Annotated in this window: 106 protein-coding genes, 2 tRNA genes, 2 pseudogenes and 1 riboswitch (1 of these 111 cut by a window edge); of the genes and pseudogenes, 47 read left to right on the top strand and 63 right to left on the bottom strand. The window is 58.4% G+C overall.

Going from position 1 to position 109,776, the window contains the following annotated elements; all coding sequences use genetic code 11:
* Positions 1-138: 138 nt before the first annotated feature.
* Both QP970_RS04375 and QP970_RS04370 read right to left on the bottom strand, forming a co-directional pair.
* A complete protein-coding gene (locus QP970_RS04375) occupies positions 139-474 on the bottom strand; it encodes an IS3 family transposase (RefSeq protein WP_284869711.1) in 336 nt (111 codons plus the stop codon).
* A gap of 59 nt (positions 475-533) precedes the next feature.
* The gene (locus QP970_RS04370; protein ID WP_284869710.1) at positions 534-833 is read right to left on the bottom strand and encodes a transposase; all 300 of its coding nucleotides are present in this window, start codon (positions 831-833) and stop codon (positions 534-536) included.
* A gap of 149 nt (positions 834-982) precedes the next feature.
* On the opposite strand from QP970_RS04370, the gene QP970_RS04365 reads away from it, so the two are divergent.
* The 19 genes from QP970_RS04365 (at position 983) to QP970_RS04275 (ending at position 18,631) form a co-directional block, all read left to right on the top strand.
* Positions 983-1,438 (top strand): HNH endonuclease signature motif containing protein, encoded by a 456-nt coding sequence (locus QP970_RS04365; RefSeq protein ID WP_284849781.1) that lies wholly within the window; start codon positions 983-985, stop codon positions 1,436-1,438.
* A gap of 170 nt (positions 1,439-1,608) precedes the next feature.
* The gene (locus tag QP970_RS04360; protein WP_284772273.1) at positions 1,609-2,430 is read left to right on the top strand and encodes a tetratricopeptide repeat protein; all 822 of its coding nucleotides are present in this window, start codon (positions 1,609-1,611) and stop codon (positions 2,428-2,430) included.
* Positions 2,430-3,413, top strand: coding sequence for an HAD-IIA family hydrolase (locus QP970_RS04355; protein WP_284772274.1), 984 nt, complete (start codon positions 2,430-2,432; stop codon positions 3,411-3,413). Before QP970_RS04360 ends, QP970_RS04355 begins: the two co-directional genes overlap by 1 nt.
* Complete coding sequence (locus QP970_RS04350; RefSeq protein WP_284772275.1) at positions 3,404-3,565, top strand: hypothetical protein; 162 nt, start codon at positions 3,404-3,406, stop codon at positions 3,563-3,565. The genes QP970_RS04355 and QP970_RS04350 overlap by 10 nt, the downstream gene beginning before the upstream one ends.
* On the top strand, positions 3,565-4,371 hold the full coding sequence (locus tag QP970_RS04345; protein ID WP_239268009.1) for a TlyA family RNA methyltransferase: 807 nt from the start codon (positions 3,565-3,567) through the stop codon (positions 4,369-4,371). Before QP970_RS04350 ends, QP970_RS04345 begins: the two co-directional genes overlap by 1 nt.
* Positions 4,371-5,252 carry an NAD kinase gene (locus tag QP970_RS04340; RefSeq protein WP_239268011.1) on the top strand — a complete coding sequence of 294 codons (882 nt, stop codon included), beginning with the start codon at positions 4,371-4,373 and terminating at the stop codon, positions 5,250-5,252. The genes QP970_RS04345 and QP970_RS04340 overlap by 1 nt, the downstream gene beginning before the upstream one ends.
* Entirely contained in the window at positions 5,252-6,922 is a 1,671-nt protein-coding gene (gene recN / locus QP970_RS04335) for a DNA repair protein RecN (protein ID WP_284869709.1), read from the top strand. The genes QP970_RS04340 and recN overlap by 1 nt, the downstream gene beginning before the upstream one ends.
* A gap of 10 nt (positions 6,923-6,932) precedes the next feature.
* A complete protein-coding gene (steA, locus tag QP970_RS04330; RefSeq protein WP_284869708.1) occupies positions 6,933-8,093 on the top strand; it encodes a putative cytokinetic ring protein SteA in 1,161 nt (386 codons plus the stop codon).
* A gap of 14 nt (positions 8,094-8,107) precedes the next feature.
* Positions 8,108-9,019, top strand: a complete 912-nt coding sequence (locus QP970_RS04325) for a copper transporter (RefSeq protein ID WP_284849778.1) — start codon at positions 8,108-8,110, stop codon at positions 9,017-9,019.
* The gene (locus QP970_RS04320; RefSeq protein ID WP_284849777.1) at positions 9,019-9,657 is read left to right on the top strand and encodes an NUDIX domain-containing protein; all 639 of its coding nucleotides are present in this window, start codon (positions 9,019-9,021) and stop codon (positions 9,655-9,657) included. The genes QP970_RS04325 and QP970_RS04320 overlap by 1 nt, the downstream gene beginning before the upstream one ends.
* Entirely contained in the window at positions 9,654-10,544 is an 891-nt protein-coding gene (xerD, locus tag QP970_RS04315) for a site-specific tyrosine recombinase XerD (RefSeq protein WP_284869707.1), read from the top strand. Before QP970_RS04320 ends, xerD begins: the two co-directional genes overlap by 4 nt.
* Positions 10,545-10,708: 164 nt before the next feature.
* Positions 10,709-11,581, top strand: coding sequence for a ParA family protein (locus QP970_RS04310; protein WP_023022236.1), 873 nt, complete (start codon positions 10,709-10,711; stop codon positions 11,579-11,581).
* A 6-nt stretch (positions 11,582-11,587) separates the two neighbouring features.
* Positions 11,588-12,385 (top strand): segregation and condensation protein A, encoded by a 798-nt coding sequence (locus QP970_RS04305; protein WP_023017549.1) that lies wholly within the window; start codon positions 11,588-11,590, stop codon positions 12,383-12,385.
* A 37-nt stretch (positions 12,386-12,422) separates the two neighbouring features.
* Positions 12,423-12,977 (top strand): SMC-Scp complex subunit ScpB, encoded by a 555-nt coding sequence (scpB, locus tag QP970_RS04300; protein WP_023017548.1) that lies wholly within the window; start codon positions 12,423-12,425, stop codon positions 12,975-12,977.
* Positions 12,978-13,032: 55 nt separating this feature from the next.
* The gene (locus tag QP970_RS04295) at positions 13,033-13,944 is read left to right on the top strand and encodes a pseudouridine synthase (RefSeq protein ID WP_284849774.1); all 912 of its coding nucleotides are present in this window, start codon (positions 13,033-13,035) and stop codon (positions 13,942-13,944) included.
* Positions 13,944-14,636: a (d)CMP kinase gene (cmk, locus tag QP970_RS04290; protein ID WP_284849773.1), complete on the top strand. Its 693-nt coding sequence runs from the start codon at positions 13,944-13,946 to the stop codon at positions 14,634-14,636. The genes QP970_RS04295 and cmk overlap by 1 nt, the downstream gene beginning before the upstream one ends.
* Positions 14,633-16,216 (top strand): ribosome biogenesis GTPase Der, encoded by a 1,584-nt coding sequence (gene der / locus QP970_RS04285; RefSeq protein WP_284869706.1) that lies wholly within the window; start codon positions 14,633-14,635, stop codon positions 16,214-16,216. Before cmk ends, der begins: the two co-directional genes overlap by 4 nt.
* 81 nt (positions 16,217-16,297) lie before the next feature.
* Positions 16,298-16,966: a GNAT family N-acetyltransferase gene (locus tag QP970_RS04280; RefSeq protein ID WP_284849771.1), complete on the top strand. Its 669-nt coding sequence runs from the start codon at positions 16,298-16,300 to the stop codon at positions 16,964-16,966.
* 279 nt (positions 16,967-17,245) lie between these two features.
* Positions 17,246-18,631 carry an anaerobic C4-dicarboxylate transporter gene (locus QP970_RS04275; RefSeq protein ID WP_284869705.1) on the top strand — a complete coding sequence of 462 codons (1,386 nt, stop codon included), beginning with the start codon at positions 17,246-17,248 and terminating at the stop codon, positions 18,629-18,631.
* On the opposite strand, the gene QP970_RS04270 is transcribed toward QP970_RS04275, so the two are convergent.
* Positions 18,632-19,450, bottom strand: a complete 819-nt coding sequence (locus QP970_RS04270) for a class I SAM-dependent methyltransferase (RefSeq protein WP_284869704.1) — start codon at positions 19,448-19,450, stop codon at positions 18,632-18,634.
* 37 nt (positions 19,451-19,487) lie between these two features.
* On the opposite strand from QP970_RS04270, the gene QP970_RS04265 reads away from it, so the two are divergent.
* The 3 genes from QP970_RS04265 to QP970_RS04255 are packed head-to-tail and all read left to right on the top strand — an operon-like array spanning position 19,488 to position 23,640.
* Positions 19,488-20,921 (top strand): ABC transporter transmembrane domain-containing protein, encoded by a 1,434-nt coding sequence (locus QP970_RS04265; RefSeq protein WP_284869703.1) that lies wholly within the window; start codon positions 19,488-19,490, stop codon positions 20,919-20,921.
* Complete coding sequence (locus QP970_RS04260) at positions 20,921-22,663, top strand: ABC transporter ATP-binding protein (RefSeq protein ID WP_284869702.1); 1,743 nt, start codon at positions 20,921-20,923, stop codon at positions 22,661-22,663. Before QP970_RS04265 ends, QP970_RS04260 begins: the two co-directional genes overlap by 1 nt.
* Complete coding sequence (locus QP970_RS04255) at positions 22,660-23,640, top strand: CE1 family esterase (protein ID WP_284849767.1); 981 nt, start codon at positions 22,660-22,662, stop codon at positions 23,638-23,640. Before QP970_RS04260 ends, QP970_RS04255 begins: the two co-directional genes overlap by 4 nt.
* Here the strand turns inward: QP970_RS04255 and QP970_RS04250 are convergent.
* A complete protein-coding gene (locus tag QP970_RS04250) occupies positions 23,637-24,887 on the bottom strand; it encodes a site-specific DNA-methyltransferase (protein ID WP_284849766.1) in 1,251 nt (416 codons plus the stop codon). The genes QP970_RS04255 and QP970_RS04250 overlap by 4 nt on opposite strands.
* A 161-nt stretch (positions 24,888-25,048) precedes the next feature.
* On the opposite strand from QP970_RS04250, the gene QP970_RS04245 reads away from it, so the two are divergent.
* A complete protein-coding gene (locus tag QP970_RS04245) occupies positions 25,049-25,246 on the top strand; it encodes an antitoxin (protein ID WP_239268049.1) in 198 nt (65 codons plus the stop codon).
* A 128-nt stretch (positions 25,247-25,374) separates the two neighbouring features.
* Here the strand turns inward: QP970_RS04245 and QP970_RS04240 are convergent, their stop codons facing one another.
* From QP970_RS04240 to QP970_RS04225, 4 genes are all read right to left on the bottom strand, one after another.
* Positions 25,375-25,992: a response regulator transcription factor gene (locus tag QP970_RS04240; protein ID WP_284849765.1), complete on the bottom strand. Its 618-nt coding sequence runs from the start codon at positions 25,990-25,992 to the stop codon at positions 25,375-25,377.
* Complete coding sequence (locus QP970_RS04235) at positions 25,985-27,121, bottom strand: sensor histidine kinase (protein WP_284869714.1); 1,137 nt, start codon at positions 27,119-27,121, stop codon at positions 25,985-25,987. Before QP970_RS04235 ends, QP970_RS04240 begins: the two co-directional genes overlap by 8 nt.
* Positions 27,121-27,876, bottom strand: coding sequence for an ABC transporter permease (locus tag QP970_RS04230; protein WP_284869713.1), 756 nt, complete (start codon positions 27,874-27,876; stop codon positions 27,121-27,123). Before QP970_RS04230 ends, QP970_RS04235 begins: the two co-directional genes overlap by 1 nt.
* An 83-nt stretch (positions 27,877-27,959) precedes the next feature.
* A complete protein-coding gene (locus QP970_RS04225) occupies positions 27,960-28,886 on the bottom strand; it encodes an ABC transporter ATP-binding protein (RefSeq protein WP_035108509.1) in 927 nt (308 codons plus the stop codon).
* A gap of 96 nt (positions 28,887-28,982) precedes the next feature.
* Between QP970_RS04225 and QP970_RS04220 the strand changes: the two genes are divergently transcribed.
* Positions 28,983-29,552 carry a cadmium resistance transporter gene (locus QP970_RS04220; RefSeq protein ID WP_284771852.1) on the top strand — a complete coding sequence of 190 codons (570 nt, stop codon included), beginning with the start codon at positions 28,983-28,985 and terminating at the stop codon, positions 29,550-29,552.
* Positions 29,553-29,611: 59 nt separating this feature from the next.
* Here QP970_RS04220 and QP970_RS04215 read toward each other — a convergent pair.
* From QP970_RS04215 to QP970_RS04205, 3 genes are all read right to left on the bottom strand, one after another.
* A tRNA-Pro gene (locus QP970_RS04215) sits at positions 29,612-29,685 on the bottom strand.
* 76 nt (positions 29,686-29,761) lie between these two features.
* A complete protein-coding gene (locus QP970_RS04210; RefSeq protein ID WP_284770696.1) occupies positions 29,762-30,160 on the bottom strand; it encodes a YchJ family protein in 399 nt (132 codons plus the stop codon).
* Positions 30,160-31,320, bottom strand: coding sequence for a bifunctional alpha/beta hydrolase/OsmC family protein (locus QP970_RS04205; protein WP_284796154.1), 1,161 nt, complete (start codon positions 31,318-31,320; stop codon positions 30,160-30,162). Before QP970_RS04205 ends, QP970_RS04210 begins: the two co-directional genes overlap by 1 nt.
* 87 nt (positions 31,321-31,407) lie before the next feature.
* Here QP970_RS04205 and secA2 point away from each other — a divergent pair, with 87 nt between their 5' ends.
* The 5 genes from secA2 (at position 31,408) to QP970_RS04180 (ending at position 36,408) form a co-directional block, all read left to right on the top strand.
* Positions 31,408-33,699 carry an accessory Sec system translocase SecA2 gene (gene secA2 / locus QP970_RS04200; protein WP_284869701.1) on the top strand — a complete coding sequence of 764 codons (2,292 nt, stop codon included), beginning with the start codon at positions 31,408-31,410 and terminating at the stop codon, positions 33,697-33,699.
* A gap of 85 nt (positions 33,700-33,784) precedes the next feature.
* The gene (gene odhI / locus QP970_RS04195) at positions 33,785-34,219 is read left to right on the top strand and encodes an oxoglutarate dehydrogenase inhibitor Odhl (RefSeq protein WP_023022279.1); all 435 of its coding nucleotides are present in this window, start codon (positions 33,785-33,787) and stop codon (positions 34,217-34,219) included.
* 100 nt (positions 34,220-34,319) lie between these two features.
* The gene (ftsR, locus tag QP970_RS04190; RefSeq protein WP_034659152.1) at positions 34,320-35,066 is read left to right on the top strand and encodes a transcriptional regulator FtsR; all 747 of its coding nucleotides are present in this window, start codon (positions 34,320-34,322) and stop codon (positions 35,064-35,066) included.
* A gap of 38 nt (positions 35,067-35,104) precedes the next feature.
* Positions 35,105-35,698, top strand: a complete 594-nt coding sequence (locus QP970_RS04185) for a bifunctional nuclease family protein (RefSeq protein WP_284869700.1) — start codon at positions 35,105-35,107, stop codon at positions 35,696-35,698.
* Between the two features lie 146 nt (positions 35,699-35,844).
* Complete coding sequence (locus tag QP970_RS04180; protein ID WP_005282882.1) at positions 35,845-36,408, top strand: MerR family transcriptional regulator; 564 nt, start codon at positions 35,845-35,847, stop codon at positions 36,406-36,408.
* Between the two features lie 63 nt (positions 36,409-36,471).
* Here QP970_RS04180 and QP970_RS04175 read toward each other — a convergent pair whose 3' ends face one another.
* The 3 genes from QP970_RS04175 to QP970_RS04165 form a co-directional block, all read right to left on the bottom strand.
* Positions 36,472-37,272: a vWA domain-containing protein gene (locus tag QP970_RS04175; RefSeq protein WP_284771856.1), complete on the bottom strand. Its 801-nt coding sequence runs from the start codon at positions 37,270-37,272 to the stop codon at positions 36,472-36,474.
* Positions 37,273-37,320: 48 nt separating this feature from the next.
* On the bottom strand, positions 37,321-38,133 hold the full coding sequence (locus tag QP970_RS04170; RefSeq protein ID WP_410756183.1) for a 3-methyladenine DNA glycosylase: 813 nt from the start codon (positions 38,131-38,133) through the stop codon (positions 37,321-37,323).
* Positions 38,134-38,200: 67 nt separating this feature from the next.
* Positions 38,201-39,508 carry a DEAD/DEAH box helicase gene (locus QP970_RS04165; RefSeq protein WP_284869699.1) on the bottom strand — a complete coding sequence of 436 codons (1,308 nt, stop codon included), beginning with the start codon at positions 39,506-39,508 and terminating at the stop codon, positions 38,201-38,203.
* A 229-nt stretch (positions 39,509-39,737) separates the two neighbouring features.
* Here QP970_RS04165 and QP970_RS04160 point away from each other — a divergent pair, with 229 nt between their 5' ends.
* Entirely contained in the window at positions 39,738-41,267 is a 1,530-nt protein-coding gene (locus QP970_RS04160) for an SLC13 family permease (protein WP_284849594.1), read from the top strand.
* Positions 41,268-41,330: 63 nt separating this feature from the next.
* Here the strand turns inward: QP970_RS04160 and gnd are convergent, their stop codons facing one another.
* Positions 41,331-42,782 carry an NADP-dependent phosphogluconate dehydrogenase gene (gene gnd / locus QP970_RS04155; RefSeq protein ID WP_284869698.1) on the bottom strand — a complete coding sequence of 484 codons (1,452 nt, stop codon included), beginning with the start codon at positions 42,780-42,782 and terminating at the stop codon, positions 41,331-41,333.
* Between the two features lie 59 nt (positions 42,783-42,841).
* Between gnd and QP970_RS04150 the strand changes: the two genes are divergently transcribed.
* Positions 42,842-43,297: a PaaI family thioesterase gene (locus QP970_RS04150; protein ID WP_239268073.1), complete on the top strand. Its 456-nt coding sequence runs from the start codon at positions 42,842-42,844 to the stop codon at positions 43,295-43,297.
* A 2-nt stretch (positions 43,298-43,299) separates the two neighbouring features.
* Here QP970_RS04150 and corA read toward each other — a convergent pair whose 3' ends face one another.
* Entirely contained in the window at positions 43,300-44,373 is a 1,074-nt protein-coding gene (gene corA / locus QP970_RS04145; protein ID WP_284869697.1) for a magnesium/cobalt transporter CorA, read from the bottom strand.
* 116 nt (positions 44,374-44,489) lie between these two features.
* Here corA and QP970_RS04140 point away from each other — a divergent pair, with 116 nt between their 5' ends.
* Positions 44,490-45,092: a class I SAM-dependent methyltransferase gene (locus tag QP970_RS04140; protein ID WP_284849596.1), complete on the top strand. Its 603-nt coding sequence runs from the start codon at positions 44,490-44,492 to the stop codon at positions 45,090-45,092.
* 4 nt (positions 45,093-45,096) lie between these two features.
* Here QP970_RS04140 and QP970_RS04135 read toward each other — a convergent pair whose 3' ends face one another.
* The 4 genes from QP970_RS04135 to QP970_RS04120 form a co-directional block, all read right to left on the bottom strand.
* A complete protein-coding gene (locus QP970_RS04135; protein WP_284869696.1) occupies positions 45,097-46,632 on the bottom strand; it encodes a bifunctional hydroxymethylpyrimidine kinase/phosphomethylpyrimidine kinase in 1,536 nt (511 codons plus the stop codon).
* A complete protein-coding gene (thiE, locus tag QP970_RS04130) occupies positions 46,625-47,254 on the bottom strand; it encodes a thiamine phosphate synthase (protein ID WP_284849598.1) in 630 nt (209 codons plus the stop codon). The genes QP970_RS04135 and thiE overlap by 8 nt, the downstream gene beginning before the upstream one ends.
* Positions 47,251-48,075, bottom strand: coding sequence for a hydroxyethylthiazole kinase (thiM, locus tag QP970_RS04125; RefSeq protein ID WP_284849599.1), 825 nt, complete (start codon positions 48,073-48,075; stop codon positions 47,251-47,253). Before thiM ends, thiE begins: the two co-directional genes overlap by 4 nt.
* A riboswitch (TPP riboswitch) is annotated at positions 48,063-48,158 on the bottom strand. (Overlaps the previous gene by 13 nt.)
* Before the next feature lie 103 nt (positions 48,159-48,261).
* Positions 48,262-49,614 (bottom strand): NAD(P)/FAD-dependent oxidoreductase, encoded by a 1,353-nt coding sequence (locus tag QP970_RS04120; protein WP_284869695.1) that lies wholly within the window; start codon positions 49,612-49,614, stop codon positions 48,262-48,264.
* Positions 49,615-49,818: 204 nt separating this feature from the next.
* Between QP970_RS04120 and QP970_RS04115 the strand changes: the two genes are divergently transcribed.
* A complete protein-coding gene (locus QP970_RS04115; protein WP_239268087.1) occupies positions 49,819-51,132 on the top strand; it encodes a class I SAM-dependent methyltransferase in 1,314 nt (437 codons plus the stop codon).
* 5 nt (positions 51,133-51,137) lie between these two features.
* Here the strand turns inward: QP970_RS04115 and QP970_RS04110 are convergent, their stop codons facing one another.
* The 4 genes from QP970_RS04110 to QP970_RS04095 all read right to left on the bottom strand — a co-directional run bounded on the left by QP970_RS04110 (position 51,138) and on the right by QP970_RS04095 (position 53,895).
* Complete coding sequence (locus tag QP970_RS04110) at positions 51,138-52,043, bottom strand: Dyp-type peroxidase (protein ID WP_239268089.1); 906 nt, start codon at positions 52,041-52,043, stop codon at positions 51,138-51,140.
* A 637-nt stretch (positions 52,044-52,680) separates the two neighbouring features.
* A complete protein-coding gene (locus tag QP970_RS04105) occupies positions 52,681-52,845 on the bottom strand; it encodes a hypothetical protein (protein WP_284853931.1) in 165 nt (54 codons plus the stop codon).
* Between the two features lie 3 nt (positions 52,846-52,848).
* Positions 52,849-53,550 carry a YceI family protein gene (locus QP970_RS04100; RefSeq protein ID WP_284853930.1) on the bottom strand — a complete coding sequence of 234 codons (702 nt, stop codon included), beginning with the start codon at positions 53,548-53,550 and terminating at the stop codon, positions 52,849-52,851.
* Between the two features lie 3 nt (positions 53,551-53,553).
* Positions 53,554-53,895: a hypothetical protein gene (locus QP970_RS04095; RefSeq protein WP_284853929.1), complete on the bottom strand. Its 342-nt coding sequence runs from the start codon at positions 53,893-53,895 to the stop codon at positions 53,554-53,556.
* Between the two features lie 127 nt (positions 53,896-54,022).
* Between QP970_RS04095 and QP970_RS04090 the strand changes: the two genes are divergently transcribed.
* Positions 54,023-54,400, top strand: a complete 378-nt coding sequence (locus QP970_RS04090; RefSeq protein WP_005279221.1) for an RNA polymerase-binding protein RbpA — start codon at positions 54,023-54,025, stop codon at positions 54,398-54,400.
* A 78-nt stretch (positions 54,401-54,478) separates the two neighbouring features.
* Here QP970_RS04090 and QP970_RS04085 read toward each other — a convergent pair whose 3' ends face one another.
* The 3 genes from QP970_RS04085 to QP970_RS04075 are packed head-to-tail and all read right to left on the bottom strand — an operon-like array spanning position 54,479 to position 57,513.
* Entirely contained in the window at positions 54,479-55,378 is a 900-nt protein-coding gene (locus QP970_RS04085; protein WP_284853928.1) for a polyprenol monophosphomannose synthase, read from the bottom strand.
* Between the two features lie 14 nt (positions 55,379-55,392).
* Positions 55,393-56,910 carry an apolipoprotein N-acyltransferase gene (gene lnt, locus QP970_RS04080; protein ID WP_284869694.1) on the bottom strand — a complete coding sequence of 506 codons (1,518 nt, stop codon included), beginning with the start codon at positions 56,908-56,910 and terminating at the stop codon, positions 55,393-55,395.
* Complete coding sequence (locus QP970_RS04075; RefSeq protein WP_284869693.1) at positions 56,911-57,513, bottom strand: FxsA family protein; 603 nt, start codon at positions 57,511-57,513, stop codon at positions 56,911-56,913.
* Positions 57,514-57,577: 64 nt separating this feature from the next.
* On the opposite strand from QP970_RS04075, the gene QP970_RS04070 reads away from it, so the two are divergent.
* Positions 57,578-58,390, top strand: coding sequence for a precorrin-3B synthase (locus QP970_RS04070; protein ID WP_284869692.1), 813 nt, complete (start codon positions 57,578-57,580; stop codon positions 58,388-58,390).
* Here the strand turns inward: QP970_RS04070 and QP970_RS04065 are convergent.
* From QP970_RS04065 to QP970_RS04005, 13 genes are all read right to left on the bottom strand, one after another.
* A complete protein-coding gene (locus QP970_RS04065) occupies positions 58,387-59,133 on the bottom strand; it encodes an SDR family oxidoreductase (RefSeq protein ID WP_284869691.1) in 747 nt (248 codons plus the stop codon). The genes QP970_RS04070 and QP970_RS04065 overlap by 4 nt on opposite strands.
* The gene (locus QP970_RS04060; protein ID WP_284869690.1) at positions 59,134-60,255 is read right to left on the bottom strand and encodes a M24 family metallopeptidase; all 1,122 of its coding nucleotides are present in this window, start codon (positions 60,253-60,255) and stop codon (positions 59,134-59,136) included.
* Between the two features lie 35 nt (positions 60,256-60,290).
* On the bottom strand, positions 60,291-63,107 hold the full coding sequence (locus QP970_RS04055; RefSeq protein ID WP_284869689.1) for a DEAD/DEAH box helicase: 2,817 nt from the start codon (positions 63,105-63,107) through the stop codon (positions 60,291-60,293).
* Positions 63,108-63,128: 21 nt separating this feature from the next.
* On the bottom strand, positions 63,129-64,238 hold the full coding sequence (gene tatC / locus QP970_RS04050) for a twin-arginine translocase subunit TatC (protein WP_232208515.1): 1,110 nt from the start codon (positions 64,236-64,238) through the stop codon (positions 63,129-63,131).
* 127 nt (positions 64,239-64,365) lie between these two features.
* Complete coding sequence (gene tatA / locus QP970_RS04045) at positions 64,366-64,635, bottom strand: Sec-independent protein translocase subunit TatA (RefSeq protein ID WP_023022332.1); 270 nt, start codon at positions 64,633-64,635, stop codon at positions 64,366-64,368.
* Positions 64,636-64,749: 114 nt separating this feature from the next.
* The gene (locus QP970_RS04040; RefSeq protein ID WP_239268111.1) at positions 64,750-65,703 is read right to left on the bottom strand and encodes a helix-turn-helix transcriptional regulator; all 954 of its coding nucleotides are present in this window, start codon (positions 65,701-65,703) and stop codon (positions 64,750-64,752) included.
* A 4-nt stretch (positions 65,704-65,707) separates the two neighbouring features.
* Positions 65,708-66,694: a helix-turn-helix transcriptional regulator gene (locus QP970_RS04035; protein ID WP_239268113.1), complete on the bottom strand. Its 987-nt coding sequence runs from the start codon at positions 66,692-66,694 to the stop codon at positions 65,708-65,710.
* Between the two features lie 35 nt (positions 66,695-66,729).
* Entirely contained in the window at positions 66,730-68,109 is a 1,380-nt protein-coding gene (pafA, locus tag QP970_RS04030; RefSeq protein ID WP_239268303.1) for a Pup--protein ligase, read from the bottom strand.
* Positions 68,110-68,147: 38 nt separating this feature from the next.
* Entirely contained in the window at positions 68,148-68,339 is a 192-nt protein-coding gene (locus QP970_RS04025) for a ubiquitin-like protein Pup (RefSeq protein WP_005279201.1), read from the bottom strand.
* A gap of 31 nt (positions 68,340-68,370) precedes the next feature.
* Positions 68,371-69,915, bottom strand: a complete 1,545-nt coding sequence (gene dop, locus QP970_RS04020; RefSeq protein ID WP_239268116.1) for a depupylase/deamidase Dop — start codon at positions 69,913-69,915, stop codon at positions 68,371-68,373.
* Positions 69,900-71,480 (bottom strand): proteasome ATPase, encoded by a 1,581-nt coding sequence (arc, locus tag QP970_RS04015; protein ID WP_023022344.1) that lies wholly within the window; start codon positions 71,478-71,480, stop codon positions 69,900-69,902. The genes dop and arc overlap by 16 nt, the downstream gene beginning before the upstream one ends.
* A gap of 82 nt (positions 71,481-71,562) precedes the next feature.
* Entirely contained in the window at positions 71,563-72,399 is an 837-nt protein-coding gene (locus QP970_RS04010; RefSeq protein WP_239268120.1) for a tRNA (adenine-N1)-methyltransferase, read from the bottom strand.
* 28 nt (positions 72,400-72,427) lie between these two features.
* On the bottom strand, positions 72,428-73,681 hold the full coding sequence (locus QP970_RS04005) for a M18 family aminopeptidase (protein ID WP_239268122.1): 1,254 nt from the start codon (positions 73,679-73,681) through the stop codon (positions 72,428-72,430).
* Between the two features lie 46 nt (positions 73,682-73,727).
* Here QP970_RS04005 and QP970_RS04000 point away from each other — a divergent pair, with 46 nt between their 5' ends.
* On the top strand, positions 73,728-74,555 hold the full coding sequence (locus QP970_RS04000; RefSeq protein WP_284869688.1) for a RecB family exonuclease: 828 nt from the start codon (positions 73,728-73,730) through the stop codon (positions 74,553-74,555).
* Between the two features lie 6 nt (positions 74,556-74,561).
* Here the strand turns inward: QP970_RS04000 and QP970_RS03995 are convergent, their stop codons facing one another.
* From QP970_RS03995 to QP970_RS03955, 9 genes are all read right to left on the bottom strand, one after another.
* Complete coding sequence (locus QP970_RS03995) at positions 74,562-76,229, bottom strand: formate--tetrahydrofolate ligase (protein WP_284869687.1); 1,668 nt, start codon at positions 76,227-76,229, stop codon at positions 74,562-74,564.
* A gap of 149 nt (positions 76,230-76,378) precedes the next feature.
* Positions 76,379-77,686, bottom strand: coding sequence for an anaerobic C4-dicarboxylate transporter (locus QP970_RS03990; protein ID WP_284869686.1), 1,308 nt, complete (start codon positions 77,684-77,686; stop codon positions 76,379-76,381).
* 321 nt (positions 77,687-78,007) lie between these two features.
* On the bottom strand, positions 78,008-79,567 hold the full coding sequence (gene aspA / locus QP970_RS03985; protein ID WP_284869685.1) for an aspartate ammonia-lyase: 1,560 nt from the start codon (positions 79,565-79,567) through the stop codon (positions 78,008-78,010).
* Between the two features lie 111 nt (positions 79,568-79,678).
* Positions 79,679-80,524, bottom strand: coding sequence for an ATP phosphoribosyltransferase (gene hisG / locus QP970_RS03980; RefSeq protein ID WP_023022358.1), 846 nt, complete (start codon positions 80,522-80,524; stop codon positions 79,679-79,681).
* Positions 80,525-80,567: 43 nt separating this feature from the next.
* Entirely contained in the window at positions 80,568-80,831 is a 264-nt protein-coding gene (locus tag QP970_RS03975; protein ID WP_023022360.1) for a phosphoribosyl-ATP diphosphatase, read from the bottom strand.
* 43 nt (positions 80,832-80,874) lie between these two features.
* Positions 80,875-81,597, bottom strand: coding sequence for an HAD family hydrolase (locus tag QP970_RS03970; RefSeq protein ID WP_284869684.1), 723 nt, complete (start codon positions 81,595-81,597; stop codon positions 80,875-80,877).
* 124 nt (positions 81,598-81,721) lie between these two features.
* Positions 81,722-82,105 carry a hypothetical protein gene (locus tag QP970_RS03965; protein ID WP_023022364.1) on the bottom strand — a complete coding sequence of 128 codons (384 nt, stop codon included), beginning with the start codon at positions 82,103-82,105 and terminating at the stop codon, positions 81,722-81,724.
* Positions 82,106-82,129: 24 nt separating this feature from the next.
* Positions 82,130-83,368, bottom strand: coding sequence for a cysteine--1-D-myo-inosityl 2-amino-2-deoxy-alpha-D-glucopyranoside ligase (gene mshC / locus QP970_RS03960; protein ID WP_284869683.1), 1,239 nt, complete (start codon positions 83,366-83,368; stop codon positions 82,130-82,132).
* A 33-nt stretch (positions 83,369-83,401) separates the two neighbouring features.
* Entirely contained in the window at positions 83,402-84,256 is an 855-nt protein-coding gene (locus QP970_RS03955; RefSeq protein ID WP_051138371.1) for an undecaprenyl-diphosphate phosphatase, read from the bottom strand.
* Positions 84,257-84,322: 66 nt separating this feature from the next.
* On the opposite strand from QP970_RS03955, the gene QP970_RS03950 reads away from it, so the two are divergent.
* Positions 84,323-85,375 (top strand): NHL repeat-containing protein, encoded by a 1,053-nt coding sequence (locus QP970_RS03950; RefSeq protein ID WP_284869682.1) that lies wholly within the window; start codon positions 84,323-84,325, stop codon positions 85,373-85,375.
* A 3-nt stretch (positions 85,376-85,378) separates the two neighbouring features.
* On the top strand, positions 85,379-86,494 hold the full coding sequence (locus QP970_RS03945; protein WP_284869681.1) for a quinone-dependent dihydroorotate dehydrogenase: 1,116 nt from the start codon (positions 85,379-85,381) through the stop codon (positions 86,492-86,494).
* A gap of 65 nt (positions 86,495-86,559) precedes the next feature.
* Here QP970_RS03945 and QP970_RS03940 read toward each other — a convergent pair whose 3' ends face one another.
* Both QP970_RS03940 and QP970_RS03935 read right to left on the bottom strand, forming a co-directional pair.
* The gene (locus tag QP970_RS03940) at positions 86,560-86,952 is read right to left on the bottom strand and encodes a hypothetical protein (RefSeq protein ID WP_023022374.1); all 393 of its coding nucleotides are present in this window, start codon (positions 86,950-86,952) and stop codon (positions 86,560-86,562) included.
* A complete protein-coding gene (locus QP970_RS03935; RefSeq protein ID WP_284869680.1) occupies positions 86,952-87,491 on the bottom strand; it encodes a YbhB/YbcL family Raf kinase inhibitor-like protein in 540 nt (179 codons plus the stop codon). The genes QP970_RS03940 and QP970_RS03935 overlap by 1 nt, the downstream gene beginning before the upstream one ends.
* 238 nt (positions 87,492-87,729) lie before the next feature.
* Between QP970_RS03935 and QP970_RS03930 the strand changes: the two genes are divergently transcribed.
* Positions 87,730-87,815 (top strand) — tRNA-Leu (locus QP970_RS03930).
* A 114-nt stretch (positions 87,816-87,929) separates the two neighbouring features.
* On the opposite strand, the pseudogene QP970_RS03925 reads toward QP970_RS03930, so the two are convergent.
* Positions 87,930-89,105: pseudogene (locus QP970_RS03925) on the bottom strand (IS481 family transposase); the annotation flags it as partial.
* 260 nt (positions 89,106-89,365) lie between these two features.
* Between QP970_RS03925 and QP970_RS03920 the strand changes: the two are divergent.
* Together QP970_RS03920 and QP970_RS03915 are read left to right on the top strand one after the other, a co-directional pair.
* Positions 89,366-90,106 (top strand): TVP38/TMEM64 family protein, encoded by a 741-nt coding sequence (locus QP970_RS03920; RefSeq protein ID WP_284869679.1) that lies wholly within the window; start codon positions 89,366-89,368, stop codon positions 90,104-90,106.
* 29 nt (positions 90,107-90,135) lie between these two features.
* Entirely contained in the window at positions 90,136-90,708 is a 573-nt protein-coding gene (locus tag QP970_RS03915; protein WP_284869678.1) for a MarR family transcriptional regulator, read from the top strand.
* Between the two features lie 26 nt (positions 90,709-90,734).
* Here the strand turns inward: QP970_RS03915 and QP970_RS03910 are convergent, their stop codons facing one another.
* Positions 90,735-91,574 (bottom strand): DUF3097 domain-containing protein, encoded by an 840-nt coding sequence (locus tag QP970_RS03910; protein ID WP_023017483.1) that lies wholly within the window; start codon positions 91,572-91,574, stop codon positions 90,735-90,737.
* 33 nt (positions 91,575-91,607) lie between these two features.
* On the opposite strand from QP970_RS03910, the gene QP970_RS03905 reads away from it, so the two are divergent.
* Positions 91,608-92,381, top strand: coding sequence for an Rv1486c family protein (locus QP970_RS03905; RefSeq protein WP_284869677.1), 774 nt, complete (start codon positions 91,608-91,610; stop codon positions 92,379-92,381).
* Positions 92,382-92,400: 19 nt separating this feature from the next.
* Here the strand turns inward: QP970_RS03905 and QP970_RS03900 are convergent, their stop codons facing one another.
* From QP970_RS03900 to QP970_RS03890, 3 genes are all read right to left on the bottom strand, one after another.
* A complete protein-coding gene (locus tag QP970_RS03900) occupies positions 92,401-93,474 on the bottom strand; it encodes a ferrochelatase (protein ID WP_284869676.1) in 1,074 nt (357 codons plus the stop codon).
* 32 nt (positions 93,475-93,506) lie between these two features.
* A complete protein-coding gene (locus tag QP970_RS03895) occupies positions 93,507-94,889 on the bottom strand; it encodes an NlpC/P60 family protein (RefSeq protein ID WP_284869675.1) in 1,383 nt (460 codons plus the stop codon).
* 1,687 nt (positions 94,890-96,576) lie between these two features.
* Positions 96,577-97,050 carry an Rv1476 family membrane protein gene (locus tag QP970_RS03890; RefSeq protein ID WP_023022390.1) on the bottom strand — a complete coding sequence of 158 codons (474 nt, stop codon included), beginning with the start codon at positions 97,048-97,050 and terminating at the stop codon, positions 96,577-96,579.
* Between the two features lie 374 nt (positions 97,051-97,424).
* Between QP970_RS03890 and can the strand changes: the two genes are divergently transcribed.
* From can to QP970_RS03875, 3 genes and pseudogenes are all read left to right on the top strand, one after another.
* A complete protein-coding gene (gene can / locus QP970_RS03885) occupies positions 97,425-100,241 on the top strand; it encodes an aconitate hydratase (protein WP_284869674.1) in 2,817 nt (938 codons plus the stop codon).
* A gap of 194 nt (positions 100,242-100,435) precedes the next feature.
* Complete coding sequence (locus QP970_RS03880) at positions 100,436-101,011, top strand: TetR/AcrR family transcriptional regulator (protein ID WP_239268152.1); 576 nt, start codon at positions 100,436-100,438, stop codon at positions 101,009-101,011.
* A 107-nt stretch (positions 101,012-101,118) separates the two neighbouring features.
* Positions 101,119-101,256, top strand: a pseudogene (locus tag QP970_RS03875) (IS110 family transposase); the annotation flags it as partial.
* Positions 101,257-101,459: 203 nt separating this feature from the next.
* Here QP970_RS03875 and QP970_RS03870 read toward each other — a convergent pair.
* The 5 genes from QP970_RS03870 to QP970_RS03850 form a co-directional block, all read right to left on the bottom strand.
* Positions 101,460-102,614, bottom strand: a complete 1,155-nt coding sequence (locus QP970_RS03870; RefSeq protein ID WP_284869673.1) for an ATP-binding cassette domain-containing protein — start codon at positions 102,612-102,614, stop codon at positions 101,460-101,462.
* Entirely contained in the window at positions 102,605-103,297 is a 693-nt protein-coding gene (locus tag QP970_RS03865; RefSeq protein WP_284869672.1) for an energy-coupling factor transporter transmembrane component T family protein, read from the bottom strand. Before QP970_RS03865 ends, QP970_RS03870 begins: the two co-directional genes overlap by 10 nt.
* Entirely contained in the window at positions 103,297-104,043 is a 747-nt protein-coding gene (locus QP970_RS03860) for an ECF transporter S component (RefSeq protein WP_126319066.1), read from the bottom strand. Before QP970_RS03860 ends, QP970_RS03865 begins: the two co-directional genes overlap by 1 nt.
* 123 nt (positions 104,044-104,166) lie before the next feature.
* Positions 104,167-105,144 carry a nucleoside hydrolase gene (locus QP970_RS03855; RefSeq protein WP_284869671.1) on the bottom strand — a complete coding sequence of 326 codons (978 nt, stop codon included), beginning with the start codon at positions 105,142-105,144 and terminating at the stop codon, positions 104,167-104,169.
* Positions 105,145-105,162: 18 nt separating this feature from the next.
* On the bottom strand, positions 105,163-105,831 hold the full coding sequence (locus QP970_RS03850; protein ID WP_239268160.1) for an NAD(P)H-binding protein: 669 nt from the start codon (positions 105,829-105,831) through the stop codon (positions 105,163-105,165).
* A 115-nt stretch (positions 105,832-105,946) separates the two neighbouring features.
* Here QP970_RS03850 and QP970_RS03845 point away from each other — a divergent pair, with 115 nt between their 5' ends.
* Positions 105,947-106,216, top strand: a complete 270-nt coding sequence (locus QP970_RS03845; protein ID WP_239268162.1) for an ACT domain-containing protein — start codon at positions 105,947-105,949, stop codon at positions 106,214-106,216.
* Position 106,217: 1 nt separating this feature from the next.
* Entirely contained in the window at positions 106,218-107,582 is a 1,365-nt protein-coding gene (locus QP970_RS03840; protein ID WP_239268164.1) for a PFL family protein, read from the top strand.
* A 59-nt stretch (positions 107,583-107,641) separates the two neighbouring features.
* On the opposite strand, the gene QP970_RS03835 is transcribed toward QP970_RS03840, so the two are convergent.
* Both QP970_RS03835 and QP970_RS03830 read right to left on the bottom strand, forming a co-directional pair.
* Positions 107,642-108,970, bottom strand: a complete 1,329-nt coding sequence (locus QP970_RS03835) for a DUF2254 domain-containing protein (protein WP_239268166.1) — start codon at positions 108,968-108,970, stop codon at positions 107,642-107,644.
* A 5-nt stretch (positions 108,971-108,975) separates the two neighbouring features.
* Positions 108,976-109,776, bottom strand: partial view of an ABC-F family ATP-binding cassette domain-containing protein gene (locus QP970_RS03830; protein ID WP_284869670.1) — the 3' end only. 831 nt of this gene lie beyond the right edge of the window; 801 of the gene's 1,632 nt are visible here — the last part of the coding sequence; the start codon falls outside the window, past its right edge; its stop codon occupies positions 108,976-108,978.

The following is a 109,776-nucleotide window of genomic DNA, read 5'->3' as shown; positions in this document are numbered from 1 at the left end:
CGTCAGGCTGTGGCTTACTGGATTGAAGTAGTCTACAACCGTCGGCGCCGGCACTCCGCCCTTGGGATGGTCAGCCCCGTCGATTTCGAAAATCACATCACCCAAACCAGAAACGAAGAAAAAATCGCTGCCTAACCACTAGGTAGCTCCACTACGTGTCCACGATTTGCGGGCAACCCCAGGCATGACACGGTGGCCAGGCTTGCGCCTGGTAGTGACACATCGGCGGCGCTTGGTAAAGCCTTTAAGTCCCATGGCTTTCATGATGCGGGCGACCTTCTTGTGATTTATCGGGCCGAAGTCCGTATCGGCTTTAAGGCTTGCAGCGATGCGTTTAGCACCATAAAGCCCGTGCTCATCATCAAAAGTGGTCTTGATTTTTGCACCAATAGCGGCATCGGAATACATTTTTAACCTGCGCTTTTCGCGGGTTTGCACCCATTTATAAAACGAGGAACGATTCAGCTTTAACACGTGACACATCCGCTTGACCGAATACTCGGTTCGGTGGTCATAGACAAACTGGAAGCGGATCACCAGTGAGTCTCTTCGGCAAAATATTTCGCGGCCTTGCGCAGGATATCGCGTTCTTCGCGTAGCTTAGAGACCTCTTTTTCTAGTTGGCGGATCCGTTCGGAATTATTCGCCGTTTGGGCTTTATCATGCACAGCTTTAATGCGCGCACGCTTTCCGGTGCCGTACTTCTTGACCCATGAATGCAGCGAGGCACGGTTGATACCGAGCTCGGCTGATGCTGCGTTGAGCGAGAGGTCCTCATTGTTCTCATAGAGGGCCACGGCATCGCGTTTGAACTGTTCGGAGTACCTGGACATGGTGGTAGATTACCTTTCTTTCCAGCCCGACTGGGCTGGATATCAGGTGTCCACCAAAAAGGGGTCAGGTCCCCTTCACCACCGCAGCCGCCACCAACACCGACAACAGCGATGACAATGCCGGAGCCGCCGGGACTGCAAATACAAAGGTGTACTTCCCAGGCTACGGCTGGTCCCGCATCACCAACCTAGAAAACATCGACACCTTCACCCGACAACTCAACCCACAAGAAACCGAAAGCTACCAGCCCACCAACCACATCCGCGCCTACACACAAGGAAGAGACCTCACCTGCCGCTGGCCCGGATGCACCACCCCAGCACACACATGCCAACTCGACCACCGCATCGAATACAACAACGGCGGACCCACCAACCCCGACAACCTCGTCACCCTGTGCCAACACCACCACAACATCAAAACCGACCGCCGCGTCCACTACATCATGGACCCAATAACCGGCACCATCGCCTGGCTACACACCAACGGCACCTACCAAACAGACCACCCCACAGGACCACTGGCCACCACAAACACACACTGGCACTACACCTGGAAACAATTCCTCACACACAAAAGAAACAAACACAACAACAAAAAATAAGAGCCCACTAACCCAGCACCACCACACCACTGCGCCCAAAAGCTGAGTCCATGTTCATCGAAACCAAGAACAAGAGCAGGGAAATATCGAGATTCTTTGAATGTCGTTTAGCACTGTAGAATGGGTGCGGTATTTCTGTGCGAGTTCCAACCAAGAAAGGGTAGGACTGAATGTCGGAGCGCAACCAGCACGGCCGTAATGGCCGCGGACAAGACCGTCGGGGTCGAAATCCACGCAACTCGGGGGACCGCGATTCTCGCGGTGGGGGAAAGAAGAAGTCTTTCTCTCCACAGCGCTCTGGGTATCGGGAAGAGCGAATCAACCGTCGTATGACCGATCCGGACATCCCTGAAGAGGTTGATATCAATGACTTGGACCCATTGGTGCTCCAAGACTTGAAGTCTCTCTCTAAAGAGAACTCGGAGACCGTCGCCAAGCACATGATCATGGCGGCGACCTGGATGGACGATGATCCTAAACTGGCGCTGCGGCATGCCCGTGCGGCTAAGGATCGTGCAGGACGTGTGGCTATCGCACGGGAAGTTAACGGTATCGCTGCATACCGCGCCGGCGAGTGGAAAGAGGCACTGGCTGAGCTGCGTGCTGCGCGTCGTATTTCTGGCGGTCCTGGAATGCTCGCGGTCATGGCTGATTGTGAACGTGGGTTGGGTCGGTCGGAAAAGGCATTAGAGCTGGGGCGCAGCGAGGAGGCGAAGGAACTAGACAAAGAATCCGCTATTGAATTAGCGATTGTGCTGGCGGGTGCTCGCCTTGACCTCGATCAACCTGAATCAGCGGTGGTTACCATTCAGCGGGCACAACCAGATCGCAGCGATCGTGGAGTAAGCGCTTGTAGGTTGTCGTATGCCTATGCAAATGCGCTGCTCGCCGCGGGCCGCAAGGACGAAGCCCGCGAGTGGTTCGAGCACACCATCGCCATTGAGGAGGGCGATTGGACCGATGCCGCTGACCGATTGGCGGAATGTAAGTAATGAGTGTTTTAAGCAAACATGACGCCTTATTGTTGGACTTGGATGGAACCGTCTGGGAAGGCGGCCGTCCGCTCAGCAACGTCGTAGACGTTATTAATACCTGCGGCGTTCCCGCAGTATATGTCACAAATAATGCGTCGCGCAGCCCTGAAGCCGTTGCGACGATGCTGACGGATATCGGCTTGACGGCTGATTCAGGTGACATCGTCACCTCCGCCCAAGCGGTATTGCAATTGGCTGCCGAGGAAATTCCGTCGGGTGCGAAGGTATTAATTATTGGCGCGGATTCTTTCCGTGATTTGGCTAAAGACATGGGTTTTTCCGTGGTCTCGAGTGCCGATGAGAAACCGGCTGCCGTCCTACAAGGGTTTGATAAGTCCGTTGGGTGGGAACAGCTAACGGAAGGTGCGCTGGCTATCCGGGCAGGAGCGAAGTTTTTCGCCTCAAACCTGGACACTTCCCTTCCAATTGAGAGGGGGCTAGGCGTTGGCAATGGCTCCCTAGTCGCTGCCATCCAGAAAGCGACGGGAGTAGAGCCCGTTTCTGCGGGTAAGCCTGAGCCCGCAATGTTTTTCCTTGCGGCCAAAAAGGTGGGGTCAAAAAAGCCTTTGGCAGTGGGCGACCGTATAGATACCGATATCGTTGGGGGTAACGCCGCAGCGATGAATACCTTTCATGTCTTGACCGGAGTATCGGGCGAGCTGGAGCTTATCGAAGCCCCGGTGGAGGCACGGCCTAACTTCATTGGTGCGGGCATGCACGAGCTTTCATTGCCTATTTCGCAGGTGCGACCGGGACCGCAGGGGGACTTTACCGCGCGATGCGATGGGTATGACGTTCTTTTGCAGGGTGGAAATGAATCCTCTACCTCGGTGCAAGCGCTGCGGACGGTCTTAGAAGTGGCGTGGTCGATGCCGGCACCACCTCGGTATATTCAGCCGCGTAGTGAGTTTGCGGAAAAGGTTGTGTCGAAATGGCGGTAAAGCCGCACGATTTTCGGGCTGTGAAAGAGCCTGAGGAAGTAGATTCGGAGATATCGACAATTCTCGGCGAAGATGCGCCATCACTTGCAGAAGAAGTCGATCAACTGGACAGGGCGCATTCCGTATTGCGGAATGCATTGCAGGAGAACTAATGCCACCACAACGCCGCAGGCTGGATGCAGAACTTGTGCGCCGAAAAATTGCGCGATCTCGTGAGCAAGCCCGCGAGATGATCAAGTCTGGCCGTGTGACGGTCGGCGGGTTTAAGGCAGAAAAGCCTGCAACTGTCGTGGATCCTGAAGTCTCCATCAAGGTCGAAGAGTCTGAGGAAGACAAGTGGGCGTCTCGCGGCGCACATAAGCTTTTGGGTGCACTTGCCGCATTCGACGTCGACATGGATGGTCGCATCTTAGATGCAGGGGCATCGACGGGAGGATTTACGGATGTGTGCTTGGCGTCTGGTGCGAGGGAAGTGCTTTCCGTTGACGTCGGGTATGGGCAACTATTGTGGCGGCTGCAAAATGACGACCGCGTAACCGTCTTGGATCGCACGAATATCCGCACTATTAATCCAGAGATGACCAATGGCCTGTGCGATGGCATGGTCGGGGATTTATCTTTTATTTCCTTAAAACTGGTGCTGCCAGCAATTGTGGAGTGTATGAAGGACGGAGCGTGGCTGCTGCCAATGGTCAAGCCGCAGTTTGAGGTGGGGAAGGAGCGCATCGGCAGCGGCGGGGTGGTTCGTTCTCCGAAGATGCGGAAAGAGGTCACGCAGGACGTTGCTGAATTTGCCGTGTCTTTAGGCCTCAGTCTGCACGGTGTTGTGGCTTCACCATTGCCGGGCCCGAGTGGAAATGTGGAATATTTTCTGTGGCTGAAAAAGGACGGTATGTCAACAGACGCAGCTACAATGAAACAGATGATTGATACTGCCGTTGAAGAAGGTCCGCAGTAATGCGAGAGATATTGTTGGTTCCGCATGCCAATCGCGCAGAGAACCTGCAGGCTACCTCCCGCGCAGCCGAGTTATTGCAGGAAGCAGGGATAACGGTTCGCGTTTGTGCGGACGAAACCGTCCTGCCGGGGCTACAGCACGTCCCGCATTCTGATGCTGCGGCGGAGGGATGTGAACTGGTTCTTGTTCTCGGCGGTGATGGCACCTTCCTGCGCGCCGCCGATATGGCGCGGGCAGTAGATATTCCGGTCCTCGGAGTGAATCTGGGCCACGTTGGCTTCCTCGCGGAATGGGAGGTGGAGTCATTAGACGGAGCCGTTGCCCGCGTGATTGAGAAAAGCTACCGGGTGGAAGACAGGCTGACGGTGGATGTATCCATTTCGGATGCCAACGGTCAGCTACTGTCCAGCAGCTGGGCCTTGAATGAGGCCTCGGTTGAAAACCAGAACAGGTCGGGCGTGCTGGATGCGATTTTGGAGATCGACCGGCGCCCCGTTTCGTCGTTTGGCTGTGATGGCGTACTGATTTCTACCCCAACGGGTTCTACGGCGTATGCATTTTCAGCTGGCGGCCCGGTGCTGTGGCCATCCCTGGATGCAATCCTGGTCGTGCCGAATAATGCCCATGCGCTCTTTACCAAACCATTAGTGGTTTCCCCGAATTCACTGGTGGCGGTGGAATCAACCATGCAAACCACACCGGCGGTGGTTATCTTGGATGGGTGCAGGGAACTTATTATGCCGCCGGGCGCCCGCGTCGAGGTGGTGCGCGGTAAGCGCCCCGTACGCTGGGTGCGGTTGGATGATCAACCCTTTACGGATCGATTGGTCTCTAAGCTGCGGTTGCCCGTGGAAGGCTGGCGTGGACCGAAGGAGAAATAGTGCTCGTCGATATTTCTATCAATGATTTAGGAGTCATTCGCCATAGCTCTGCGGAATTGTCGGAGGGCTTGACCGTATTGACCGGTGAAACCGGTGCGGGCAAAACCATGGTGGTCACGGGGCTTCGACTGTTGGCAGGCGGGCGTGCCGATGCCTCGAGGGTACGCGATGGCGCTAAAAAAGCGGCCGTAGAAGGTCACTTTAGTTCCGCGAAAGAGAGCATTAGCCAACTGGTGGACTCGGTGGGCGGCGAGCCAGATGAAAATGGTGAATTTATTGTTTCGCGGACCGTTTCCGCAGCGGGGCGATCGCGGGCGTATCTGGGAGGCCGCGCCGTACCGGCCGCAACGCTGGGAGATTTCGCACGGGAGATAATCACCGTGCATGGCCAGAACGATCAATTGCGCCTCTTGGCTCCAGAAGAGCAGCTCGCGGCGGTAGACCGTGCGGACCCGCAATTGGCGGGCATCCGGGAAGACTATGCGGAAGCCTTTAAAAGGTGGCGCAGCTTGGCTAAGGATTATCGCCGGCGCACGGAATCTCGTAGGGAACTTGCCCAGGAAGCTGACCGCCTGCAATATGCCCTAGAGGAAATCAACGGCGTGGCACCCGAGCCAGGGGAAGACGCGGAGCTGGTGCAGTTGGTGCAGCGCCTGCAAGACGTCGACGGTTTGCGCGAATCCGCGCACACTGCCTTGGCGGCGATCGATGGAACGGAAGAGATTGATGAGGCTGCTTCTTCGCTGCTCGGGCGTGCGGGGTCGGCGTTAGTGGGATCCTCGGATAAGCAGCTGGCGGATTTGGGCGAGCGCATCTCTGAGCTCACCTCGCAGCTAGGCGATATCTCGGCTGAGCTCGGTGGATACCTCGCGGGGCTGCCGGCGGATCCGAATCTGTTGGAAAAATCGCTGCAGCGCCAGCAGGATCTTCGAGCATTGACCCGTAAATACGCTAGCGATATCGATGGTGTTTTGGCGTGGCGCGATGAGGCGGAGTCCAAATTGCAGTCGATGGATACCTCGACGGAGGTCCTCGAGGAACTTAAGGCGCAGGTCAAAGAGGCTGAACAGGAGATGAAGCAAAAGGCGGCGGAGCTTACGAAGGGCCGCCGCAAAGCCGCGGAAGCGCTGAGTAAGCTGGTGACTGAGGAGTTGCATGGATTGGCCATGCCCAATTCCACGTTGTCGGTTGAGCTTTCCGTGGCTAAGTATTCCAAGACGGGCGCCGATGCCGCGGAGTTGCAGCTCAATGGGAAGCCTTTGGCCACCGCGGCCTCCGGGGGTGAGCTGTCTCGCGTCATGCTTGCCCTTGAGGTCGTGCTCGCCAGCGAGGACGGTGCGACATTGGTCTTCGATGAGGTCGATGCCGGCGTGGGCGGGCGTGCGGCGGTAGAAATTGGGCGTCGGCTAGCGCGGCTAGCTGCGCATAATCAGGTTATCGTCGTGACGCACCTGCCGCAGGTAGCTGCGTATGCGGATGCGCATTTGCATGTCTCGAAGGACAAATTTACCTCGGGGGTAGCCGAGCTAACGGAGCAGGAGCGCGTGGAGGAATTGGCGCGCATGCTGGCTGGTTTGGATGACACGGAGACGGGGCGCGCGCATGCCCAAGAGCTTTTTGATCGCGCACAAAAAGAAGCTTCCGCGCGCCTTACCCAGCTGGCGGACTAAGCAAGGAACAATGGAGCCCATGGCTCTGTTTTCCCGTACCCCTGATCATCCTGGTGAGCATGCTGCATTGCGCGATTGCACCCCAGGTGCGAAAGGTCTTAAGAAGTTTTCTGCAGGTGATATCGCCGTTATTGATGCGGCGAATATTTCCCGGCCCGAGGCACAAACGCTTGTGGAATTGCAGCCCTCTGCGGTGGTCAACGTCGCCAGGTTTTCTACTGGCTCCATTCCTAATTGCGGTCCACACATGCTTCTCGATGCCGATATTGAACTCCTCGAAGGCCTCGGCGAGGAATTTATCTCGGAGTTTAAGGATGGCAAGAAGGCGCATATTGGGGAGGATGGAAAGGTCTACGTCGCGGATAAAGTAATCGGGACGGGGCAGAAGGTTTCCAGGGAGCGCGCTGACAAGAACTTCAAAGCGGCACAAAGTGCGCTCATTGATCACATGGAGTCCTATTTCGCGAGCTCCATTGACTTCATTAACTCTGAGGGCCCCCTGCTTATCGATGGCCTCGGGGTTCCCGCATCCGGTGCCGAGATAGCTGGCCGGAAGGTCATTGTTTTATCTCCCACCGAAGACCACCGTGCCCTGCTGAAAGAATTGCGGAATTTCATCCGGGAGTATGAGCCGCTGCTCATTGCGGTTGATGAAGCCGCGGATTCTTTGCTGGAGCAGGGATATAAGCCTGACTTCATTATTGGGGATCCTGTCAAGGTAAGCGATGAGTCGCTGCGTTGCGGCGCGCGCATTGTCGTGCCTGCGGATCCAGAAGGCAGCGTGGAGAGCATTGACCGCATCCAAGAACTGGGTATTGGGGCCATGACGTTCCCGGCGGCTTCGGAATCGGCCACGGATTTAGCGCTGCTCTTTGCTGATTACCACGGTGCGGGCCTCATCGTGCAGGCAGGTGGCGGCTTTGACCTCGATGATGTTTTTGCCAACCGCGTGGCTCCGTCTGCCGTCTTGTCTCGGCTGAAGGGCGGAACGAAGGTGGTCGACTCCGAGGCGGTCATCAACCTGTATTCCGCTCCGTCCTCGCACCTTGGTTGGCTGTGGGCCCTTCTGAGCATCTTGGTCGCGATTGCGGCGATCATCTTGATCGTGGGGTTTGGCGGGAGCCAGGATTTCTTGAGTAATTTGAGCCAAACGTGGTCGAGCCTATTCTGAGCAGGGGTAGAAGTATGGCGAAAACGCAACTAATTACGGGCCTTGGGCTCGGCGCGGCGCTCGGTGTAGCCCTCGGAGCCTTGGTGATCGCGCCCAACCTGACCACCAGCGTGGCCGATGATGACCCGATCCGTGCGGAACACCGCAAGGTGGTGCAAGAAAATAAGATCTTGCAGAACCAAAATGAGGCGAGCGATGACATAGTCAAGAACGTGGCACCAGACTTGGTGTCTGGGACGTTATCGCAGCGGCCAGTGCTGGTCATTTCCACCGATGATGCAAATAGCAGGGACCTGTCTGATATCACGAAGCTATTAGAAGCCTCTGGGGCCACCAAGGCAGGAGAAATCAAGCTGAGCAAAGAATTCCTGCGCGGGGAAAGCAAAGACAATATCGTATCGATCCTTAAAGATAAGGCCCCGAAAAAGGCAGATCTCAAGGGGCTCGATAAAACCGTGGGAAGCTATGGCGGCGAGGCTTTGGGCGCGGCCTTATCCATGGACCCAGAAAGCACGGAGCCGCTCGCAAGCGTGAAGGAGCGATCTGAGCTGCTGCGTGCCCTGCGCGATAAGGAATTTATTGATTATGAGGACGGGACCATCCTTCCCGCCCAGTCCATCATCATCGTCTCCGGCAGCGGGGTGCGCGGATATTATTCGGATACCTTGGCAGAGTTCGCCACCGCCTTGGACGAGGTCAATGGCAGCGTGGTCCTTAGCGCGCGGGCCAAACAGACCCAAGATGAAAAGACAATAGAGCAGCTGCGCACCAAAGACGTGGATCTTTCTACCGTAGATGGCATTGAACGCGCGGTAGAGCGCATCGCCGTCATTTCTGCCGCCGAGGAACAGCTCAATGGGGGCAGGGGAGACTACGGTTCTGCAGAAAGCGCTGATTCCGCCCTACCTGAAGAGGAGAAAGAATAGTGGGCCACGATTTTCAAGTCTTGGATTCAGAGTTAATTTTTGATGCCCCTATCGTCGCCGTACGCCGCGATACCTTGTCCATGCCGGGAGGAAACACCGCGGATAGGGAGATCATTGAGCACCTTGGCGCCGTCGCGGTGGTGGCCTTAGATGAGGATCGGCGCATCGCGATGGTGCATCAGTACCGGCATAGCGTCGGCAAGCGGCTCTGGGAGCTGCCTGCAGGACTGCTAGATGTAAAGGGCGAGGATGAGCTTTCCGGCGCGCAGCGCGAGCTGCAGGAGGAAGCGGGCCTTGCCGCGAAGGACTGGGAAGTTCTCACGGATATGGTGACCTCACCGGGGTTTTGTGAGGAAGCAGTGCGGATTTTCCTTGCTCGCGACCTTAGCGAGGTCCCGGCCCTGGAGGATACCGGCGATGAAGAAGCCGATATGGATTTTGCCTGGGTGGATTTAGACAGGGCAGTTGACAAGGTGCTGAGCGGTGAGATAGTTAATTCCGTTGCATGCGCGGGTATCTTATCCGCATATGCCACAGTGATTGGTGGAAGGCCGACGCGTTCGGTGGATGCGCCGTTCGATTTGCGCCCGACCCATATGGCTGCCCGCCGCAGCGGACCGGACCTGAAAAAGCAGTGACTGCTGCGGAGGATGTCGCTCAGACTTGGTTGAATCACCTCGCCGTCGAACGCGGGGTGTCAGCAAATACCCTGAGCAATTACCGGCGGGATATTCGCCGGTACGTGGATTGGCTGGCAGCAAATGGGGTCCAGGACCTGCGGCAGGTAACCCGGCCGATGGTGGAGGCCTATTTGAAGGACCTGCGCGAAAAGATGGCGGTGTCTTCTGCCAACCGTGCCCTCATCGTGGCGCGCGGGTTGCACAAATTCGCCGTTGCAGAGGGCGAAGTCGATAGCGATGTCGCCGCCGAGGTGAGCCCGCCTTCCACGGGGCAACACCTGCCGGAGACCTTGAACGTGGACGAGGTGTCACGCCTCATCGAATCGACACCGACGGAAACGCCGGTTGACCTTCGCGATAGGGCGCTACTAGAAGTGCTCTATGGCACTGGGGCGCGCATTTCTGAGGTAATTCCGCTGAATGTCGATGACGTAGCTACTGCCGATGACGTCCTGGTCCTGCATGGCAAGGGCGATAAAGAACGGCTTGTACCCCTCGGCTCGCATGCTCGCCAGGCCATCGACGCCTACTTGGTGCGCGCCCGTCCCGTGCTGGGAAAAGGCAAGACCGCTGCGCTGTTCTTGAATACTCGCGGCGGTGCGCTATCGCGGCAAAGCGCGTGGTCCGTTATTAAAACCGCGGCGCAGCGCAGCCAGTTGGATAAATCCATTTCCCCGCACACGCTGCGCCATTCCTTTGCCACGCACCTTCTCGAAGGAGGTGCCGATGTGCGCACCGTGCAGGAGCTTTTAGGGCATTCCTCCGTGACTACCACGCAGATCTATACGCACGTAACCGCAGATTCCTTACGGGAGGTTTGGCGGACCGCGCATCCTCGGGCGTAGCTTTTACTCGAGCGGCAGGTGCTTAAGTCAAAGCTAGAGACTTGATATTTGCAAAGTCTCGGTAGTCATAAAGGGGAGCGGGTACGCTATAGTTACAACGTTGTAAGCAACCCTATGCCAAATGTCATGGTCCATGACTTGGCGTCAAGGAAGAAGGTTTGACTGTGAGCGAAGAGGGTCTCTTTTCAGCCTCTGATGTAGAGACGGGGCTAACTGGCCGCCCTGTCCGCGAACTGCCGGAACCCGCCCCCTTGGAAAAACATGGGCCCGCCACCATCATCTCGATGTGTAATCAAAAGGGCGGCGTGGGCAAGACCACGTCCACCATTAATATGGGGGCCTGCCTCGCAGAGTATGGGCGCAAGGTTCTCTTGGTTGACTTGGACCCGCAGGGTGCTCTTTCGGCCGGGCTGGGATTAAACCATGATGACATCGAGGATTCGATTTATGACGTGATGCTGGATAGTCATACCTCTATCCACTCCGCCATTCATCACACCAGCGTTTCCGGCATGGACCTCGTTCCTGCCAATATCGATCTTTCTGCGGCAGAGATTCAGATGGTCAATGAAGTAGGCCGCGAGCACACCTTGGCGCGCGCCCTGCGTCCGGTGCGCCGGGATTATGACTTCATCATCATTGATTGCCAGCCTTCTTTGGGTCTGCTTACGGTCAACGCCCTAGCTTGTTCCCAGGGTGTCATCATCCCCATGGAATGCGAGTTCTTCTCGCTGCGCGGGCTTGCTTTGCTGACGGATACGGTGGAAAAGGTCTCTGACCGCATCAATTTCGATCTGGAAGTCATGGGTATTTTGGTCACCATGTTTGATCGGCGGACCAAGCACGCCCGTGAGGTGATGTCGCGGGTCGTGGAATATTTTGGTGATCAAGTATTCGATACCGTCATTACCCGTACCGTGCGCTTCCCAGAAACCTCCGTGGCCGGCGAGCCCATCACCTCGTGGGCGCCCAATTCGCAGGCCGCGCAGCAATACCGCGACCTGGCGAAGGAAGTCATAGAGCGCTCGACCGTCTAAGTGACCGTGACGCAGCCAGAGATTACTGGGTTCCGCATTGCCTTGCGGAATTTCGAGGGGCCATTCGATCTGCTTTTGCAGCTCATCCAGGCCAAGAAGATGGATATCACGGATGTGGCCTTGTCTGAGGTGACCGACGAATTTGTTGGCTACACCCGCCAATTGGGCGAAAACGCGGATCTGGATGAGACGACGGACTTCTTGGTCGTGGCGGCAACTCTATTGGACCTGAAGGCCGCGCGCCTATTGCCGCGGGGAGAGGTTGATGATCTAGAGGACCTGGAGCTCCTGGAATCGCGCGACCTGCTCTTTGCTCGCCTGTTGCAGTACAAGGCCTATAAGCAGGCGGCGGATCAATTTGCCCGGTGGCAGCGGGAGGCGCAGCGCAGTTATCCGCGAGCGGTGAGCATTGAGGAGCAATTTGCTGAGCTTTTGCCTCCCGTCACCTTGGGGCACACTCCGGCGAGCTTTGCGGAAATGGCGGCGGGTGTCTTTCGCCCCAAGCCGCCGGAAGAAGTTGCCACGGGCCATATTCATGGCGTCGCCGTCTCCGTGCCCGAACAGGCTGGAAAGATCCTCGAAACGCTCAAGCTTATGGGCGCTGGGCAGTGGACAAGCTTTTCCTCGCTTACCCGGGATTGCACCACAACCATGCATATCGTCGGTAGGTTCCTAGCGCTCTTGGAACTGTTTAAGGCCAAGGCGGTTGATGCCCAGCAGGAGGAGGCGTTGGGCCAGCTGGACCTTTCCTGGACCGGCTTGGACGTAGATCCAGCCGTCGTTGCCGCAGCAAATTGGGACTAGTGCTAGCACCGCCGTCGGTGGTTGTAATCTAAGGGGCATGGATCTTCCGCTCATTTCGCAATTGCGGTCTCGGCTCGAGTCGATCTTGCTGGTGCTCGACTCGCCGGCATCCGTAGAGTCCTTGGCGCGGGCACTTAGCGTAGAACCAGCGGTCATTAGTGACTGTTTGCGGGCTATCCAACGCGAATTCGACAGCCGCGGCTCTGGAATTGAGCTGCGCGAAACGCCAGAAGGTTGGCGGTTTTATACGCGCCAAGAAAACGCCAGCGCGGTGGAAGAGTTCTTATTGGATGGGGCGCAAACCAAGCTCTCGCGCGCAGCCCTGGAAACCCTAGCCGTCGTGGCCTATCGCCAACCAGTCACGCGCCAGCAGGTCTCTGCGGTTCGCGGGGTCAACGTGGACGGCGTAATGCGCACCCTTAACCTGCGCGGGCTGATCCGCGAGCTCCCGCAGGACGAGTTCGAGGGGGCGTCGCACCGATATGAAACCACCGAGCTTTTCCTCGAACTGCTAGGTATAGACTCGCTGGAACGCCTTCCAGATTTGGCGCCGCTGCTTCCAGACGTCGATGCAATCGACGAAGAGTACTGAGGTGGGGTAGACTCACGCAGGTAATTTCATATCTTCGAGAGAAAAGGACACTTAAGTGACTCCTCCCGCTCGCCGTGACGGCACACCGGATAAGAAGCAGCGAGACAGCGATATCGTTGTCTCTAATGCCAAGCCGGCTCGTAATCAACACGTTTCCAAGAAAAAGCAGAAGGCCACCGCTGAATCGGTGGCGCGCGATTTGGGCGCTGACTGGCTGGTCGATGACGATAAGCCCAAGGGCGAGCGCCTGCAGAAGGTCTTGGCTAAAGCGGGTGTCGCATCGCGGCGCCACGCGGAAATCCTCATTGATGCCGGCCGCGTTGAAGTAAATGGCAATGTCATTCTCAAGCAGGGCGTGAAGGTCAACCCCGCCGTGGACGTCATCCGCGTCGATGGCGTTCGCGTGAACGTTAACGAGGACCAAGAATATTTCATCCTCAATAAACCCCGCGGAATGCAGTCGACGATGTCAGATGATCTCGGCCGCCCCTGCGTGGGTGACGTGGTCTCTGAAAAGGTTGCCTCGGGCCAGCGCCTATTCCACGTAGGCCGCTTGGACGCGGATACGGAAGGCCTGCTCATCCTGACTAACGATGGGGAATTGGCCAACCGCCTGATGCACCCCAAGTATGAGGTGAAGAAAACCTACTTGGCCACGGTATTGGGCGAGGCCGATAACAAGCTGGTGCGCAAGCTTAAAGAGGGCATCGAGCTAGAAGATGGCCTAGCCAAGGCCGATTTCGTGCAGGTAGTGGACAAGAACCAGGGATTCTCTCTGGTCCGAGTAGAGCTGCACGAAGGTCGCAAGCACATCGTGCGCCGCCTGCTGAAGGAAGCTGGCTATCCCGTACAGCGCCTGGTGCGCACCAAGCTGCACACGGTCCAATTGGGCGATATGAAGCCCGGTGGGTTGCGCGCGCTCAATTCCAACGAGTTGACGAGCTTGTACAAGGCGGTGGGGATGTAATGATTTCGAATATGCCTGATGAAGGCCTGATCCTCGCGGTCGATGGCCCCTCCGGAACGGGAAAGTCCACGACCTGCCGGGCCCTAGCCAAGCAGTTGGACGCAAAATACATCGATACCGGCGCCATGTACCGGGTGGCAACCCTGGCGGTATTGCGCCAAGGCGTGGATCCCGCGGACAAGGAAGCGGTGATTTCCGCGACGGCGGACCTGCCCTTGGAGGTTTCCGATGATCCGGATTCCACGCAGGTGCTTTTCGATGGCGCCGATGTCTCCCGCGTCATTAGGGAAGACGAGGTCACCCAGAACGTCTCCGCGGTATCTGCCATCCCGGAGGTGCGGGAGAACTTGGTGGCATTGCAGCGCACGCTGGCACAGCGCGCCCACCGCGCCATCGTAGAGGGCCGCGATATCGGCACCGTGGTGCTTGCCGATGCCCCAGCTAAGGCCTTCATGACGGCCTCTGCGGAAGTCCGTGCGCAGCGCCGGCATGATCAAAACGAAAAGGCCGGCATCGCCTCCGATTTTGAATCGGTACTGGCAGATGTGCAGCGCCGCGACGCCGCGGATTCTTCCCGCGCCACCTCGCCGCTTCGCCCCGCCGACGATGCCACTGTTGTCGATACCTCTGACATGAGCCCGGAGGACGTCGTGCAGGCTCTTATCAACGTGGTTAAGGAGTCCCGCTCATGAGCAATAAAGATTTTGAGTCCCCAGAGGAAGAAGTCACGCAGTTCCATTACCCTGCGGGTAAGTTCGACGAGGAAACGGTAGAAACCTCGCCGGGGTGGGCTACGGACGATTTTGATGCCGAAGAATTTGACTACGACTTTGATGAGTCAGAGTTCAGTGAGGCCGACTACGGGGACGAGGAAGACCTAGAGCAGCCCCTCAGTGAGGACGAGTGGGAGCAGCTCTCGCAGTCTCTAGGCTTTGCCGATGCCACCGAAGAAGCCTTGTGCACCGTCGCCATTGTGGGCCGGCCGAATGTGGGCAAGTCCTCCTTGGTCAACCGTTTCCTGGGCCGCCGGGAAGCCGTCGTAGAAGACCACCCTGGTGTTACCCGTGATCGCGTCTCCTACGTGGCGGACTGGAATGGGCAGCGCTTTATCGTGCAGGATACCGGCGGCTGGGATCCCAACGTTAAAGGCATGCACGCCGATATCGCCCGCCAGGCAGAAATGGCGATGGATACCGCCGATGTCATCGTGATGGTGGTAGATACCAAAGTGGGCATTACCGAAACCGATGAGGTTATGGCGCGCCGCCTGCAAAAGTCTCCGGTGCCGGTGATCGTGGTATCGAACAAATTCGATTCCGATAACCAGTATGCGGATATGGCGCAGTTCTACGCCTTGGGCCTCGGGGATCCGTGGCCGGTGTCCGCACAGCATGGACGCGGTGGCGCGGACGTGCTGGATGAGATCCTGCGCAGCTTCCCCGAAGAACCGCGCGAGACCTCGATTACGTCGGGCCCTCGCCGCGTCGCGCTCGTCGGCAGGCCTAATGTGGGCAAGTCATCGTTGCTCAATAAGCTCACCAGCGAGGAGCGCTCGGTGGTAGATAATGTCGCCGGCACCACGGTGGATCCCGTGGACTCGCTGGTGCAGCTAGATGAGCAGTTGTGGAAGTTCATTGATACCGCGGGCCTGCGCAAGAAGGTCAAGAACGCGCAGGGCCACGAGTATTATGCGTCCTTGCGCACCCGCGGCGTCATCGATGCGGCCGAGGTATGCATCATGCTTATCGATGCCTCCGAGGAGATCTCCGAGCAAGACCAGCGCGTGCTCAATATGGTGCTGGAATCCGGCAAGGCGCTGGTCATCGCGTTCAATAAGTGGGACCTGATGGACGAGGACCGCCGCTATTACCTCGACCGCGAGATTGACGAGCAGCTGCGGCACTTGCCGTGGGTGACCCGCGTTAATATTTCGGCTGAGACCGGCCGCGCCTTGCAAAAGCTGGAGCCGGCCATGATCGAGGCCCTAGAAAGCTGGGATCAGCGCGTGTCCACCGGCCAGCTCAATAACTGGATGCGTGAGGCGATTGCTGCCAACCCGCCGCCGATGAAGAATAATCGCTTGCCACGAGTGCTCTTTGCTACGCAAGCATCGGCCCAGCCGCCGACGATTGTTCTCTTTACCACTGGGTTCCTCGACGCATCCTACCGGCGCTATCTTGAGCGCAAGTTCCGCGAGCGCTTTGGTTTCCACGGCACCCCCATCCGCATCGCCGTGCGCGTGCGCGAACGCCGAGGTAAAAAGCGGAAATAATAGTTCACTGCGACAACGAGCGAAGCACCCACAACCGTGGGGTTTCGCTCGTTTTTATCTATCTCATTACGCTCGGTGTCATTGGCAGCTAAGCTTGAAAGACATCAGATCATTGGCCTAGCCCCAGAAAGCAAGAAGGTACATACGGTGTCACAGAAAATCGAGATCTTGCGCGGGCAAAAAATCACTCTCAAGGCGTTGAGCGTAGACCATACCCCTGGACTGGCTGAGGCGGTGCAGGACGGGGAATTATGGAAGCGGTGGTATACCAAGGTCCCATCACCAAGCGAGATGGAAAAAGCCGTGGAAGAACGCATTTCTTGGTATGCCTCCCACGGGTCGCAGCTTTTCACGGTATTTGATTCAGCCGGCACTACGGTGGGAATGACTGGTTATCAGGCCTTAGATCTGGGTAATAGGCGCGCACAAATCGGATACACTTGGTACAGGCAATCGGCGCAGAATACTGCGGTTAATGCAGACTGCAAACTGACCCTCATGGGCCATGCATTTGAGCAGCTTGATTGCCTATCCGTGTTCTTCACCACCAACTCCTTTAACCGTGAAAGCCGCCGCGCGTTGGAATCCTTGGGTGCGCATCTTGATGGAATCCTTCGCGGCCACCAGATACTAGATAACGGGATAGTCAGAGATACGTGCGTGTATAGCGTGCTGCGGCATGAGTGGCCCGCAGTGAAAAATCACTTGCACTATAAGATTGACCTGAAGTCTGGGAAGGACAAGGCCTGAGGAGTCGACAACTAATAGTGCGCAACAGCTTTCGGTGTTGGCACGTGAGGTGTAGTTGAGTTTGTCTCGTCAGCAAAGCCGGAGCTCATTGTAGGGGCATCAGGGCGCCTCAAAACTACATAATTTCTCCGGTTAACCCGGTATTTTACCACTTAGGAGAGCAAAAGTGTCACCAACAATAGTGTGACACTTGGCTCTCCTTTTCGCTTCGGTGAAAGCACTATGGCGCCGATAGGATAAAACTTGTCAACCATTTACTTTCTGTTTGAAAGGCATGACATGTTAGCGAATGTGATTGCCCCGGATTCAGTCCTGGCTATCGTGCTTCAAGTCATAATCATTTTAAGTGCTTTGTTATTGGGCACCCGCTATGGCGGGATCGGCCTTGGATTAATTTCTGGCATCGGCTTGATGCTGATGGTCTTTGTATTTGGCTTGGCACCGGGCGAGCCCCCCGTGTCGGTCATGCTCACAATCATTGCCGTTATCGGCTGCGCAGCCACACTGCAACAAGCACAAGGTTTGGAAGTGATGATGCAGCATGCAGAGAAGTTCTTGCGTGCTCATCCAGAGCGCATCACCATTTTGGCACCACTGACTACTTGGTTCCTTACCGTACTTTGCGGCACTGGCCACGTGGTCTACACCATGTTTCCGATTATTGAAGACATCGCGCTCAAAAAGGGAATCCGTCCTGAGCGTCCGATGGCAGTGGCCTCGACCTCGGCCCAGATGGGTATTACCGCTTCACCGGTGTCCGTGGCTACCGTTTCTCTTGCATCGATCCTTGCGGAAAATGCTGGAGCTATCGACAAAGCTTATTCGATTCCGCAGATTCTTACGGTGGCGCTACCCGCGTCCTTGTGCGGTGTTCTTCTCGCTGCGTTATGGTCGCTGCGTCGCGGCAAGGACTTGGACAAGGATCCGGTTTTCCAAGAGCGGATGAAAGACCCAGAGTTTGCCGCCAGCATCAATGAAAGCGCCGATTCGCTCATCGGTAAAGAATTTTCCCGCGAGGCTAAGCGCTCGGTCGTCGTCTTCCTCGTCGCTATTGCCTGCGTGGTCCTCCTCGGCGCTTTCGAGTTCCTGCGCCCGCTGGTTCCTGGTGATGATGGCGAGCTGAGCCCGGTATCGATGAATCTAGTGATCCAGATGGTCATGCTCGTCGCCGGTGCCATCATTCTCCTAAGCTGCAAGGTGGATACCAAAAAGATTGCGTCTACTCCAGTATTCAAGGCCGGCATGACCGCTGTATTTTCGGTCTTCGGTGTTGCGTGGATGGCAGATACGTTCTTCCAATCCCATATCGATGCCCTGGAAACGAACTTGGGATCTGTCGTCGAGGCGGCCCCATGGACGTACGCCGTCGTGTTGGTGGTTGTGTCCAAGTTGGTCAATTCACAGGCCGCTGCACTGGTAGCAATTGCCCCCATTGGCTTGCAATTGGGCATTGACCCAGCCGTCATCGTTGGTTTCTACGGCGCAGCTTATGGTTACTTCATCTTGCCAACCTATCCTTCTGACTTGGCCTGCATTGGCTTCGATCGCACGGGTACGACGCGAATTGGCAAATACGTCATCAACCACTCGTTCCTTATCCCCGGAGCGATCTCCGTATTTACTTCTTGTGTCGTCGGCTCCCTCTTGGCCCAGGTTCTCCTGTAATCAGTCCCTCGAGATAGACTCCTCCCGTACCAGCACGAATGCATCCGTGCGGTACGGGATGTGCAGTTTTTGGCCGGCGGAAAAGCCCATGTGCTCGTAGAGGTACCAGTTTAGGTTGTGGGTCATGCGCTCGTGGATGTCCTCGTTGTTTCTGAGCCAGTAGGAACGGGTGTGCATGAGTTGGTGGAGCTTTTCTGGGGTAAGTTCCTGGGTCCAGCTCAGCCGGAGTTCGCGCTCTAAGGTCCAGGGTGACTTGTACTCCGGATAAAAGCCGGGCTTATGCACGTCGCCGGAGTGCATGATGCGGCTTAACCGAAGGATCCAGGGATCCGCGTGTACGTCGAGGGTATTCCACACCAAAAGGACGCGCCCGCCCGGCGCGAGGATGCGGTCCAGCTCGGCGGAAGCGGCGGCAACGTCGACCCAATGCCAGGTTTGGGCGAGGCAGGCGGCGTTGAGGGAGGCATCGGCAAGCGCGGTGTGCTCGGCCGTGGCGCGGATGATGGGAATATCCAAGCGGCGTTGGAGCGCGCGGGCCATGTCTGGAGATGGCTCGACCGCGAGCACGCGGGGATTGGTGAGGGACTCGGTAAGTTTGCCGGTGCCGGCGCCGATATCGGCAACGCGGTGGGCACCGGCGATGAGCTCAGCAACCTTAGCCGGGTAATGGGGACGGACATCCTGATAGGTGTGCGCGCCGTGGTGGAAGGCGCGCGCTGCCTGGGTGCGCTGGGGATCGGTGCTGAAGGTAGGCTTCTGCTTCGCAGAGGGATTTCGGTAGCTGGGGAAGTGCTGGGGGTTGGGGTGGCGAGTCGACATAGGTTATCTAACCTACCGGGAATTAGAATGGCTTGTTATGGCAACACTTCCAGAACCATCAGATCGGCGGTGGTTGCTGAAGACTGTCTTCTCCCGGCCTGGGATGACCATTCCCGCTGTCGTGTGCATGGCTATCTCTTTTGTGCTCAATGGCACAACGCCGGTCATCGTGGGCTATGCCATCGATGAAGCGGTGGTGGAAGGATCAATCGGGCGACTGTGGTGGTGGCTTGCACTGCTGGTGCTAGCCTTCGCCGTAAATACCGTCACTGGGTGGTGTGGCCGCGGGCTCAACGCGCGCAGCATGCTGGTTATCGGCCACGACGTGCGCATGGCCATCACGGATCGGATTATGGATCCCAAAGGGATGGGCGGGCCGAAACGCACGCCAGGGGAGTTATTGGCCATTGCCTCAACCGATGCGACCCGTGTGCAGAATGCCGTGATGATGACGGTGTTCCCGGTGGCGGAGATTACGTCGATCATTTATGTCGCGGTGATGACCAGCCGGGTGAATGTGCCGCTAGGAGTGGCCATTTTATGCGGCGGCCCCATCGTGGTGTGGGGATCACTGCGCTCGGCTGGTCCCTTGCGCAAGCGCTCTGGTATCCGGCAAGAAGCATTGGGCCGGGCTAGCGCGACGGCGACGGATATTGTCCATGGCCTGCGCATTATTAAGGGAATCGGTGCGATAGGTTCCGTGCGTAAGCGTTATGCGGGCGATTCCGATGCCGCCTACGAGCGAACCGTTGAGGCCAATGCGGCGCAGGCTGGATTGAACGCTTCTACGGAGGCGCTCGGGTCCATCTATGTCATCGCCGTCGCGGTTGCTGCCGGCTATCTGGCGCTGGATGGGCAGATGAGCATTGGCGAGCTCATTATGGTAATTGGCCTTACCCAATTCATCATTACCCCAATGACCATGCTAGGAAGGAATATTGCCTCCCGGTGGGCCGCGGCGCAGGCGAGTGCGCAGCGAATCGTGGGCCTGCTGGGCGCTCCCGGGCTTCCCGAGGACGCCGCACCAGAGGTGCCGGCGCTGCGGCCGGGTATCACCGCTATCGATGGGCATGCTCCGGAAGGACTGCGGGATTTGCCCCGGGAGAAATTCATCGTCGTGCCACACGAGGTCATGCTGTTTACCGGAACCGTGCAGGATAATATTCATCCGGATGCGAGTACGGCCGCATGGGCGCTAGAGGTGGCAGCGGGTGAGGATATTCCAGGTGGGCTGGACCGCGCCGTGGGTGAGCGCGGAAACAACCTGTCCGGCGGCCAGCAGCAACGAGTCGCCCTTGCCCGCGCCATTGCCGCGGATCCAGAGGTGCTTATTCTCTCTGATCCCACCACCGCAGTCGATTCCGTGACCGAGCAAGAAGTAGCCCACCGCGTTGCGGACTTCCGGAAGGATAAACCCACCATTGTCTATACATCGGCGCCTGCGTGGCATGCAGTGGGGGTGGAATCTTAATGCGTTTTCCCACCGCCACGTGGCCACAGGTGCGAAAGGTTGTGGCGCAGCAGTTATCGCTGATTCCTCACGCGCGCCGTCGCGCCCTTATCGCCGTGGTGTTCTTGATAGCCGGGGCAGCAGCCAATGTCACCATCCCGATCCTGCTCGGCAAGATTGTTGATGCCGTGACGACAGGTACCAGCATCGCCCTCCTCGGAGCCCTGCTCATCGGGGTCGCGGGCGCGTCTGCCGCTTTATCGGCGGCGGGGTTCTATGTTCTGTCCCAGCTGACCGAGCGCGTCATCGCGTCCCTGCGCGACGATATGGTCTCTACGGCACTCGGCCTTCCCACGCACCGCGTCGAGGACGCAGGAACCGGGGATTTGGTATCGCGTTCTACCGATGACGTGGCGGAGCTTTCCGCCGCGGTTACTGAAACGGTCCCCGTGCTGGCAAAGTCCATTTTTGCCATTGCCTCAACGGCAGTAGCGCTGCTTACGGTGGATTGGCAATACCTCGTGGTTATTGTTGCCGTGACCCCGCTGTATTTCTTTGCCAGCCGGTATTACCTGCGGCGCGCCCCTGACCGATATGCCGCTGAGCGCGCCGCCATGGCGGACCGCGCCCGCAAGCTTTTGGAAGCGATCCACGGCAGGGATACGGTCCGTGCATTCCGCATGGAAAAGACGATGCACGATCGGATCGGGGCGGCTTCAACGCGTGTGGTGGAAGAAGGATATAACGCGCGCCGGACGATGATGGTGCTCCAGGCCCACCTCACCGGCATTGAGCTAGTCTTATTGGGCAGCGGTTTGGCGGTAAGCTTCTGGGTGGTGCAGGCCAATGCGCTTACCGTTGGCGCGGTCACCGCGGCGATGTTATTGCTCATTCGCCTGCGCGGTCCACTGATGGGGCTGATGCGCGTGCTCGATACGGTGCAATCTGGGTATGCCTCGTTGGCGCGCATCGTGGGCGTGGTCATCGATCCGCCCCAACCGGTGCCGGATAGCGGTGCACCGCGGGGCGATGGCAGCGTGGACATGCGCGATATTTCCTTCCGCTATAGCGATAACTCTTGGGCCGTCGAGGGCCTCAACCTTGCGATTAAGCCGGGTGAGACGGTTGCCCTCGTCGGGGCGTCTGGGGCGGGGAAGTCCACCGTGGCAGCGCTGCTTGCGGGCTTGCGCGTTCCGGATAAAGGCACCGTGCTTGTCGATGGCGTCGAGGTTGCCCTGCTTTCCGATGCCGAGCGTATCCAACGCCTTGCCCTCGTCTCCCAGGAAGTGCACGTCTTTTCTGGGAGTTTGCGTGAGGATCTTGCACTCGCGGCGCCACAAGCCACCGATGCGGAAATGGTTCAGGCGCTGCGCCAAGTGCAGGCTGACTGGTTCTTCGAACTGGAGGCAGGCCTCGATACCATCGTGGGCGCGCAAGGCATGCCGTTGGACCCGGTGGCGGCACAGCAATTGGCGCTTGCCCGGATCGTGCTGCTGGATCCCCGCATCATCATCTTGGACGAAGCCACGGCGGAAGCAGGCTCGGTGGGTGCTGAATCCTTAGAGGACGCCGCAGAATCAGTGATGGAGGGGCGCACCGCCTTGGTGGTTGCACACCGCCTGGATCAGGCCTCGCGTGCCGATGCCATCGTGGTCATGGATAATGGCCGGGTAGTAGAACAGGGTAGCCATGCAGAGCTGCTAAATTATGGGGGCCGTTATAAACAATTATGGGCCGCTTGGCAGAAGGGACGAACATCATGAGACGGAGGCCGGTGCGCGCTGCGTTGAGCACCGCAGTCTTGTGCTGCGTGGCGGCGCTGGGCGTGTCATGCGCAAATAACGAGGAAGAATCGGACTCGGGGGTACTCAGCGAAAGCACGCAATCGCACGGTTCGGCTGCCTCACAGCTCGGGATTCCTACCTCTGCGCCGCTCAGTGGCCCAGAACCCGGGTCCTATACGACGATTAACCTGCCGTCCGGGCGCTCCTTCATTCTTAGCGTGCCGGAAAATTATACGGCGCAGAAAGAATGGCCCGTAGTATTGGCTTTCCATGGCTGGGGGCAGTCAGCGGAAAACCTGCGCGGCTATTCCCGCCTCGATGCGGCACAAGCCATTACCGTCTTTCCCACGGGCAAGAAAAAGGCCTGGAGCCCCGCCCCGTACGCGGAAACCAGCGGGAGCGAGGACAAGAAATTCGTGCTCGATATCCTCGATTCCCTGCGCGCGACCTATAACGTCGATGATTCCCGGCTTTATGCCACCGGCATGTCCAATGGCGGCGGTTTTGCTGCCTACCTGGCCTGCCAGATGCCCGGCATCTTCCACTCGGTCGCCACCATTTCCGCTGCTTATTATGAAGATATCCTGAAAGACTGCGCCCATGAACCGGTAGGGCGCCTAGATATGCACGGTACCGATGACCCCGTCGTGGGCTATTACGGCGGGACCCGGCATAAGACCAAGTACTTCTCCGTCGAATCCGTCCTGGAGCAAGACCGCAAGCGCAATAAATGCTCGGAGAAGGTAGACACCAACCGCTTGGTCAATAATGCCCTCGATATGCATTGGAGGGGCTGCTCCGCACCGCTGGAGCATATCCGCATCGGTGGCGGCTCCCACGTGTGGCCGGGTGGTCTTGGAGACAAAAATAATGAAGTGGGAAAGTTCTTCGCCACTGACCGCGTGTTGGACTTCTTCGGCATTCCGGGCAGGCCCGACGGCACCCGCGAAACCTAGACCGCGCGGTAGGCCCGGAAAGAGGACCCGGGCACGGATCGCACGCGCTCTACGCAAATATCCGCGACGCTAAAAAAGCCTGCCCGGTGCGCCGAACTGTCCGGAGCGGTGGGCTCTGGAAATTGCACCAAGTGAAAGCTGCGCCCGCCCTTATCTTCTCGGTTGAGTTCGATGACCGCCTGCGCCGTGGTGCCTGAGCCTGCGAAAAAGTCGAGCACCCGGGCATCGGCCCCGCCGCCAATGGCGATGAGGTGCTTGATAAGGCGTACCGGCTTGGGGAACTCAAAGATTCCCTCCACGCCCATGACATCCTCTGCGTCGCGGCGTCCAGTGCGCGTTACGCCAAACCTTTGCCCATCGAGGATGGAACGCGGCCGCGCCCCTGTTTTTTGATAGTTCTTGGTGTAGACGAATCCGCGCCGAAAGACCAACTCATCGTAGCGTTTTTCCACCATGTCCTTGCCCCAGCGCCAGCGCGCTACCCGGCTGTGGCCATCCGGTTGGTCCGGCCAGTGTTGCGTGCCATCGGGCGAGGCAATGGGAAAATCCAGCGATGGCAGGTACCCCAGGGTCTTAGAATCAAGGCGCACCAAGGAGTATTTGCCACGTTCATCCTCGTGGTTATATTTGGTGCTCGTATAACCCCCAGCATCTACATTGAATCCGGGGTTATCCGGGTTCTTGGCATAGCAGAGGATGTATTCGTGTTCTACCACCGCATACTTGGAATCGTTTTTCCCAGTGCCGGCCTTTTTCCAAATAAGTTGCCCGGCATAGCAGCCCTCGCCAAAAACCTCGTCTAAAACCTTGCGGGTATTAGCGGCCTCGTCCTCTCCGATGGAGACGAATATAAAGCCGTTCTCCGCCAAGACGCGCCGCGCCAAGATGAGCCGTGGCAACATCATGGACAGCCACTCGGCGTGCCACTGGGCATAGCTGCCGGAATTTACCTCGCGTCGCGCCCGGTAATTATCGCGGTAGACAAAGTCTCGGCCGGTGTTATACGGCGGGTCGATGTAGATGACATCGAAGGTCTCGCCCGTGGAAGCCCAGTGCTGTAGAACCGGCAGGTTATCGGCCAAGTGGATGCTATTGGGAGAGTCGGTCACGCTGCTTAACGCAGCATCGAGCTCGAACTCGGCGGCTAGGGGAGTCTCTGCCGCAGCGCGGGCAGCTTGCTTGCCAGGCCATACCAGACCAAAGAATTCCGCGGAGTTGCAGTCTGCACTAGGGCTGGTGTGGATCATTTATTGCCTTTTCCGTGCGAGCTGGTCATTGGTCTCATTAACGCTATCACTTTAAAACTTCTGGCCACCTTTGGTGGCGAAGTCCCGGCAGTGTCATTATCGTGGGCAGTGTTGCCTCGCACGGCAATGGTTAGATGAAGTAAACAACGAAAGGATTAGCAATGGGTATCTTTGACAAGGCAAAGGAAGCACTGAACTCCGAAAAGGGCGAGGAAGTTACCAAGGAAGGTTTGGACAAGGCCGAGGATTTTGCCAAGGACAAGCTGGGCGAGGACAAGGCAGACCAGGTAGACAAGGCCCGCGATGTCATTGATGACAAGCTCGGCACCAATAACGACGGTGACGACGAGAACAAGTAGTTCTCGCCCTAATTTCTAATTAAATATCGCTTAAGCCCCGTTCCAGACAGGAGCGGGGCTTAAGCTTATGTCTGTGGCCGATTTTTCTGAAATACGCGGTCCGATTGGGCTGGTGCAAAACGCGCTTTTTAAATCCAGCCCTGAGTTTGGGCTTTCGTCGCAGCCTCGTAGCGATTATTTGCATCGGTTTTTGTCATGATACTGGACACGACGTTGCGTACACTGCCTGGACTAAGATGCACTTTGCGCGCCAGTTCTGAGGAAGTCACCCCAGATAATAAAAGTCCCGCGATTTCTCGTTCCCGGGGTGTGAGCGGGTTGTCTGGGGTAAAAAGACTCTCTCGTGCCAGGGCAGGATCGATTACCCGCAGCCCAGCCTTTACTCGGCGAATTGCCTCCGCGAGTTGTTCTGGTGGAGTGTCTTTGACTATGAACCCAGCGATGTTGGCATCAATAGCACGTTTTACATAGCCGCCGCGGCCAAAAGTAGTAACGATGAGACATTTGCATGGGCTGCTGGAGAGTTCTTCAGCTACGTCTAGACCGCTCTTTCCAGGCATTTCAATATCAAGAAGAGCTACCTCCACATTGTGCTTGGCGACGAGCCTCGCAACCTCGTTGCCCGTTGCGCATTGAGCAACTACATCAATGTCTGGTTCGGTAGCTAGGAGAGCAGCAAGGGCTCCGCGAACCAATGATTGATCCTCTGCGATAAGGATACGGATGGGTGGAGATGCATCAGCCATCGGAACCAATTTCACTGTCCAAGGGTAGTAATTCGGTATCACCGTTCATAGTAATCAGCGCTACGGTGCGATCGTCCTTCCTCATAATAATCAACTTTCCGCCGCTTTCCTCTATTCGCTTGTGAAGCCCGTGTAGCCCGCCACTTTGGTACTGCTTTTTCGGATCGAAGCCGCAACCATCATCTACGACTTGGAGCTTATTCTGGGATATGCTTACCCAACAGTGCTCTGCTCCTGAGTGGCGAATAATGTTAGTGGTGAGCTCACGTAATGTCCAGGAAAAGGCGGCGTCATAAAGTCCTACGGCTTGGACGTTGGCAGGAAGATGCGCTTGAATCCCTGTAGTATCGAACGCTCGCCGTGCTGCCTGAACTTCTCCCTCGAAGGTCGGCATGCGCATCCGGGTAACTGTGGAGCGGACTTCTGCCAAACTCTTACGGGAAAGGTCACTTATTTCTTGAAGCTCGTTTCGAGCTCGAGTTGGATCTACGTCTACTAACCGCTGTGCCAACTCAGATTTTAAATTGATGACGGTAAGCGAGTGACCGAGCAAATCGTGAACGTCGGTGGCAATGTCTTCGCGTTGGCGAGCGAGATCAAGCTGATGCTCTAAATCCGTGCGGGAGTCTTCCCTTTGAGACATTGTGCCTAGCATCACCAGCAAGATTGGCCAGCCGAATATCACAATGAATGTCCCTAAGAGGTCTTGCGAATCGACGCTCCATAAGGCACCTGTGACTACGAGTCCGGTAAGAAGTACCCATAATAATGCCCGGCGCAGTGGTAATTGAAACCCGAGGAATGCAGCTAGATAGGGCACAAATGTGGTGGCATAAACTCCAAAGAAGGGTATGGCGATAAGCGCTATGAGCGCTAAGGCAGACCACCGAGCGGCCAAGCGATAACGTAAGTTCCAGCCCCGCGGGTAGTAATTCACCGAACCAAAGCTGAAGAAATATACGGCGCTGAAAGCGATAACACAGGCAGTGGATCCTAGGCGCTGCGTAGCGTCCACACCAGGCTGAGCGAAATTCAGAATTAAGCTGAAGAACAGAAATATAAGCCAAACGCTGGCAAACACCGCATTATTTGTAGCGAATCCCGTAAAGGGCGAGTGGAATGAATTCATTACATTCGTGATTTGTCGCGGTGGAGCAGCGCTGCGCAGGCTCCGACGAAAATTGCGGTCCATACGGCGAAGTTTAGTCCCGCGCTCCACAGGGAATGGTTAACCGTTCCATCGGCGTCATTGAGCAGTTGCATCCCTTCTGCCAATGGCCATTGAGCCAACACGACAGGGCCAAAAAGGGGTGTAAAGCGGCCAAACGCCATAAGTGAGGAAGATAGAGGGATAAAGACATTGGCGGCGAACAGCAGGAGGACAATAGAGGAAGAAGCAATGGCCACGGAGTTATCCGTCGGTAAAGCAAGTGCCCATATCATTCCATATAAGCCAAAGGGAATAGAGACAATAGCGCAAGCAAGAAAGGACAAAGCCCACTGGTGGGGCTCCATGTCGGCTTTAGTTAATGCACCGGTGAGAAACACTGCCGTAATGGGTAGTAGAGCTTGCAATGCTATGGATGTGATATTCGCCCAGAGGATTCGGTGAGGGCGCAGCGGAGTAAGCGCTAGTTGGCGTCTCCAACCGGATCGAGCATCAGTGACTGAAGAAGCGGCAGCTCCCACTGCACCGGCGACGCCGCCGTACAGGGCCATGCTGATCATTTGGAGAGCTGCAAATTTACCGGTGTGAATGGGAAGGCTGCCAACGTCCATTAGTGTGCCGAAAAGTAGATAGAAAAATACCGGCAAAATGGTGGTGAAAAATAGCGGGGCGAGGTTGCGGCGCAGCCGGAGGAAATTGTACCCAGCAAAACGCATTGTGTTACTCAACGCAGGCGCGGTGGAACTATTAGACATGGTTGGAATCTTTCGTTTGGGGGGCTGGCGGGAGGAGAATTGGATTAGTTGTGCTCATCGGTGAGAGCGAGGAAAGTATTTTCCAGACTATGAGCGCTAATGGTGAGGTCATAGGCGCCTGTGTGGTTAAGAAGATGACGGGCCAGTGAATCCGAATCTGAGGTAGTCATTTGAATGTGATCTCCAGTGCGGGTGACTTCGGTAACGCCTGGTAGCGCACTCATTGGAGGGATACTGCCGTCAAATTGGGCCGTAATTCTTCGGACCTCGCCGCGGCTACGTATGTCAATTACCTTGTCATCGGCCACAACTTCCCCTTTGTGCAAAAGCACTATCCTTTCAGCAAAATTGTCCGCTTCTTCGAGATAGTGTGTCGCGAAGAAGATGGTCCGCCCGAGCTCAGCCTGGTGCTGCATGGACGCCCAAAAGTCCCGGCGAGCGCCTGGATCCATACCGGCAGTCGGCTCGTCAAGGATGAGTATCTGTGGGTCACCCAGGAGCGCAAGCGCGAAACGAAGACGTTGTTGCTCGCCGCCGGAGCACTTGCCCACTCGTCGAGACAATATCGGTTCTAAGTTGGTGTGATGTGCGACCTCGCCAATGTCTAGGGGCTGGGCAAAGGTAGCGGAAATCATCTTTAAGGTATCGCTTACGGTGAGCTCGGGGAGAAGACCTCCGGATTGGAGCACCGCTGCTAGCTGTGTGTTGTTGATCGCTTCCTGGGGGCTTTTGCCTTGGACTGTAATAGCGCCGGAAGAAGGTTCGGTAAGGCCCAAGATAAGGTCAATGAGTGTGGACTTTCCAGCGCCGTTGGAACCTAACAACGCTACGATTTCTCCGGTGGCGATGGAGACTGATACGTCATTCAGTGCTCGCACTGAATGCGAGGAGTTCGCTGCGAAGACTTTTTCTACGTCGCGTACCTCAATCGCTGTTGAGGAACCTGAGTTAGGGATACGTGTAGTTTTCATGTCTTGCACTTAACTACGTTTGCGCTTTTAATAACAGGGGTCGTGTCACGAAGTTTCCATGACAATTGTCATCGGTGGATACGTTAAGCTGATTAGGTGATTACTACTCTCGCATCCGCAATCGTCTTATTCATCGTCACCAATATCGACGATATCGTTGTTCTCTCGCTATTCTTTGCCCGTGGCGCGGGCAGGAAGGGCACGACCAAAGCCATCCTTTTGGGCCAGTACCTGGGATTTTTGGGAATCCTCGCGGTCTCTGTAGCACTCGGTCTGGGACTTAGCGCCATTCTTCCGGAAGACTGGATACGCTTTTTCGGGCTTATTCCCTTAGCCATTGGTATCTGGGCAGCCTGGGAGGCTTTTCGTGGGGAAGACGACGATGACGTTTCTGGAAAGAAGCTCAGTATCGCTGCGGTAGCCGGGGTCACCTTTGCCAATGGCGGCGATAATATCGGTGTGTACTTGCCGGTATTTACCACGTCTTCGCCCGCAGATATCGCGGTGTACTGCGTCGTATTCCTCGTCTTGGTCGCAGGCCTTGTAGCGGCGGCGAAATTTGTGGCCACACGGCCAGCCGTAGCAGAAGCACTAGAGAAGTGGGAGAGCGTTTTATTCCCCACGGTGCTTATACTGCTTGGTCTCGCCATCCTATTTGCGGTGTAGGCGAGGCACACAGAAAATCCCACGGCCGTGAAGTAAATCCATAGCCGTGGGATAATTTGTCGGGCTAACAGGATTTGAACCTGCGACCCCTACACCCCCAGTGTAGTGCGCTACCAAACTGCGCCATAGCCCGGCGTCGCATTATTTGTTGCGACTGCCCTAGATTACATCAGGATAATTCCACAGTGAAATCAAGGCCATGACCTGCATCAAAGCTCGCCGGTGGAATAGACCCATGCGCCATTCAGGCGCCGGAAAGACGATCGCTCCCGCTGGGAGCCCACTGCCTCGCCCTTGTAGAAGGCCTCAAATTCCACGATGCCTTCATCGTCTACAAGACCACCGCCTTCGGTATCGAGGATATCGAGGCGGTAGAACCGGATGGGGGAGTCAGCCAAGTCCAATGAGCTCGGCCGAGTCACCGGATCCCAGGTGCGCAGGAGGTAGTCCTCATCGCCGCTGACGAAGGCGCTAAAGCGTGACCGCATCAAGGCCTCGGCTGTGGGAGCTTTGGCACCGGCATGGTACTTGCCGCAGCATTCGCCAAAGCTCAGCCCGCTCGTGCAGGGGCAGCGGCGGGAATCGGCGATGGGATTGAGGGCCACCATTAGTTGGAGTCCACGATATCGGTGATGGTGGCGCCGGCGGCCATGCGCTCGACATCGGTATCACGCGCGGCTGCGCGCAGTGCATCGATATCGGAATCGCTCAAGGAGCCTTTTAGTTCGATGCGGCGCTCGAAGGAGGTGGTACCGGTCTGGGTGATGGATACGTGGACATCGTCAAGCGCAAGCTTCTTGCCGGCCTCCTTGATGGCCTGGGTGGAGGCAGCTGCCAAGGCCGACATGAGCAGGCCGGTTGCGGTAAAGCCCTTGCCCTTGCCGCCTTCCTTTTTGGTGCGGTCCGCGGTCACGGAGTGATCATTGTGGCGCACCACGACGCCGAACTTGGTGCCGGTAGCGGGACGGGCAACGGCGGCGTCGGTGCCCACTTCCTCGGGCTCATAGTCGGGAACAATAAATTGCTGGGACCAGGCACCGATCAGATCAGCGGCGCGGGCTGCGGTTCCCTGCTTGGTGAGCAGGTGATCGGCCTTATCCAGCGAAACGAGGGATTTGGGGTAGCGGGTCATGCGGAAGATATTTTGCGCATTGTCGATGCCCACCGTCTGATCGATGGGGGAATGCAGGGACAAGAGGGGCTTGCGCAACCGCGGTAGGTATTCTTCCGGATTGGTTTCTGCCAGATCCTCCAGGAATTTACGCGAAATGGTCAGGGCCCTGCCTCCCAAGACGACCTCGACCTCGCCATTAGCGTCTACCTCGCCGATCTTATCCGCGTAGTGCAGCACGGAGTGCGCGGGATCGAAGGGGGCGCCGATGGTGGCCACGGCGCGAATCTTTTTCATTGCCGTGGCGGCCTTGACCACCGCTGCGCCGCCCAAGGAGTGACCAATGAGCATCTGTGGTGCGGAATAGTGTTCTTCTAGCCAGTCCGCGGCGGTGCGGATATCGTCGACATTCTGGTTAAATGTGGTGTCCGCGAACTCGCCTTCTGATTGCCCCAAACCGGGAAAATCAAAGCGCAAGGTGGCGATACCGAATTCCGTTAATTGCTTCGAGGTGCGGGCCGCGCCAGGGGTATGGCGCGAGCCGGCAAAGCAATGCGCGAAGACGGCGAAGGCGAGAGGGGGAGCATCAGGAAAGTCGATGGTTCCTGCCATCTCGGTTCCTCGGCTGGACGGCAGCTTAACATTGACGGATTGCATGGCACCTACAATAACGGCCCCATAGGTTCCAAGCCAGATGAGGTTGACTAGAGTCGTAGGCAGCCAGCCCCTAAAGGAGGAATTGTCGTGGGAGCATTCGATTGGTTCTGGAAAGCGATGGGCTCGCAAAGCGAGCGAAACGATAAGAAATCCAAGGCCATCGTGGATGAAGCTCGCTCCGCCGCGGAGAAATTCGCGCAGAGCGACGATGCTGCCGTGGCCCAAGCCGCCCGCGATGCGGTGCGCGGCGGCGAGGTCGCAGACAAGGCCCAATTCCTGGGTGCCCTTGCCGTCGCGTGTGAACGCACCCTGGGCCTGCACCCATTCACCGTGCAATCGCAGGCGGTACTGCGACTGCTTACCGGCGATGTCATTCAAATGGCTACCGGTGAGGGCAAGACTCTCGTTGGCGCGATGGCCGCAACGGGTTTCGCGCTGACTGGAAAGCGCGTCCACGTCGTGACGGTCAATGACTATCTGGCCAGCCGCGATGCCGAATGGATGCGGCCTGTCGTGGAATTTTTTGGGCTGCAGGTAGCCTCCGTCACGGAGGGCATGAGCGCGGATGAGCGCCGCGCAGCCTATGTGCAGAATATTATTTATTCCCCGGTCAATGAATTGGGATTTGACCTATTGCGCGATAACCAGATCACCGAACGCGCACAGACGGTGCAGGCGCCTGGCGATGTCGCCTTGGTGGACGAGGCCGATTCCGTCCTAGTGGATGAGGCCCTCGTGCCCCTGGTTCTGGCAGGAAATCGCCCCGGTGAAGCTCCCACGGGGCAAATTACCAATGTGGTCTCCCGCCTCCGAGAGAACCACGAGTACGTCATCTCAGATGACGGGCGCACGGTGCAGCTTACCGATGTCGGCGCAGCCCGCGTAGAGCGAGAGCTCGGCATCGATTCCCTTTATTCCGAGGACAATATCGGCACCGTCCTCGTCAAGGTCAACTTGGCGCTGCACGCAAAGGCGCTGTTGATACGCGATATTCACTACATCGTGGTGGACGGCAAGCTGCAGCTTATCGATGCCTCCCGTGGTCGCGTCGCCGATCTGCAACGCTGGCCCGACGGGCTGCAGGCAGCGGTAGAGGCCAAAGAGGGCTTGGAAGTCTCTGAGGGCGGGCGCATCCTCGATACGATTACCCTGCAAGAACTCATGCGACGGTACCCGCTGGTCTGTGGAATGACGGGTACTGCGGTAGAGGCCACCGACCAGCTGCGGCAATTTTATGACCTGCACGTTTCCGTTATCGATCGGAATAAGCCACTGCAGCGCTTCGATGAACAAGATCGCATTTTTGCCACCATAGGGGAGAAGTCAGCGGCCATCGTCGAAGAAATTGCCCACCTGCACGAAGCCGGTCAACCAGTGCTTGTGGGAACCCAAGACGTTGCGGAATCAGAAAATTTGGCGGAGGCCTTGCGCGATCGCGATATCGAAGTCAACGTGCTCAACGCCAAAAATAACCGCGAAGAGGCACAGATTGTCGCCGAAGCCGGCGATATTGGGCGGGTAACCGTCTCCACACAAATGGCCGGCCGCGGTACCGACATCAAGCTCGGTGGTGCCGATGAGGCCGACCACGATGAGGTGGCCGAACGCGGCGGCCTTGCCGTGATCGGAACCTCTCGGCACCGCACCGCGCGGCTCGATAACCAGCTGCGCGGGCGTGCAGGGCGCCAAGGGGACCCAGGCTTGGCGCTATTTTTCGTCTCCCTGGAAGATGATGTGGTGCAACAAGGCGGAGCTGGGGAAAAGGTCAGCGCGCAACCTGGCCCTAGCGGGCTCATCGAATCCAAACGAGTGCAGGACTTTGTCGCCCATTGTCAGCGGGTAACAGAGGGCCAATTGCTAGAAATTCACGCGCAAACCTGGAAGTATAACCAGCTCTTGGCGGACCAGCGCATCATCATCGATAAGCGCCGTGCAGCGCTATTGGATACAGACCAAGCGTGGCAGGAACTTGCCGAGCGCGCCCCAGAGCGGGCGAGCGAGCTTGCGGATATCCCGGAGGCGGCGCGCACCCAGGCAGCGCGCGAAATCATGCTGTATCACCTGGACATGGGCTGGGCCGATCACCTCGAGCTGCTCGATGATGTGCGCGAATCCATTCACCTGCGCGCCATCGCGCGCGAGACCCCAATTGACGAATATCACCGCATCGCGGTGCGCGAATTTAAGGACTTGGCGCAGCGGGCGGTAGATCAGGCCGTAGAGACCTTCAGGCAGGTGCCTATTGACGCCGAGGGGGCACACCTAGCAGACTCTGGGTTGAACCGTCCAAGCGCAACGTGGACCTATATGGTCTCTGATAACCCCCTTGCGGGGCAGGGAAATTCCGTGTTGAGCGGCATCGGAAACATTTTCCGGTGAAATAATTGCCCACTGAGAGATCAAAGACTCGGTAGAGTCGCTATTATTGGTATAAGTAACTCAAAACTAATCCCCGGAGGTAACAATGAGCGAGAACACCGGAACCCCGGAACCACAGGTGGAGACCACCTCTGTATTCCGCGCTGACCTGCTCAAGGAAATGGAAAATGGCACCAAGGGAACCGAGACCTCTGCGGTAGGTACGGAAAACTTGGAGGACGGCCAGGCGTTGCTTGTAGTCAAGCGCGGCTCCAATGCCGGTGCCCGCTTCCTGCTGGATCAGGACACCACCACGGCAGGGCGCCACCCAGAGGCAGATATCTTCCTGGATGATGTCACCGTCTCCCGCCGCCACGCTGAATTCCGCAAGAATGATGACGGCCAATTCGAGGTAGTAGACGTGGGATCCCTGAACGGCACCTACGTCAACCGCGAGCCGCGTAACTCGCAGGTGCTCGAGGTGGGAGATGAGATTCAGATCGGTAAATTCCGCCTCGTCTTCATCACCAAGCAGGACTAAAACCGCAGCAGACAAGCCGTTTTGCCGTACTTGGTTAAAGCGGTTTAGTCTCCTTTTTATATCCAACGACTACTGAGACACTTTTAAAGAGATAGACACAGTGAGCGCAGCAGAATCCGCGGCGGCATCAGCTCGCCGCAAAAGCCCGAACACGAAGAAGGCTAAGACCATGTCCATTGGCGTGGTCTTAGAAACGCTGAATCAGCAGTTCCCTGATGTCACTGTGTCTAAAATCCGCTTCCTCGAGTCAGAGGGGCTAATTTCTCCCCAGCGCACTGCCTCCGGCTACCGCCGGTTCACGCAGGAAGACGTGGATAGGTTGCGCTATATCTTGACCACCCAGCGGGATAATTACACCCCGCTTAAGGTTATCCGCGAGCAGCTGGAAGCGATGGATTCTGGCCAGGTCACCGCCATTGTTTCTGCTGGCAATGCGGAGACCTTGCTGTCCCCGCAACAGTTCAAAGCACCCGCGGTAACGCGCTTGACCGATGCCGAGGTAGCAGAGCAAGCCGGAGCATCCGAGGCGGATATTGCCACCTTTATCAAGGACAAGCTCATTAAGCCGGATGCCGCGGGATTTTTCAATACCGACGACGTGGCCATTGCTTCTGCCGCGGTAGCGTTGCAGGCCTTCGGCTTTAGCGCTAGCCAGCTGAAGTCCCTGCGCAATAGCGCACGCCGCCAAGCAGATTTGATTTCGCAGGTTGCGGCCCCCGTAGCGCACTCGAATTCCGATACCGCTCACCAGCAGGCAGAAGAACTGTCCCAGCAGATGACGGCGCTAGTGGTTTCTTTGCATGCCACCTTGGTAAAGACGGATTTGCGCCACGAATTTAACGGCTAACTCACCATGGCTGCCTCCCATGTGGGAGAGTGGTAGCTATGAGTGATGTAACCCTTGAATTTCACGGCATTCACCAGCTTGGGCCAGAAGATGATGTCTGCGCACTGCTGCGTTGGCCCGAAGACAATCGCCTCATTCCCGTCTGGCTTTCGGCCGTAGACGGAATCCAATTGGCTACCGTTTTTGCTGACCAGCGCCCGAACCGCCCCACGACCCACGATCTTCTGTGCGAGGTCTTGGAGGCTGCAGGTGGCGTCGAGGCCATCGAGATTGTCAACCACCATCAAGGCACCTTCATGGTGGATATTCAGACCGCGCAAGGTGAAGTTTTTGATGCGCGTGTAAGCGATGCCTTGGCGGTAGCCGAGTACTTTAAGGTGCCCATCGTTGCCGAATCTGCGCTCTTGGCGCAGGTATCCGTCTTCGCCAGCGAGGAGGACATCAAGGAATACTTCGACCTCGAGCTTCCTACCCCCACACAGGACTGGGAAGACAGCGATGCCTCCTCCGCCGAGGAAAGCACCTCTGCATCCGGAAACGCGCAGGCCGATGCCGATTTCGAAGAGATGATGCGCAGCCTTGGCATGGATGAATCCGATTTCCACACGGGGGAAGAAGACAAAAAAAATTAATGACACGCGTGTGACTAATGGTGACAATGTGGTTTTTAAAGTCTAAAGTTGTACTCGAAGGTTAAGCAAGCACCGCTTGACGGGGGTGTGCGCTTGGCATTTAATTGATCTTTAGAGCTTCCAACAAACCCCATTGGAGTAATTACGTGAGCATCACCGAGGACACTCAGTCCGAGTCCCAGTACGTCCAAGAATCCCTCTTTGATGTGGGACCGGACGAAGAAGTGGGGTACCGCGTGCCCATCGCCTGCCAGGTTGCTGGCATCACCTATCGCCAGTTGGACTACTGGGCACGCACCAACTTGGTCAACCCCTCCATTCGCACCGCCCGCGGCTCGGGTTCACAGCGCCTTTATTCTTTCAAGGACGTCTTGGTCCTCAAGATTGTCAAGCGCCTGCTCGACACCGGCATTTCCCTGCAGAATATCCGTTTGGCCGTGGAATCGTTGCATGACCGCGGCGTTAACGATTTGGCTGAGCTCACCCTCGTCTCTGATGGCACTACCGTGTACGAGTGCCGCTCCAATGATGAGGTCATTGACCTTCTCGCCGGCGGGCAGGGTGTCTTCGGCATCGCAGTGCCGGGAATCTTGAAGGAACTGTCCGGCACGATTACGTCCTTCCCCGCAGAGCGCATCGAGGAATTGCCCGATGACAACGTGGTTGGCTTGGATGAGCTCGCCGCTCGCCGCAACCGCAAGAGTTCCTAAGTCCTCTTAATAAGTTCTCCCTCCAGACCCCAGCTCACGGGGGTGGAGGGAGAACTTTTTTGTTTAAACCCCAGCGGCCTTATCCATCGCGGCGTTGAGGTCCTCCTGCGTACCCGCATCGACGCTAGTGAAGTTGTCAGCGGCGTTCTTTAGCTGTTCATCGATAGCCCCTGGGCCCACGTGGACGACGGATAGCTCTACGTTGTCTGACTTCGCGCCGTCAAGAGCGGCGGCAAACTGGGCATCGTCCATATCGAGCTCGGTGCCCGTTGTCACGAGGAGCACCCGTGCCTTCCGGTTGGTACCGGCGGCCTGATCCGCAGCGGTGTTCAGCGCGGCAATTGTGGCGCTGCGCGATTGCGGCACCCCACCGGTGCCGAATGCCGCGAGCGTATCCGGAACCGCAGCGCCATTGCCGAATCCGAGGTTATCGCGGTAACCCACCGACGCGGCCTCCGAAATGGGGGACGAATAGTTCCACAAGGCTACCTGGCTATTGTTGTCACTCAATTTTTCCGCGGTGCCAGATAGCGCCTGTTGCGTTGCATCAAACATCGCGGTCATATTCGCAGAAGTATCAACGAGCAGGAGAGTATTGGGGGCCATCTCCACGGTGGAAGAGGAAGCCGAGCCCGAAGCCTCTTCGCCGTCGTCCGGCGTACTCGGAGCGGAGGAGGAGACTCCTGGGCTGCTTTCCACAGGGGATTGGGACGCGGTTTCTGCGGCCGTAGGCTCTCCAGAGTCATCCCCAGCGCGCAACAGGAAAATCAACGGTGCGATGACGGCAAGGATTGCGATGATGATAACCGCGATAACCCAGCCAGCTAGTGCGAATCTGTTTTCCCCGTTTGAGTGCCGTGCCATGTAGTGCCTTTCTCCAAAACTCCCGAGCCAGCGCATGATGCGTTTAATCTAGTGTAACTGGCAATAAGCCCTTTCCATTACTGCGACAAGCCGCTCGCGCAGCGGTTGCGCTCGCTGCGCGAGGCCCCGTTGACGGTTGACATACGTCGCCTTGCCCTCTGGTGTTTCAATAGGAACTACCCCAAGGCCCCAATTACGGCAATCGTACGGGGAGGCCTCCATGTCAAGGATGCGGGCATCGATAGCCAGATCCAGGCAATCGAGGAAGAGATCACCTGGGACCAGGGGGCCGAGCTTCCACGCCCATTTATAAAGGTCCATGGTCACGTGCACGCAGCCTGCTTGGTCATTGGCAGGTTGATCCTCACGGTGGAGCACCGTCAGATTGAGCGGGCGCGCCGGCAGAGTAAAGAAACGGAACGCATCATAATGCGAGCACTTTAGGGAATGAGTATCAACGACGCGGTTGGTTCCTTCTGCGCCTAAGCGCAGCGGGAGATCATGGCGTGGGGAATCGGTGTGGTAAACCATCGCCCATTCATGCAGACCAAAGCAATCAAAGTGCACCGGGTTGGTGGCAGAGCGCCGCAGCAGATCCAAGATATAGTCAATCGAACTTCCGCGCCGTTGCATATAGGATTCCACGTCCACGGTGATGCCGTCCGCAGTCTCGTGGTAATCGCGCCAGCTAGCCTGCGGCGCGTTACCCTTGAGCGCCGTGTCGATGCCCGGGTGCCAGCGCTTTAGGTGCGATGGGCGGACAGGGTAGTACTCAAAGAGGAAATCAAATACGGGATGATAGCTGCCCGGATGGCGAAACCTCTCCAGGCGGTCCGCCGCCCTACGCTCGTGCTCATTCATGCGGGTTGTCCAGTCAGCGGTAGATAAAACCTGCACGCGCGAATCCTCCTTTCTATTGTGCTAGCGCTTAGCGACGCCGCCCCTTACCCCTCCTGGCTCCACCAACCTGCCGCTTTTGTTGGCGTGGGGGTTGATTCTTTTGTTGCTGGCTCGCGCCGTTAGACCCGTCTTGGCCCGGCGGTGGAAGGGCCGGGCCGTGCGGCTTGCGGGCACCGGTGACCGTGCGCAGCTCAGGAGCACCGGCCGGATTTTCGCGGTGGGAAATATCGTGTTCGGTAGCGCTCACACCGGCCTTCTTGATGAGGGTAGCTACCTCTGAGCGCTGTTCATCGGTGACCAAGGTAACCACCGTGCCTGTTGCACCGCCGCGCGCAGTACGCCCTGCGCGGTGGAGGTAGGCCTTGTGTTCTGCAGGCGGATCCACGTGGACGACGAGTGAAACGTCTGCAATATCGATGCCGCGCGCCGCGATATCGGTGGCAACCAGGACTGGAATGGAGCCATCGGCAAAGCCAGAAATGGCGCGGGTGCGCGCGCCCTGGCCCTTATCCCCGTGCAGTGGATAAGCGTTAATGCCGGCACGCCGAAGCTTTTTCACCTGCCTATCCACGCCGTGCTTGGTACGCATGAACATGATGGTCTTGCCTGCGCGCGCGGCGATGCGCATAACCACCTCGTTGCGAGCGGGGCGATCACCCACGAAAAACAGGTGGTGCGACATCGAATCCACCGCTGCGGCAACTGGAGCAGTGGAGTGGATCACGGGATCGTGCAGGAATTGCTCGACCAGCTTATTAACATCCCCATCGAGGGTCGCAGAAAAAAGCAGCCGCTGACCGGTGGGTGGGGTGTAGTTTAAAAGCTTGCGCACCTGGGGAAGAAACCCCATATCGGCCATCTGGTCTGCCTCATCCAAGGTAGTGATCTGTACCTTGTCAAAGGACAACTTGCCTTGTGCGATGAGATCCTGAGCGCGACCAGGTGTGGCGACTAAGAGGTCCACTGGACGCGCCAGAGAGCGGATGTGGTGGTTGATATTGACGCCGCCGACCACCGCGAGAACGCGCAGCCCTAATGCGGCGGCGGGTTCATCGAGGCGTTGCTGGATCTGCGTCGCTAACTCGCGGGTGGGGGCGAGCACGACCGCGCGGGGCTGGCCCGGGGTAGAGGCGCCCGAGCCAGCCAATCGGGCCAATGTGGGAAGCCCAAAGGTAAAGGTCTTTCCGGAACCGGTAGGCCCGCGGCCAAGTACGTCTTTGCCTGCGAGTACATCCGGGATGGCTGCGGCTTGGATGGGAAATGCTTCCGTGATTCCTTGGTTGTGTAGAACGTGAACCACGCGCTGAGGTAAGCCGAGTTCGGCAAAAGTAGTCATCGTTGGGCAATTCTAACCGGTGGGTGCGCAAAATCCTGCATCGGGCAGCGCACGATTGGTGGACCACCGTACAAGTGAGAAATCCCATAGCAAAAATAGGTCCCTACTTTAGGTATTTCACTGGTTATTACCTAACGTGGAAGGTGGTGCTGGGAAGCACGCAAGATTTATTCCTCCACTCACCGGCCCCCCTCCAAGGGCCACACCGAACTGTTAAGGAGTCGTCTCCATGGCTCAAGCACAAGCAACCGCAGCCAGTTCTTCTTCCCACTCCTCGCCGCAGGAATCTACAGAACCCACGAAGAAGGAGAAATTTCACCTTGATGCCGTGTGGTTCGCGCTGGCCTTCCTGGCCCTAGCGGTCGTCTTACTTATCCCGATTCCGGGACTCGACTGGCCCGCTAAAGTGGCCCTAGGCATGCTGGCCTTTGCGGTGATCATGTGGGTGACCGAGGCCGTGAGCTATCCGGTGAGCGCCTTGCTGATCGTCGGCCTTATCTCCCTACTTTTGGGGCTCGGGCCGGATCCAGAATCCGATGGTATCTACGGCACCTCCAACGCCCTCAAGGTCGCGATGGCAGGATTTTCCTCGTCTGCGGTAGCGCTTGTGGCCGCGGCGCTAATCTTGGCCGGAGCGATGCAGGCTACGGGCCTGCATAAACGGATTGCGCTGTACGTGCTGAAGATCGCGGGGGAGAAGACCTCCCACATCGTTATCGGCGCCATCGCGATCGCCATCATCTTGGCCTTCTTCGTTCCCTCTGCCACCGCGCGTGCGGGCGCCGTGGTGCCCATCTTGCTCGGTATGGTGGCCGCCTTCGGCCTATCCTATGAGTCGAAGTTGGGCGCCTTACTCGTCATTACCGCAGCGCAGGCCGTATCGATCTGGAACGTGGGCATTAAAACCGCAGCCGCCCAAAACCTCGTGGCGGTGGGATTTATTGAGGATCAAATGGGGCAGTCGGTCTCCTGGGGGCAGTGGTTTATCTGGGCCGCACCCTGGTCCATCCTGATGTCCGTTGCGCTGTACTTCATCATGCGCGCCGTCATCAAACCGGAAACGGAACGCATTGAGGGAGGAAAGGAGCTCATCGCCAAGCAGCTAGAGGACCTCGGGCCCACCTCACCGGAAGAGAAAAGGCTTATCGGGTTTTCCCTCCTCCTGCTCTTTTTCTGGGCCACGGAGGGACTACTGCACCCGATTAGCTCGGCCGTCATTACCGCGGTGGCCGTCGCCTTGATGCTGCTGCCCAAGATCGGCGTATTTACCTGGCCAGAGGCACAAAAGTCCGTGAGCTGGGGTACCCTCATCGTCTTTGCCATCGGCATTTCCCTCGGCTCGTTCCTGCTGGATACGGGCGCCGCAACGTGGCTTTCAGAAAAGACCTTTGGGTTAATGGGCCTAGACTCGCTGCCGATTCTCGCAACGATTGCGCTGGTATCGCTGTTTAATATCCTGATCCACTTGGGCTTTGCCTCGGCTACGTCGCTGGCCTCCGCGCTCATCCCGGTCTTTATTGCCTTGGCCGCCACGCTGGATGTTCCCAACGGCGGCATCGGCTTCGTGGTCATCCAGCAGTTCGTCATCTGCTTCGGATTCTTGCTGCCCGTCTCGGCGCCGCAGAACATGCTGGCCTATGGCACCGGTGCCTTTAGCACCAAGCAATTCCTTCGTTCTGGTATCCCGCTGACCATCGTCGGGTACCTGCTTATCCTGCTGCTGTCTGCCACCTATTGGTCGTGGCTCGGCTTGGTCTAACACCAGGTACTAAAAAAGGGGAGGACCTGCACCGTGCAGGTCCTCCCTTTTTATTTGCAGTACTTAGTCCACCTGCGTCAGGCTGCGGTCGCCGGACCACTCGACGTGGAAGGTGCCGGGCTTATCGGTGCGCTTGAAGGTGTGTGCACCAAAGAAATCGCGCTGGCCCTGAATAAGGGCGGCGGGCAGGCGCGTGGCGCGCAGGCTATCGTAGTAGGACAGCGAAGAGGCAAAGACCGGGGCGGGCAGGCCCATCTGGCTTGCCGCGACGACGACGCGGCGCCACGGTTCGATGAGGTCTTCCAGCTCGCCCTTGAAGTAGGGATCCAGGATGAGGGCGGGAAGTTCTGGATTATTATCAAATGCCTCGCGGATGCGGTCTAAGAACTTGGCGCGGATGATGCAGCCGCCGCGCCAGATGGTGGCCAGATCGCGCGGATCGACATCCCAGCCGAATTCGGCTGAACCGGCCTTGATCTCATCGAAGCCCTGGGAGTAGGCGATGAGCTTGGCGGCATAGAGGGCGCGGCGAACGTCTTCGATGAAGGCATCCTTGTCGATGTCGAAGTCCGCGTTCGTGCCTGCCGGAAGCTGGCCCTCCTGCGCGGCGGCGCGCTGCTGGCTAGAAGAAGACAGTGCGCGGGCAAAGACGGACTCGGCAATGCCGGTAATCGGCACGCCCAATTCGAGGCCATTGATCGCGGTCCAGCGGCCGGTACCTTTCTGGCCGGCGGCGTCCAAGATGACATCGACAAGCGGGGCGCCCGTGTCCGGATCCTTCTGGGCGAGTACCTCGGCGGTAATCTCAATGAGATAGGAATCCAGGTCGCCGGAGTTCCATTCCTTGAAAATCTCCGCGATTTCGGCCGGCTCCAGACCCGCGCCGTAGCGCAGCAGCTGGTAGGCCTCGCCGATGACCTGCATATCAGCGTACTCGATGCCATTGTGGACCATTTTGACAAAGTGGCCGGCGCCATCCGGGCCGATGTGGGTCACGCACGGGGTGCCATCTACCTCGGCGGCGATGGACTCCAGGATGGGGCCTAAGGTCTCCCAGGACTCAGCAGGCCCACCGGGCATGATGGACGGGCCATTCAGGGCGCCTTCCTCGCCGCCGGAAATGCCCGCGCCTACGAAGTGCTTGCCGCGCTCGGCCACTTCCTTTTCGCGGCGAATGGTATCCGTAAACAGCGCGTTGCCGCCATCGATGATGATATCGCCGTCATCCATGGCATCGGCAAGCTGATCAATGACCGCATCGGTGGCCTTGCCCGCCTGCACCATGATGATGGCCTTGCGGGGGCGCTCCAGGGAAGCGACGAAATCCGCGATGGATTCGGAAGGGATAAAGTTTCCTTCGTCGCCGTGGGCCTCAATGAGGGCGTGGGTCTTTTCCGGGCTGCGATTATAGACGGCGACGGTATTGCCATTGCGGGCAAAGTTGCGGGCGAGGTTAGAGCCCATTACCGCCAGGCCGACAACACCAATGTGCGCGAGTTCGTTCTTTTCAGTCATGGTGCCTATCCTACGTCACCGCCGCGCTTTCGCCGCGCTGGCGGCTAAGCTTAAAGACTATGTCAGATACCCAGATACTCAATGACTTACTTCATACCGCGCACACGCGCCTGCTCAACGAGGAAGAGCTGGAGGAACTAAATTCGGTCAACGGCGGGCTTGCTGAGTTCATCGGCCTTACCTTCGACCGCGTGGGCCCATCCGAGGCCCGCGCGCGCCTTACCGTGACTCCACAGCATCACCAGCCGTGGGGCGTGGCCAATGGCGGGCTATATTGCACCATCGCGGAAACGGTGGCCTCCCTTGCCAGCGTCGCGGCTGCCGATGCCCCAGCGATGGGGGTCAATAACTCCACGGACTTCATCAGGGCGACGGGGGAGGGCGAGCTAGAAGCCGTGGCCACCCCCATTCAATTGGGCACGCGCACCCACGTGTGGAGCGTAGAAATGCGCCAAGGAGACACACTCATTGCACGCACCACGCTGCGCACCATGATTCTGGCTGAACGAAGCTAGGGCTAGAGCCAGTGGTTTTTCCGGAACCACGCCCACAGGCCGCCGACGACAGCCACCATGATGATTATTGCCATGGGATAGCCAAAGGCCCAGTGCAGCTCCGGCATGATATCGAAGTTCATGCCGTAAATTCCGGCGACTAGCGTCGGCGCTGCCCACATACCGACGACGGCGGAGATCGTGCGCATATCGGAGTTTTGCTGCATAGTGACCTTGGCCACAGAGGCATCAATAAGCGAGGTCAAGCGTTCATCGAAGCTGGCCACCAAGTCATTGACCACGAGCTCGTGGTCGTAGACATCGCGCAGGTATGACTGGATCTGCTTAGAGATGAGATCCTTGTGATCCGAGACCATCGCCTTTAATGCCGCAGAGAGCGGGTAAATGGCGTGCTTCATCTCCAAGACTTCGCGCTTGAACATATAAATGCGGTCGACGTCGAATTTGAGGTTAGGGGTAAAGATTTCCTCTTCGAGTTCATCGACTTCATCGCTAATCAGGCGGGCGACCTCGGAGTAGCGGTCCACCATCATGTCCAGGATCTTCCAGGCCATGGCGACGGGGCCGAGCTCCACCAAGTCCTGCTCGTCTTCGACTGTGTACGCCAAGTTAGGCAGCTTTGCACCGTGGCGGACGGTAATGATGAAGTTAGAGCCCATGATCATCTGGATTTCGCCCGTCGAAATGATCTGGCGCTTATCTTGCACCTCATCGTGGTCGCGGTAATTCACCGAGCGGGCCACCACAAAAAGCTGGTCATCGTAGCGCTCTAGCTTAGGGCGCTGGTGGGCCATAACGGCGTCTTCCACGATGAGCTCGTGGATGCCAAATTGTGAGGCGATCTTCGTCATCTGAGATTCATAAGGCTCATGCAGGCCAACCCAGACAAACCCGCGGCCATATTCCGCCACGGTTTCCAGGGCGGAATGTGCGGAATACTCGCCGGGTAGGGCCTCACCATCGACGAAGACGCGGCAGTGCTCAATGGCGCGCTCCGCGGGAACCGGTGGGAAGGAGGGCTGACTAGGAGGCGTGGATTTCTTTCGGCCCCTAAAGGGCGTGGGTACGGACGGCATCGTTTCAGCCTCCTTTGCACGGTAGTGCGGATAGTAACGCAATCAAGTAGTAAAACGGTCCACGTTTTACGCAGCGGGTAAAGCTTACACCGACGGTGAGTAATATAATCGAATCTATGCCTACGTGGAAAGAAGTTACCGAAGCCAATCCCGCCCACTCCCATAATTTCGCCCGCAAATGGAAGATGCTGGAGGCGCAGGGCAAAGACATTCATGGGGAGGCCCGGCTTGTCGATGCCATGGTGGAGCGCAATTCCACCATCCTCGACGCCGGTTGTGGAACCGGCCGCGTCGGTGGGGAATTGCTGCGCCGCGGTCACAGCGTGGTGGGCATTGACGTGGACCCCATTTTGATCGAGCATGCCGAACATGACTTCCCCGACGGCGAGTGGTTCGTTGGGGACCTGTGCACGGAAGAGGTTCCCGAAGGCCCCTTTGACCTCGCCGTTTCTGCGGGAAACGTCATGGGCTTTTTGGCCGTGGACGGCCGCGAGAAAGCCCTGCGAAATATTTTTAACTCGCTGACCCCCGGCGGGCGCTTCGTCACCGGCTTTGGGGAAGGCCGCGGATGGGACTTCCAGGACTTCCTCGATATGGCGCAGAAGGTGGGCTACCGCATTGACTTCACGTTTTCTTCCTGGGACATGAAGCTATTTTCGGAGCATTCCACCTTCTTGGTCGCCGTGCTATCTAGGCCTGGTGCGGACCTCTTGGCCTAAGGCCTTAAAAGCGCCGGTCCGCTTGGTCGAAGAAATCGACCTCGTGGATGCTGGCGCTGATAAAGGCGCGCTCGGCGCGGGTCCGAGTGGCCTCATCCGCCTTCTCCAGGGTTTCCTCCACAATCTTGATGCTCTCGCGCACCCCGGCGAGGAAATCTTCGCCGCCGTAGACCTCCAACCAGGCATGGTAGGGGTGATCGGGCGAGTCGAATTCCGCCAGGTGCAAGCCCACCTCTGCATACAGCCAGTAGCAGGGAAGTACGGCCGCGATGCCGACGGCGTAGTCGTCCGTATGCGTAGAGCGGATGAGGAAATCCGTGTAGGCGCTAGTGACCCGCGATGGCGTGGTAGTAGCAGAATCCTTCAACCACCCGCGGTGCAGCTCAGCCTCCTCCGCGAGGCACTCATAGGCGCCTTGCGCCCAGTGCAATTGCTGTGCGGTATCCGGCGCTTGGCTGGCGAGGCGAGCCAGGGCCTTGGAGTAGGCCGCCAAGTATTGCGAATCCTGATCGAGGTAGAAGCTGAAAGCATCGTTGGCGAGTGCACCGGAACCCAGCTTCTGAATAAAGGGGAGTGCCTTTACCTCCTCCCAGTGTTCCGCCGCGATATTCCACAGGCGCTGCGTGTACGGGCCAGCGGCCGCAACCCGCGGCTGGTCTGGATTTTCTACCTCGTCCAAAGGCCCAGCCAGGTGAGGAAGCGGTACCGAGGACGCCGCCCGCATCAAGCGTTGCGAGCGGTGCAGGTGGTCTACCGGCCCGCTGCCCTTGCCGACGGCCAGCGCATCCGCATTGGCAATCGCCTCGTGCAGCCAATCCGTCGACCATTCGAGGGCGGTTGCGGCATCATCGCCGGCACCGAGCCGCGTTGCGAGGGCAGAGGAGAGGGAGCAGCCCGTGCCATGGGTATTCTTGGTCTGCACTCGAGCCGATTCCACGCGGTGCACCTTTCCATCCGGGGTGACCACTGCATTATCTGCAATCGCCGAGTCAAGGTGCCCGCCCTTGACGATGACCGCAGTATCCGCCTCCGCAGCCCATGCCTGCGCCACTTCGATGGCGTGGTCCAAATCCTTGGCTTCCTCCGTCTGCGTGAGTACGGCCAGCTCCTTGAGGTTGGGCGTGATGACATCAGCGCGGGAGCACAGATCGCGCACCGCCTTTTCCGCCTCGGGGGCCAAGAGGCGGTCGCCGCTGGTGGCCACCATAACCGGGTCCAAGACCACAGGGACGGACGGGTCAATGTGGTCGAGGAAGGTGGCCACGAGGTCGGTGATGTTGGCATCGGCAAGCATGCCGATCTTGATGGCGTCGATGTCTACGTCCTCGCGGACCGAATCAAGCTGCTCCTGGAGGAAATCCAGCGGCGGGACGTGGACGCTGCGCACGCCCTGGGTATTCTGGGCCACCAGCGCGGTGACCACGCTCATTCCATACCCGCCCGCGGCGGCGATGGACTTCAGATCGGCCTGGATGCCGGCTCCGCCTGTGGGATCGGTTCCAGCAATCGAAAGAATACGGGGATAGGTTCCTTTAGCCACGGTAGGCCTCCTTTAGGTTGTGTGCTGCGGCTGCCGGGTCATCGGCAGCCATGATGTCGCTGACCACGCAAATCCCTGCGAATTCGCTTCCGGAAAGTTCGTGGGCATTGTGTGCCTTGATGCCGCCGATGGCGACGGACTCGAGGCCGCGTTCGCGCGCCGCGGTGGCAAGGCGCCTGGCGGCCTCAGCGCCGATTCCCGCGGGTGCATTCTTCTTGGTCGCTGTCGAGTGAACCGGGCCAATGCCAATGACGTCGGGGGCTTGCTGCGGATCGATGGCGTCCAATTCCTGCTGCGTTCCCACCGAAAGCCCGATGAGCTTATCGGGACCGAGCAGAGCACGGGCTTGGGATAAGTCCATATCGTCTTGGCCAATGTGCAGGTGGCAGCCTACCCTGGCCGCGACCTCGGCGCGGTCATTGATAAAGAGCGGGACGTCGCCCAAGACCTCCAGAAGCTCGCGGGCGGTAGCCTCGACCTCCTCGTCGCTGGCATCTTTATCGCGCAATTGCACGACGGTCGCCCCGCCACGCACCGCCTCTTGCACGATGGGAACGACCTGGTCCCGCCCGCCGGCGAGGTCTGGGTCGGTGATGAGATACAGCGTCCAATCGATGTTCATGCTAGCCCCGCAACGTCCGCGACCTCGGAGGCAGAGATGCGCTCTTCGATGGCATCAGTGGTGAGCTCATGCAGCGCATCGAGCCAAGCAACCGCAAAGGAGCCAGGCGCAATAGATTTCTCCGCGGCAACGCTGCCCGCGGCCCCGACATGCGCATGCGCGGCGATGATAGCCGCGAATGGATCCTCCCACGCTGCCAGGTAAGCCGCGCAGATGGCGCCTATCGAACACCCCGTTCCGATGACGTTTTGCAGCATCGGGTGCCCAGACTCGAGGCTTACCGCACGCGGCGTTTCGCCAGCCTGCACGATGAGATCCGTGGGGCCAGATACGCCGATGACGGCCTCAGTTTCGCGGGAAAGTTTGAGTGCTGGTTCCAGCGCGGCCTCCACGCCATCGGTGGATTCCACGCCGCGCCCGCCGGCTCCGGTTCCAGCCAAGGCGATGATTTCGGAGGCGTTGCCGCGAATCGCAGTCGGGCCCTGCGGCAAGACTTCATGCATGAACTCGGTGCGCTTTTCCAGCCCGCCCGCACCGACGGGGTCAAGGACCCACGGGGTTCCGGCCGCGGTCGCACCGGCGATTGCCTCACGCATGCCTGAGTATTGCTCGGAATTCGGCGTGCCGCAATTGATGAGCACGCCGCTGGCGATCTTCGCAAATTCTTGCGACTCTTCCGGAGTATCGACCATGGCTGGGCTGGCACCGATAGCCAATAGTGCATTGGCAGAGATATTGCTGACGACCTTATTGGTCAAGCACTGAATAAGTGGAGCGGTTTCGCGCACCGCATCGTGGGCACGCAGAAATGATAAGTCCACAACAATCCCTTCGCTAGTTCTAACTAAGTGCAGGTTCGATGGGTTTTTCTCAGCCACGGTGCGTGGCACCCCATGTTGTAATGTCCAAGCCTAACAAAAATGGGAAAATAGGAACGAAAACCGCAAAAGCCGCCGCCCACAGCCCCGCAGGAGGGGAGTGGGCCGGCGGCCGGTGCCGAAGAAAGTTTAGTTCTTTTCTTCTTCTGCCTCGTCGATGAGGTTGCGGGCAATGCGCTGCTGGGTAGTAATTTCCAGGTTGCCTCGGTTGCGGGAGAGGATATTAGCTGCCCAGTTGACCAATACGGCCAAGCGGCTGCGCAGGCCAACGACGTAGGTCAAGTGCAGTGCCAACCAAGCCAACCAGCCTGGGAAGCCGGAGAACTCGGTCTTGCCCAGCTTCACGACGGCATTGAAGCGGGTCACGATGGCCATGGAGCCCTTGTCGAAGTACTCGAAAGGTTCCTTTTCATCGGCGGTGGACTCCTCGTCCACCTTGGTCTCGATGAGCTTGGCGACGTGCTCGCCGCCCTGGATGGCCACCTGTGCCAAGCCCGGCAGGCGGTTCAGGGACATCATGTCACCGATGATGTAGACGTTGTTGAAGTCACCAACGGTCATGTCATCGTTGACGGACACGCGGCCGGCGCGGTCAGCCTCGACGCCGGCCTGGTCAGCGACCATCTTGCCCAGCGGGGAAGCAGCAACACCGGCGGACCAGATCTTGGTTGCGCCCTCCAGGGTGACCTCTTCGTCGGTCTTCATGTTCTTGTAGGTCACGGAGTTTTCGTTGACATCGGTCACCATGGCGTTCAGGCGAACATTGACGCCTTCCTTCTCCAGGGTGCGCTGGGCACGGCGGCCCAGGCGCTTGCCAAACGGTGGGAGTACCTGTGGCGCGCCGTCCAGCAGGTAAATCTTAGCGGCGGAGGTGCCGTAGGTGGAGTAGACATCGCTAAGCGTGCGGTTAGCCAACTCAGCAATCTGGCCGGTGAGCTCCACACCGGTCGGGCCGGCGCCAACGATGATGAAGGTGAGGAGGCGCTCGCGCTCAGCGGGGTCATCGGTAAGCTCAGCTTTTTCGAAGGCCGAAATGATGCGGGAACGCAGCTCCAAGGCATCATCCAAGGTCTTCATGCCAGGTGCAAACTCCGCAAAGTGGTCATTGCCAAAGTACGACTGGCTGGAACCAGCGGCGACGACGAGAGAGTCATAGGAGTAGGTGCGCGAAAAATCATCGAGCTCGGCCGTAACCGTCTGGTCTTCCAAGTTAATGTCGGTTACGTTGCCGTTGACAAAGTCCACATTATCCTGGTTGCGCAGGAGCTGGCGGGTTGAGGGAGCAACCTCACCTGCGGAAATCATGCCGGTTGCCACCTGGTAGAGCATCGGCTGGAACAGGTGGTGGTTCTTCTTATCGATGAGGGTGCTCTCAACATCGGCGTTCTTCAACTTCTTCACAGTGTTAAGACCGCCGAATCCACCGCCAACCACGACAACGTGGTGACGGCTTCCGTTTGGACGATAAGGGGTATCAGTCATGGAATTAATGCGACCTTCCTCGAGAAAGCTTAATTTAAGTACCCGTATAGTGTAAACGCTCGTCACATAACGTGCATACTTGATACCCATTTACATGCGTTTCGGGTTTCCTTTCCTGCGGAGCGTCTTGACCGAAACCGCTCAGAAACTGGCTAAAATTAGCCCACACCGTGACCCCTTGCACCCAGGAGCGCTCCCCAAACCATGAGTTTTTCCACCCCCGAGCATTTACGCTCCATCGACGCGGAGGCATGGCCCAATATCGCGACCGTGCCATCGCAGCGCTGGGCGACTCTAAAATCCCGCCGGGCCGAGGCGGAATTTGCCAAGGCCTGCGATAATGCCGGCTTGGAGCTCGAACTCGATGCGGCGGGCGGCCCCGATTTGAAGGTAGGCCACGATGCGCTCTTCGAGCGGATCGCCGCTACCGGATGGTTAGGCTTTGCCGAAAGCTACATGGCAGGCGAGTGGACCGTCGAATCCTCCGCCCAATTGGTAAAGGTTTTGGGCAAGCTCCTACAGGTGGGATACCTCCCAAAGCCGCAGGGACTAAGCGTCCGCGATTCTGAGCCAGGGGAGCTGCCGCTCGATCTGGTGCGCCTCTATGCCGGCGATGGGTTGAGCCACGTCGGCGGGGTTTTCTCCAGCGGCGTGCCGACGACGATCCGGGAAACGGTCGAAAGCTTTAGCCCGAAAGCCGGCGGCAGGGAGCCGAAGAGCCACTTTGTCGATGTCACCACCGTCAGCGAGCCCACCAACGTGGACCGAGATGACTTGGGGGAGGCGCAGCGCAGGGCGGCAGATTGGCTTCTCGATGCCACCCGCACCGGCGCCGGTACCCACCTTCTGGTCTATCCCGCGGCCGGAATGCAGGCCGCGATACGCGCTACCAAGCGCCGCGCCACAGTAGACGTCCTGACCAGCGATGTTGAACAAATTACCCAGATGCGCGAGGCGCTTGTCTTTGCCGGAACGGAAGACTCTATCCACGTAGAGCGGATTCCGGATTCCGTTCCGAGCCCCAAACAGTGGCGCGGGCACTACGACGCGATTATCAGCGTGGAAAAGTTCGAGCAATTAAGCCCGCGAGAGCGCAAGGCCTATATCCGGGTCCTCGATCGCTTCCTTACCGCAAACGGGCGGGCGGCTTTTCAATCCACCGTGGCCACCGAATCCATGTCGGACGCGGCACGAGCTTCCCTGCAAGCCATGCGGGCCTATATCTGGCCCGGCCTCGACTACCCGCTGACCATGGATGTGCACCGGCTCGTGGATAAGAACTCTCACCTGCGCATCGTGTCCGAAACGCACGTGGGTAGCCACTATATTGAGTCCCTGCGTCAACAACGTTCCTTTTTCGATGGGCACCTGCGCGAGGCCGCCGCTGCCGGCTTTGATCCGGTTTTCCGCAGGTTATGGACCTTCCAATTCGCACTTCGCGAGGCGCTCATGACCCTAGGGATGATAGACTCCGTCCAATTTGGCCTAACCCACCGCAATCGCGGCGGGCGGCGTTAGGATTTTTATTGCGGAAGCTCGTCGAATTCGTCTAGCAAGTCAACGCTCGGGACGAAAAAGTTCGTACCGGTCAGGGCCGTGGAGAAGTCCAGGATCCGGTCGTAATTGCCTTCCGGATCGCCGATAAACATATTGCGCAAACGCTCGTTGATATCTTCTGGGTCTTTGGCATAGCCGATGAAGTACGTGCCCATCTCACCTGCGGCAAAGGAACCGAAAACCATATTCTCGCGGTAGATATCTTCCTCAAGGTCATTGAGGGCCACGTGGGAATTGGAGGGCTGCGTATCCTCATCGAGCTCCACGTCATCGGCCTTGGTGCGCCCGATAACGCGTTCTTGCTCTTCGGTGCTGATGCCGCTCCATTTATTGAGGTCATGGGTGTACTTTTGCACGGTGACGTAGGAGCCGCGGGGATAATCGGCGTCATCGGCAAGCAGCACTGTCTCTAGAGCTTCCTCGGGGAGGGGATTGGCGGTGCCATCCACAAAGCCTAGGAGGTCGCGCTGGTCCAAGTACTTGAAGCCCTGGGTCTCATCGATGACGGTGGCGGCATCGCCCAGCTGGCGCAGGACCTGGCGCGCCATCTCGTGGCAGAGGTCATAGGTATTCGCGCGGAAATGCAGCAGGATATCGCCGGGCGTGGAAGGTGCCTTGTAAGTGCCCTCGAGCGCCTCGAACTCCTTGAGCTTGTCCGGGCGGGGAGCGCTGGTAAGGCGCGGCCACATGGACGCGCCGATGCCGACGACCGTATACAGCTCGCCCTCATTGTGGCGGAAATTGACGGACTTGAAGGTATCGCTAAAAGCGGAGAGCATGTCCCGAGTGGCTTGCTCGCCGCCTTCCGCAATATCCAAGACCAGGAACAGGGCGGCGCGGGAAGGCTTTTTAACAACGCGTTGAATAGTCATGAGCTCCAGCATATGTGTTGGCCTTGGGCGTTGCACGTTTGGTGTATGTGGTGCTTGGGTGCTTGGGTTCGGGCGGGATGTGGATGCTTTGATGCGTTTTGACAAATAGTGGGCCAATTTAGGGCTTTTGGAGGGCACTATTTGTCAATTTGGAACATTTTGCGCTGTGAGTGGCTTGAACATTCTTATTTGACGGGCCTCGGCACGATGGGAGGGACTTCCACGGATCTAAAATGACATAATGTACATTATCGGACAATTATGGAGTTCTGCAGGTTAAGCTGCGGGCGGCTTGAGCGTGTATGGATTGCGTGCGATGCTGACTGCCGTGTTCGCGGTTCAGTCCGGAGCGTTGGCCGCCCTGCTTGTTTTGGATGCGGCGTGCTAAGGTTTGAAGGTTCCGCGGATAAGTTGGCCCAGACTTTGCCGAGATGCCTTTGAATACCTGAAGCGAGCCAGCCTTTCGAATCCGCTTGGGCTTACCTAGGGTGCCTAGCGAACAGCCCCAACAGCCTAAACGCCCAATTGTGTGGACGGGCGCCGATAGCGGGACTTTCCCGCTGCTGCGTTAAGGCGCTTGCTATACCCCGGTATTTAGTCACAGTGACGTTAATTAAAGGGGTGAAGCCTTGGTTCTCTATTGGTTTTTATAGGCACTCCATAGCTGCCAGATGGTTAATACCGCCAGCAATGCTGCAATCGCTGTGACTAGCCACATTTGCTGGACCGCGACGAAAATCGAGAAAGCTATGACGACTATAAGGCGGAACCACAGGGCGGAAATTAAGCGGCGAGAATTCACGGTTTAATCCTTGTTCAAGGAGATGCGCAGGTTGATCTCGCCGTCCTCGGCGACCTTAGCCGCCAGCATGTCTGGGGTTTCCACGTTGTAGTCCAGGCGGTTAATCGGAACGTCGCCGCCAATGACGATATCGTCACCGTCACGCAGGACATCGAACTCCTGGGTGATTTCCTGCGTCTTGTCCTTGATCGTAAGGTCACCGGTGAGCTTGACGGAGCCGATGGTGCCGTCTTCGGGGACATCGGCAAGCGAAGCGGGCTTGGTAAGCGTGAAGGAAGATTCTGGGAAGTCTGAGGTCTTAAAGAGCTTGGACTTCATGTTTTGGTCGCGGACTTTCTTGTCCGTGGTAAGAGCATCCATATTCACCGTGATGGTGGCGGATTCCAGCGTGGAATCGGAAATCTTCGCCTGACCGGTGACCTCCGTGGTCGACCCGGAGGTGGACGTCCTCTCCGCGGGCAGAACCTCGTCGAAGGTAAAGCCCACCGAAGTGTGGTTATCGGCGCGACCCTTGGCCACTGACCAGGAACCGTCGAGCGGAGTCGAGGCTGCCTTGGCGCCATCGGCAGTCACGGGCTCCGTCTTGACGCCGCCGCTTTTGAAAAGCGAGTACACAATCGGGCCGATCGCTACGGCGGTAAGCACGAGGATTAAAACCACGAAAATGGAAACAACAAGTTTCCGGTTATAAAAAAGCTTTTTCATCTACTATCGAAGTCCTTCTAAACGCCGAGCCAGCGAAACAAGCTCCTCACACAGACTGGAAAGCTCTTCCGCGCTCGCGCCTTCTTCCGCGGCGGTATGAATGTCTTCTGCGGAACACCGCAATTCAAAAAGGCCGTCGCGCAAACCTTGCACTTTATCTGGGCTTAAGATTACTGCATCGGCAGGAATATCCGTGCCACTAACATTGTTTCTTTGTTCATAGGCACGCTGTTTGCACGAGGCGCTGCAAAACTTACGTGGTCGTCCCCTACCGCCTTGGTCAATATCCTTTCCACACCATTGGCAGGAACCGACATTGCTTTCACGACTAGCTGTACGGATCACTCGATACACTTTAGTCCATTAAACGGCGGGCTGGGAACAATACCGCGTGGGTGTTCGTTATAATAAATAGCTCTTAGGCGAAACTATCGCCGTCAATCAGGGATCTCTTTGAAAAGGATGATGTTGCATGGCAGATCGCGTACTCCGTGGCAGCCGTATGGGTGCAGTCAGCTACGAAACTGACCGCGACCACGACCTCGCACCGCGTCAGATGGTGAAATACCGCACGGACGATGGTGAGATTTATGAGGTGCCCTTTGCACATGAGGCAGAAATCCCTGAAGAATGGATGTGCAAGAATGGCAAACTGGGCCACCTCGTAGAGGGCGAAGGCGTGGAAGCTAAGCCCATCAAGCCACCGCGCACACACTGGGATATGCTGCGGGAGCGTCGCTCCATCGAGGAGCTCGATGAGCTTTTGGAAGAGCGCATTAACCACCTGCGCTCCCGCCGTCGGACCGCTGCTCGCCTCCTCAAGGAGCAGGAACAGCAGAAGAAGTCTTAAAGGCTCAAGCGGAATTAATTAAAGCCCGTACCCTGACCGCCACGGTGGCGTTGGGGTACGGGCTTTATGCTGCTTAGATTACTTCTTCTTAGTCAGCTGGCCCACCTGGTGCTTGACCAAGTATCCCAGCTCATTGGCCAAGTTGGTGGCCCAGCCCACACCGTTGCGGGCCTTCTGGCCGGCATTGTGAACAGAGCCGTATTTGATCTCGTGGTCCGCCAGCTTGGACATCTCGCCGGCAAAATCCTTCACCTGCTCCGCGCGGTGGGCCACGCCCCACTTGGTTACCTCGAAGAGGGAATCCTTGACAAAGGAACCATCCAGCTTGGATTCGCCGTACTCGCGCTCGGTGAAGGTGATGGGCACCTCGCGGATATCGTATCCAGCCTTGACCGCGCGGAAGGCCAAGTCCACTTGGAAGATGTAGCCGGCCTTGGACAGCTCGTCAAAGTCGATGTCTTCCAACAGCTCGCGGCGGAAAGCGCGGTAGCCTGCGGTCATATCGGACAGGTCGGTGCCGAGCGCGAAGGAGATATAGAGGTTGCCCAAGCGGGACAGGTACTCGCGGGATGCCGGCCAGTTGACGGTCTCGCCGCCTGGCACATAGCGGGAGCCGATGACGAGGTCGGCGCCCTTGTCAATCTCCTCCAGCAGTAGGTGCAGCTGCTCTGGGGCGTGGGAGCCATCAGCATCCATCTCACAAAGGACCTGGTAGTCGCGCTCCAAGCCCCACTCGAAGCCGGCGATATAAGCGCCCAAGAGGCCGCCCTTGCCCTCGCGGTGCAGCACGTGAATGTGGTCATCTTCTGCAGCGAAAGCATCGGCCTTCTCGCCGGTGCCGTCGGGGGAATTATCATCCACAACGAGGATGTGAACCTCTGGCAGCGCCTCGCGGACGCGGCCGGTAATCAAGGGCAGGTTTTCAATCTCGTTATACGTTGGGATGATAACCAGCGTCGCAGAATCAAGAGTGCTCACAGTAATTAATGCTCCTACTTTTCTTTAGCGCCGTCACCGCGAGGTGTACGACCCAATCGGTTGATACGCACGGCAATGAGTGCGCAGACGGTACCAATAATAACCATCAGCCACTGCATGAGCGAACCGTAGCGCACCGAAAATGTTTCACCGGTTTTCAGTGGCAGGCTTTCTACCAGTGCCGCGGGCTCAAAGAGCTCCGAGGATTGGCTCACGCTGCCGTCTGGGTGCACGAGTGCGGACACCCCAGAGGTGGCTGCGACCACGACGGCGCGGTCGGTTTCGAGCGCCCGCAGCCTGCTCATGGCCAGCTGCTGGTAGGTCATATCGGAAAAGCCGAACGTAGCGTTATTGGTAGGCGTCGTGAGAATCTGCGCGCCGTTGTTGACGGATTCGTGGAAGGCGTTATCGAAGGAGACCTCATAACAGGTCGCCACACCTACCGCGACGGAATTCATGGAGACCACACCGGGCCCGTCCCCTGCCTTGAAATCCCCGGCGAGGTCGACGTAGTCCGAGAAATGCGCGAAGAAGTCCCGCATGGGCATGGTTTCACCGAACGGCTGTAGGTACTTCTTATAGTGATGGTCGCCCACGCCGTGGCCGGGGGTAAAGACCTGCATGGTATTGCGCGCGCCCACCTCATCGCGGGTGGCGGTGCCAACCAGCACTGGCGCGTCAATGGCATCGACGGCCCCGCTAATGGCTTGGGCCGCTTCGCCGTCGCGGAAAGGGTCGATATCGGAAGAGTTTTCCGGCCAGATCACCAGATCTATATCGTCTTCGCGGCGGGCTAGCTTCTCCGTTTCCTGGACGTGGTTATTCAGCACCGCCCGCCGTTGCCCGGCGAAATCTAAACCACTGCGCGGCACGTTGCCTTGGATGGCGGCTACCTTGGTATCGCCGAACTCGGTATCTGCGGGATCGATACCGCGCCCAGCCGCGAGTCCTGCAACTAGCGGGAGGATGAGCGCGGCGCCAGCGGCTACCTTTAGCCGCCCGCCGCGCAGCAACAAGCCAGCCAGGCCGCAGGCGCACAATGCCGTTGCCACCGTGATCATCGAGGTCCCGCCCCACGGGGCGAGATTGGCTAAGGGCCCTTCAATTTGCCCCCACGCCAGCTTGACCCAAGGGAAACCGCCAAAGGGCACAGAGGAACGCAGGACCTCAACGGCGAGGTACACGAAGGGAAAGACCAGAAATCCATATCGCCATCGCGCCACTGCGGCCCCGAAGATACCCAAAAGGATGGCATAGACCGAAAGCCAGATAGCAAGCGCCGCATAGGGCACGGTCCCCACCAACTCGCCAATCCACGGCAGGCTCAGCAGGTACAAGACCAGCCCGTGCGTTACCGCCAAAAGGGCGCCTACGGATCCGCGCACCTGTCGCCCACGCCACGGCATCAGGCTCACATACAGCAGGGCGATGCCGATAATCGCGCCCCACCACCAGCCGCGCGGCTCAACGGCGGTAAAGGTCAGCGCACCAGAAATGCCCGCTATGACCAAGCGAGCGAAAAATACCGCCACTTATTTTCCACCCTGCGAACCATCATCGCCGCCACGGGGGCCGAAGTCATCAGGGTCTAGGTTCTCGGACCAGTTGCGCAGCTCTTCCTCATCAATTACCTCGTGGGAGTCGCTCTGACCAGATGACTGGCCAAAGGATTGCCCCGCTGCTTGCCCAAAGGAACCAAAGTTGCCATAGCTATCGTGCTGCTGCGCCATGGGCGATGCCTCGTAAATGCGCACCCCCAAATTCTCCACCTTGCGATAGATGGATACGGCCATAACCTTGCGAAACAACGACCGCGTTGGGGCAAAGATGAGCAGAATCCCCAGAAAACTGGTCAAGAACCCAGGCAGGGACAACAACATGCCACCGGCCAAAGTCAAGCCCACGTTGCCGGCGGTTTTTCCTACATTGTCATCGCGCACGTAGTAGGTCCCGTCACCGGCCTGCTCTACTTGTTTACCCATCAACCGGCGCACCTCAATGCCAGCGATGGACATGCCAAAGAACATGGTGATGAACAGGGCAATGAGCGCCCAAAAGACGCCAATCCACTCGGCGACGGCCCAGAACGCTAAGGTTTCCGCCAGCATATAGAGGACGAGATATAAAAACGGCATAACTTTCAGTTTAACGAGCAATGCTGGCGATATGCTGGCAACACTCAGGCTAGACTGGCAAGCTATGCATTACCCCGAATTTTTCCAGCACCCCGAGTCCGGCACTTGCCTGCGCTTACACGTTGTGGGCGGGTTTACCAGCCCCAATGATTGGATCCATTTGGGTTATTGCGCGGCGCATTGGACCGATGGCAGCGTTTATATTCGCCCCAATTCCGCCATCGAGTTGCGGGGCGTCACGGACAAGGCGCAGCTGGCGGCTGAGCTGGATAAATTGGAGTTGCAGAGCTTCCACATTCCTGTGCTGGCCTCTCCCCTTTCTGCCGCGGCGAAGCAGGCCGCGCGCGAGCTGGCCACGCACCTGAATACCGAACAGCCCGGCGTGGAGTCGCTCGCGATTACCGCTACCGACGACGATCTCCCGGCTTCTGCCACGCAGGTCAGCATGCGTCTGCTTGACGATGCCACCTTGAATATCACCCAGTCCCCCGCCGCCGACATCCCTACCGCAGGCCTCTCGCTTGCCGATGCCGCAGCCCACCTCCAACGCCTCGGTGCACAAAGCACCGAGACGAAGGGCGGTGTGACAAGTGACGCGGAGCTTAACGCAGAACCTGGGCCCATTGGCTGGTTGGACGAGCACCAGGCAGAAGGCGTGGTCGACCTTGGCGCGGGGGTCTACCAAGGCGCCATCCCGGCGCAGTTCGCGCAGCTTATCGGCCAGCTCGAGGTGAACATCACGGTCACCCCGTGGGGTGGCTTAGTCTTTCACGACATCGCAGAGGGCGATGCTGAGGTCGTCCTCCGCGTGCTCGCCCCGCGCGGATTCATCTTCGACATCAACTCGCCCCTATTGCGGGAAGGCGAGGCCGACTAGCGCGGCATGTGCCGCCACACGGGCCGGGGCACCAACCGCATGACCCATGCCAAGGCCTGCAGCGCCCTTGGGATCCACAAGGTGTGGCTGCGCGCCTGACCGCGGCGGTCGTCGCCATCTATGCAGGCGACGACGGCATCGGCGACATCGCCTGGCCGCACCGATAGTGGGGCGGGTTTCATTCCTTGGGTCATGGATCCGATGACGAACCCGGGGCGCGCGGTAATCAGCCCTAGCCCGCTGCCGTGCAGCCTGTCCGCAAGGCCCTGGCAAAAAGCATCCAGCCCGGCCTTGGTGGAACCGTAGACATAATTGGCGCGCCGCGCCCGCCACCCAGCGATGGAGGAAAAGGCCACGATGTGGCCGCGCGGCATCGACTGCGCCGCCACCGTGAGAACGGAGACCTGAGCGGTGTAGTCGATGGTGGCGATCTGTGCTGCGTGGGCAGGATCGGTTTCTGCCCTATCTTGATCCCCCAGGATGCCAAAGGCGACCACGGTAAGCTCAATGGCGCCGACGCGTTCCTTGGCCTCGGCAAAGATCTGGCGGTGCTGGGAAAAGTCCTCTGCGTCAAAGGACAGCTGGTGGACGCTGCGCGCACCAGCGGCCTCTAGCTGGGAGGTAATCTCCTCAAGCCCATGCGTCCCGCGCGCGGCGAGGACGATTTCGTTGCCGCGGGCCACGCGCTGGGCGATTTCGCCGCCGATATCGCTGCGCCCGCCCAGGATCAGTACGCCAGCCACTTAGCGCACTTCGCGTTCGACGACGTTGAGGGACTCGTAGCCATCCTTGGTAAGTACCACGATGTCCTCGAGGCGCATGCCCCACTGGCCCTCCAGGTAAATGCCCGGCTCGATGGAAAAGGCCATGCCCTCTTCCAGCGGCAGGTCATTGCCCTCCATGATGAAGGGCTCCTCGTGGGTCGAGAGACCAATACCGTGGCCGGTGCGGTGGACGAATTTATCGCCCCAGCCGGCATCGGCAATAGCCTTCCTAGCAACCCCGTCGATTTCCTCGGCCGTGCTGCCGGGCTTGGCGGCGGCGCGGGCGGCCGCTTGGGCATCGTAAAGCACAGCATAGGCGTCCTGGAAGTCCTGCGGCGCCTGGCTGAGATCGCCGCCTACGACGTAGGTGCGGGTGCAATCGGAGTGGTAGCCGGAGGGCAGGGTGCCGCCGAGATCCACGACGACGGGCTCGCCCGCAGCCAGCTTCCGGTCGGAGAAGCTGTGGTGCGGATTGGCGCCATTCGGGCCGGACCCCACGATGACGAAGTCAATGATGGAATGCTCTTCGAGGATGAGCTTTTCCAGTTCATGGGCCACCTCGGCCTCGGTGCGGCCGGGCTGCAGAAGCTCGGGGACCTTGGCGTGCACGGCGTCGATGGCTTGGCCGGCTTTGCGCAGCTCCGCGATTTCTGCTTGGTCCTTGCGGGTAAACAGCTCTGCCAGCGCGTAGGTGGCAAGAACGTAGTCCGCATCAGATACGAGCCCCTGGAACTGCAGGATATGATCCGCCGTTAGGGATTGGCCCAGCGCGACCTTCTTAATTGACGCAGCGCCCTTGAGGGCGAGCTCGTAGGGATTATCGCCGTCATTCCACCCGCGCAGCTCTACATCGAGCTTGCCGACGGGCGCCGATTTAATATCCGTAATATCCGTATTCGGCGAGACGATCCACGGCGTGCCGCTCTGGGGAACGGCCAGCACCGTCAAGCGCTCGTGGGACGATACCCACGAACCGGTCAGGTAGGCGAAATCGGGGCCGGTGCCAATCAGCAAAAGGTCAATGCCCTGCTGGGCGGCCGCTTCTTGCGCGGCCGCGAGCCGGCGCGAATACACTTCGGGAGAAAAAGCCTGAGTAGTCATGCCCCACAGTCTACTAGCCAGTGGGCCGGGCTAGCTTAAGCCCCGATCGCGACGACCCCGCGCTGGATGGCATCGATTGCGCGGCGCGCGTTGCGCTGGATCTGGCCATCGTAGCCAGTCTTGGCGATTTGCTGCAGTAGGTCCACGACCTGGCGGCACCACCGCACAAAATCACCGGGGGTAAGCTCCGCGCCCGCCTCATTGGCCGCCGCCATGCAATAGCCCAAGGGCGCACCCGCCGACCACTGGTGAATGGCCAGCGCAAAGCCGGCTTCCGGCTCGCGCGTCGGGGGCAGGCGGTGGCGCCGTTCATCCGCGCTGAGCTCGGTATAGATGCGCCACGTCGCATTCATGGCATCGGCCATGCGGTCCGTTGCCGCCTCCGGCTGGCCCCCAGTGGCCTTCCTATTTTCAAAGCAGCACAGGGAAGCAACGCCGGCCAATTCCGCCGGATCCAGCTCATCCCAAATGCCGCGCTTCAGGCATTGGGCAACGAGCAGATCGGATTCGCTATGAATCTTGGCCAGGCGCTCACCTTCCTCAGTAATCACCGGCGTGCGATCGCTGCCCGCGCCAGAGAATTCGACATAGTCCATCTCCGCGAGCAGATCCACGATGCGTTCAAAGGTGCGACCCAATGTATCGGTCGCCTTATTCACCTTGGCCTGCAGCTTTTCAAGGTCGCGCTCGCGCCGCGCCAACTTCTGCGCCACGCCGGCTAGCTGCTCCCTATCGGTGGCGGGCCACTCGTGTGCAGGGTGCTCGCGAATGGCATCGCGCAACTCGCCCACCCGCTTATTTGGTCGCAGGCGTGGTTTCGACTTCATCCGCTTCGGACGATCAAACTTTTCGCGGCGGAAGACATCCTGGATGTACTTGGTATTGCGCCGCGGATTCTTCCGCACCGGCTTCGGGATCTTAATACGGCCCAGCTGAATCGGTGGATTGCTAATCCCGGTGGCATCGATGCGCCCAGACCACCCAGATTCCGTGGTCACCCACGGACGTGGATCCTCAGTCTGGTTGGCCGGGGTGACCACCGCGGCAAGGGTGGGCCGTTTCTTTCCGGCAATCGCGATGACGTCGCCCAATTGCAGGCGGGCTAGCACCGCGACTACTTCCTGGGTGCGTTGGTGTTCCTTATCAACCTTGGATTGTTTTTCTTCTGCCGTTAGCTCGCGGCGCAACCGGATATAATCCATGAGCACCTCGGCGGGATCCTCGCCGTCCTTGGCCGGTGGTGCGAGGGCATCGACGGCATCGTCAAGCTGCTCCCGCAACTCGCACACGCGATGCTCCGCGCGTTCTAATTCGCGGGTTTCTTCCACCACGGAGCCATCGGCTTGGAACTGTGCGAAGGACTTTTCCAGCAGCCGCAGCGAGTCTTCAAAACCGAGCATGCCCAGCAGATTAATGGCCATGTTATAGCCCGGCGCAAACGTAGAAATGAGCGGATACGTGCGCGTCGAAGCCAAACCTGCGACAAAACGCGGATCCATAGCAGGCGCCCACTGCACGACCGCGTTGCCCAGGGTATCGATTCCGCGCCGGCCAGCACGCCCGGTCAGCTGCGTGTATTGGCCTGGCGTGAGGTCCACGTGCGCTTCGCCATTAAACTTAATGAGCTTTTCGAGCACCACCGTGCGGGCGGGCATATTAATGCCCAAGGCAAGGGTCTCTGTTGCGAATACGGCGCGCACCAAGCCGCGAACAAAGAGTTCTTCGACGATGTGGCGAAATGCCGGCAGCATCCCTGCGTGGTGGGCAGCAAAACCACGCGAGAGCGCTTCGCGCCACCGCCGAAAGTCTAGGACCTGGAGGTCTTCTTCTGGGATGCCCTCGACGCCGGCATCGACGATGGCCTTGATTTCTTCTGCTTCTTCTTGCGTCGTCAGCACCATCCTGCTGCGCAGGCACTGATAGAGCGCGCCGTCGCAACCGGCGCGGGAAAAAATAAAGGTAATCGCGGGCAGCATATCTTGCGATTGCAGCACCTTGAGCACCTCCGGGCGCCCTAAGGGACGGTAGCGATCCTGCGGGCGAGAAGAACCGGAACGACCGCCGGCCTTCCCATGAAAATCGCTGCGCCCGCCGCCCTTGTGGCGCGCCCTCGCGCGAAAACCCTTGCCGGATTTATAGTCCGCGCGCGCATCATCGCTATCGCCCGCCTCCAAGCGCTGAATGCGGCGCTCTAACTCAGAATTGACCTGGCCGCCGGATTCCGGTTCAAAGAGCGGATAAATCTTGCGGCCCAACATCATCCATTGATCGAGCGGAACCGGCCGGTGTTCGGTCACAATGACAGAGGTATCTCCGCGGACGGTAGCGAGCCATTCACCGAATTCCTCGGAATTGGACACGGTGGCAGATAGACCAATGATGGAAACGTGATCCGCCAAGTTCAAAATGACTTCTTCCCAGACCGCACCGCGGGAGGCATCTGCAAGGAAGTGGATTTCATCCATGACCACGTGGGTAAGCCTATCCAGCGCGGGCGAATCCGCGTAGATCATATTGCGCAGCACCTCAGTGGTCATCACCACGATTTCGGCGTCCGAGTTGATAGAGACATCGCCAGTAAGCAGACCAACGGCATCCTCGCCGTGCTCAGCGACGAGGTCGTGGTACTTCTGGTTGCTCAGCGCCTTAACCGGGGTGGTATAAAAGCACTTCGTGCCGCGGCTTAAGGCCAAAGAAACGGCAAACTCGCCAACGACGGTTTTACCTGCGCCGGTAGGGGCGCAGACGAGCACACCTTGGCCACTTTCTACCGCCTCACACCCCTGCACCTGGAACTCATCCAAGGGGTATGGGAGGCCGGCAGCGAAGGTATCCAGGTGAGTTTCAGTCATATCTCACAAGGCTACCCGTGCTTAAAGCACATCGTCGAAAAAGCCGCCTTCATCGGTAGGCCGTGGCGGCCCCTTGCGATCCCCAGCCTGCTGCGAAGTGCTATCCGCCGCCCGCTTTTCCGCGCGGACAGTCTGCGATGACGCGCTAGGTGCCGTGGGCTTTGGGGAGGCATACACGCCCGATGGGGCATCGACAGGCGCGGGTCCACCCACGCCCGTGGGGCCCTCATCAAGCGCGGACGCGGATTCATCATCAAGATCCATCCACTCAGGGCGCTGCCGGTTCTGGCGTTTATCGTGAATGCGGCAGAACTGGAAGGCAATCTCGATAAGCAGCAAGAGGCAGGCGGATAAGACCAGCATGCTAAACGGTTCTTGGCCTGGCGTCACCAAAGCAGCGAAGATCATAACCACGACGATGATAATGCGGCGCTTGTCCTTGACGTGGTTGTATTCCAAGATACCAATGAGATTGAGCGAGACCACCAAAAGTGGAACCTCGAAGCTGATGCCGAAGATGAGCAACATCGCCAAAAGATAATAAAAATATCGCTCACCGGTTAATGCTGCGGTTTGATACTCAGCGCCGATACCAATGAGGAATTCCAAGCCCACGGACAAGATGAAATAGGCCAAGACGGCGCCCGCCAGGAAGAGTGAGACGGCCACAACGACGAAGCTCAAGGTATAGCGGCGCTCGTTCTTATGCAGGCCTGGGACGATGAATGCCCACACCTGGTAGAGCCAGACAGGGGACGAAATCACCGTACCGGCCAAAGCACCGACCTTCAGACGCAAAATGAGCATCTCGAAGGGGCTGGTGGCAAGCAAGCGGCATTCGCCATCGTTATTGAAATTGGCCCGCTTATCTTCCGGCAATGAGCAATAAGGCTCGCGCAGAATTTCTCCCAGCGGCGGAATCCGGAAGGGCGCCTGCTGGTACCAAATGAAACCGATGATCGCACCGATAACCAAGGCCAACAAGGAAATAATGATCCTTCGCCGCAGCTCTTGCAGGTGCTGCACTAAGGTCATCTCGCCCGTTGGATTCTTGGGCTTGCGTGAAAAACCTCGCCGCTTGCGGCGCACGCGGGATCCTTGTTCACCGACAGGGTGGGACTGTGAGGACATCAATTTGGCTCTTTCAACGCACAAGAGCGAACACTACCCTGCTCACTCGGTATCTGGATGCCGCGCGCCGGCACGGCTGGCGAGTACATAAGCAAAGCGTGTTCGCGTTTCTAGCAGGCAGAAGGCGTTAATTCTGAGAAGAAGTGTTTCCCTGCTGGTGGCCAGGTTGCATATCTGGGCGGTTCCAGAACTCCTCATCGGACTGCTGGCGCTTCTGGCTCAATTGAGCTTGAGCCTCAGAGCGCTTGGTGTCCTCCGATTGCATTTCATTGACCTCAGATTTGAAAATGCGCATCGAGCGGCCCATGGAACGAGCAAGATCGGGCAGTTTCTTCGCGCCAAATAGCAAGATGATGACGAGAACAATCAGGCCGATTTCCAATGGTCCTAAGGTCATAAGATCCTCTTTCGGTTCTTCTTTGCCTGCGCCAGATGGCCGCCGCGCTCTCTCCCTTCGCGGGGAGAATTCGCGAGGCAATTTTAAGACGCATGTGCGTGCAGTAACTGAATTTTAAGTATAGCCCTTCAACGCGGCATTTCCGCGTTCCGCAATGAGATTCACAATAGATTGCGGGGCTATAACGCGTAACCTATCGGCCTGCCCGAGGGCGAAACGAACCAGCCAATCCACCGATCCTACCTGCATCGTTGCAGCTACAGTGCCGTTTTTTAGGCGTTTGCTTAGTTGCATATCGTAGTATTCTGCAAGCCAAGTGAATTCTTCATGAATGATTAATTCCACGGAATCCGCCGTACCTAAATTAAAGGGTGCTGCAGCGTCGAAATCCAGCTCCTTGAGGCGCGGATGAGCAGTTTCCTCGGTCAACTCGGCATGCTTGATGCGGTCGATGCGGAAGGTCCTATGCCCCTGCTTATCTTCTTCCCATGCCGCGAGATAAGGCTCGGCATCCACGATGAAGATCCGGGCCGGATCAACTAGGCGCTCGGTTTCCTTATTAGATGAAGCACTCCAATAGCGCATCCGGATGCGCCGTTTTTCATTGAGCCCGCGGTTTAAGGTTGCCTGGATATCGGATTCTTGCGGGTCCACCGTCGATAACGTGTCATAGATACTCAGCGTGCGCTCATCCATAATGGAGCGCAATTTCTCCGCGGCCGACTTAATCGCCCTGGCATCCAGCAGCCCGGGCATGGCCTCGAGGGATTCTAGGGTAAGCAAGAGGGCGCCTGCCTCGGTTGGGGTAAGCCGCAATGCTTGTCCCAGACCTTGGTCATTGTAGATGGTGACACCATCGCGGTAGCTGAAAGAGAGATCGATGAGCTCTTCGGTATTGCGGCCAGTCCCAGAGCAAAATAGCCGGTCCACGGCATCTTTTAGCTCTCCTGGGTCCATCCCCAAATCCGCGGCCGCCTCCATCGGGGTTTTATCCGGATGGTTTTGAAAATACGGGATGAGGTTGAGCGACCGGACGAGCGCTTGCAGTTTATGAGATCCATCGGCCATAGGTTTACTCAGCTCCATTGTGGTTGGCGGCTGCGCGCAATAGATTAATGATGTCATTGCGCACCTCGGGGGGATCGAGCACTTTTACTTCTGGGGCATAGCCCGCTGCGCTGCGCACCAACCAATCCTTCTGGACCCCGGTAAGCACTACGGTGCCATCGGCGGTGCGCGTGCCCACGCTTTCTAGCTCTTGGGCTTGACCCTCTGGAATATACAGGGTCGCATCCACCTTTTCGCCGCGTTGTAGCGCCTCTTTGACGAGCTTGTCGATGTCCACCGTCGGCTCGATGTGCTCAGCCGGCTGGTGGGACCGCTTGATATCGGAAAGCCTTAAGGCCCGGAAGACGCGCGGGGCTGCGCGGTCAACATCGAAGCCAACAATATAAATGCGACTTTGGTGGTTGACCACTCCCCAGGGATCCATGGTCCGGCGCACTGTCTCAGCCGCCGGATGGGGGCGGTAGGAAAAGGTGATGCGCACTTTATTTCGCACGGCGGCGAGGACGAAGGTGATGACTTCGGGGGCGAGCCGGGTGATGTCATTGACCGCGGTATATACGGGGGCACCCTCCAGGTTGCGGGAGGCCCCCGAAGCGGCAATCTTGGTCCACCCGGACAGGGAGAAATCGCTCAATCCACCAGGGGTTCCCACTCCCCCTGCGATGCCAAGCACCATCGCTTCTTCCGGTGAAAATTCCACCGGCGGGAGCTGGTAATTGCTTTGGTCGAGGCGGTACGAGACACCGTCTTCCCCACCGGTGTGCACGATGGGGACTCCGGCGCGTTGCAAGGTGGCGATATCGCGGCCCAGTGCCTTGGTGAAAGCCTCGTCGGACTTATCGCTATAACCTGCGACGTGGCTGCGGATCCAGGCCGCGGAGCGGTCAGGTGAACCACCCGAATTCGCCGCTCCTTGCAGCGCAAAGGATAGGTTGGTGAGCCTTTCTACCGCCGCATCCTGCCGGCTCGGCGTGGATCGTGATGCCACCACGTTGTCTACTCTCCCCAGTGCTCAATGTGCACGCCCTAGGCGTGATTATCGTGCATATAGTCTAGCAATGCCTCAACGCGCGGATCGGTGGACGCGAAGGGATCGAGCAGTTCCTCGGTGCGCGGTTCTGGGCGATTAACCTTCAGCCGCGTCCAATCCACGGTCACGTGCGCGCCGCATTCTTCGGCCGCAGCTAGGAACTTTCCGCGCAAAGCCGCGCGCGTAGTCGGCGGCGCGGCCGATACCGCGCGCTCGATGGACTCATCATCAATCCAGCGCTCGATCATCCCACGGCGCAGCAGCACGTCATATAAGCCTCTCCCAGGCCGGATATCGTGATAGGTCATATCGACCTGCGTCAGCTTCGGATGCGCCCAGTCACCGCCCAAGCGGGAGCGGTAGCGCTCGAGCAGCTCGAGCTTGATCACCCAATCAATCTCGCGGTTCACTCCGGAAAAGTTTCCGGTCTCGATGGCGCGCAGGATGCGCTCCCACAGGTCAACGACGCGCTCTAATTCCGCCGTGGGCGTGCCGGCGTCTTCGCGGTGAGCGAGCCAATCGCGCGCCCGCGCGCAAAGCTGCTGCTGGACCTCCAAGGCGGTAATGGTTCCCCCGCTAACAAGCGGCAGCGGCGTAGAGCCGGTCACATCGCGTGCGATGGAGCGGATGTGGTGGATTGGATCTGCGATCTCGAGTTCGGGCAGCTCGAAGCCCGCCTCCAGCATCTCTAACATGAGCAGGGTGGAGCCGACCTTCAATGCGATGGTGGGCTCTGCCATATTGGAATCGCCCACGATGATGTGCATGCGGCGGAAGCGCTTGGAATCCCCATGCGGCTCATCGCGGGTATTGATAATGGGCCGGGAGCGGGTGGTCGCGGACGATACGCCCTCCCATACCTGATCGGCGCGCTGGGATAAGAGGAATTGCGCGGGTTGGTCGCCCTTGGCAGGCTGCACCATTCCCGCCCCGCAGATAAGTTGGCGGGTAATCAAGAACGGCAAGAGCGCTACGCCCAGGTCTTTGAGCACCATGTGCCTGCTAATGAGGTAATTCTCGTGGCAGCCAAAGGAGTGCCCGGCGGAATCGACGTTATTTTTAAAAAGGTAGACCGCGCGCTCGTTTCCTTCTTCGGCCAAAGCGTCTTCCGCCTGCAGGACCAGGCGGTTCATCACGCGGTCACCGGCGCATTCATGGGCGATGAGCTGGCTGAGGCTATCGCACTCGGCGGTGGCTACCTCAGGGTGCGAGCCGACGTCGAGGTACAGGCGGCTGGCATTGGTGGCAAAGATATTGGACGAGGCGTATTTTTCCACGATCGGCCGGAAGAGCACGCGCGCAACCTCATCGGGGCTTAATGCCCGCTGGCTCTTCGGCGTCGCCGTGGACAGGCCGTACTCGGTTTCGATGCCCATGATCCGCCGAGCAAAAACGGGACGGGTGGATTCCACGCCTACTGTCCGCCCTTTTGGACGTACGAGCGGACGAATTCTTCCGCGTTATTTTCTAGCAGGCCATCGATCTCATCCAAGAGATCATCGGTGCCGGAGGTGTTGATATTGAGCTGGGTAGCGGTAAATTCTTCCTCTGACTCGGGGCCATTTCCCCCATTATTGCTACTGACCTGGCGATTCGAAGTGGACACGGTGTCATCCTTTCCTCATATTAGGTGATCATTACTTACGATACTCGGGCTGGATGCCGATGGCAGCAAGCCCTTCAAGTAACTCCTCTACGCTGCTGGCGCCCTCGATGATGCCTTCGCAGTCCGCACGGGTGAGGCCACGGGTATCATCCATGGCCACGGTAGCCCAGACGCCATTGCGGGAGCGCCCGTCCGTAGCACCACGGCGCAGGGTGAGGCTTTGCCAACTGGCGGCGATGATATCTTCGCCGAATTTCTGCGTTATGCGCCCGCGGAAATATGCACGGGTGTCGGTAGGCGGCTCGGCCGCGGCCCGTCGCAGGTCCTCGGCGCTAAAGAGCTGGCGCATCTGGCCCTTGCGCACCAGCGCATAGTGCAGCGACTTCGCCGGATCGATTTCGGCATATTGCAGGTCGATAAGGCGCAGCTTGGGGTCATCTGGGGCGATGCCGCGGTCGAGGTAGCTCTTGATCAACCGGTACTTGGCCACCCAATCTAGGAGGTGGGAGGCCTTGAGGGGGTCATCGGCAAGTAGCCCTACCGCCTCGTTCCAGGCCGCCAGCACCTTGTGGTCGGCGGAAGTCTCCGGCTGCAGGCGGCGGCGGTATTCGGCGAGCAGCTCGAGGGCGGTGAGCTCGCGGCCATCGGCAAGCGTGAGCCGGTGGCGCAATTCGAGGTCGCGGCTTACCAGGGGCACCTCCGCGACGGCATCGGCAAGGCGCAAATCGCTAAAGTCCGTGCCGGCCTCAATGGCATCGAGCACCAGCGAGGTCATGCCCAATTTCAGCAGCGTCGAGGTCTGCGACATATTCGCATCGCCGATAATGACGTGCAGGCGGCCGAAGTCATCGTGGATGGCATGGGGCTCGTCGCGGGTATTGATAATGCCGCGGTTGAGGGTGGTTTCCAGGGAAATTTCCTGCTCGATATAGTCCGCGCGCTGGGAAATCTGGAACCCCGGTTCCTCCCCAAACTCCCCGCGGCCCATGCGCCCAGCACCGATGACGACCTGCCGGGCAACGAAGAAGGGAATCAGCGCCTGGGCCATGACCGAAAAATCGGTGCTCCGTGCGTACTGATAATTTTCATGCGAACCGTAGCTGGCACCCTTGCCATCGACATTGTTTTTATAAAACCGCAGCGGCGGGCACGGTTGACGATCCACGAGGACGGACTTTCCCTGCTCCGTCAGCTCCGCGACGGCATCCCTGGCCTGCAGCAGCGTGTGATCGCCGGCGGCGTCATAGAGCGTCGCGTCCCAAGCATTTGTGCATTCCGGCGCCGAGTACTCGGGGTGGGCATGGTCCACATAGAACCGCGCCCCGCTCGGGGTGACAACATTGGCCACACCAACCGCATTGGGGTCTACCACGGGAACCGTATCGTAGCGCTTGAGGTCAAAACCGCGGGAATCTCGCAAGGGATGTTCTTCCGCAAAATCCCAGCGCGAACGCGCGCCCGTGTACAGCGCTGCATAGGCCACCACCGCGTGGGTCGAGGTGATGATTGGGGATTCCTCCGGCGAATCCGGCGTAGAAATGCCGTATTCCGTTTCCGTTCCTAGCACGCGGGCCACGTACAGCTCCTTCCGCTTAAAAGTTCCACACTGGTCACACGCGATCCGCCGTGATCCGCGGAAACAATCTTGCTCCATTCCTCGGGGTTGGTTGAGGTGGGCATGTATTCCGATTCCGCCTGCTCGGCGGCGATGGCGGCACGCAGGTGCTGCTTGCCGATGCCCCCTTTAACGCCCCCATCGCCTTCCTCCGCGGCGCGCTGCGCACCGTGGTCCGATAAAGCCTCCTTGATGGCTAGCTTCTTAGCCCGGGCCAAGATATTGGCAATCATCGCGCCAGAGACGAAATCGCGGTAGTGCAGGACCTGGCGCTGCCCATTGCTAAAGTGCAGCTGGGCAAAAGGCCTATCGCTATAGAGCTCATCTACGGCATCGCCGATGAGCTCGTCAATATCGCCCACGTGTGGAATGGAGGGATCGAAGTGGCGGGCGAAGATCTCGCGCGCGCCGCGCTTGGTGGGGCGATTGATGCGCACCTTCATATCCAGCCTGCCCGGGCGCATGATGGCGGGGTCAATGAGCTCTTCCCTGTTGGTGGCGCCGATGATGACCACATTGCTGAGGCCCTCCACGCCATCGAGCTCCGTCAGCAGCTGGGGAACGACGGTGGTTTCCATATCAGACGAAACCCCGGATCCGCGGGTGCGGAAAATGGATTCCATCTCGTCAAAGAAGATGACCACGGGGCGATCCGCGCTGGCCTGGGCGAGCTCGCGGGCGCGCTCAAAGATAAGCCGAATGCGGCGTTCGGTTTCGCCGACGTACTTATTCAGCAGCTCTGGGCCCTTGACATTAAGGAAGTAGCTGGAGCCATTTCCCCCCATCTGGGTAGACAGGGAGTTCGCCACGGCCTTAGCAATGAGCGTCTTTCCGCAGCCGGGTGGGCCATAAAGCAATACGCCCTTGGGCGGTTGCAACCCATATTGCCGGTAGAGCTCGGGGTGGATAAAGGGCAGCTCGACGGAATCGCGGATCTGCGAAATCTGCTCATTCAAGCCACCGATGTCCTCATAGCGCACATCGGGTACTTCTTCCAGCGAAAGCTGGGAAACCTCTGCCTGGTCCACCTTTTCCACGGCCACGGAAGCCTTGGTATCCAGCAGCACGACCTCGCCCGCGCGCACGCTTTCTTGCAGCGCCTGTGCGAGCAGGACGACGCGGTTATCCCCCGCGGAATTAGCCACGACGGCGCGGCGCTGGTCCAAGCGCTCGACCACGGTGGCAAGTTCGCCGGTGCTCGTAGGGGCGCAGCCTTCGACGACCACGAAGCCATCGCCCAGCCGAACCTGTTGGCCCACCTGCAGGCTGCCCGGCTCCACGTTGGGGGAGACCTTGAGCTGCATGACGCGGCCGTTGGTATAGACCTCCGCGGTGGTGCCTACCTCGCTTTGGTGCGGCGAGTAGGCCAAAAAGACGCCGTAAGTAGAGGCTGGCTCTGCAAGCGCATTGACCTCAGCAAATAACTGCTCGAGCTCGGCGCGCGATTTCTGTAGTAGCTCCACCAGCTTTTGATTGCGCGCAGCAAGCTGGCTGAGTTGCCGCTTATTATCCGTGGCTTCATCCATGCACATCACTTTAACGCGCGAGAAGGTATGAGCGAGGCCACTTTAGTAATTAATTACACCCGTGTACTTAAAACTGTGCACCTTATTTGCGGGCGCGGCGCTGGGGGCGCGGCGGGGTGACGCCATCGGCAAGCCGCCTGGTCCAAATTAGGAATGCGGTGTGCGCATTCATGCGGTGCTCCGGGCGGGTGGCTAGGCCTTCTACCTTCCACTCGCGCACGAGGGATTCCCACGCCTTCGGCTCGGTAAAGCATTGTAGCTCGCGGATGCCCTCCATGACCTTCATCAGCTGCGGGACCGTTGCCACATAGGTCATGAACACGCCGCCAGGGATCAGCAGATCGCGCACGGTCTCCAGGTTCTCCCAAGGCTCCAGCATGTCCAAGATGATGCGGTCGACGGGGCCACCGAGGTCCTCAGCGGTGACATCGCCAAGATCGCCTAGGCGCGGCGACCACCACTCGGGGCGAGCGCCAAAGTATTCCTCGACGTTATCGACCGCGTACTCCAGGTGATCATCGCGGATTTCATAGGAATAGACGTGGCCTTCGGGGCCCACGGCGCGCAGGAGGGACATCGACAAGGCGCCGGAGCCCGCACCGGCCTCAAGCACGCGGGCGCCCATGAAGATATCGCCCTCGACCAAGATTTGTGCGGCGTCCTTGGGGTAAATGACGGCGGCACCGCGCGGCATCGATAAGACGTGATCCACCATGAGGTGGCGGAAGAGCAGGAAGGACGAGCCCAGGGTGGACTCGATGACGGAACCTTCATCCATCCCCATGATGTCATCGTGGTTGATTATGCCTTTATGGGAATGGAACTGGCCTCCTTCTTTCAAAATGACCGTGTAGTGGCGACGCTTAGCGTCCGTCAGCTGCACGCGGTCGCCATAGGAAAAGGGGCCAGAATAAGCCATGCCGCAAAACTCCTCGAGGTTGTGGGTACTAACCCTTCAAGTATGCCTCAAGAGCCCGCGAGAGCCATATTTGGTCCTGCTCGCCCACCATCTCGCGCGCGGAGTGCATCGACAGCATCGGCACGCCCACATCGACGGTGTCGATACCCAGCCGCGTTGCGGTAATCGGGCCGATGGTCGAGCCGCACGGCACATCGTTATTGCCCACGAAACGCTGCACCGGAACCCCACCCTTGGCACACGCGGTCTCCCACAGAGCAATCGTCTGTGCATCTGAGGCGTAGCGCTGGTTGCCGTTGATCTTGGTCACTGGGCCCTGCCCAATGATCGGCTGGTGGGTGGGGTCGTGCTTATCCGCGTAATTGGGGTGCACCGAGTGCGCGGCATCGGCAGACACGCAGCTGGAGCGAGCGAACATCTGGAATCGCTCTTCCTCATTAGCCCCCAGCGCGCGGGCGGTGCGGGTTAGCACGTCCTGCAGGATCGGTCCGGCGGCACCATAGCGGGAACTCGAGCCCACTTCCTCGTGGTCAAAGGCCATCATGACCAAAATATCGGAGCCGTCATAGTCCTGCGCAGCGCTTTGCATGGCCTCCAGCGAGGCGTGCACCGAAGATAGGTTATCCATGCGGCCAGCCGCGATAAACTTTTCGCCCGCGCCAAAGACGGCACCCCGGGCGGCATCGGCGGTAATCAGGTTGAAGGAAGCAATATCCTGCTTGGCGATGCCCGCCTGCTCCCCCACCACCTGCAGGATCGACGCCTCTTCATCGCCGACCGTCAGCACCGGCTGCATGTGCTTTTGGCGGTCCGGCTTGAACTCATCCTTGCGGTACAAGTGAATGGCCAGCGAAGGAAGGCGCAGGACTGGACCCGTATTCACGAGGTGCTGGCGCCCATCCGTGGTCACCACCTGGCCGGCGACGGTAAGTTCACGATCAAACCACGTGTGCAGCAAGGCACCGCCGTAGATTTCCACCGCGACCTGTTGCCAACCTACAGCCGAAAAATCGGGCGTGGGCTTGAGCGCCAGCCCCGGCGAATCAGTATGCGAGCCAACGATGCGGAAACCGGAGTTCTTATCGGCGCCTTCCGGCACGTACCACGCGGCAACCGCACCGCCGCGGACCATGACGTGCCCGCCTGGTGCGGCCGACCAGTCCTCGCGCTCATCCTGAACCTGGAAGCCAGATTCTTGCAGCTGGCGCGCTACCTCATGCGCGGCGTGGTACGACGACGGCGAGGCCGCCAAGAAATCAAGGAACTTATCGGTATAACTCATGCCTTCTAGCATGCCACGAAACGATCAGCGATAGGCTAGATACACCATGGCTACTACATCAACTCCCCGCCCCCGTCCCCTTGCCCTGTCGCCCTCGCGCGCCTCCGACTACCAGCAGTGCCCGCTGCTCTACCGTTTCCGGGCCATCGACAAGATTCCCGAGCCCAAGACCATCGCCCAAGTTAAGGGAACCCTGGTCCACGCGGTCCTAGAAGAAACGCATAAGCTCCCGCGTGAAGAGCGCACCTACCCAGCAGCGGTAAAGATGATCAAACCGAGCTGGGCCGCGATGACAGAAGAGGACGCTGAACTGCTCGAGCTCGTGCCCGAAGAAGAAACGTATGACTTCTTCGTCGCCGCCCGCGAGCTGCTCAAGGGCTATTTTCAGATGGAAAACCCGCAGGGCTTCGACTGCCAAGAAACCGAGATGTATGTCAATACAGTCTTGCCCAATGGCGTGCCCGTGCGCGGGTTTATTGACCGCGTGGACCGCGCCCCCACCGGCAAGGTGCGCGTCGTGGATTATAAGACGGGAAAGAAACCAGCACCCCGGTTTTCCCAGAGCGCCCAATTCCAGATGCGCTTTTACGCCCTGGTGTACTGGCGCCTGCTGGGCATCATCCCCCACCAACTGCGGCTGATGTATCTCAAGGTGCTGGACTCGATGTTTTTAGCTCCTACCCAGGAAGAACTCGAATACTTCGAGCGCGATCTAGGCCAACTGTGGGCCAAGATTGAGGCCGATGGGCGCGCCGGGGACTTTCGCCCGAAACGCTCCAAGCTCTGTAATTGGTGCGCGCATCAGGCGATCTGCCCCGAATTTGGCGGCACGCCGCCGGAGTACCCGGGGTGGCCGGGCTCCGCGGCGGATTAGCTCCTTTTAGAACAGTCCGGATACCGTGCCATCGGCGGCGACGTCGATATTATTGGCCGCCGGCTTCTTAGGCAGGCCCGGCATGGTCATCACGTTGCCGGTCAGCACCACAATGACCCCGGAACCGGTGCGCGGCAGCAGCTCGCGCACGTGCAGCGTGTGTCCTTCCGGGGCACCCAATGCCGTTGCTTCATCGGAGAAGGAATACTGCGTCTTGGAAATGACTACGGGCAGTTTATCCCAGCCATTGTCCTTGATGTACTGCAAGTCTTTCACGGCCTTGGAGCCGTATTCCACGCGGTCCGCGCGGTAGATCTCGCGGGCGATGGTCTCGATGGAGGCCTCGATGCCTTCTTCCGGATCGTAGAGTTGCTGCGCGCCGCCCTCGAGGTTCTCCAACAGGGCCTCGGCCAGCTTCGTTGCTCCCGCGCCGCCTTCAGCCCAGACATTGGCCTCTTCTAGGGCCACGCCGAAGTCCTTAGCCCAATCGCGCATGAACTGGCGCTCCGCCTCGGTATCGGACCAGAAGAGGTTCAGCGCGACGACGGGCTTGATCCCAAACTTGCGCAGGTTTTCTACGTGGCGCTCAAGATTGACGATGCCCTTCTGCAGCGCCTCGAGGTTTTCCTCGGTGAGCTTATCCTTGGCAGCGCCCCCGTTGTACTTCTGCGAGCGAATCGTCGCCACAACCACCGCGCCGGCCACGTCCAGGTCACCAAACCGGGACTTGATATCCATAAACTTCTCGCCGCCAAGATCTGCGCCGAAGCCGGCTTCAGACAGCACGATATCGCCGAACTGCAGCGCGGTCTGCGTCGCCAGCAAGGAGTTGCAGCCGTGCGCGATATTGGCGAAAGGACCACCGTGCACGAGTGCGGGAACCCCGCCGAGGGTTTGCACGAGGTTTGGGTTCAAAGCATCGCGCATCAGCGCGGTCAGCGCGCCTTCCGCATCGAGCTCGCGCGCGGTCACTGGGCGTTGGTCATAGGTAAAGCCGACGGTGATATCGCCTAGGCGCTGCTTGAGGTCTTCGAGGCTCGTCGCCAAGCACAAAATGGCCATGATTTCGGAGGCGGCCGTAATGGTAAAGCCAGTTTCTGCCGGTACGCCGTGCGCAGAGCCGCCGAGCCCGGTGACCACATTGCGCAGTGCGCGGTCGTTCACGTCGACGCAGCGCTGCCAAGTGACGCGGCGCGGGTCGATGCCCAGCTGATTGCCCTGGTGGATGTGATTGTCGATGATGGCCGCCAGCGTATTCGTTGCCGCGGCAATGGCGTGGAAGTCACCGGTGAAGTGCAGGTTGATATCCTCCATCGGCACAATCTGGGCGTAACCGCCACCCGCGGCGCCGCCCTTGATGCCCATGACCGGGCCCTGGGATGGCTCGCGCAGGGCCACGATAGCCTTCTTCCCGATCTGATCCAGCGCATCGGTCAAGCCGATAAGCACCGTGGATTTACCTTCGCCAGCAGGTGTTGGGGAGACTCCTGTCACCAGCACGAGCTTGCCGCGCTTGTCTTTGGCGTAGTCCACCTTGGTGATATCCACCTTGGCTTTCGTGGAACCAAAGGGAATTACTGCATCTTCGGGGATGCCTGCTTTGGCTGCGATCTCCCCAATCGGCTGCAGGTTATGGGCTTGTGCGATTTCAACATCGGATGGCTGCGTAGTCATGGCACCTACCCTACCGATTTCTGGCATAAGCCAAGTCGCATGGGGGTATGAAGTGTGAGACGGAACATTTCTTATGGTGGAGCTTCCACATAAAAGTGGCGCCCTCTCCGCGGAGAAGACGCCACTGGGAGTGCAAGCTAGAGGACTCGCTAAATGATTACCGCGCCGAGTGCGTAGCCAAGGAGCACGGAACCGGCGATGCTGACCACGCCAGGGATGAGGAATGGGTGGTTGAATACGGCCTTGCCGATCTTGGTCGTGCCCGTATCATCCATTTCGACTGCTGCCAGCAACGTGGGGTACGTAGGCAGGATGAACAGAGCAGAAACTGCCGGGAATGCGGCCACAGCGGTAACCGGGCTTACTCCCAACGCCAACGCGGCGGGCATGAGCGCCTTGGTGGTAGCAGCCTGCGAGTACAGCAGGGCTGCGGCGAAGAAGAGCACCACTGCCAGCAACCATGGCGAAGCTTCAATGACGTCACCAGCCAAGGCTTGAATATCGTCCAAGTAGTGGTTGATAAGGGTGGTTCCCAACCACGCGACACCCAGCACACAGATGCAGGCGGACATGCCCGATTTAAATACCGGGGTATTGAGGACGTCAGCGGCCGGGATCTTGGTCTTGAGCACGATGATCGTCGCGGCCGAAAGCATGACCGTCATAATCGCCTCATTGCGCGGCAGCGTTGGATCCGTGATGAGCTCAACTTGTTCGGAAGAAATGGTAGCCCATGCCATGACGATAACGATGGCGATAAGGAAGATAACGACGGAAGACTTAGCGCCTTCCTTGGGCTCATATTTGCTAGCACCAATCGGCTCTTTGACCAGGCCCTGCGCCTTGCGCTCTTGGTACACAGGGTCATCTTCCAGCTCCTTACCAAACTTATTGGCCAGCCAAGCTGCGGGGAAGATGGACAAAAAGGTAGCTGGAATCAACACGCCGAGCACTTGGAGGTACCCCACCCCCATAGGTTCAAGCAGACCAGCCAGGATGACAACTGCAGCAGAAATCGGCGAGGCACAAATACCCATCTGCGCGGCGACGACCGCGATAGATAGCGGGCGCGACGGGCGAACCTTGCCTTCCTTGGCCACCTCAACGATGACCGGCAGCGTGGAAAAGGAGGTGTGCCCGGTACCAGCTAAGACCGTCATCAACCAGGTCACGATGGGTGCGTAAAACGTAATCTTCTTGGGGTTTTTGCGCAGGAACTTCTCGGCCACGTGAACCAAATAGTCCATGCCGCCGGCCTTTTGCATCGCGGCGATGGCCGCGATCACCGTCATAATGATGGCGATGACGTCGAACGGAATGTCTTCCCTAGTTACGGGAACTCCCGCAACGCCCAAAAGGAGAACGCCTAGGCCACCGGCCATGCCGATGCCTATGGACCCAATTCTCGCACCTAAGATAATGGCCGCGAGAACGATGACAATATGAATAATAACCATGGATACACTCCACACGTTCTCAACTACACGTGGTGGACACACATCAGCATGCCGGTCGTGGACCACCCTTACATTTCTATTTTGCCTTGAATATGTTGTTTTATTTACGCATTCTGCCCGTTTGTGTTGCTTCCCACATGTGTTCTACCTCGCGTTATAAACCGTTCGGTATATTTCCATGCCGCTGCACTATGGAAACGGGAGACGTTAGCTCAGGCATTCACGAAAGAGACCGCACACACCATGGAGTACTTTTCCGCTTTCCACGGAAAAAACAGCACGGTGTGTGCGGAATGTTGCGCTATGGTTCGCGGGCTTTACTTAGTTTTCGTCCAAGAAAAGCTGGCCGCGAAACTCTGGGTGCATCAGGTTTTCTACCGACAGAACCTTGTTCAGCGTTGCCTCATCCAGAAGGCCCTTCTCCAGCACGAGTTCTTTGACGCCCTTGCCGGTCTTGAGGGATTCCTTTGCAACTTCATCACCATTGTGGTGACCAATAAATGGGTTCAGGTAGGTAACGATACCGATGGAGTTCTCCACGTACTGGCGGCACACATCGGCGTTAGCGGTAATGCCGGTAACACACTTCTCACGCAGCGCATCTACCGCGTTGCCCATAATGCGGATGGACTGGAACAGTGCCTCACCGATGACCGGCTCCATCACGTTGAGCTGCAACTGGCCTGCCTCTGCAGCCATGGTCACGACGTGGTCGTTGCCGAAGATCTTGAAGCAGGTCTGGTTGACAACCTCTGGGATGACTGGGTTGACCTTACCCGGCATGATGGAGGAACCTGCCTGGCGGGCTGGCAGGTTGATCTCGCCAAGGCCAGCGCGCGGACCAGAGGACAGCAGGCGCAGGTCGTTACAGATCTTGGACAGCTTCATGGCAGCGCGCTTGATGGCGGAGTGCAAGAATACGTAGGCACCGCAGTCAGAGGTAGCCTCGATAAGGTCGCTCGCAGTCTTCATCTCCAGGCCAGTGACCTCCGACAATGCGGCGGTTACCTGGTGGCGGTAGCCGGCTGGAGTGTTAACACCGGTACCGATGGCGGTTGCGCCGAGGTTGATCTGCAGCAAGCGGCTCTGTGCATCGCGCAGAACGGCCTGTTCCTCGTTCAGATTATTAGCAAAGCCCTTGAATTCGTCGCCCAAGGTCATGGGGACGGCATCCTGCAGCTGGGTACGGCCCATCTTCAGGATGTCTTGGAACTCATTACCCTTGTCCTGGAAGGCGGAACGCAGGCTGTCGATGCGCACGATGAGGTCATCGATGGCAGCGTACAGGCCCAACCGGAAGCCGGTTGGGTAAGCATCGTTGGTGGACTGGGACATGTTGACATCGTCGTTGGGGTTGATGATGTCGTAGGAGCCCTTCTCCTCCCCCAAGTGCTCAAGGGCCAAGTTGGCAACGACCTCATTGGTGTTCATGTTCAACGAGGTGCCGGCACCACCCTGGAATACATCGAGCGGGAACTGGTCCATGCAGCGACCCTCATCCAGGATCTGGTCACAGGCCCACATGATGGCCTCTGCCTTCTTCTTTGGCAGCACGTGCAAGCGACGGTTGGCCATCGCGGCAGCCTTTTTGACCTTCACCATGCCGCGGATGAAGTGCGGAATGGTGTTAATGGTCACGTAGGAAATCTGGAAGTTATCCATCGCGCGGACGGTGTGGACACCAAAGTAAGCATCAGCGGGAATTTCCAAGTCACCGATCAGGTCGGTTTCCGTACGAGTGTTTTTGCTCGACGTCTTTGGCTGCTTCTGCTCAGCTACCTTTTTCTGTGCAGAATGAGTGGTCTTATCCTCCTGCTTATTCTCCGCTTGCTTTGCGGCAGACTTAGTGTCTTTTTCTTCTTTCTTAGACGACTTTGCCATGATGGCGCGGCTCCTTTGCCTGTCGAGAATGATGTCCGAGTGAATAATCTCAAGCGCCAATGGTAGCCACGTTTCGCCCCAGTTGGGACGACCAAGAATTTAATACTCCCCCTAAAAGCGGGCGATGCGGAGATCGGAAGCCAAAATTGCCTCCGCACCGAGTTGGGAAAGTCGATCCATAATCTGGTTGGCTTCTTTTTGCGGAACCATCGCACGCACCGCCACCCAGTCTTGACGCGCCAACGGTGAAACCGTTGGGCCAGTCAGGCCCGGAGTAACACCAGCTGCTTTATCTAGATTTTCTTCTGCAATGTTGTAATCGATCATGAGGTAGGTGCGGGCGTGCAGAATACCTTGGATGCGGCCCAATACAACCTGCTCTTCTGGCGTCACCTCTGCATCGTGGCGTTTAATGACAACAGCTTCCGAGCTCACAATGGGCTCACCAAAGGGCGCCAAACCCTGCTGCCGCAGCGTAGTACCAGTTGACACGACATCAGCAATAACATCGGCTACGCCTAAGTGGATGGATATTTCCACCGCGCCGTCGAGGCGGATCACATCGGCGGAAATCCCCTTCTCCGCCAAGTCTTGTCGGACCAAATTCGGGTACGACGTTGCCACACGCTTGCCCTCCAGGTGAGAGATATCCCACCCCTCTCCTTGGGGTGCGGCGTAGCGGAATGTTGAGTCACCGAAGCCAAGTGAGAGGACCTCTTTAAATTGGGCGTTGGAATCGAGCGCTAAATCGCGCCCCGTAATCCCCAGATCAAGCACACCGCGGGCGACATAGATTGCGATATCCTTCGGGCGGAGGAAGAAAAACTCCACCCCATTGTCCAAATCCACCACGTTCAGCGTTTTGGAGTGGCCGCGCCCCTTATAACCGGCCTCACCAAGGATTTCTAAAGCCGCTTCTGATAGGGAACCTTTATTTGGTACTGCAATTTTGATCATGCTGTTCTCCAGGAAGTCTGCTCCACCGCAGGTGGGCAACAAGTTATAGGTATTTATAAATATCTTCAGGCCGCAGGCCGCGCTTGATCATCATGACCTGCGTCCAATAGATAAGCTGCGACATTTCTTCCGCCAGTTCCTCATCGGACTGGTATTCGGCGGCAATCCATACTTCGCCCGCCTCTTCGATGATCTTTTTGCCAATATGATGGGCGCCTTCTTCCAGCGCCTGGACGGTCCCAGAGCCCTCTGGCTTCTGGTCTGCTTTGTGTAGTAGCTCAGCAAAAAGTGTCTCAAAATCCTTCACAACTACCTATTGTTCCACAGGTAAGCAGTCAATGCGAAGGGTTTTATTTCATTTCCTGGATAGCTCGGAACCACTCGTAGACATCTACATGGCGCGCGCCTGCGAGGTGGCGAGAATCGCGCAGCCGGGAAATCTCCACTACCCCCTCCGGCACTTCCACGCCTTCATCCTCGGGCAAACCGATAACGGTGCATCCCGCGGCCACGGCAGCGCGCATACCTGCCGGGGAATCCTCAAACACAAGGCACTGAGCTGGATCAAGCTGCAGGCGCCGGGCTGCTTCCAAGTACATGTCCGGGGCGGGCTTGCCAGTGGGAACTTCATCGCCGCAAATAGTGTCCACGAAATGCTCGCGGCCGATGACCGCAATGGCGGCGTCTGCAACGTCGCGGTCCGTATTCGTCGTAACCATCATCGGCATGCCGTCTTGGCGAAGCGAGGTTAAAAGCTCAGGGATCCCGGGAAAGATTTCTAGGCGGCCAGCAAAAAGAGTCTTCACATAATCAAACATCTTGTGCCGATAGGCTTCGACGTCGCCTTCGCCCAAGGAAACTCCCGCATTATCAGCGCAAATGCGCAGCGTCGTAGGAAAGGTAGCCCCCACCGTATCCATGCGTTGTCTGGCTGTCAGGCGCTTGCCCAGCATTTCCGAAAGATAGTACGTCGCCTCACCCCACAAGGGCTCCGAGTTGGTCAAGGTGCCATCCATATCCCAGAAAATCGCCGCGGGACGGGACAAAGACTGGGAATCACTCACTGTGGTCATACACACTCCACCGGCTATTCCGGCATAGAACTACGGCTCAACGAGGGGGATATTCGCGCTGCGCGGTGATCAATCAACTTCACCTTAGGAATCTACCCACGGCGGGCTGGCGCCGTAAAGGGGCCTAGAAGTCCAACTCTGGGATCTGTGACAGCGCCTCATCATCGGCGCCGGTAGCCGCGGAGGCGTTGTACATCAGCTCGGCGATTTCTTCCTTTTCCTCCGGCTCCACCACCGCATCGTGTTGCTTGCGATTGAAGGTGGCGAGTTTTTGCACGGTCTTATTCAGCACCGCGGCGAGCTGGCCGCCATCAGGATCGTCCGGCAGCCCGTCCAACCCATCCAACATCTGCTCGAGGTGGCCTTTGAGTTCTGGTAGGACCGCCGCGTTAAACGGTGCCTCCCAGAATTCTTTTTCCTCGTCCTTGAGGTAATCGCCGGTGGCGAAGGACTTAAGATCAGCAATGAACTCATCAACGGTGGGTTGGAAATCTGCGCGAATGCTCATGCTGTCGATATTGCCCTAAGTTGGCTAGGCCTGCACGCCGAGCAGCGAATTAAGTGCTGTACGCACTAACTCCGCAGCACCTTCCTCGTCTTCACCCCGGTTACTGCCTGCCCAATCGTCGATGACGCGCAGCGCGGTGGGGGTATCGAGGTCATCGGCAAGCGCTAGGCGAAGCCCCGCTACCGCACCTTCCGCAGCCGACAGGGACCCAGGGCTTTCCAGGGCAGAGCGCCACGTGGCCAGGCGGGTCTTGGCTTGGTCGAGCACCTCATCGGACCAGTCCCGCTCAGCGCGGTAGTGGCCGGAGAATACGCCAAGGCGGATGGCGGAGGGATCTTCGCCCTGCTCCACGAGCTTGTGGACGAAGACCAAGTTGCCCAGGGACTTGGACATTTTCACGCCGTCGAGGCCGATCATTCCCGTGTGGACGTAGAACTGCGCCATGCGGTCTACGCCCAAGGCGGCCTCTGCATGCGCGGCGGAAAATTCATGGTGCGGGAACTTCAGATCGTTGCCGCCGCCTTGGATATCAAAGGTGCTGCCCAAGTAATTGGTGGCGATAGCAGAGCACTCGATGTGCCAACCGGGGCGGCCTGGGCCGAAGGGAGACTCCCACGCCGGTTCGCCTTCGCGGTGGGCGCGCCAAATCAGGGCATCCATGGGGTGCTTCTTGCCCGGGCGGTCGGGGTCGCCGCCGCGCTCGGCAAAAAATTCCTGCATCTGTTCCATCGAGTAATTGGATTCGTAGCCAAATTCCTCGGTGGCATCGATGGAGGCATACACATCGGGGTACTCCGGGTCATCGACCACGTAAGCGGCGCCGTTATCCAATAGTTTTTGCACCATCTCCACGATCTCATCGACTGCTTCCATGGCGCCGATGAAGTGCTGCGGCGGGATGACCGATAAAAGTTCCATATCGGAGCGGAAAAGGTCGATCTGGGAGGTGCCGAGTTCGCGCCAATCAACGCCGTCGCGCTCCGCGCGCTCAAAGAGTGGGTCATCGACGTCGGTGATATTTTGCGCGTAATTGACCTTCTTGCCAGCGTCCAGGAACTGCCGGTAGATCAGGTCGAAGGTGAGGTAGGTGGCTGCGTGGCCCAAGTGGGTCGAATCATACGGGGTAATGCCGCACACGTACATGGTGGCGGTATCCCCCTTTACCTGCACGGGGGCCTTGGTTTGATTCGCGGAGTCGTAGAGATAGAGCTGCGCCGCATCGCCTGGGACGCGACTATAAGTAGGTGTTGGCCAAGAATGCATGGCACCTATCCTAACGCGAACTTATGGGGCGATTTAAATGGGCTGTAGGACCCCCAAGGCCAGCAGAATCATCACGAGGATGCCCACTGGGATGCGGTAGGCCGCGAACCATGCAAAGGAGTGGTTGCCCACGAAGTTCAACAACCACGCAATCGAGGCGTAGCCCAAGCCAAAAGCGATACCGGTGCCCACGAGCAGCTGCATGCCGGACGCGGCTTGGCCGGCTTCGGGCGCGAAGGCATCGGGAAGCGAAAAAAGCCCCGACGCCAGCACCGCCGGAATGGCCAGGAGGAAGCTAAAGCGCGTGGCCACCTCGCGGTCGAGGCCCAAGAAAAGACCACCGGAAATGGTGCCGCCCGAACGCGAAACGCCAGGGATCAGCGCCAGGCACTGGCACAGGCCCATGATGATGGCATCTTTCATCGTCAGCTCCTCAAAACCGCGCTTTTTGGAGCCCACGCGCTCGGCGGCGATGAAGACGAAGGAGAAAAGGATCAGCATCGCAGCGGTGATCCACAGGTTGCGCAGCGCCCCGCGGATGGCATCTTCAAAAACCAACCCAATAACGCCGATGGGAATGGAACCGGCGATGACCATCCAGCCCATGCGCCAGTCCTGCCCGCGCGAGGCGGGGTTGGTCCACCCGCGGAGCCATCCGGAGAGGATTTGCCAAATCATTGGGGCGAAATAGACCAGCACGGCAAGCTCAGTGCCGAGCTGGATGACGGCCGTAAAGGAAGCACCGGCATCGTTGCCCCAAAAGAGCTCGGAAACAATGCGCAGGTGCCCAGAGGAGCTTACCGGGAGAAACTCCGTAAGCCCCTGCACAATGGATAAAACGATAACTTGTGCCCAAGAAACTGCTTCGGTCGCGGTATCAGAAATCACCCGCCATACACTACCGCCGCGCACGGCTTCGGGAAATCGCAACGCGCGCTGTTAGGATAAGTATCCGTGAAATCACGATCCCGCTCCACACTCGTACTATCCAGCTTGCTAGCACTCTCCACTGCTACGCTGGCCGCCTGCGATTCCACCGTGGGCGTAGGCGGTGATCCCGAAACCGCAGTAAAGGGCAATGCCACCCCGGCTGCTTCTCCGAGCGACACCGATCCAGCCGGCACGGTCATCGACTTCGATGAAGACATCACGGATCTGGACGCGGTGAAAGATACGATTGCTGTTCGCACCGCGGACCAGGTGCGCATTGGCAGCCAGGATGACTTTGCTGCTAAGAAGGCCAAGAGCATCGATATCGATTCTACCTGCGGCGATTTAAGTTCCTCCGAATCTGGATTCGTCTTGGCCTGCCCGGATAAGGTCCTGCTCATCGATCCTTCTGCGCCGGAATCACCGGAAGAAATCAACATGGATGAGGACTTCCAGGTCACCGCCGCTACCCAGATTTCGACCGGCGAGGTCTTTGTCACCGCTGACGACTCCGCTGTGGTCGGCCGGTACAAGGATGGCACGCGGGACGGCGAAATCTCCGTCGAGGCCGGCTCGGACCAGATGCTCGCCGTTCCCAACGCGGACGGCGACGACGGGATTGTGCGTATTCAACGTTCGGATTCCACCATCCAAAACATCGATTGGCCCAACGATCGCGCCGGCGGGCGGTTGCGCGCTGGCCAGGGTGTCGGCCAAATCGCGGTAGGTGACAACGGCGTCGTGCTCGCCTCCGATACCGAGGGCGACCGGATCGCGGTCTATACCTCCGATGACGTCATCCGCCTGCACCAATACGGCGTGGTAGACGGCACCCCCTGGGCGGTGGCCTGGGATGATTCGCGCGGGCTCGCATGGGTTACCACCACCGATAACAACATCGCCCACGCCTATTCCATTGACAAAGGCGTTCCCGAATCCCGCGGTGACTTTGCCACGCTTGCCGATGCCCAAAATATAACCGCCCTATCCAATGGCACCATCGTGCTTGCCTCCGCATCCGGCCAGGGGCTGCAGTTCGTGGCGGATCCACACCTGACAAAGGCAAAGGAGTCTTAATCCATGGTTTCGACCTTCGATTCGCTGCGCAAAGGCGCCTATCAGCTGGCGCTGCGCGGGATGTTTCGCCTCAGCCCCGAGCGCATCCACGGCATTATCAATTCCGGGCTGCACGGCCTGCACGTGGCAGGTCCCGCCAATCGGGTGCTTGGCCGCGTCCTGCCGGTCAACGATCCAATCTTGAAACAAGACGTGTGCGGGATCACCTTCCCGCGCCCGCTCGGCCTTGCGGCCGGTTTTGATAAGAACGCCACGGCCGCCGATGCCTGGTCTCCCCTTGGTTTCGGCTACGCCGAACTGGGCACCGTCACGGCACAGGCGCAGCCGGGAAACCCGACTCCCCGCCTCTTCCGCCTCCAAGAAGATGCCGCCATCTTAAACCGGATGGGTTTTAATAATGAGGGTGCGGCCGCCGTGGCAGAGAACCTGCGCAAGCGCCGGTACAACGACGTCATCGGGATTAATATCGGCAAAACCAAGGTCACCCCGGCTGAACGCGCCGTGGATGATTACCGCCGCTCCGCGTCCGTCTTAGGCGGTCTGGCGGACTACCTGGTGGTTAATGTCTCCTCCCCCAATACTCCGGGGTTGCGTGACCTGCAGGCGGTCGAATCGCTGCGCCCCATCCTGCGCGCCGTGCAAGAATCCACCGATGTCCCCGTCATGGTAAAAATCGCGCCGGACCTTTCGGATGCCGATGTCGATGCCGTCGCCGATCTCGCAGTCGAACTGGGCCTTACCGGCATCGTCGCCACCAATACCACCATCTCCCGCGAGGGGCTTAACACTCCCCGCGCGGAGGTAGAAGCCCTTGGCACCGGTGGCATTTCCGGCCCACCCGTGGCCGAGCGCTCCTTAGAGGTACTCCGCCGCCTTAACGCGCGCGTGGGCTCGCAGCTTGTCCTGATTTCCGTCGGCGGGATTACCACCCCGGAGCAAGCGTGGGAGCGGATTGCCGCCGGTGCCAGCCTCCTCCAGGGCTATACCGGGCTCATCTACGGCGGGCCGGACTGGATTCGGGACATTCACAGGGGAATCGCCAAGCAGATTCGCGCCCACGGCCTAAGCAATATCTCTGAGGCAGTAGGCTCCAACCTGCCGTGGACGGCAATAAACTAGCAGCTCATTAGATAAAGAAAATGCCACGTGTTTCTACACGTGGCATTGCTTATTTATAGGCCCGCTTAGGAGGTCGCCATGACGCTGCGCCGCAAGATCAACGCGCAGATGGCGGACATGCCGGCATAAAAGAGCAGCCAATACTGCTGCTGAATCAAAAGATCGTGCTGCGGCAGAAAGCGGCTAGCAATAATCAAGGCCACCGCAACCGCTAGGGCGATGATCTGCGCGCGGCTTCCGGCATGTTCCTTGCTCATCGTGCTGAAGGCACCCACCATCACCGCCGCGATAATGATCGCGAGGTTGCTGTAGGTCCACACAAACGGTGCGCCCCATCCATCGCTAAAGACGGAAATCAGGGCAAAGAGGACCAGCACGAAAGCGACGACCAAAAAAGCGCCGCCCACCCGCAGCGCTGCGGGTGGGGTCACTGGATTTTTAGGAGCGGAACTCGCCATTACTTGGCCTCGTACCAACCCCAGAGGATTGCCCGGCCCAGTGCGTGGAAGTGCAAGTTGAAGCCGAGGACGGTCGGGGAAGAATCCGGATCGATATCGAGGGTTTCTACGTCTACGGCGTGGACCGCGTAGAGGTAGCGGTGCGGCGCGTGGCCGGCCGGCGGGTTGGCACCAAAGTGGGTGCGGTTGCCGGAATCATTCCGCAGGCTGATAACACCGTCGATGCCAAGGTCCTCTGCCGCACCGGCATTGGTGGGCAGCTCGGAGACATCGGTGGGGATATTAAAAGCGGCCCAGTGCCAGAAACCGGAAGCGGTCGGTGCGTCCGGGTCAAAGCAGGTTACCGCCAAAGACTTGGTTCCCTCCGGCAGCCCGGACCATGCCAGCTGTGGGGACACGCTTTCCGGCGTGCGGTGCTTTTCTGGGATCTCATCGCCTTCTACCAAGTCGGTAGAAGACAGCCCGAAGCTGGGGAGATCGCGCAGCGGGGCGTAGGGGTCAGGTCCGGGGAATCGAGTGTCATCTGCATAAGAAGTCATGTACCCCTTTGTACCGCAGATCACACGCGCTTGTCGATGCCCCTCCCACTCACCCCACCACCGTGTGGCTGGTGTCAGACCGTGCTCCTACCTAGGCGCTGCGGCCGCCCAAGTTACAAGGATGTATTTACCCGCCTTGTGATCGCCTGGTTTATGAGCGTTTACCTGGCGATTTGTATTCCAAAGGCCGAACACGATAAAGTTTCGGGGTGCCCAACCGAGAGGTTGCAAACACCCTGCCCGGGTGGCGGAATGGCAGACGCGCTAGCTTGAGGTGCTAGTGTCCTATTAACGGACGTGGGGGTTCAAGTCCCCCTCCGGGCACACTGTCATGAGTCGCGACATGGTTGACAGGTCAGTCGCGACATCGTTGACAAACCGGCATCTCAGTTGTTTTTGTTGTGGGGTGCCGGTTTTTCGTGTATTGGGTCCAGGAGTGGGTCTCCTTTTTTTCCAGTAGGGCTTTTGGTAGTCGCGGGCTGTGTCGATGTAGTGCTCGGTGATTATTTCTGCGGTCGCAGCTAGTGATGTGGTGACGTGATTGTCGGCGATGACCATGAGGATTTTTTGTTTCTTGAATGCGCGCCCGATGCCTAGGTGGAAGAGTTTGCCGGCGTAGCGGACGGTGACTTTGCCGTTGTCCCAGACGATGTCTTTTCTGGTGCGCCATTCTTGTGTGGGATTGTCGTTGGGGCTGGCTTTTGTGCCGGTGGTGTAGCTGTGGTGTGGGGTATGTCGTCCTAGTGCGCGGTGTGGGCGTGTGGTGTTGTAGTAATCGCGGAACTCGTCGAGTAGTTGTTGCAGGTCAGCAATGGTGTGTGCGGCTGGTCGGGCGGCGAGCCATTTTTTGAGTGTTTGGTGGAATCGCTCAATTTTTCCTTGGGTTTGCGGGTGTCCTGGCCGTCCGTTTTTCTGTTGGATTTTGTGTGTGGTCAGGACTTTTTCAAAGGCATTTCTCCCGCCTTTGCGCCCGGCTAGCCGGGCGGTAAATACTAAGCCGTTATCGGTGCGAGTGGATGCTGGCGGGCCGTATGTGTTGATAAGGCGGGTTAATTCTTGTGCTACCTGTGGGCCGCTAAAGCCGGCTCGTGCGGTAATAGATAGCAGGTAGCGGGAGTGATCGTCGAGGAAATCCAGCACGTCGACGCGGGTGTTATCTGCCAGATAGATGTAGGTGATATCAGCCTGCCAGCATTCATTGGGCATGGCGGCCTCAAAGCGGACAAATGAGCTTTTAGGCTTCTTCTTCGGCGCTGGGGTGATAAGGCCTTCAGCGTTGAGGATGCGGCGGATTGTCGATGTTGATGGGCTGCGGTGGCCGTCTTTTTCCAAGTGGAAGGAAATGGTGTCTGGCCCGGCATCGAGCCCGTGGCGAGTTAATTGCTTGCGGATAGCGATGATTTCTTTACGCAGCTTGTCAGGCACCGCCTGTGGATGAGTATGCGGGGCACGAGAGCGTGGCGCGATGGCGTCGGCGCCACCAGCATCAAAGGCGTTGAGGATCTGATAGACGCGCTGGCGTGAGATACCAAAACGCTGGGCGATTTTTGAAGGGCTGCGGCCCTGTTTGCGGACTGCGTTGACGATGGCCATGTTTCGGTTAGGACTATTCATAGTGTCAAACATGTCGCGACTGATGAGTAAAACATCACCCGACACAGCCAGGTAACCCTAAGCGTCAACTATGTCGCGACTGACCTGTCAACCATCACGACCACTTCCCCAGGAACAAACTGTCAAATAAGTCATGAATTCGGACACCCCTCCGGGCACACTGTGAAGTCTCGAGACATCGTTCCTACGGTGCCTCGAGATTTTTCTATAAGTACTGCTCTTTTCTAAAAGCACGGCCGCGCCGACTACGATACGAACGCATGACCACTTTCCGGGATTGGATACGCAGCTTTGGTAGCTTCTGCGTTCAACTCGCCCACTCTGCGTGGGGCTCAATTCGCGCGTGGTCACCGCGACGCTGGGCGCTTATCATCGCGCTCGCGCTTGCTGGAGTTGCGCTTTTTATCTGGCTCGACATTCCCGATCTCTCCCAGATGCGGACGGCCGCTGCCCACCTTGGTGCGTGGTTTCCGGTCGCCTTCACGCTAGGTTATGTCATATTTACGCAATTTCCCCTGCCTCGGACCATCTGGACGGTTGCAGCTGGCATCCTTTTCGGCCCCTGGCAGGGTCTTGCCATCTCACTATTCGCGCTCACAATATCGGCCGTAATATCGCTGCTGATTGTGCGCAGACTGCTCGGAGACTGGATTAGGCCACACCTTGCCCACCCCGCGGTTTATACCATCAATGCCCACCTGGAGCGGCGCGGTTGGCTGGCCATCGCTTCCCTGCGCATGGTCGCGGGGGTGCCCTTCAGCCTCCTCAACTACGTCGCTGCGCTTACCCCCATCAGCGTTTCGCACTTTACGGTCGCTACGTTGGTGGGCTCGATTCCCACTACGGTCATCGGCGTCTTTTTCGGCGATGCGCTTACGGGCACGGCCAGCCCTGGGATCATCGCTGCTTTTATCGTCTTTGCCCTCGCCGGCATCGGCGGGCTTGTACTCGATTCCCGCCTGCCGACTCCCGTCCAGTCAAGGTTAAGCGGTAGACTGTAACGAACCGCTCGCGATAAAGGAGGATCCTCGTGCTCGCTATCCATGCCCGCTACCGTGGGCGTTCCGTGCGCCGCGCTGAGCTCGTACAGCGCTCGGCGGCCGCGCTATCCACCCTCGAGGGCGTCGGCGAGTTTCACGTCCTTGGCGTGGAGGATATTTGCGCCGTGGTCGATTCCGCCAGCGCAGTGTGTGAGGTCGTCATGGCCTTGCTTGCCGATGGCGACTGGGCCATCGGCATCGGCATCAGCCCCGGCAACCAGGCAGACGAGGACAGCGCGCGCCACGTGGCCACCGCGGCGCTGAAAAATTCCGCCCGCATGGGGCAGGTCTACACCAAACTCAATAAGCGCGGGCGTTCCGCGGAGGCAAGCGATATCGCCGCCGCCTTCGCGCTTATTGGATACGTGCTGAATAAGCGCACCATCGAGGGCCGCGAGGCGACCTCGCTCGTACGGGCGGGGCTTAATCAAAATGAGGCCGCGGAAGAATTGGGCATTTCCAAGCAGGCGATGTCCCAAAGGCTACAGGCTGCGGGCTGGAGCGCCGAGATGGCCGGGTGGCAATTAGCGGTCAACCTCATTGAACGCGCCAATCTAGCCTAGGCCCAGAAAACTCGGCCCGCGGCGGCTTAGACAAGGTCTGATTTGTGCAGCTCCGGCGTGGTCACAAAATCCACCAGCCGCTCGACCGCCCCGATAAGGCTCGAGTCCAAATCCCGGAAAGAATGGACCGCGTTATAAACGTGGCGCCACCCATCGGAGGGATCGGACCACCCCACGCGGCGGCAGATTCCGGTCTTCCAGTCTTCACCGCGCGGTACCTCCGGCCATGCTTGCAGGCCTACACGTTGTGGTTTTACTGCCGCCCAAATATCCACAAAGGGATGGCCTGTGACTAGAACGTGCTCCCCCACTGACTCAGTCATTCGAGTTTCTTTCGACCCTTTGACCAAGTGGTCAGCGAGCACGCCGACCCGGCGGCCGGGGCCAGGCTGAAATTCGGCGAGCCTTTCTTCGAGGTTGTCCAAGCCTTCTAGGTATTCCACAACCACGCCTTCGACGCGCAGATCGTGCCCCCACACCTTTTCCACGATGGCGGCATCGTGGACGCCTTCGACCCAAATGCGCGATGGCGCTGCCACCTTGGCTTCCACGTTTTCTACCCGCCTAGAGCCCGAATTCGATTTGCGGGGTGCTTGCTTGGGCACATACCGAGTGAGCGTCACCGGCTGACCTTCTACTAAGAATCCGCCCTTGATGAGGTTAAATACTCGCTCGACACCGTGGCGGTCTTCCAGCCGCACGACCTCACCAAAGACGGTCTTATCTACGCCTAAAACGGCGCCCACGAAATCATCACCGCGCACTTCCACCACCATGCCCGGCTCTGCCGGCACTTCTGGATACTGGGTGGGCTTGCTGCGCCGGTGCCCAGCAAAAATATCTCCGCCATAAGGATCTAAACTCATGGCCCGATAGTCTATCTACTACACTTGCTCGCCATGGATATGCGCGCCGAAGTGTGGTCCCCTCTCCAAAACTCCGCCATCTGGCTCGCTGCGTGGTTGTGGGGACATGAGACAACAGATGAGCTGCTCGATGCATTGACGGAACTGGGCGGGCGCCCCGAATGCCTCGATGAATCCCCCTTCATCGACTTGCTCGCCCTGCTGCGCGCCGAAACGCAAGAGCTCACCTCTCAGCCAGTCGCGGGCGGGGAGCCCCTCCTCCGGCTCATTTTATCCGGGCCGGGTGAAGCGCCAGCGCTTCCCGCGGGCTCAGAGTCTGCCCGTGCGGCCGCGCAAAGTTCAGCGGGCGCCATTGTGGTGCGCACCAATGATCCGGAAGTCTCGCTCGTTCTCATCCCCCATCCCCGTCGAGCCCACACGGCATGGCAGGTGATCCGCGAGGACCAGCCGCTGCCCTCGCCGGCCTGGCTGAGCCCCGGCGAGGCGGACGCATTGTTGACTAAGGCAACGGATGAATCCGCCGATCTCATTACGGCCACCGGCTACCAGTCCACCGCTCTTAATAATCCCCGGCTCACGGTGGGTACCTTGAGCGATTTCTATGACACGCCCGGCCTGCCACCGGCCACCCCGCCACGGGCTGCAAAGCTCTTTGCGCGCGCGGACCGCGTTGCCGCGATCATCGAAACCGTCATGGATAGGATCAACGATCATAGCCTCGACCCGGAGCTTCTCCGGCTGTGGCGCCATATCCGGCAGGCGCGGATGACGGGAGTGGCTTATTCGGCAGCGGAATTCGCCCGCTAGAGCGGGGCTCGCCGGCTCCTTAGTGAGCGCGGATATCGCAGCAGCCGGCAGCGCAGGGCGCGCCGTTGGTGGTACACCCCTGGACGGTGACATTCCCGTTGGTCTCCCACGGTTGCCCTTGTTCGAGTTCTTCCACCAGATCCACGATCATGCCGGCAAAACGCTGGGAGGGGCCAGCGGTACGGGCGCGTTCGACCTGTACGCCCATTTCATCGGCAGCGGCTTGCAGCTCAGAATCCAAGTCCCAGATGACCTCCATGTGATCGGAGATAAAACCGATGGGGCATACAACGACGGCGTCTACCCCGTCGCGGTCATGAATTGCGGTGGTGTGGTCCACGATGTCTGGTTCCAACCACGGCGTCTTCGGATTGCCGGAGCGCGATTGCCACACCAAATCGTAATCCGAGATTCCGGCGCGCTCGGCCACCAAGCGGGAGGCTTCGGCTACTTGCCGGGAGTAGAGGTTCTTGTCCCCATCGGCGCCACCGACATTATCGTGTGCATTCGGCACGGAGTGGGCTGTAAACAGCATACGCGCGCTGCCCATTTTCTCTGCGGGGATACGCCGCCAGGCCTCGGCGACGGCATCGACCATCTCCGCGATGAACTTGGGGTGATCATAAAATTGTCGAATCTTGGTGAACTCGATTTCTGCCAGACCCTTATCTGCAAGGTGTAGCCGCATCGCAGCAATGTCTTCATCGTATTGCCTGCACGCCGAGTAGCCACCCCAAGCGGAGGTGGCGAAAACGGCCACCGAGCGGATCCCCTCTTCCGCCATTTTCTCTGCGGTAGCTGTGGCAAAGGGGTGCCAGTTTCGATTGCCAAAATAAACCGGCAGATTATGTCCGCGGTTTTTCAGCTCGCCTTCGACGTTATGGATAATTTCCCGGTTCAGGCCGTTGATCGGGCTTACTCCGTCAAAGTGGTAATAATGCTCGCCCACTACTTCTAAGCGCTCGCGCGGAATTCCGCGGCCCCGCGTAACGTTCTCTAAAAACGGAACGACCTCCTCGTTTCCTTCCGGGCCACCGAAAGAAAGAACGAGGAGGGCGTCGAATTTTTGGGCAGGATGCTGTGCGTCAATCATGCCCTAAATAGTAGCAACCACAAGGCTAAGAATTAGAGAAGGCGCACAACATCCGGGGTCGCACCAGCCCAGCGCACAGGGGAGACCTGTACGTTCTGCCCAGACTGCGGGGCCTCAATCATTTGGTCATTGCCCAAGTAGATCGCAACGTGCTGGCTACCGCCAGCGCCGTAGAAGATGAGATCGCCGCGCTGCAAATTGTCGCGCGAAACCTTATTGCCCATCTGGTACTGCGCGCCGGTGTAGTGCGGAAGGTCCAGGCCCGCTGCGGCGAACGCGTACTTAGTCAATCCAGAGCAATCAAAACCGCTCCGGCCGTAGTCGCCAAAGCTATCGGCGATGCCGCCGTCCCGGAGGCCGCCAGTTGGACCATTGTTGTCGCCACCGCCCCACACGTATGGGGTGCCGATGACAGATTCTGCGCGAGCGATCACAGCCTCAATCTGGCTGCTATTGCCCGGAGCAGGGGTGGATGGCGCTCCGGCCCCTTGACCGGTGGCGGAAGGATCAGTGCTTGCCGATGGCGCCGTATTCGGGCTGCCAATCCCCAACAAGTCTGCAGATCCCTCCATCAGTGCTCGCACATCGTCTTGGTCGACGGATGCGGCGAGCTCCCCGGCGACGTCCATAACGTCCGATGCCGAGGATCCGGTGCCAAAGTCCACCGTGTTAAAGGACGGGGTTGCCCCCTGGTTAAGCGCAGTGCCGAACTCCGCCTTCGGGGGCGCCGGATCCGCCTGCTCGTCCGAACCGACGTCGTTATTAGTCGCCTCAGGTAGCGGAGTCTCGTCGGGAACGATTTCGTCGGTAAAGTTTTGAGCCTTGTCTTTATTCAAGTCTTTCGACTTGACGGGAGCATCGGCAAACGCATCCCCATTTACCTTAAAATCAAGGTTATTATCTTGATTTTGCACCTTTGGAAGGTCGCCTTGTTGGGATACCTCCACCGCCTGCTGCTGGTGAGCAAAAGACGCCTCGGCGAAGTTACGGGTGGCATTCATTTGAGCTTCCCGCTGGGCCAAGTTACGGCGGTGCTCTACCATTGCCGATTCGGCTGCGCGCTTATCGGCATAAGCTTGGTCAAGCTCTGCCGCATCGTCCGCAAGCTCAGGATCGGCCGAAAGCTGGGCGATGCGCTCTGTCGCGGCCGCCGCTTGCTCCTCCGCCTGGTCGAGCAGCTGCCGCAGCTGATCTACGTCCCGCTGCTGAGCATCAACGTTTGATACAGCGAGGGCAATGGAGTCATCTGCACCGGCGCTTGGAACTTCTTCAACCGCGCCGGCTTGGGCGGGATCGGGGTGCTCATCTGCTCCTGCGGGAGCGATGGACGTAAGGGGCGATAGCGCTGCGGCACCTGCGACTGCAGCTATAGTTGCGCGAACATGTCGGATGCGCGGTAGACGAATGGTGGCCACTGGAATTCTCCTTGTTAGGACCACCTTCCTGTTAAAGATTGGGACACCATGAACCGCACTTGGGCATAGGAATGCCCGAGACACTGAAGCTTGCGCATTTTCGCACAGCAGCAAGCTCAGAGTCTTCGTTGCGATATTCCGAATCCGATAGCCGCACACCCAAAGGCTTATGGGTATACGTTATCGCCCTGGCAGCCCTTAGCTCCAGGAGGTAAGCGGCACATGAGCCCGAAAAGTAAAGACTTCACCTAGGGATTGCGCACGTCTATTAAAGCTCTATGCACTGATGCTTGAGCTCAGTAGCCTCACGACTCAATGCCCAACAATCGCTACTATTTCCCCATACCAGCGACATGTATGGTGCACTTTCTCCACGTGTCCTACGCGGTTTACTGTGAGCGTGAGCGCTCTAGCGCTGCAGGGAGCATCTACTACTCTCCCATTGCAGTTCCAATCTAGGATTGGCGCATCTTCATAGAGCTCCAGTTGTGGCGTGCGGTGAATTTGGGTTGCTAAAAGAGTCCAAGCCCCTTCGCACGCTGCGCTTGGCACAGTGAGAACTGCCCTATGATCCTTGGCGCAACTCGCCGCGGCGCAGTGGATGTACAGCTTTATTCGCGTACTCTTCCGTGCGAGGGCAAGCGGCCACAAACCATGAACAGGCCACACGATGCTGGCCCTAGTGTGATTCCGGTTCCCTCATTCTCCCATTCTGCACGTACCCGACTGCGCTCCTCGCGAACCTCGTGCCTGGATTCCGCTTCTCCGGGAATCCAATATCGAAGGGCTCGACAAAGAACAACACCCGCATACCCACACAACGGAGCTCTAGCGAACTCGTCTCACCACTTTTAAGGAAGGTGGGTTGATGGTTATTTTTCGAACATTGTCATCGCTCAAGTGAAAGATTTTCTACTCTCCCGTTCGAGAGTTCGCTCCGTGGTTCATTGACTTCCAAGAACCGCCAATTCCTCGATTCCCGCGAGGCGTGCTTCCCCACATACCCGTGCGAATCTTCAATTGACCGTCAAGGCTAAGCCCATGAACTCAAGAAGATATTCATGTCCCTTGAGTCGACACTCGAACCATACGTCACGACACGCCCTTTTCGCACACATTCCACTTAATTACGTGGAGTCAAGTTAAACCACATGACGCAACAGTCGTACCTAACCTGCAATAATTTTGTTACCATCCCGTTATTGTGATGTTCATCACTTTGATTTTCGTATTTCGAGGGTCTTGCGCCCCGATCTGTAACCAATTCGGAACCATTTCACAGCTCTAGAACCACTCCCCCAACTCAAGTCAACCACTAAGCCTTTACTTTGACCCCTCCCCCGCTCCCCTGACCTTTTAGGCAACCACAGTTTTCTTCATCCGCAGCGACCCGGAGTCGCCCGAGGGGCGCCCGTAAGGAGGCTGATGAATCACGCCAATTCCTGAACATCATTTTCTATAAATCTCAGGGTGGGCACCGCGAGCCCCTTCGGTGTGGTACGCCACGACGCTCATGCGGCCGCAAAATTTAGCTCGATTCGGCGGATGGTTCTGGGGCGCGCCGAGCGCTGAAAAAATGGAATTTTTCTTCTACTTTTTCGAACAAACATAGCTAGAAGTTGGATACGTTTGGACGCCTTGATACGTCCACCCTCCCCGGACCCGCGCCCTCCTGAATGGCAGCTACTTATCCCCGAAGTTCGCGGTGAAGGGAGGCACGCCAATAACTTAAACCGCCGAAAAGTAGGGCGAGTATGGCGACGACGGCGACGACTGCGATCATCGGAAAGCTGCTTTGCTCAAGCCCTGCATAGTACTGCTGCACAAGATCGACTTGGTTAAGTCCCGGTTTTAACTGCGCCTGGGAAGATTCAATATCCGCACGGCTATAGTTCTCGCTAACCGAGGAGACATGGCGCGGGGTCTGCACGATGACAGTGTGCAGATCGGTAGCATCATGGAGCTCTTGTGCAATGTCGCGCGCGTCGGCGGCCTTGGAGACAAAGACATCGACCACGGCAACCCCGTCACCCTCACGCAGTTGCTCTGCGACGTGTGCGTTCAGCTGAGTATCCGATTCCAGGGAGGGTGCGGAATAAGCCACGCCATCCTGCTTGAGCTGCTGAGCCAGCCGCGGGACGTCCACATCACCCGGAACCATTCAATCCTCTTCCCTCTATTTCCCTGTTACGGAGGCTCGTGCACCCGAGATCGGGGGTTATGCACTGCGCATATTCCTCAGTCGTTCTTCATTAAAGATAATGGTTACCGCCGCCGCCCACACAGTAAACGCGCCGAGTGTGACTAAAAGCTTTAAACAGAACGCTTGTCCCGTTACAATTGAAGCAACGGAAGGTTTTTGCCTCTACAATAAATAGGTGAACCATCGCGTTCTTTGCCGTCTTTGGCACTGCGGGCCCCATGGCTTCGTCTCGACCACTATGTGGTCGCGCACCTTTTGCTTATCCCGCAACTCCAGTAGGCGGCGAGTACAAAACAGAACAGACTGTTTATCAACAAGGAATGGAGCTCCCTGTGACTGAAAGCTTGAACTCCTTCGACGCCAAGAAGACCCTTGATGTCAACGGTAAGTCTTACGACTACTTTGACATCAACACGGTTCCTGGCATGGAGAAGTTGCCGTACTCCCTCAAGGTGCTGGCAGAAAACCTGCTGCGCAATGAGGACGGCAAGAATGTAAACGAGGACCACATCAAGGCCCTCGCCAATTGGGACCCAAAGTCCGAACCGGATACTGAAATCCAGTTCACCCCAGCCCGCGTCCTCATGCAGGACTTCACCGGTGTTCCCTGTGTCGTCGACCTCGCAACCATGCGTGAGGCCGTTTCCGCTCTTGGCGGTACGCCAGACCAGGTTAACCCGCTAAACCCGGCCGAGATGGTTATTGACCACTCCGTCATCGTTGAGGCCTTTGGCTCCACCGACGCTCTTGAGAAGAACGTTGAAATCGAGTACCAGCGCAACGAAGAGCGCTACCAGTTCCTGCGTTGGGGTGCTGAGAACTTCTCCAACTTCCGCGTTGTTCCTCCGGGAACCGGTATTGTCCACCAGGTCAACATTGAGTACCTGTCCCGCGTTGTCTTTGACAACGAGGGCTTGGCATACCCGGATACCTGTATCGGTACCGACTCCCACACCACCATGGAAAACGGCCTGGGCATCCTGGGCTGGGGTGTTGGCGGCATCGAGGCAGAGGCTGCCATGCTTGGCCAGCCGGTATCGATGCTCATCCCGAAGGTCGTCGGCTTCAAGCTCACCGGCGAAATCCCGACCGGCGTTACCGCAACCGACGTCGTCTTGACCATTACGGAGATGCTGCGTGAGCACGGCGTTGTCCAGAAGTTCGTAGAGTTCTACGGCAACGGCGTCAAGTCCGTCCCGCTGGCTAACCGCGCCACCATCGGCAACATGTCGCCAGAGTTCGGTTCCACCGCGGCCATCTTCCCCATCGACGAAGAGACCACCAAGTACCTCGAGCTCACCGGTCGCCCGCAAGAGCAGATCGACCGCGTCTCGCAGTACGCCAAGGCCCAGGGCATGTGGCTGGCAGAGGACACTCCGGAGCCGGAGTACTCCGAGTACATCGAACTCGACCTGTCCACCGTTGAGCCATCCATTGCCGGCCCGAAGCGCCCGCAGGACCGCATCCTTCTTTCGGAGGCCAAGGAGCAGTTCCGTAAGGATCTGTCCAACTACACCACCGACGAAGTATGCGTGGATGACTCCTCCGTTGAGGCTAAGCGCATGTCCGGTGAAGGCGGCGCGCCTGGCGATGAGGACGTCACCGGTGGCTTGAACAAGTCGCGCGAGGGCCACGGCGAATCCGCCGCCATTGGCGCCAAGGGACGCCACTCCAACCCGATCACCGTCGAACCTGACAACGGCGGCGAGTACACCCTTGACCACGGCATGGTGGCAATCGCCTCCATCACCTCCTGCACCAACACCTCCAACCCATCCGTCATGGTGGGTGCTGGTCTGATTGCGCGTAAGGCCGCTGAAAAGGGCCTGCGCTCCAAGCCATGGGTCAAGACCATTTGTGCACCTGGTTCCCAGGTTGTCGATGGCTACTTCCAGCGTGCAGACCTCTGGAAGGACCTCGAGGCTATGGGCTTCTACCTGTCCGGCTTCGGCTGCACCACCTGCATTGGTAACTCCGGCCCGCTGCCAGAGGAAGTTTCTGCAGCCATCAACGAGAACGACTTGGCAGCTACCGCAGTCCTGTCCGGTAACCGCAACTTCGAGGGTCGTATCTCCCCGGACGTCAAGATGAACTACTTGGCATCCCCAATCATGGTTATCGCCTACGCTATCGCCGGCACCATGGACTTCGACTTTGACAACCAGCCGCTGGGTCAGGACGAAGACGGCAACTATGTCTTCCTGAAGGACATCTGGCCTACCCCGCAGGAGATCGAGGACACCATCCAGTCCGCCATCTCCCGCGAGATGTACGAGGCCGACTACGCCGACGTCTTCAAGGGCGACGACGCATGGCGCAACCTGGATGTTCCAAAGGGCGAGACCTTCGAGTGGGATGAGGACTCCACCTACATCCGCAAGGCTCCGTACTTCGAGGGCATGCCAACCGAACCGGCCCCAGTTGAGGACATCAAGGGCGCTCGCGTTCTTGCGAAGCTGGGCGATTCCGTCACCACCGACCACATCTCCCCTGCTTCTGCCATCAAGCCGGGCACCCCGGCTGCGCAGTACTTGGACGAGAACGGCGTGTCCCGCTCTGACTACAACTCCTTGGGTTCCCGCCGCGGTAACCACGAGGTCATGATGCGCGGTACCTTCGCCAACATCCGCCTGGCTAACCAGCTGGTGGATGAGACCGGTGGTTACACCCGCGACTTCACCCAAGAGGGCGCACCGCAGGCATACATCTACGATGCATGCGAGAACTACAAGGAAGCCGGCATCCCACTGGTCGTCATCGCTGGTAAGGAATACGGCACCGGTTCTTCCCGTGACTGGGCTGCAAAGGGCACCAACCTCCTGGGTGTTAAGGCAGTCATCACCGAGTCCTTCGAGCGCATCCACCGCTCGAACCTCATCGGTATGGGCGTTATCCCGCTGCAGTTCCCTGAGGGCGAGTCCCACGAGTCCTTGGGTCTGGACGGTACGGAGACCTTCGACATCGAAGGCATCACCGAGTTCAACGACGGTTCCATCCCGAAGACCGTTCACGTCACTGCTACCAAGCAGGACTCCGACGACGCCGTCGAGTTCGACGCTAACGTGCGTATCGACACCCCGGGTGAGGCAGAGTACTTCCGCCACGGCGGTATCCTGCAGTACGTGCTGCGCCAGATGGTGAAGAACTAAGCCACTTAATGCGACGGAAAAGTACTAAGCTTTTTGGACTTAGTGCTCGTCGCTGAGCTTGATGACGCGGGGTCGCACCGCTCTCTCCCGTAGAGGGCTCTGCGGCCCCGCGTTTTTTCATTGTCGTTCTATGTTCGTTTCAGAACATACTTAACTTGAAGCATTAATCATTCCTAAAAGGAGACGACCTCACCATGCCAATCGTGAGTGAATCTGAGTTAAATCGGCGCAGGCACGAAATTCTCGTCGGGGCTCGCCGGTGCTTTGCCGAACATGGCTATGAGGGCGCGACTGTCCGCCTCTTAGAACAAGCCACCGGGAAATCACGCGGCGCCATATTCCACCACTTTGGGGATAAGGAGTCCTTATTCCTCTCTTTAGCCCGCGAAGATGCCGCACGCCAGGCAGAAGTGGTGGCCAATAACGGCCTCGTCGAGGTTATGCGGGAGATGTTGCGTCACCCAGAACGCCACGATTGGCTTGCCACGCGTCTGGAGATCACTTCCCTCTTGCGCACGGACCCATCGTTTGCTGCTCGGTGGAAAGAACACCAGTCCATTCGTGACGAGGCTATCCGCGCCCGCCTCGCTTCCAACGCGGAACAAGGCCGCCTGCGAGACGATGTCGATATAGATACCCTGGTGAGCTATTTGGAAACCTTCATGGATGGGTTTATTAATAGGCTCGCCTTAGGGGATACGGATGGCCTGGAGCGTGTCCTCGATCTGGTGGAGCAATCCATTCGAAGTTCTAGGTCTCCACAGCGCTAACCGAGCCCATTACGTTGCTCTTGTGGGCAGCCAGTGCTAAAAGCAAGTGCGGGCCTGACCCCGGAAAGTGGACACGTCGGGGGTTAGGCCCGCAATTCTTTGAACGAAAGCGCAAGGAAGGCAAGCATCACAACGCTGCGGTCGTAGCACTCGCCCGCAGACGAATCAACGTCCTCTACGCCATGATGCGCAACCACGAGTATTACCGCGACCCCGCCCCAGCAAAGGAAGCCGCAGCAGCCTAATCCCTAACAGCGAAACAAGCCGACTGGAAAAATCCCAGTCGGCTACCAATCGCGCGCAAAACAACACACCTAAAACTCCCGAGTTGAGGATCCACCCCGTCAACCCCATCCGCGAGACTGACAAACTTTATAGGAACACCCCCGCTTTCGTCACTCCGCTTTTCTCACTGGGAGGCGAAGGCGCCAGCTGAACGCAGACTCGGTTAGTCGGTGCCCTCTGCCAAGCTGCCGGCAGTGGAAAGCTCCACTTCCTGGACGCTGACATACTGCGCTATCTCTGCAACGAACCTTGGATCGTGGCACGTAAGGACGATTGCCGTTCCTGAGTCCAGCGTCTTATGAATCAGTTGATGCATCAGCGCTCGATCCGTTAGGGACAGCAAGCTATCCGGCTCATCCATGAGCAAGATGGCGTGGCCCATCCCCACCACATGTGCCGTTTGGGCAAGCCTCAGCCGGGAAGCGGATAGATCCAATGGGTGCTCATCGGCATCAAGTTCCAGCAGCTCCCGTAACGCGGGATCGGGAACAAAATCCCCCAAAGTGGAATATATTACCTGGTCATAAGGAGATTGTAGGACCAATCCCAGAGGCTCTGCTGGGCGCTGTGCCCCATCAAGGCCGGCGGCGGCGCGCAGGAGTGACGTTTTTCCGGTTCCGTTTGCCCCGCGCAACCAAGTCACGCCGCCGCCGCAAATGGGGATGGTTACCGGTCCGACGCTAAAGGTATTGCCGGAAGGCTTCGCCGATTGCCACCAGCGCTTCTTTTCCTGTCCTCGGCGCGCAGTAAGCGGCCCGAGGTATTCTTGCGCCCCATAATCCGAAATCGATTGCAGGTGTATAGGGGCAGGTTGTGGGATCTCTCCTACGACCTCCCCGCCCAATTCGGGCCAGTGCATGGATGACACGGCAAGAACGCAGGTATTGCTCAGCGAATGCAATAGCTGCACCATCATCGCCAACGATGTGGGGTCAAGCCCCGCACTCGGCTCGCACATGATGAACACCTCGGGCTCGCGGATCGCAACGCAGGCAGCGGCGAGCCTCCGCGTCTGACCGCCAGAAAGCTGGGTGGGGTTCTTCTCCGCGTAATCGCTAAGCCCCACCGCCGCGAGCATTTCCTCTCCGCGTACCTGCATGCGGGCTGGGTCCTCACCCTGGTTTTCTAATCCTAGGACCACTTCTTCGATGCAGGTATCGCGCAGGTAGCTCATCTGCGCGGAGGAGTCAGTACCAATGATGGCGGATGATGAGAATTTTTCGCCCAGCTCTTGCGCCACGTTTTCGGCGATGGCATCCGAAGGAACAAGTACTTGGACGATGCGTCCCTTACTCGGCTGAATCTCGTCTATATCCATACAAAGACCATGACTCCTATGGTTCCAATGGAAACGATGTAGCGCAGCACGCGGGACAAGATTGAATCCGGCACCGGCCGCAAAAGGGTCCTGGTCCCCTCTTCATCAAAACCCACGGCTGCAAGGGCGTGGCCGCGCTCGGTGCCTTGGATCAGGAGGCGCGAAATCACCGGGATGACTACCCGCGAGATAGTATTACGCCACGTCACCTTGATTCCTGCCAGCTGGTTGGCATCACGAACGGTCCGCCATGCCTGCGCACCCTGCGGTAAGGACTGCAATGATGCACCAACGATGTAGGCAATTTTGTGCCCCGCGCGCGAGACTTGTAGCCATTTCGCAATATCGGATATCCGCAGCACGGACATCGCCACGATGAAGCACACCATGAGCGCGAAAAAGCGCAGGGCAAGTGTGGCGGCGATGAGCAGGCCATCGCTTGTGACGAGCGGCATCAGTTGGTTATCGCCATAGGGGGCGTGGATCACCAACATCGATAAGGCCACCGGAACACAGAGCGCTGCAGAGGCCAAGACGATCGCAAGGGATCTCGTGGCCCACACGCCATAGGCAAGCATTGCTCCAGCTACCACTGCAGAGACTAGTGGGCTATTGAGAGCGAGGATAAGTAGCCAACCGCACGCAGCAATAGTGAGGACCGTCGACGGGTGAAGGCGATACATTAGCGAGGCTGCAAGGATTCCCGGGTGCGCTTAGGCAAGGATTTCACGGCAGCCCACACGATGAGGAAGACGACTGCCTTATCCAGTGGGTCGGAGATAAGTGATTGCATCGTGACGGACGCAATCAAGGAGTTGCCGAGTTCGCGGAAGAGGGACGTGAGCGCGCCGGTACCGACACCAGCCGTACCGCCGTAGACGAACGCGGCCACGGGTGCGGCGAGCATGCCGCAGATGATGCCGATGATGGCACCGCTGACGATGACCTTCCAGATCTTGCTAAAAGCGCCCTTTTGGATGGCCCAGCCGGAAAGGAAGCCGGTAGCCGCGGAAACGGCGGCGAATGGGAGTGCCATCGGGTTGAGCAATCCCCAGACCACTGAAGACAGTGTACCGGTAGCAAGCCCGGCAATGGGGCCTGCCAGTGCCGCCACCAGGATGGTTCCCACGGAGTCGATATACAGTGGAATACCGCTCGAACCGATGATTTGGCCCACCACGATGTTGAGAACCAACGCGATGGGAATAATGGCGATGGTACGAGCCGGCAGGGACGGCACGGTGCCGGCGAGCAACAAGGCCGCACCGATGAGGTAGCCGGCCAGGGTGATCAAGGCTTCGGCGGAGCCCGCTACGGACTCCCAATCAGTTGGGCGGAAAAGCACCAAGTAGATCCACGTGGCGACGACGAGCGCGGCGCCCGCGATGACCATCCCCCGGCGGGCAGGGGTAAGAGAAAGCTGAGGCATAGAGGTATTCCTAATCCATCAATGTGAAAAAGAGATTGGGGCACACTGCTCTTGTAGTCCCAGCCTATGTCACCTCAGCGTAGGAAAAATGTGGCGTATGCGCTGCGGATTAGGGTAAAAGATTTATTCGCCTAGAGCAACACGCGCGCCCAAGATGCGCAGCGCCCTGTCGAACTCGCGGTGAGCAGCTGGAATATCCGCGCTGGTCACCAGAGAGGCATTAGTTGGCCGGCCCCAATGGTTGCGGAGGTCCGCGACGCTGGTACCGCGCATCAGCGCAGAATCCGCTTCCACGTCTATGGTCGTATCCACAGCCTCAAACGGCACCTTCTTAAGCGCAATGATGCAGGTCAGAAGGTCATGGATCTGGGCTTGGTAGCCTTCTTCTTGCACTTGATGGAACTCGAAGTAAAACCGCAGGATCTCCGGCAATTTTTCCGTCATCGGGTGTGTACCAAGAAGCCCCTGAATTTCTGCCAAGCGCTCTGGGGTGATAAGAAATTGCTCGGTGACCTCGAGCGAGCACAGCGTACTGTGCAATTCTGCTGAGGCTGAAAAATGACGTGCTGCCGCGTGGGAATCTACCCAGAAATTCCACTCCGCGGTCGGGGTCGTATTGCCGCGGTAATTAACGGCACCGCCCATGATGGTAATCGAGCCGCACTGCGCAACGGCATCGCCATGCTCCCGCTCGAAGTCTGCCAAATTAGTTACCGGCCCGGTGACGATGAGGTGTAGCCCCGGGTTGCGGGCAATGGCGCTCGACCACAACTCCTGCCACTGAATATCGGCGAAATCGTGATCGGGCGCGGAAAGATAACCCAAGCCGGACTCACCGTGGGTTTCAGGTGTCGTGGTCAGCTCTACTTCGAGCGGAGCCGGCCGCCCTGAGGCGACGGGAACCTCCGGCAATCCACAAAGGTCCAAAATCCACCGTGCATTGGCGGCTGTCTGTTGGACCGCGACGTTTCCAGCAGTCGTGCTCACGCCCACTAATTCGATCTCGCCCGCGTGATGCAGCCCCGCTAAGTACATTAGGGCGAGACAGTCATCAATCCCTGGATCGCAGTCGAGCAAGACGGCTGGGCGCGAAACACTCATTGATAGTCTGGCTGACTATTAATTAATGGAGCTTACTGGCTTGTCGCCGTCAACGAATACGACTGGAGAGCCCGGAAGCTCCTCGCGGCCCAGTACCTCTACGATGACGTCTGCCACCAGGTCACGAGACGAGGTCTGACCTTCTTGCAGCATCTTGTCCTCAACAAATTCCAGCCCCTGCGCAGGCTCCTCCGTCAGGCCAGCGGGCTTCAGGATGATGTGCGGGATAGAGCTATCGGCTAAGCGGTTGTCCACTTCCTTCTTGGATTCCACGTAGGCGTACCACTTTTCATCGGCTGGATCGGTCGTCGCAACCTGGGAGCCGACATAAGAAATCATGACGAACTGAGGAACGTCTTTGCCCAGCTTTTCTAGGGCCTCGATGGCGGCCAAAGCACCGTCGCGGTCGACGGCCCACGTCAGTTCCGCGCCGCCACGGCCGCCGTTTCCGGCACCCCATACAACTGCGTCATAATCTGCGAATAGTTCGGCCCATTGGTCAACGGACTGCTCGGTAATATCTGCAATAACCGGCGTAGCGTTGGCCTGCTCGATATCGGCCTTTTGCTCTGGGTTACGGATAAGCGAGTGAACCTCGTGGCCAGCTTCCGCTAATTTTGGAGCCGCCAGCAGGCCAACCTTGCCGTGTCCACCGATGTACAAAACCTTTTTCTTAGTATCAGCCATAGCGCCCAATGGTAACAGCGCGATTTTTATGCTGCAGCGGTTCTTTTCAGCGGTGCCAGAACATGCCGCGACCGCGGTGCGAGCGTTACACACCGAACCAGATAGAATACTGACTATGTATGCCATTATGACCGTTACCGGTGCCGATAGCACCGGAATCATTGCCGCAGTGACCACGACCCTTGCTGAACTGGACATCAACGTCGTTGACGTCTCGCAGACCTTGATGGGTGACTACTTCACCATGATCCTCCGCGTCGAATTCGATGCGGATGCCGTATCCATCCAGACCATCAAGGAGCGGATGCGCCCGGTTGCGGAGGAAAAGCAGCAATCCATCCGCATTCAGTCCGAAGACCTCTTTACCGCCATGAACGAGATTTAACATGAGCACGCGTTTTAATACCACCAATATCTTGGACACCATCGAGATGATCGAAAACTATCGTCTCGATATCCGTACCGTGACGATGGGCATTTCCCTGCTGGGATGTACGCGCTCGACCATGGAGGCAACCTGCCAGGCCATCTATGACCGCGTAACGCAGCAAGCAGGCCGCTTGGTTGAGGTATGCGAGGGCATCGAAGGTGAGCTCGGCATCCCGATCGTCAACAAGCGCATCTCCGTCACCCCCATTTCCCTCGTTGTAGCAGGCTTGGACGGCAACCCCGTCGATGCCGCGCAGGCGCTGGATAAGGCCGCGAAGGAGGTGGGCGTTAACTTCGTCGGCGGCTACTCTGCGCTGGTAGAAAAGGGCGCGACGAGCGCAGAGCAAAAACTCATTTCCTCCATCCCCGAAGCCTTGGCCGAGACAGACGTAGTGTGCTCCTCGGTCAATATCGCCAGCTCCCGCGCCGGCATCAACATGGATGCGACGAAGCAAATGGGCGAGGTCATCAAGGAAGCCGCTGAGCTGACCAAGGATGATTCCGCAATCGCCTGCGCCAAGCTCGTCGTCTTTGCCAACTCCGTGGGCGATAACCCGTTTATGGCCGGTGCCTTCCACGGCATCGAGGAGCCTGACTGCGTCGTCTCCGTTGGCGTCTCCGGCCCCGGCGTGGTGGACCGCGCCCTCGGCTCCTTGGAAGGCGCAAGCCTGGATCAGGTGGCTGAGGAAGTGAAGAAGGCAGCCTTCAAGATCACCCGCGCCGGGCAGCTCGTGGGCAATATGGCCTCCGAGCGCCTCGGCGTTCCCTTCGGCATCATTGACCTCTCCTTGGCCCCCACGGCAGAACTCGGCGACTCCGTGGCGCACATCCTCGAGCACATGGGCCTCGATCAGGTGGGCACGCACGGCACGACGGCGGCATTGGCGCTGCTTAACGATGCCGTCAAGAAGGGCGGCATGATGGCATGCTCGCGCGTGGGCGGCTTGTCCGGTTCTTTCATCCCCGTCTCTGAGGACAGGGGCATGATCGATGCCGTAAAGTCCGGCTCCATTTCCATGGACAAGTTGGAGGCCATGACCGCCATCTGCTCGGTAGGCTTTGACATGATCGCACTCCCCGGCGATACCTCTGCGGCCACGATTTCCGGCATGATTGCGGATGAAGCCGCAATCGGCGTGATGAACCATAAGACCACCGCCGTGCGCGTCATTCCGGTACCTGGTGCCAAGGTGGGCGACGAGGTCAGCTTCGGTGGGCTTTTGGGCTATGCACCGATCATCCCGGTCAATCAGGTGGGCAATTCGCAGTTCATCAACCGCGGCGGCTTCATCCCTGCACCGGTACACGGTTTCCGCAACTAGGTGTCGAGTACTCCACGCCTAGGGGGAAGCGCGCCTAGGACAAGCGCGCCAAGCTCCTCTTAGGACTCGGAGTCTTCATTCTCTTCGCCCGGCTTCTCGGATTCTTCCCACCGGGCGAGGTTTGCTTTGAAGTGCTGAAAAGAATCTTCTAACTGGCGCAATTCCACCTCGCCGCCGACCTGGCGGCCGGCATCGGAGTAGATGGCCTCCGCTGCTTCATCTAGGACATTGCGGCGCTCCACGGTGCGCAGCAGCGCGACCGCCTTGGCTAGGTTGTTGAGCAGGCTGAGGTAGATTTCGGCGTTATCGGCCGCATCGCGGCGGATTTGGGTGAACATCGCCTCAATGATCTGTTCGTAGCTAAAGGTTTGATAGTCCAAGCGGAACTCGCCATCGATATGCATGATCCCTTGCGGCAAGCGCTTGTCCCCAATGACCACCAAGATTTGCGTGAAGCGGTCAATGATGTCGATGACCGTATAAGGGTCATTGACGCCGGTGCTTAAAGCGCGGGCGGCAATCTCCGCGAGGTGCCGGGCCGTAAACCGCGGGTCGTGCGCGGAGGCATCCTCACGGTGCTGCGTGACCACGATGTGCTTTTCAATGTTTTCCGGCATGTGCGGCACGCCGTGGGCGATGACCTCTCCTTCAAGCACGAGATCGCCGGGGGCCACACCTAAGTGAACCGCGCAATCTTCTTCGGCCGCCGCTTGGGCAATGGACTCGTAGTCCACGAATTTCAGGTAGCCCGTTTGAGAGCTGCGGGTTGCGTCAGCGGATTCATAGAAATCCGAACCTGGTGCCTTGGAGACCTTCTCTTCCTCGCCACGCTCAATGAGGCGCCGCATGTGCTCTTCCACGTCTTGGGCCACCACGTGCACCACGTGAGACATGCTGATGGACTGCGCGATGTGGACGATGAAATAAATCAAAAAGACCACGCAAATTAGCGCCAAGGCAATGTCGACTGCGACATTCAGCGAGGGAACGTGTTCTTGCTTGCCTTCACCACCGGCGCGCACGGCACGCAGAGAGAGCAGCGAATAGGTAAAGGTCGCCAGGTAGATCCCCAGCGTGGACTGGATGGAGCGGTCCTTCAAAAATTCGTGCAATAGGCGCGGCCCCATCACCGTCACCACTCCGGAAAGCGCGGTCAGGGTGATAAAGAACAGGGTTCCGGCCAGGGACAGCGTGGCGGTGGCCACGGCGGTGAGCAGGCCTTGGGCGCTTTCCGCGCTACCGTCATAGAGCCGAGAGAGCGCCAGGTCGAAGTTGCGATCGAGTGCGAGCATGCCTTCGGCCGCCACGACGGCCACCGCCACTGCAACCGCGGGAATGACCCAAAACTTATCCCGCCAGGCGGGCATCCTCTCGATCAGCGTTTTCATCAGGCTTAAGCCAGCTCGACGATTTCCATGTACTCATCGGACCACAGGTCTTCATCGCCATCTGGCATGATGATCACCCGCTCAGGGTCGAGCGCCTTCACCGCGCCCGGATCGTGGGTAACCAAGACCACCGCGCCCGTGTAGGTATTAAGCGCGTCGAGCACCTGCTCGCGAGAGATGGGGTCGAGGTTGTTGGTCGGCTCATCGAGAAGCAGCACGTTCGCGCGGCTGGAGACCAACGTAGCCAGGGACAGGCGGGTTTTCTCACCGCCAGACAGAGTTCCGGCAGGCTGTTGCAGTTTATCGCCGGAAAACATAAACGCTCCCAGCAGCCCGCGCAGCTCTTGCTGGTCCGCATTGGGGCAGGCCTCAATGGTGTTTTCCCATACGCTCTTATCCGGGTGGATACTGTCGTGCTCCTGCGCAAAGTAGCCAATGCGCAATCCGTGGCCACTGACGATGCCACCCTCACCATCGGTGCGCTCCTCCCCCGCCAAGAGCTTGAGCAAGGTCGTCTTACCGGCACCGTTATACCCCAGGACAACGACCCTGGAGCCCTTATCGATGGCCAGGTCCACACCCGCGAACACCTCCAACGAACCGTACATCTTGGTCAAGCCTTTGGCGTTCATGGGCGTCTTGCCGCACGGGGCGGGCTCGGGGAATTTAATATTGGCTACCTTATCCGCAACGCGCACCTCATCGAGGTCATTCATCATGCGCTCGGCGCGGTTCAGCATCTGCTTCGCCGCAGATGCCTTGGTGGCCTTAGCACCCAATTTGGCGGCCTGCTTTTGCAGCGCGGA

This window comes from Corynebacterium sp. MSK073 (assembly GCF_030232085.1).
GTDB lineage: Bacteria > Actinomycetota > Actinomycetes > Mycobacteriales > Mycobacteriaceae > Corynebacterium.
Note: the sequence above shows the minus strand (reverse complement) of the source record. Positions and strands in the feature narration are given on the sequence as shown.

What these genes read in the sequence shown, in the direction of transcription:
- QP970_RS04370 (WP_284869710.1), bottom strand. Translation starts at nt 833, where the DNA reads ATGTCCAGGTACTCCGAACAGTTCAAACGCGATGCCGTGGCCCTCTAT.
- QP970_RS04360 (WP_284772273.1), top strand. Translation starts at nt 1,609, where the DNA reads ATGTCGGAGCGCAACCAGCACGGCCGTAATGGCCGCGGACAAGACCGT.
- QP970_RS04355 (WP_284772274.1), top strand. Translation starts at nt 2,430, where the DNA reads ATGAGTGTTTTAAGCAAACATGACGCCTTATTGTTGGACTTGGATGGA.
- QP970_RS04350 (WP_284772275.1), top strand. Translation starts at nt 3,404, where the DNA reads ATGGCGGTAAAGCCGCACGATTTTCGGGCTGTGAAAGAGCCTGAGGAA.
- QP970_RS04345 (WP_239268009.1), top strand. Translation starts at nt 3,565, where the DNA reads ATGCCACCACAACGCCGCAGGCTGGATGCAGAACTTGTGCGCCGAAAA.
- QP970_RS04340 (WP_239268011.1), top strand. Translation starts at nt 4,371, where the DNA reads ATGCGAGAGATATTGTTGGTTCCGCATGCCAATCGCGCAGAGAACCTG.
- steA (WP_284869708.1), top strand. Translation starts at nt 6,933, where the DNA reads ATGGAGCCCATGGCTCTGTTTTCCCGTACCCCTGATCATCCTGGTGAG.
- QP970_RS04325 (WP_284849778.1), top strand. Translation starts at nt 8,108, where the DNA reads ATGGCGAAAACGCAACTAATTACGGGCCTTGGGCTCGGCGCGGCGCTC.
- scpB (WP_023017548.1), top strand. Translation starts at nt 12,423, where the DNA reads ATGGATCTTCCGCTCATTTCGCAATTGCGGTCTCGGCTCGAGTCGATC.
- cmk (WP_284849773.1), top strand. Translation starts at nt 13,944, where the DNA reads ATGATTTCGAATATGCCTGATGAAGGCCTGATCCTCGCGGTCGATGGC.
- der (WP_284869706.1), top strand. Translation starts at nt 14,633, where the DNA reads ATGAGCAATAAAGATTTTGAGTCCCCAGAGGAAGAAGTCACGCAGTTC.
- QP970_RS04275 (WP_284869705.1), top strand. Translation starts at nt 17,246, where the DNA reads ATGTTAGCGAATGTGATTGCCCCGGATTCAGTCCTGGCTATCGTGCTT.
- QP970_RS04270 (WP_284869704.1), bottom strand. Translation starts at nt 19,450, where the DNA reads ATGTCGACTCGCCACCCCAACCCCCAGCACTTCCCCAGCTACCGAAAT.
- QP970_RS04265 (WP_284869703.1), top strand. Translation starts at nt 19,488, where the DNA reads ATGGCAACACTTCCAGAACCATCAGATCGGCGGTGGTTGCTGAAGACT.
- QP970_RS04260 (WP_284869702.1), top strand. Translation starts at nt 20,921, where the DNA reads ATGCGTTTTCCCACCGCCACGTGGCCACAGGTGCGAAAGGTTGTGGCG.
- QP970_RS04255 (WP_284849767.1), top strand. Translation starts at nt 22,660, where the DNA reads ATGAGACGGAGGCCGGTGCGCGCTGCGTTGAGCACCGCAGTCTTGTGC.
- QP970_RS04250 (WP_284849766.1), bottom strand. Translation starts at nt 24,887, where the DNA reads ATGATCCACACCAGCCCTAGTGCAGACTGCAACTCCGCGGAATTCTTT.
- QP970_RS04245 (WP_239268049.1), top strand. Translation starts at nt 25,049, where the DNA reads ATGGGTATCTTTGACAAGGCAAAGGAAGCACTGAACTCCGAAAAGGGC.
- QP970_RS04240 (WP_284849765.1), bottom strand. Translation starts at nt 25,992, where the DNA reads ATGGCTGATGCATCTCCACCCATCCGTATCCTTATCGCAGAGGATCAA.
- QP970_RS04235 (WP_284869714.1), bottom strand. Translation starts at nt 27,121, where the DNA reads ATGAATTCATTCCACTCGCCCTTTACGGGATTCGCTACAAATAATGCG.
- QP970_RS04230 (WP_284869713.1), bottom strand. Translation starts at nt 27,876, where the DNA reads ATGCGTTTTGCTGGGTACAATTTCCTCCGGCTGCGCCGCAACCTCGCC.
- QP970_RS04225 (WP_035108509.1), bottom strand. Translation starts at nt 28,886, where the DNA reads ATGAAAACTACACGTATCCCTAACTCAGGTTCCTCAACAGCGATTGAG.
- QP970_RS04210 (WP_284770696.1), bottom strand. Translation starts at nt 30,160, where the DNA reads ATGGTGGCCCTCAATCCCATCGCCGATTCCCGCCGCTGCCCCTGCACG.
- QP970_RS04205 (WP_284796154.1), bottom strand. Translation starts at nt 31,320, where the DNA reads ATGCAATCCGTCAATGTTAAGCTGCCGTCCAGCCGAGGAACCGAGATG.
- odhI (WP_023022279.1), top strand. Translation starts at nt 33,785, where the DNA reads ATGAGCGAGAACACCGGAACCCCGGAACCACAGGTGGAGACCACCTCT.
- QP970_RS04185 (WP_284869700.1), top strand. Translation starts at nt 35,105, where the DNA reads ATGAGTGATGTAACCCTTGAATTTCACGGCATTCACCAGCTTGGGCCA.
- QP970_RS04175 (WP_284771856.1), bottom strand. Translation starts at nt 37,272, where the DNA reads ATGGCACGGCACTCAAACGGGGAAAACAGATTCGCACTAGCTGGCTGG.
- QP970_RS04170 (WP_410756183.1), bottom strand. Translation starts at nt 38,133, where the DNA reads ATGAATGAGCACGAGCGTAGGGCGGCGGACCGCCTGGAGAGGTTTCGC.
- QP970_RS04165 (WP_284869699.1), bottom strand. Translation starts at nt 39,508, where the DNA reads ATGACTACTTTTGCCGAACTCGGCTTACCTCAGCGCGTGGTTCACGTT.
- QP970_RS04160 (WP_284849594.1), top strand. Translation starts at nt 39,738, where the DNA reads ATGGCTCAAGCACAAGCAACCGCAGCCAGTTCTTCTTCCCACTCCTCG.
- gnd (WP_284869698.1), bottom strand. Translation starts at nt 42,782, where the DNA reads ATGACTGAAAAGAACGAACTCGCGCACATTGGTGTTGTCGGCCTGGCG.
- QP970_RS04150 (WP_239268073.1), top strand. Translation starts at nt 42,842, where the DNA reads ATGTCAGATACCCAGATACTCAATGACTTACTTCATACCGCGCACACG.
- corA (WP_284869697.1), bottom strand. Translation starts at nt 44,373, where the DNA reads ATGCCGTCCGTACCCACGCCCTTTAGGGGCCGAAAGAAATCCACGCCT.
- QP970_RS04140 (WP_284849596.1), top strand. Translation starts at nt 44,490, where the DNA reads ATGCCTACGTGGAAAGAAGTTACCGAAGCCAATCCCGCCCACTCCCAT.
- thiE (WP_284849598.1), bottom strand. Translation starts at nt 47,254, where the DNA reads ATGAACATCGATTGGACGCTGTATCTCATCACCGACCCAGACCTCGCC.
- QP970_RS04120 (WP_284869695.1), bottom strand. Translation starts at nt 49,614, where the DNA reads ATGACTGATACCCCTTATCGTCCAAACGGAAGCCGTCACCACGTTGTC.
- QP970_RS04115 (WP_239268087.1), top strand. Translation starts at nt 49,819, where the DNA reads ATGAGTTTTTCCACCCCCGAGCATTTACGCTCCATCGACGCGGAGGCA.
- QP970_RS04110 (WP_239268089.1), bottom strand. Translation starts at nt 52,043, where the DNA reads ATGACTATTCAACGCGTTGTTAAAAAGCCTTCCCGCGCCGCCCTGTTC.
- QP970_RS04100 (WP_284853930.1), bottom strand. Translation starts at nt 53,550, where the DNA reads ATGAAAAAGCTTTTTTATAACCGGAAACTTGTTGTTTCCATTTTCGTG.
- QP970_RS04090 (WP_005279221.1), top strand. Translation starts at nt 54,023, where the DNA reads ATGGCAGATCGCGTACTCCGTGGCAGCCGTATGGGTGCAGTCAGCTAC.
- QP970_RS04075 (WP_284869693.1), bottom strand. Translation starts at nt 57,513, where the DNA reads ATGCCGTTTTTATATCTCGTCCTCTATATGCTGGCGGAAACCTTAGCG.
- QP970_RS04070 (WP_284869692.1), top strand. Translation starts at nt 57,578, where the DNA reads ATGCATTACCCCGAATTTTTCCAGCACCCCGAGTCCGGCACTTGCCTG.
- QP970_RS04060 (WP_284869690.1), bottom strand. Translation starts at nt 60,255, where the DNA reads ATGACTACTCAGGCTTTTTCTCCCGAAGTGTATTCGCGCCGGCTCGCG.
- QP970_RS04055 (WP_284869689.1), bottom strand. Translation starts at nt 63,107, where the DNA reads ATGACTGAAACTCACCTGGATACCTTCGCTGCCGGCCTCCCATACCCC.
- tatC (WP_232208515.1), bottom strand. Translation starts at nt 64,238, where the DNA reads ATGTCCTCACAGTCCCACCCTGTCGGTGAACAAGGATCCCGCGTGCGC.
- tatA (WP_023022332.1), bottom strand. Translation starts at nt 64,635, where the DNA reads ATGACCTTAGGACCATTGGAAATCGGCCTGATTGTTCTCGTCATCATC.
- QP970_RS04040 (WP_239268111.1), bottom strand. Translation starts at nt 65,703, where the DNA reads ATGGCCGATGGATCTCATAAACTGCAAGCGCTCGTCCGGTCGCTCAAC.
- pafA (WP_239268303.1), bottom strand. Translation starts at nt 68,109, where the DNA reads ATGGGCATCGAAACCGAGTACGGCCTGTCCACGGCGACGCCGAAGAGC.
- arc (WP_023022344.1), bottom strand. Translation starts at nt 71,480, where the DNA reads ATGGATGAAGCCACGGATAATAAGCGGCAACTCAGCCAGCTTGCTGCG.
- QP970_RS04010 (WP_239268120.1), bottom strand. Translation starts at nt 72,399, where the DNA reads ATGGCTTATTCTGGCCCCTTTTCCTATGGCGACCGCGTGCAGCTGACG.
- QP970_RS04005 (WP_239268122.1), bottom strand. Translation starts at nt 73,681, where the DNA reads ATGAGTTATACCGATAAGTTCCTTGATTTCTTGGCGGCCTCGCCGTCG.
- QP970_RS04000 (WP_284869688.1), top strand. Translation starts at nt 73,728, where the DNA reads ATGGCTACTACATCAACTCCCCGCCCCCGTCCCCTTGCCCTGTCGCCC.
- QP970_RS03995 (WP_284869687.1), bottom strand. Translation starts at nt 76,229, where the DNA reads ATGACTACGCAGCCATCCGATGTTGAAATCGCACAAGCCCATAACCTG.
- QP970_RS03990 (WP_284869686.1), bottom strand. Translation starts at nt 77,686, where the DNA reads ATGGTTATTATTCATATTGTCATCGTTCTCGCGGCCATTATCTTAGGT.
- aspA (WP_284869685.1), bottom strand. Translation starts at nt 79,567, where the DNA reads ATGGCAAAGTCGTCTAAGAAAGAAGAAAAAGACACTAAGTCTGCCGCA.
- hisG (WP_023022358.1), bottom strand. Translation starts at nt 80,524, where the DNA reads ATGATCAAAATTGCAGTACCAAATAAAGGTTCCCTATCAGAAGCGGCT.
- QP970_RS03970 (WP_284869684.1), bottom strand. Translation starts at nt 81,597, where the DNA reads ATGACCACAGTGAGTGATTCCCAGTCTTTGTCCCGTCCCGCGGCGATT.
- QP970_RS03965 (WP_023022364.1), bottom strand. Translation starts at nt 82,105, where the DNA reads ATGAGCATTCGCGCAGATTTCCAACCCACCGTTGATGAGTTCATTGCT.
- mshC (WP_284869683.1), bottom strand. Translation starts at nt 83,368, where the DNA reads ATGCATTCTTGGCCAACACCTACTTATAGTCGCGTCCCAGGCGATGCG.
- QP970_RS03945 (WP_284869681.1), top strand. Translation starts at nt 85,379, where the DNA reads ATGGTTTCGACCTTCGATTCGCTGCGCAAAGGCGCCTATCAGCTGGCG.
- QP970_RS03940 (WP_023022374.1), bottom strand. Translation starts at nt 86,952, where the DNA reads ATGGCGAGTTCCGCTCCTAAAAATCCAGTGACCCCACCCGCAGCGCTG.
- QP970_RS03935 (WP_284869680.1), bottom strand. Translation starts at nt 87,491, where the DNA reads ATGACTTCTTATGCAGATGACACTCGATTCCCCGGACCTGACCCCTAC.
- QP970_RS03920 (WP_284869679.1), top strand. Translation starts at nt 89,366, where the DNA reads ATGACCACTTTCCGGGATTGGATACGCAGCTTTGGTAGCTTCTGCGTT.
- QP970_RS03910 (WP_023017483.1), bottom strand. Translation starts at nt 91,574, where the DNA reads ATGAGTTTAGATCCTTATGGCGGAGATATTTTTGCTGGGCACCGGCGC.
- QP970_RS03905 (WP_284869677.1), top strand. Translation starts at nt 91,608, where the DNA reads ATGGATATGCGCGCCGAAGTGTGGTCCCCTCTCCAAAACTCCGCCATC.
- QP970_RS03900 (WP_284869676.1), bottom strand. Translation starts at nt 93,474, where the DNA reads ATGATTGACGCACAGCATCCTGCCCAAAAATTCGACGCCCTCCTCGTT.
- QP970_RS03890 (WP_023022390.1), bottom strand. Translation starts at nt 97,050, where the DNA reads ATGGTTCCGGGTGATGTGGACGTCCCGCGGCTGGCTCAGCAGCTCAAG.
- QP970_RS03880 (WP_239268152.1), top strand. Translation starts at nt 100,436, where the DNA reads ATGCCAATCGTGAGTGAATCTGAGTTAAATCGGCGCAGGCACGAAATT.
- QP970_RS03870 (WP_284869673.1), bottom strand. Translation starts at nt 102,614, where the DNA reads ATGGATATAGACGAGATTCAGCCGAGTAAGGGACGCATCGTCCAAGTA.
- QP970_RS03865 (WP_284869672.1), bottom strand. Translation starts at nt 103,297, where the DNA reads ATGTATCGCCTTCACCCGTCGACGGTCCTCACTATTGCTGCGTGCGGT.
- QP970_RS03860 (WP_126319066.1), bottom strand. Translation starts at nt 104,043, where the DNA reads ATGCCTCAGCTTTCTCTTACCCCTGCCCGCCGGGGGATGGTCATCGCG.
- QP970_RS03855 (WP_284869671.1), bottom strand. Translation starts at nt 105,144, where the DNA reads ATGAGTGTTTCGCGCCCAGCCGTCTTGCTCGACTGCGATCCAGGGATT.
- QP970_RS03850 (WP_239268160.1), bottom strand. Translation starts at nt 105,831, where the DNA reads ATGGCTGATACTAAGAAAAAGGTTTTGTACATCGGTGGACACGGCAAG.
- QP970_RS03845 (WP_239268162.1), top strand. Translation starts at nt 105,947, where the DNA reads ATGTATGCCATTATGACCGTTACCGGTGCCGATAGCACCGGAATCATT.
- QP970_RS03840 (WP_239268164.1), top strand. Translation starts at nt 106,218, where the DNA reads ATGAGCACGCGTTTTAATACCACCAATATCTTGGACACCATCGAGATG.
- QP970_RS03835 (WP_239268166.1), bottom strand. Translation starts at nt 108,970, where the DNA reads ATGAAAACGCTGATCGAGAGGATGCCCGCCTGGCGGGATAAGTTTTGG.